At 70.5% G+C, this 112,448-nt stretch carries 109 protein-coding genes, 1 tRNA gene and 2 pseudogenes (1 of these 112 cut by a window edge); 75 read left to right on the top strand and 37 right to left on the bottom strand.

The genetic code is table 11. The features are described 5' to 3' along the window. Positions 1-642, bottom strand: the 5' end (the start) of a protein-coding gene (locus ACGF5O_RS21945) for a hypothetical protein (protein ID WP_393811527.1). Its footprint begins 774 nt before the window's first position; the window shows 642 of its 1,416 coding nt (coding positions 1-642); the start codon lies at positions 640-642; the stop codon falls past the left edge of the window. 219 nt (positions 643-861) lie between these two features. On the opposite strand from ACGF5O_RS21945, the gene ACGF5O_RS21940 reads away from it, so the two are divergent. Continuing rightward, positions 862-1,743: a helix-turn-helix domain-containing protein gene (locus ACGF5O_RS21940; protein ID WP_393811526.1), complete on the top strand. Its 882-nt coding sequence runs from the start codon at positions 862-864 to the stop codon at positions 1,741-1,743. After that, the gene (locus ACGF5O_RS21935; protein WP_393811525.1) at positions 1,740-2,000 is read left to right on the top strand and encodes a DUF397 domain-containing protein; all 261 of its coding nucleotides are present in this window, start codon (positions 1,740-1,742) and stop codon (positions 1,998-2,000) included. Before ACGF5O_RS21940 ends, ACGF5O_RS21935 begins: the two co-directional genes overlap by 4 nt. Before the next feature lie 53 nt (positions 2,001-2,053). On the opposite strand, the gene ACGF5O_RS21930 is transcribed toward ACGF5O_RS21935, so the two are convergent. Continuing rightward, entirely contained in the window at positions 2,054-2,347 is a 294-nt protein-coding gene (locus ACGF5O_RS21930) for a hypothetical protein (RefSeq protein ID WP_393811524.1), read from the bottom strand. Between the two features lie 56 nt (positions 2,348-2,403). On the opposite strand from ACGF5O_RS21930, the gene ACGF5O_RS21925 reads away from it, so the two are divergent. From ACGF5O_RS21925 to ACGF5O_RS21870, 12 genes are all read left to right on the top strand, one after another. Beyond that, the gene (locus tag ACGF5O_RS21925; RefSeq protein WP_393811523.1) at positions 2,404-2,766 is read left to right on the top strand and encodes a hypothetical protein; all 363 of its coding nucleotides are present in this window, start codon (positions 2,404-2,406) and stop codon (positions 2,764-2,766) included. Beyond that, positions 2,756-3,172 (top strand): DUF6093 family protein, encoded by a 417-nt coding sequence (locus ACGF5O_RS21920; RefSeq protein WP_393811522.1) that lies wholly within the window; start codon positions 2,756-2,758, stop codon positions 3,170-3,172. The genes ACGF5O_RS21925 and ACGF5O_RS21920 overlap by 11 nt, the downstream gene beginning before the upstream one ends. Further along, positions 3,172-3,600 carry an HK97 gp10 family phage protein gene (locus ACGF5O_RS21915; RefSeq protein WP_393811521.1) on the top strand — a complete coding sequence of 143 codons (429 nt, stop codon included), beginning with the start codon at positions 3,172-3,174 and terminating at the stop codon, positions 3,598-3,600. The genes ACGF5O_RS21920 and ACGF5O_RS21915 overlap by 1 nt, the downstream gene beginning before the upstream one ends. After that, complete coding sequence (locus ACGF5O_RS21910; protein WP_393811520.1) at positions 3,597-4,037, top strand: hypothetical protein; 441 nt, start codon at positions 3,597-3,599, stop codon at positions 4,035-4,037. The genes ACGF5O_RS21915 and ACGF5O_RS21910 overlap by 4 nt, the downstream gene beginning before the upstream one ends. Before the next feature lie 86 nt (positions 4,038-4,123). After that, positions 4,124-4,654, top strand: a complete 531-nt coding sequence (locus ACGF5O_RS21905) for a hypothetical protein (RefSeq protein ID WP_393811519.1) — start codon at positions 4,124-4,126, stop codon at positions 4,652-4,654. After that, positions 4,654-5,190, top strand: a complete 537-nt coding sequence (locus ACGF5O_RS21900; RefSeq protein WP_393811518.1) for a hypothetical protein — start codon at positions 4,654-4,656, stop codon at positions 5,188-5,190. The genes ACGF5O_RS21905 and ACGF5O_RS21900 overlap by 1 nt, the downstream gene beginning before the upstream one ends. Beyond that, complete coding sequence (locus ACGF5O_RS21895) at positions 5,124-5,585, top strand: hypothetical protein (protein ID WP_393811517.1); 462 nt, start codon at positions 5,124-5,126, stop codon at positions 5,583-5,585. The genes ACGF5O_RS21900 and ACGF5O_RS21895 overlap by 67 nt, the downstream gene beginning before the upstream one ends. Before the next feature lie 9 nt (positions 5,586-5,594). After that, a complete protein-coding gene (locus ACGF5O_RS21890; protein WP_393811516.1) occupies positions 5,595-10,640 on the top strand; it encodes a phage tail tape measure protein in 5,046 nt (1,681 codons plus the stop codon). Then, entirely contained in the window at positions 10,637-11,533 is an 897-nt protein-coding gene (locus tag ACGF5O_RS21885) for a phage distal tail protein (protein WP_393811515.1), read from the top strand. The genes ACGF5O_RS21890 and ACGF5O_RS21885 overlap by 4 nt, the downstream gene beginning before the upstream one ends. Positions 11,534-11,552: 19 nt before the next feature. Then, complete coding sequence (locus ACGF5O_RS21880; RefSeq protein ID WP_393811514.1) at positions 11,553-12,485, top strand: hypothetical protein; 933 nt, start codon at positions 11,553-11,555, stop codon at positions 12,483-12,485. Positions 12,486-12,495: 10 nt separating this feature from the next. Then, positions 12,496-13,590, top strand: a complete 1,095-nt coding sequence (locus ACGF5O_RS21875; protein ID WP_393811513.1) for a hypothetical protein — start codon at positions 12,496-12,498, stop codon at positions 13,588-13,590. Between the two features lie 9 nt (positions 13,591-13,599). Then, positions 13,600-15,192: a hypothetical protein gene (locus ACGF5O_RS21870; protein ID WP_393811512.1), complete on the top strand. Its 1,593-nt coding sequence runs from the start codon at positions 13,600-13,602 to the stop codon at positions 15,190-15,192. Positions 15,193-15,546: 354 nt separating this feature from the next. Here ACGF5O_RS21870 and ACGF5O_RS21865 read toward each other — a convergent pair whose 3' ends face one another. Next, entirely contained in the window at positions 15,547-16,077 is a 531-nt protein-coding gene (locus ACGF5O_RS21865) for a DUF6584 family protein (protein ID WP_393811511.1), read from the bottom strand. 450 nt (positions 16,078-16,527) lie between these two features. Here ACGF5O_RS21865 and ACGF5O_RS21860 point away from each other — a divergent pair, with 450 nt between their 5' ends. The 6 genes from ACGF5O_RS21860 (at position 16,528) to ACGF5O_RS21835 (ending at position 21,372) form a co-directional block, all read left to right on the top strand. Beyond that, positions 16,528-17,403, top strand: a complete 876-nt coding sequence (locus ACGF5O_RS21860) for a peptidoglycan-binding protein (protein WP_393811510.1) — start codon at positions 16,528-16,530, stop codon at positions 17,401-17,403. Between the two features lie 28 nt (positions 17,404-17,431). Next, positions 17,432-17,698, top strand: coding sequence for a hypothetical protein (locus ACGF5O_RS21855; protein ID WP_393811509.1), 267 nt, complete (start codon positions 17,432-17,434; stop codon positions 17,696-17,698). Positions 17,699-17,716: 18 nt separating this feature from the next. Next, positions 17,717-17,962, top strand: coding sequence for a hypothetical protein (locus ACGF5O_RS21850; RefSeq protein ID WP_393811508.1), 246 nt, complete (start codon positions 17,717-17,719; stop codon positions 17,960-17,962). Positions 17,963-18,161: 199 nt separating this feature from the next. Further along, positions 18,162-19,430, top strand: coding sequence for a hypothetical protein (locus ACGF5O_RS21845; RefSeq protein ID WP_393811507.1), 1,269 nt, complete (start codon positions 18,162-18,164; stop codon positions 19,428-19,430). A gap of 107 nt (positions 19,431-19,537) precedes the next feature. Then, positions 19,538-20,830, top strand: a complete 1,293-nt coding sequence (locus ACGF5O_RS21840; protein ID WP_393811506.1) for a NucA/NucB deoxyribonuclease domain-containing protein — start codon at positions 19,538-19,540, stop codon at positions 20,828-20,830. A gap of 14 nt (positions 20,831-20,844) precedes the next feature. Further along, a complete protein-coding gene (locus ACGF5O_RS21835) occupies positions 20,845-21,372 on the top strand; it encodes a hypothetical protein (RefSeq protein ID WP_393811505.1) in 528 nt (175 codons plus the stop codon). A 290-nt stretch (positions 21,373-21,662) separates the two neighbouring features. Here the strand turns inward: ACGF5O_RS21835 and ACGF5O_RS21830 are convergent, their stop codons facing one another. Then, positions 21,663-22,571 (bottom strand): TRAP transporter substrate-binding protein, encoded by a 909-nt coding sequence (locus ACGF5O_RS21830; RefSeq protein WP_393811504.1) that lies wholly within the window; start codon positions 22,569-22,571, stop codon positions 21,663-21,665. Between the two features lie 287 nt (positions 22,572-22,858). Beyond that, positions 22,859-23,284 carry a hypothetical protein gene (locus ACGF5O_RS21825; RefSeq protein ID WP_393811503.1) on the bottom strand — a complete coding sequence of 142 codons (426 nt, stop codon included), beginning with the start codon at positions 23,282-23,284 and terminating at the stop codon, positions 22,859-22,861. Positions 23,285-23,782: 498 nt separating this feature from the next. Here ACGF5O_RS21825 and ACGF5O_RS21820 point away from each other — a divergent pair, with 498 nt between their 5' ends. The 18 genes from ACGF5O_RS21820 to ACGF5O_RS21735 all read left to right on the top strand — a co-directional run bounded on the left by ACGF5O_RS21820 (position 23,783) and on the right by ACGF5O_RS21735 (position 37,132). Further along, complete coding sequence (locus ACGF5O_RS21820; protein ID WP_393811502.1) at positions 23,783-24,433, top strand: hypothetical protein; 651 nt, start codon at positions 23,783-23,785, stop codon at positions 24,431-24,433. Between the two features lie 375 nt (positions 24,434-24,808). After that, positions 24,809-25,993, top strand: coding sequence for a recombinase RecT (locus ACGF5O_RS21815; RefSeq protein WP_393811501.1), 1,185 nt, complete (start codon positions 24,809-24,811; stop codon positions 25,991-25,993). A 55-nt stretch (positions 25,994-26,048) separates the two neighbouring features. After that, positions 26,049-27,134 (top strand): PD-(D/E)XK nuclease family protein, encoded by a 1,086-nt coding sequence (locus ACGF5O_RS21810; RefSeq protein ID WP_393811500.1) that lies wholly within the window; start codon positions 26,049-26,051, stop codon positions 27,132-27,134. Positions 27,135-27,240: 106 nt separating this feature from the next. Further along, positions 27,241-28,230, top strand: coding sequence for a hypothetical protein (locus tag ACGF5O_RS21805; RefSeq protein ID WP_393811499.1), 990 nt, complete (start codon positions 27,241-27,243; stop codon positions 28,228-28,230). 7 nt (positions 28,231-28,237) lie between these two features. Continuing rightward, a complete protein-coding gene (locus ACGF5O_RS21800; RefSeq protein WP_393811498.1) occupies positions 28,238-28,567 on the top strand; it encodes a helix-turn-helix domain-containing protein in 330 nt (109 codons plus the stop codon). Beyond that, positions 28,564-29,346 (top strand): helix-turn-helix domain-containing protein, encoded by a 783-nt coding sequence (locus ACGF5O_RS21795; RefSeq protein WP_393811497.1) that lies wholly within the window; start codon positions 28,564-28,566, stop codon positions 29,344-29,346. Before ACGF5O_RS21800 ends, ACGF5O_RS21795 begins: the two co-directional genes overlap by 4 nt. An 85-nt stretch (positions 29,347-29,431) precedes the next feature. After that, positions 29,432-29,701: a hypothetical protein gene (locus tag ACGF5O_RS21790; RefSeq protein WP_393811496.1), complete on the top strand. Its 270-nt coding sequence runs from the start codon at positions 29,432-29,434 to the stop codon at positions 29,699-29,701. A 97-nt stretch (positions 29,702-29,798) separates the two neighbouring features. Then, a complete protein-coding gene (locus ACGF5O_RS21785; RefSeq protein WP_393811495.1) occupies positions 29,799-30,107 on the top strand; it encodes a hypothetical protein in 309 nt (102 codons plus the stop codon). 62 nt (positions 30,108-30,169) lie between these two features. After that, entirely contained in the window at positions 30,170-30,853 is a 684-nt protein-coding gene (locus ACGF5O_RS21780; RefSeq protein ID WP_393811494.1) for a hypothetical protein, read from the top strand. Between the two features lie 94 nt (positions 30,854-30,947). Further along, positions 30,948-31,631 carry a hypothetical protein gene (locus ACGF5O_RS21775; RefSeq protein ID WP_393811493.1) on the top strand — a complete coding sequence of 228 codons (684 nt, stop codon included), beginning with the start codon at positions 30,948-30,950 and terminating at the stop codon, positions 31,629-31,631. Positions 31,632-31,665: 34 nt separating this feature from the next. Beyond that, the gene (locus tag ACGF5O_RS21770) at positions 31,666-32,439 is read left to right on the top strand and encodes a hypothetical protein (RefSeq protein ID WP_393811492.1); all 774 of its coding nucleotides are present in this window, start codon (positions 31,666-31,668) and stop codon (positions 32,437-32,439) included. 29 nt (positions 32,440-32,468) lie between these two features. Next, positions 32,469-33,206, top strand: a complete 738-nt coding sequence (locus tag ACGF5O_RS21765) for a hypothetical protein (protein WP_393811491.1) — start codon at positions 32,469-32,471, stop codon at positions 33,204-33,206. Positions 33,207-33,218: 12 nt separating this feature from the next. Continuing rightward, on the top strand, positions 33,219-33,755 hold the full coding sequence (locus ACGF5O_RS21760) for a hypothetical protein (protein WP_393811490.1): 537 nt from the start codon (positions 33,219-33,221) through the stop codon (positions 33,753-33,755). 83 nt (positions 33,756-33,838) lie between these two features. Beyond that, positions 33,839-34,210: a hypothetical protein gene (locus tag ACGF5O_RS21755; protein WP_393811489.1), complete on the top strand. Its 372-nt coding sequence runs from the start codon at positions 33,839-33,841 to the stop codon at positions 34,208-34,210. Further along, positions 34,210-34,608 (top strand): hypothetical protein, encoded by a 399-nt coding sequence (locus ACGF5O_RS21750; RefSeq protein WP_393811488.1) that lies wholly within the window; start codon positions 34,210-34,212, stop codon positions 34,606-34,608. The genes ACGF5O_RS21755 and ACGF5O_RS21750 overlap by 1 nt, the downstream gene beginning before the upstream one ends. A 102-nt stretch (positions 34,609-34,710) precedes the next feature. Beyond that, positions 34,711-35,358, top strand: coding sequence for a hypothetical protein (locus ACGF5O_RS21745; RefSeq protein WP_393811487.1), 648 nt, complete (start codon positions 34,711-34,713; stop codon positions 35,356-35,358). Positions 35,359-35,363: 5 nt separating this feature from the next. Further along, positions 35,364-36,353, top strand: a complete 990-nt coding sequence (locus ACGF5O_RS21740) for an N-6 DNA methylase (RefSeq protein ID WP_393811486.1) — start codon at positions 35,364-35,366, stop codon at positions 36,351-36,353. Positions 36,354-36,397: 44 nt separating this feature from the next. After that, on the top strand, positions 36,398-37,132 hold the full coding sequence (locus ACGF5O_RS21735) for a hypothetical protein (RefSeq protein ID WP_393811485.1): 735 nt from the start codon (positions 36,398-36,400) through the stop codon (positions 37,130-37,132). Between the two features lie 257 nt (positions 37,133-37,389). On the opposite strand, the gene ACGF5O_RS21730 is transcribed toward ACGF5O_RS21735, so the two are convergent. Further along, on the bottom strand, positions 37,390-38,640 hold the full coding sequence (locus ACGF5O_RS21730; RefSeq protein ID WP_393811484.1) for a hypothetical protein: 1,251 nt from the start codon (positions 38,638-38,640) through the stop codon (positions 37,390-37,392). A gap of 648 nt (positions 38,641-39,288) precedes the next feature. Here ACGF5O_RS21730 and ACGF5O_RS21725 point away from each other — a divergent pair. Beyond that, positions 39,289-39,389, top strand: a tRNA-OTHER gene (locus ACGF5O_RS21725). 47 nt (positions 39,390-39,436) lie between these two features. Here the strand turns inward: ACGF5O_RS21725 and xerC are convergent. Further along, on the bottom strand, positions 39,437-40,522 hold the full coding sequence (gene xerC / locus ACGF5O_RS21720) for a tyrosine recombinase XerC (protein ID WP_393811483.1): 1,086 nt from the start codon (positions 40,520-40,522) through the stop codon (positions 39,437-39,439). 69 nt (positions 40,523-40,591) lie between these two features. Between xerC and ACGF5O_RS21715 the strand changes: the two genes are divergently transcribed. After that, positions 40,592-41,014, top strand: coding sequence for a hypothetical protein (locus ACGF5O_RS21715; protein WP_393811482.1), 423 nt, complete (start codon positions 40,592-40,594; stop codon positions 41,012-41,014). Between the two features lie 13 nt (positions 41,015-41,027). Then, positions 41,028-43,778, top strand: a complete 2,751-nt coding sequence (locus ACGF5O_RS21710; RefSeq protein ID WP_393811481.1) for a KGGVGR-motif variant AAA ATPase — start codon at positions 41,028-41,030, stop codon at positions 43,776-43,778. 370 nt (positions 43,779-44,148) lie between these two features. Here ACGF5O_RS21710 and ACGF5O_RS21705 read toward each other — a convergent pair whose 3' ends face one another. Then, positions 44,149-44,340 carry a hypothetical protein gene (locus ACGF5O_RS21705; RefSeq protein WP_393811480.1) on the bottom strand — a complete coding sequence of 64 codons (192 nt, stop codon included), beginning with the start codon at positions 44,338-44,340 and terminating at the stop codon, positions 44,149-44,151. Between the two features lie 586 nt (positions 44,341-44,926). Here ACGF5O_RS21705 and ACGF5O_RS21700 point away from each other — a divergent pair. After that, positions 44,927-45,097 (top strand): hypothetical protein, encoded by a 171-nt coding sequence (locus tag ACGF5O_RS21700; protein ID WP_393811479.1) that lies wholly within the window; start codon positions 44,927-44,929, stop codon positions 45,095-45,097. A 242-nt stretch (positions 45,098-45,339) separates the two neighbouring features. Here ACGF5O_RS21700 and ACGF5O_RS21695 read toward each other — a convergent pair whose 3' ends face one another. The 3 genes from ACGF5O_RS21695 to ACGF5O_RS21685 all read right to left on the bottom strand — a co-directional run bounded on the left by ACGF5O_RS21695 (position 45,340) and on the right by ACGF5O_RS21685 (position 46,876). Then, the gene (locus ACGF5O_RS21695; protein WP_393811478.1) at positions 45,340-45,486 is read right to left on the bottom strand and encodes an integrase; all 147 of its coding nucleotides are present in this window, start codon (positions 45,484-45,486) and stop codon (positions 45,340-45,342) included. A gap of 90 nt (positions 45,487-45,576) precedes the next feature. Further along, on the bottom strand, positions 45,577-45,912 hold the full coding sequence (locus tag ACGF5O_RS21690; protein ID WP_393811477.1) for a hypothetical protein: 336 nt from the start codon (positions 45,910-45,912) through the stop codon (positions 45,577-45,579). A gap of 463 nt (positions 45,913-46,375) precedes the next feature. Next, positions 46,376-46,876, bottom strand: a complete 501-nt coding sequence (locus ACGF5O_RS21685; RefSeq protein WP_393811476.1) for an SRPBCC family protein — start codon at positions 46,874-46,876, stop codon at positions 46,376-46,378. A gap of 140 nt (positions 46,877-47,016) precedes the next feature. On the opposite strand from ACGF5O_RS21685, the gene ACGF5O_RS21680 reads away from it, so the two are divergent. Together ACGF5O_RS21680 and ACGF5O_RS21675 are read left to right on the top strand one after the other, a co-directional pair. Further along, complete coding sequence (locus ACGF5O_RS21680; RefSeq protein ID WP_393811475.1) at positions 47,017-47,928, top strand: helix-turn-helix domain-containing protein; 912 nt, start codon at positions 47,017-47,019, stop codon at positions 47,926-47,928. Between the two features lie 203 nt (positions 47,929-48,131). Then, positions 48,132-49,097, top strand: coding sequence for a hypothetical protein (locus ACGF5O_RS21675; protein WP_393811474.1), 966 nt, complete (start codon positions 48,132-48,134; stop codon positions 49,095-49,097). Positions 49,098-49,261: 164 nt separating this feature from the next. On the opposite strand, the gene ACGF5O_RS21670 is transcribed toward ACGF5O_RS21675, so the two are convergent. The 3 genes from ACGF5O_RS21670 to ACGF5O_RS21660 all read right to left on the bottom strand — a co-directional run bounded on the left by ACGF5O_RS21670 (position 49,262) and on the right by ACGF5O_RS21660 (position 52,226). Then, the gene (locus ACGF5O_RS21670) at positions 49,262-50,038 is read right to left on the bottom strand and encodes a hypothetical protein (protein ID WP_393811473.1); all 777 of its coding nucleotides are present in this window, start codon (positions 50,036-50,038) and stop codon (positions 49,262-49,264) included. Between the two features lie 358 nt (positions 50,039-50,396). Further along, on the bottom strand, positions 50,397-50,819 hold the full coding sequence (locus ACGF5O_RS21665) for a hypothetical protein (protein WP_217555020.1): 423 nt from the start codon (positions 50,817-50,819) through the stop codon (positions 50,397-50,399). 225 nt (positions 50,820-51,044) lie between these two features. Beyond that, complete coding sequence (locus tag ACGF5O_RS21660; RefSeq protein ID WP_393811472.1) at positions 51,045-52,226, bottom strand: NAD-dependent formate dehydrogenase; 1,182 nt, start codon at positions 52,224-52,226, stop codon at positions 51,045-51,047. A gap of 126 nt (positions 52,227-52,352) precedes the next feature. Here ACGF5O_RS21660 and ACGF5O_RS21655 point away from each other — a divergent pair, with 126 nt between their 5' ends. From ACGF5O_RS21655 to ACGF5O_RS21625, 7 genes and pseudogenes are all read left to right on the top strand, one after another. Further along, positions 52,353-52,829, top strand: a complete 477-nt coding sequence (locus tag ACGF5O_RS21655) for a fluoride efflux transporter FluC (RefSeq protein WP_393811471.1) — start codon at positions 52,353-52,355, stop codon at positions 52,827-52,829. Then, positions 52,817-53,194, top strand: a complete 378-nt coding sequence (gene crcB, locus ACGF5O_RS21650) for a fluoride efflux transporter CrcB (RefSeq protein WP_393811470.1) — start codon at positions 52,817-52,819, stop codon at positions 53,192-53,194. The genes ACGF5O_RS21655 and crcB overlap by 13 nt, the downstream gene beginning before the upstream one ends. A gap of 158 nt (positions 53,195-53,352) precedes the next feature. Beyond that, positions 53,353-53,625 (top strand): FmdB family zinc ribbon protein, encoded by a 273-nt coding sequence (locus ACGF5O_RS21645; RefSeq protein ID WP_393811469.1) that lies wholly within the window; start codon positions 53,353-53,355, stop codon positions 53,623-53,625. Positions 53,626-53,814: 189 nt separating this feature from the next. Further along, positions 53,815-54,453: an AmiS/UreI family transporter gene (locus ACGF5O_RS21640; protein WP_393811468.1), complete on the top strand. Its 639-nt coding sequence runs from the start codon at positions 53,815-53,817 to the stop codon at positions 54,451-54,453. A 24-nt stretch (positions 54,454-54,477) separates the two neighbouring features. After that, positions 54,478-55,728, top strand: coding sequence for a formamidase (gene fmdA / locus ACGF5O_RS21635; protein WP_393811467.1), 1,251 nt, complete (start codon positions 54,478-54,480; stop codon positions 55,726-55,728). A 697-nt stretch (positions 55,729-56,425) separates the two neighbouring features. Continuing rightward, positions 56,426-56,524: pseudogene (locus ACGF5O_RS21630) on the top strand (GntR family transcriptional regulator); the annotation flags it as partial. Between the two features lie 76 nt (positions 56,525-56,600). Continuing rightward, positions 56,601-57,308: a hypothetical protein gene (locus ACGF5O_RS21625; protein WP_393811466.1), complete on the top strand. Its 708-nt coding sequence runs from the start codon at positions 56,601-56,603 to the stop codon at positions 57,306-57,308. 123 nt (positions 57,309-57,431) lie between these two features. Here the strand turns inward: ACGF5O_RS21625 and ACGF5O_RS21620 are convergent, their stop codons facing one another. Both ACGF5O_RS21620 and ACGF5O_RS21615 read right to left on the bottom strand, forming a co-directional pair. Further along, positions 57,432-57,962: a hypothetical protein gene (locus ACGF5O_RS21620; protein ID WP_393811465.1), complete on the bottom strand. Its 531-nt coding sequence runs from the start codon at positions 57,960-57,962 to the stop codon at positions 57,432-57,434. Positions 57,963-58,099: 137 nt separating this feature from the next. After that, positions 58,100-58,696: a hypothetical protein gene (locus ACGF5O_RS21615; protein ID WP_393811464.1), complete on the bottom strand. Its 597-nt coding sequence runs from the start codon at positions 58,694-58,696 to the stop codon at positions 58,100-58,102. A gap of 569 nt (positions 58,697-59,265) precedes the next feature. Between ACGF5O_RS21615 and ACGF5O_RS21610 the strand changes: the two genes are divergently transcribed. Beyond that, entirely contained in the window at positions 59,266-60,198 is a 933-nt protein-coding gene (locus tag ACGF5O_RS21610) for a tetratricopeptide repeat protein (RefSeq protein ID WP_393811463.1), read from the top strand. A 525-nt stretch (positions 60,199-60,723) separates the two neighbouring features. Here the strand turns inward: ACGF5O_RS21610 and ACGF5O_RS21605 are convergent. Then, a complete protein-coding gene (locus ACGF5O_RS21605; protein ID WP_393811462.1) occupies positions 60,724-60,951 on the bottom strand; it encodes a hypothetical protein in 228 nt (75 codons plus the stop codon). Between the two features lie 251 nt (positions 60,952-61,202). On the opposite strand from ACGF5O_RS21605, the gene ACGF5O_RS21600 reads away from it, so the two are divergent. Further along, on the top strand, positions 61,203-61,778 hold the full coding sequence (locus ACGF5O_RS21600; RefSeq protein WP_393811461.1) for a fasciclin domain-containing protein: 576 nt from the start codon (positions 61,203-61,205) through the stop codon (positions 61,776-61,778). A 73-nt stretch (positions 61,779-61,851) separates the two neighbouring features. Here the strand turns inward: ACGF5O_RS21600 and ACGF5O_RS21595 are convergent, their stop codons facing one another. The 5 genes from ACGF5O_RS21595 to ACGF5O_RS21575 form a co-directional block, all read right to left on the bottom strand. Beyond that, positions 61,852-62,523 (bottom strand): hypothetical protein, encoded by a 672-nt coding sequence (locus tag ACGF5O_RS21595; RefSeq protein WP_393811460.1) that lies wholly within the window; start codon positions 62,521-62,523, stop codon positions 61,852-61,854. A gap of 265 nt (positions 62,524-62,788) precedes the next feature. Next, positions 62,789-64,105 carry an NAD(P)/FAD-dependent oxidoreductase gene (locus ACGF5O_RS21590; protein ID WP_393811459.1) on the bottom strand — a complete coding sequence of 439 codons (1,317 nt, stop codon included), beginning with the start codon at positions 64,103-64,105 and terminating at the stop codon, positions 62,789-62,791. After that, positions 64,102-64,899, bottom strand: coding sequence for an amino acid ABC transporter ATP-binding protein (locus ACGF5O_RS21585; RefSeq protein WP_393811458.1), 798 nt, complete (start codon positions 64,897-64,899; stop codon positions 64,102-64,104). Before ACGF5O_RS21585 ends, ACGF5O_RS21590 begins: the two co-directional genes overlap by 4 nt. Then, on the bottom strand, positions 64,896-65,687 hold the full coding sequence (locus ACGF5O_RS21580; RefSeq protein ID WP_393811457.1) for an amino acid ABC transporter permease: 792 nt from the start codon (positions 65,685-65,687) through the stop codon (positions 64,896-64,898). The genes ACGF5O_RS21585 and ACGF5O_RS21580 overlap by 4 nt, the downstream gene beginning before the upstream one ends. Before the next feature lie 9 nt (positions 65,688-65,696). Beyond that, positions 65,697-66,638 carry a substrate-binding periplasmic protein gene (locus ACGF5O_RS21575; RefSeq protein WP_393811456.1) on the bottom strand — a complete coding sequence of 314 codons (942 nt, stop codon included), beginning with the start codon at positions 66,636-66,638 and terminating at the stop codon, positions 65,697-65,699. Between the two features lie 198 nt (positions 66,639-66,836). On the opposite strand from ACGF5O_RS21575, the gene ACGF5O_RS21570 reads away from it, so the two are divergent. Together ACGF5O_RS21570 and ACGF5O_RS21565 are read left to right on the top strand one after the other, a co-directional pair. Then, entirely contained in the window at positions 66,837-68,069 is a 1,233-nt protein-coding gene (locus tag ACGF5O_RS21570) for a CdaR family transcriptional regulator (RefSeq protein WP_393811455.1), read from the top strand. Positions 68,070-68,296: 227 nt separating this feature from the next. Then, positions 68,297-70,705 carry a DHA2 family efflux MFS transporter permease subunit gene (locus ACGF5O_RS21565; RefSeq protein ID WP_393811454.1) on the top strand — a complete coding sequence of 803 codons (2,409 nt, stop codon included), beginning with the start codon at positions 68,297-68,299 and terminating at the stop codon, positions 70,703-70,705. A 116-nt stretch (positions 70,706-70,821) separates the two neighbouring features. Here ACGF5O_RS21565 and ACGF5O_RS21560 read toward each other — a convergent pair whose 3' ends face one another. The 9 genes and pseudogenes from ACGF5O_RS21560 to ACGF5O_RS21520 all read right to left on the bottom strand — a co-directional run bounded on the left by ACGF5O_RS21560 (position 70,822) and on the right by ACGF5O_RS21520 (position 80,023). After that, positions 70,822-71,253: a hypothetical protein gene (locus ACGF5O_RS21560; protein WP_393811453.1), complete on the bottom strand. Its 432-nt coding sequence runs from the start codon at positions 71,251-71,253 to the stop codon at positions 70,822-70,824. Continuing rightward, positions 71,250-72,653, bottom strand: a complete 1,404-nt coding sequence (locus ACGF5O_RS21555) for a hypothetical protein (RefSeq protein WP_393811452.1) — start codon at positions 72,651-72,653, stop codon at positions 71,250-71,252. Before ACGF5O_RS21555 ends, ACGF5O_RS21560 begins: the two co-directional genes overlap by 4 nt. Before the next feature lie 9 nt (positions 72,654-72,662). Then, positions 72,663-73,913 carry an OmpA family protein gene (locus ACGF5O_RS21550; RefSeq protein WP_393811451.1) on the bottom strand — a complete coding sequence of 417 codons (1,251 nt, stop codon included), beginning with the start codon at positions 73,911-73,913 and terminating at the stop codon, positions 72,663-72,665. After that, a complete protein-coding gene (locus ACGF5O_RS21545) occupies positions 73,910-74,824 on the bottom strand; it encodes a hypothetical protein (protein ID WP_393811450.1) in 915 nt (304 codons plus the stop codon). The genes ACGF5O_RS21550 and ACGF5O_RS21545 overlap by 4 nt, the downstream gene beginning before the upstream one ends. Positions 74,825-74,888: 64 nt before the next feature. Further along, positions 74,889-77,216, bottom strand: a complete 2,328-nt coding sequence (locus tag ACGF5O_RS21540; protein ID WP_393811449.1) for a hypothetical protein — start codon at positions 77,214-77,216, stop codon at positions 74,889-74,891. After that, a complete protein-coding gene (locus ACGF5O_RS21535) occupies positions 77,213-77,830 on the bottom strand; it encodes a toll/interleukin-1 receptor domain-containing protein (RefSeq protein ID WP_393811448.1) in 618 nt (205 codons plus the stop codon). Before ACGF5O_RS21535 ends, ACGF5O_RS21540 begins: the two co-directional genes overlap by 4 nt. 364 nt (positions 77,831-78,194) lie before the next feature. Continuing rightward, positions 78,195-79,253 carry a DNA-binding protein gene (locus tag ACGF5O_RS21530; RefSeq protein ID WP_393811568.1) on the bottom strand — a complete coding sequence of 353 codons (1,059 nt, stop codon included), beginning with the start codon at positions 79,251-79,253 and terminating at the stop codon, positions 78,195-78,197. A gap of 78 nt (positions 79,254-79,331) precedes the next feature. Beyond that, positions 79,332-79,508: pseudogene (locus ACGF5O_RS21525) on the bottom strand (helix-turn-helix domain-containing protein); the annotation flags it as partial. A 65-nt stretch (positions 79,509-79,573) separates the two neighbouring features. Beyond that, the gene (locus tag ACGF5O_RS21520) at positions 79,574-80,023 is read right to left on the bottom strand and encodes an HIT family protein (protein ID WP_393811447.1); all 450 of its coding nucleotides are present in this window, start codon (positions 80,021-80,023) and stop codon (positions 79,574-79,576) included. Between the two features lie 610 nt (positions 80,024-80,633). Between ACGF5O_RS21520 and ACGF5O_RS21515 the strand changes: the two genes are divergently transcribed. The 3 genes from ACGF5O_RS21515 to ACGF5O_RS21505 are packed head-to-tail and all read left to right on the top strand — an operon-like array spanning position 80,634 to position 83,742. Beyond that, positions 80,634-81,356 carry a hypothetical protein gene (locus tag ACGF5O_RS21515; protein WP_393811446.1) on the top strand — a complete coding sequence of 241 codons (723 nt, stop codon included), beginning with the start codon at positions 80,634-80,636 and terminating at the stop codon, positions 81,354-81,356. A gap of 56 nt (positions 81,357-81,412) precedes the next feature. After that, positions 81,413-83,023: a hypothetical protein gene (locus ACGF5O_RS21510; RefSeq protein ID WP_393811445.1), complete on the top strand. Its 1,611-nt coding sequence runs from the start codon at positions 81,413-81,415 to the stop codon at positions 83,021-83,023. A 2-nt stretch (positions 83,024-83,025) separates the two neighbouring features. Further along, on the top strand, positions 83,026-83,742 hold the full coding sequence (locus tag ACGF5O_RS21505; protein ID WP_393811444.1) for a TIR domain-containing protein: 717 nt from the start codon (positions 83,026-83,028) through the stop codon (positions 83,740-83,742). 258 nt (positions 83,743-84,000) lie between these two features. Here the strand turns inward: ACGF5O_RS21505 and ACGF5O_RS21500 are convergent, their stop codons facing one another. Continuing rightward, the gene (locus tag ACGF5O_RS21500) at positions 84,001-84,810 is read right to left on the bottom strand and encodes a macro domain-containing protein (protein WP_393811443.1); all 810 of its coding nucleotides are present in this window, start codon (positions 84,808-84,810) and stop codon (positions 84,001-84,003) included. Between the two features lie 198 nt (positions 84,811-85,008). Here ACGF5O_RS21500 and ACGF5O_RS21495 point away from each other — a divergent pair, with 198 nt between their 5' ends. The 6 genes from ACGF5O_RS21495 (at position 85,009) to ACGF5O_RS21470 (ending at position 90,118) form a co-directional block, all read left to right on the top strand. Beyond that, positions 85,009-86,400 (top strand): macro domain-containing protein, encoded by a 1,392-nt coding sequence (locus tag ACGF5O_RS21495; RefSeq protein WP_393811442.1) that lies wholly within the window; start codon positions 85,009-85,011, stop codon positions 86,398-86,400. Between the two features lie 327 nt (positions 86,401-86,727). Continuing rightward, the gene (locus ACGF5O_RS21490) at positions 86,728-86,976 is read left to right on the top strand and encodes a hypothetical protein (protein ID WP_393811441.1); all 249 of its coding nucleotides are present in this window, start codon (positions 86,728-86,730) and stop codon (positions 86,974-86,976) included. Between the two features lie 12 nt (positions 86,977-86,988). Beyond that, positions 86,989-88,191, top strand: coding sequence for an SPFH domain-containing protein (locus ACGF5O_RS21485; protein ID WP_393811440.1), 1,203 nt, complete (start codon positions 86,989-86,991; stop codon positions 88,189-88,191). A 158-nt stretch (positions 88,192-88,349) separates the two neighbouring features. Beyond that, the gene (locus ACGF5O_RS21480) at positions 88,350-88,568 is read left to right on the top strand and encodes a hypothetical protein (protein WP_393811439.1); all 219 of its coding nucleotides are present in this window, start codon (positions 88,350-88,352) and stop codon (positions 88,566-88,568) included. A gap of 58 nt (positions 88,569-88,626) precedes the next feature. Then, positions 88,627-88,845, top strand: a complete 219-nt coding sequence (locus tag ACGF5O_RS21475) for a hypothetical protein (protein WP_351702415.1) — start codon at positions 88,627-88,629, stop codon at positions 88,843-88,845. 337 nt (positions 88,846-89,182) lie between these two features. Continuing rightward, the gene (locus ACGF5O_RS21470; RefSeq protein WP_393811438.1) at positions 89,183-90,118 is read left to right on the top strand and encodes a slipin family protein; all 936 of its coding nucleotides are present in this window, start codon (positions 89,183-89,185) and stop codon (positions 90,116-90,118) included. Here the strand turns inward: ACGF5O_RS21470 and ACGF5O_RS21465 are convergent. Next, positions 90,063-91,256 (bottom strand): MFS transporter, encoded by a 1,194-nt coding sequence (locus ACGF5O_RS21465; RefSeq protein ID WP_393811437.1) that lies wholly within the window; start codon positions 91,254-91,256, stop codon positions 90,063-90,065. The two genes, ACGF5O_RS21470 and ACGF5O_RS21465, sit on opposite strands and share 56 nt — an antisense overlap. Positions 91,257-91,360: 104 nt before the next feature. Here ACGF5O_RS21465 and ACGF5O_RS21460 point away from each other — a divergent pair, with 104 nt between their 5' ends. Further along, positions 91,361-92,344, top strand: a complete 984-nt coding sequence (locus ACGF5O_RS21460) for an ArsR/SmtB family transcription factor (RefSeq protein WP_393811436.1) — start codon at positions 91,361-91,363, stop codon at positions 92,342-92,344. A gap of 9 nt (positions 92,345-92,353) precedes the next feature. Next, on the top strand, positions 92,354-92,860 hold the full coding sequence (locus ACGF5O_RS21455) for a glutathione peroxidase (RefSeq protein WP_393811435.1): 507 nt from the start codon (positions 92,354-92,356) through the stop codon (positions 92,858-92,860). Positions 92,861-93,046: 186 nt separating this feature from the next. Here ACGF5O_RS21455 and ACGF5O_RS21450 read toward each other — a convergent pair whose 3' ends face one another. From ACGF5O_RS21450 to ACGF5O_RS21440, 3 genes are all read right to left on the bottom strand, one after another. Beyond that, positions 93,047-93,238, bottom strand: a complete 192-nt coding sequence (locus ACGF5O_RS21450) for a DUF397 domain-containing protein (RefSeq protein ID WP_393811434.1) — start codon at positions 93,236-93,238, stop codon at positions 93,047-93,049. Between the two features lie 190 nt (positions 93,239-93,428). Then, positions 93,429-94,286 (bottom strand): helix-turn-helix transcriptional regulator, encoded by an 858-nt coding sequence (locus ACGF5O_RS21445; RefSeq protein ID WP_217554965.1) that lies wholly within the window; start codon positions 94,284-94,286, stop codon positions 93,429-93,431. 319 nt (positions 94,287-94,605) lie between these two features. Beyond that, complete coding sequence (locus ACGF5O_RS21440) at positions 94,606-95,358, bottom strand: GPP34 family phosphoprotein (protein WP_362599798.1); 753 nt, start codon at positions 95,356-95,358, stop codon at positions 94,606-94,608. A gap of 144 nt (positions 95,359-95,502) precedes the next feature. On the opposite strand from ACGF5O_RS21440, the gene ACGF5O_RS21435 reads away from it, so the two are divergent. From ACGF5O_RS21435 to ACGF5O_RS21405, 7 genes are all read left to right on the top strand, one after another. After that, a complete protein-coding gene (locus ACGF5O_RS21435) occupies positions 95,503-98,163 on the top strand; it encodes a serine hydrolase (protein WP_393811433.1) in 2,661 nt (886 codons plus the stop codon). 197 nt (positions 98,164-98,360) lie between these two features. After that, positions 98,361-100,208, top strand: a complete 1,848-nt coding sequence (locus ACGF5O_RS21430) for an MFS transporter (RefSeq protein ID WP_393811432.1) — start codon at positions 98,361-98,363, stop codon at positions 100,206-100,208. Positions 100,209-100,442: 234 nt separating this feature from the next. Continuing rightward, complete coding sequence (locus ACGF5O_RS21425; RefSeq protein ID WP_393811431.1) at positions 100,443-101,777, top strand: sugar phosphate nucleotidyltransferase; 1,335 nt, start codon at positions 100,443-100,445, stop codon at positions 101,775-101,777. 108 nt (positions 101,778-101,885) lie between these two features. Beyond that, complete coding sequence (locus ACGF5O_RS21420) at positions 101,886-102,596, top strand: SDR family oxidoreductase (RefSeq protein ID WP_362599806.1); 711 nt, start codon at positions 101,886-101,888, stop codon at positions 102,594-102,596. Continuing rightward, entirely contained in the window at positions 102,593-104,806 is a 2,214-nt protein-coding gene (glgX, locus tag ACGF5O_RS21415) for a glycogen debranching protein GlgX (protein ID WP_393811430.1), read from the top strand. The genes ACGF5O_RS21420 and glgX overlap by 4 nt, the downstream gene beginning before the upstream one ends. Then, entirely contained in the window at positions 104,803-106,962 is a 2,160-nt protein-coding gene (locus ACGF5O_RS21410; protein WP_393811429.1) for an AGE family epimerase/isomerase, read from the top strand. The genes glgX and ACGF5O_RS21410 overlap by 4 nt, the downstream gene beginning before the upstream one ends. A 31-nt stretch (positions 106,963-106,993) precedes the next feature. Then, a complete protein-coding gene (locus ACGF5O_RS21405) occupies positions 106,994-108,175 on the top strand; it encodes an IS701 family transposase (protein WP_393811428.1) in 1,182 nt (393 codons plus the stop codon). Between the two features lie 364 nt (positions 108,176-108,539). Here the strand turns inward: ACGF5O_RS21405 and ACGF5O_RS21400 are convergent, their stop codons facing one another. Further along, positions 108,540-110,204 (bottom strand): ABC transporter family substrate-binding protein, encoded by a 1,665-nt coding sequence (locus ACGF5O_RS21400; protein ID WP_393811427.1) that lies wholly within the window; start codon positions 110,202-110,204, stop codon positions 108,540-108,542. 160 nt (positions 110,205-110,364) lie between these two features. Between ACGF5O_RS21400 and ACGF5O_RS21395 the strand changes: the two genes are divergently transcribed. Together ACGF5O_RS21395 and ACGF5O_RS21390 are read left to right on the top strand one after the other, a co-directional pair. Then, positions 110,365-111,348: an ABC transporter permease gene (locus ACGF5O_RS21395; protein WP_393811426.1), complete on the top strand. Its 984-nt coding sequence runs from the start codon at positions 110,365-110,367 to the stop codon at positions 111,346-111,348. Between the two features lie 47 nt (positions 111,349-111,395). Further along, positions 111,396-112,283 (top strand): ABC transporter permease, encoded by an 888-nt coding sequence (locus ACGF5O_RS21390; protein ID WP_393811425.1) that lies wholly within the window; start codon positions 111,396-111,398, stop codon positions 112,281-112,283. Positions 112,284-112,448: the final 165 nt, after the last annotated feature.

Genomic DNA, 112,448 nt, shown 5'->3' with positions numbered 1-112,448 from the left:
GAAGAGTTCCCGGCGCGCGCGTGGGGGCTGACGGCCGTCGAGGAGGGTGTGGGCGAGCTGGCGCACCTGGCGGGCCTGCGGGCGGAGGACGTACGGCCCGTCCTGTTCGTACCGGCTGGCGATGCCCTGCAGGGAGGCGTCGAGGAAGGCGAGGGTCGCGTCGTCGGCGTTGCTGGCCGTGAGCTGCCGGGTCCGGGCGACGATGTCCAGTGGGTTCTCGTCGTCCTCGCGTGGCGGAGGGGGACTCGGGGTCCGCCGGCGTGTGGGCGGCTGACGCGTGTGGGGCTGCTCGGCGCGGTCGTGCGCGAGGTCGCCGTGGTCGTGCGGTAGGTTGCCGCAATCGTTCGTGAGGTCGCTGTCGTACGCGGAGTCGTCGTCGTACGCCGTGGAGAACAGCTCGGACACGGGTCTGCCCAGCATGTGTTCCAGGACCCGGCAGGCGTCAGGGCGGGGCAGGGTCAGTAACTCCCCGCCGTACCAGCGGTCGTACTGACGTGGGGAGACCTGGAGGGACGCCAGGCGGGGGTCTCGGTCGAGCTCCGCCAGCCGGACGGCGGCGCGCTCGTACTGGGCGGCGAAGGCCTCGTGCGTCGTCAGGTGCCGTTGCTGCAGCAGCTGCCGGAACAGCGTTGTCCGTGGCATGGCCCACCCTCCCGGTGCGGCGTGCAGGACCGACGCGGAGGCACGTGCGGGTAGCAGGGCGTGGCACGTCGCCCATCGGTCGGCTGCGGCACGCACCCGTGCGAACGCGCGCCGTGACTCCTGACAGCATGCCGACGCAACCACCAACTAGGCAATATGTCTTGAGAAGTTGACCCGTATGGCTTGTAGAGGCGTCGCCGGTACGGAGAGACTTCGAGCATGGCCTTGAAGAGAAGCCTGGTCCCGCAGTCCGTGTACCGGCGACAGCTCGCGGCACGGCTGAAGGAGCTGCGCGACGCGACCGGGCTCACCCTCACCGAGGTCGCCGATCAACTGGAGGTCAACCAGGGGTCGCTGAGCCGGATCGAGAACGGCGAACGCGGTACGACACCGGTCCTCGTCCGGGCCCTACTGGACCTGTACGGCGTCGTCGACGACGACCGGCGCGCCGACGTACTCGACCTCGTACGGGCGGACAAGGAGCAGCAGAAGCCCTGGTGGCGGAAGTACTCGACGGTGCTCACCCCGACCCGCTACGACGGGTACCTGGCGCTGGAGGCCGGCGCGACGGACCTCGCCAGCTACCAGCCAATGCTCGTGCCGGGGCTGCTCCAAACCGAGGACTACGCCCGCGCGGTAATCTCCCAGATGAGGAAGGACCTGTCCCCGCCACAGGTCGAATCCCTGGTCAGGGTCCGGATGGAGCGGCAGAACAGCCGCCTGGGAGGCGAGTCCCCCGCGCGGCTCTGGGCGATCCTCGACGAAGCCGTGCTGCGCAGGACCGTCGGCTCCGCCGAGGTGATGCGCGACCAGGCGCGGAAGCTGGTGGAGGCGGGCGAGCAGCCGAACGTCACCGTGCAGCTGCTGCCGTTCTCGCTCGGCGCGCATCCCGGGCTGTACGGCCCGTTCGTCATCCTGACCTTCCCGCACCCCACGCCGGACCTGGTGTGGCTGGAGAATCCCAAGAACTCCGTGTATCTCGAGTCCCGAGAGGACGTGGAGAACTACACGGACATCTTCGACCAGTTGAGGGGCACCGCCCTCGACCCGTCGGAGACCCGCACCCGCATCGCACGAATCAGCAAGGAGCTCGAAGAGTGAGCACGCCCAGCACGGCCGCCCCGCACGACGTCACGGCAGCTCCGCACGACGTCGATCTCACGCACCTGCGGTGGCGGAAGAGCTCGTACAGCGGGGGTGCGAACGACTGCGTGGAGGTCGCCGACCTCGCCAACACGACCTATGCCGGGGTCGCGATCCGCGACAGCAAGGTCCTGCAGGGACCTGTGCTGATCGTCGCCGTGGACTCCTTCGCGGCGTTCATCCAGGGCGTCGATCACGCACCGCAGGGGGCATGACGGCGATCCGCTCGAAAGCGTTGACTCTCAGCCGGGGCGCAGGAGTTGGTGCCTCAAGCACCGTCCACGGAACTGTCGACGACCGAGAAGCCCAGTTCACGAAGCACCGAGACCGCGTGACCTTCTCCTCCGGAGAACTGGCTGGACTCCAGCGCTTCCTGCCCTGGGACGTATCCGTGAGCGACGCCCACGATCGCCTTGGAGTCGTAGATCTTGCCGTCGTGCTCCACGAGGTAGCGGCGTGCGCGTCCGAAACCGTGAGTCTCCAGAAAACCATCGCGGCCGAGTCTGTCGAATTCCTCGATTGCCTGGACGACGGCTGAAGCGGTGATGTCCGTGAGTGCCATGAGTCGAACGATAAGTCACACCAGTGACAGCGCAGCAGGGCCGTTAGGCTCCGCCGGTGACAAAGCCGAATCGTTTTCAACTCTCCTTCGATGGGCGCACGTACGCCGTCGCGGTCGACGGACACGACGTGAGCGAGCACGTGACAGCGGTTGATGTCCACGCTGTGCCGCACGACCTCCCACGCGTCGTGGTGCACTTGCGTCCGACCAGCACGTGGCCGACCACGCTGGATCTGCTCGCCCGGGTCGAGATCGGTGTTCCCCCGGATGCTGGCCCGGCAGCCGCCGCGTTCCTGGATGCGCTCGACCCGCTGGAAGTCGAACGGGCCGCGCTCGCTCGGATGGACCTGGAGAACGTGCCAGGTGGCGGCACAGCGGCGGTGCTGCGGCAATTGGTGGAATGGGCCCGTGGCGCTTGATCTGTCGGGGGTGCGCCGCGTTGTGGAACGGCTCCTCGATGACGAGCTCCGGTTGTGGCGGGACACCGACGGTGACACGGGTGACGAACTGGACGAGGAGACAGGCGAGCTGAGGCCCGCCGGCCAGGTGACCGTGCCGCTGTGGGAAGGGACTGGGGCCATCGTGCGTCCAGGGCAGCTCTCGGTCGCCCCACCACTGGACGGGGCGGTCGCGTCGCTTCCCGCCCTGACCGCGTACCAGGCGCTGCTGCCCCTCTCCGCGCCACAGGTGACGGTCGACGACGTGCTGAGCGTCTCTCGATCCGTGCGTGACGAGCAGCTGGTGGGCCACCAGTTTCGGGTTGCGGAAGTCGCTGTCGGTACCTATGCGGTGGTGCGCGTGGTGCGCCTGGAGGTGATCAGCTGATGGTGCTGAATCCCCATCCCAACGCGCATCCCGACGCGGCCGCGTTCCGGGACCCGATCGCGTTGGCTGCGGAGCTGGCGCGCATGGGGCCGGCCGTCCGGGCCCGGACGCGGGCGATCACCCGGCATCACGCCATGCTCCTGCGGGTCCGCATCCAGAAGAACGCCTCCGGGCGGCCCGGGCCGAACGTCATCACCGGCCAGTACCGGGCGTCCTGGGACGTCAGGGTGACCGTGACCGGAGGGCAGGTGAGCGCCGTGGTGTTCACGGAGTCTCCGCAGTCACATCGGCTGGAGTACGGCTTCGTCGGCGTCGACCGGCTGGGGCGCCAATACCGGCAACCGCCGTATCCGCACATCGAACCCGCCTTCCGGCAGACCGAGCCCGGCTTTCTGGAGGCGCTGCGCAGCGGAGTGCTGCCACGGTGAGCCCTCCTCGACTGCCACTCACCAGGGCGCTCATCGACGTGCTCACCACCGGGACCGGGCGGCCCTGCGGGCTCACCGTTCTGCCACGCGCGACTGACGGCGGGCCAGCGGCGTACCCGTACCTGATCCTCGACAGCCTGCCCGGCGAGTTCTCCGGCCCGTCGTTCGCTAACTGGCACGCGGACGCGAACTGGACCTACCAGGCGACCAGCGTCGGTGAGCGGGCGGACCAAGTGCAGTGGCTCGGAGACCGGGTCCGTGGCACGCTCTTCGACCGCACGTCGGGCGGCTGGCGTACGGACATCCAGGTCGCCGGGATGCGGGTCATCGACCGGGAGTTGACCTACGACGCCGATGGAGAACCGGTTGACGGTTCACAGGGCAGTATCGTTACCTACGTGCAGCGGTTCACGATCACCGTGACGCCCGCCGCCTGATCCCCTTCGATTCACGACACCTCACCGCGGAGCCACGCGGACGCCCGGCCGACCAGCCCGGCGCAGCACCCGTCCAGGAGTGCCCCGTGGCTCAGCAGCGCTTCATGCGGCGCGGCATCACCAAGATCCTGTGGTTGACGAAGGTGGCCTCCGCCGGCCTCGTCCCGACCCGTGCGGAGATCTCGGCGCCGAACGCCACCGACCTCACCGAGGCGATCAGCGACGTCGACGGCTGGTCGCTGACGAACGAGGCGATCGAGACGCCGGACATGGCGTCGACGTTCTCGTCCTCCATCCCGGGCAACGACAAAGCGGAGAACTCCTCGATCACCTTCTACGAGGACCAGCTCAGCGACACCATCGAGACGCTGCTACCCAAGGGTGCCGTCGGCTTCGTCGTCTTCCTGCGCAAGGGCGACATCCCCGGCTCGAAGTCGATGGACACCTTCCAGGTCCAGGTGGCCTCCCGCACTGCTCAGTACAACGCCGGCAACGAGGCCGCGAAGTTCCAGGCGGTCTTCTCCATCACCTCTCCGCCGGCCCTCGACGCCGCCGTCCCGGCCGCCTCCTCCACCTCTACCTCCGCCTCGTCCTCGTCGTCGTCCGGAGGCAGCTGATGGCCGCCGGAAAGCCTCAGGGCCTGGCCACCTGGGAGCAGAAGATGGAGCGGCTGCGGCGCCGCTCGCTGCCAGAGCGCGTCCTGCGGATCTGCGACAACGCAGCCTTGCGGGCGGAGTACGACGAGGCCAGACGAGCCGCCGACCGTGCGCGGGTCCTGGCCAGGAGCGACGCGGACAACGGCCTCCTCGCCGAGCGAGCCGCGGAGACAGGTCGGCGGTACGACGCCGCGGCCGAAGCTCTGCGCGCGGCCTCGATCCACCTCACCTTCCGCGCGCTGCCGCGCCCAGTCCTCGAGGAGCTCCTCCACACACACCCGCCCACCGACGAACAGGCGGCCGACGGGTCGGCGTTCAACCCCAACACCTTCCCCGCCGCGCTCATCTCGGCGTCGTCCACAGACGGCATGACCGAGGTCGAGGCCCGCGAGCTGCTGGACGTCTGGTCGGCCCCGGACGCGAACGCCCTGTGGGAGGCCGCCTGGGAGGTGCAGCAGGAGGCCCGTACCGACCGGGCCGACCTGGGAAAAGACTGAAGGCCGACCCGCAGCTGAGGGCCGAGCTGGAGCTGTGCGAGCAGTACGGCATCCCTCACTCGCGGTTCCTCGGCGGGGACGGCCGTTGGAGCGACCTGGACCGGGCCAAGGCCCTGGCCTGGCAGCAGTGGCAGCGCGCGGTGTGTCCGGACTGTCGTACGCGGCTCGACGAGTGGGACCAGGCCGTGGGCGGGCACCGGCACGCGTACGTCACGGACACCGTGCGCTGTCCTGGCTGCGAGCTGATCGCCCAGGAGCGCGACCAGGTGCCCGAGGGACGCGCCGGGTACGGCATCAAGGTCACCCTGCTGCCCCGGCACGCCTATGAGGCGCTGCAGCGCGACGCCCCGCCAGACCAGTCCGACCAGTCCGAGCTGACGACGGGCGGGCGGTGAGCGGGCCGGATGGCGACCTACAACCTCACCGTCCAGCTGACAGCTCAGGCCAACAGCCTTATCTCCGGCCTGCGTTCGGCCGCCGACGCGGCCCAGGACCTGGGCCGCCGCACCCGCGACCTCGACCGCCGTCTCGACACACTGGACGCCTCCAGCCGCCGCACCGCCCGGCAGATCAACACCCTCGGCGCCCAGGCTCGTACCGCCGCCTCCCGCCTCGGCACCCTCAGTGCACGCGGCAGCCAGACAGGTCGCGGGCTGCGCCAGGCGGGCAACGACGCCAACACGCTTGAGCGCTCTCTCCAGGGCGCCGGCCGCCAGGCCACCGCCCTCACCAGCCTCCTCGCCGGTGGCGCCCTGGTCCTCGGCACCGAACAGCTCGTCGAGGAGGGCAACCGCTACCAGCGGCAGATGAACACCTTCCAGGCGGTGACGGGGGCCACCGCCGGGCAGATGCAACGTGCGGCCTGGATGGCCAACCAGCTCGGTAACGACCTCACCCTGCCGACCACCACCGCGGCCGACGCCGCCGAGGCGATGGTGGAGCTGGCGAGGGCGGGCTTCCGCACCGACCAGGCCATCACGGCCACCCGCGCCTCGCTCGAACTCGCCTCCGCCGCCGGGGTCAACGCGGCCGACTCGGCGCGCTACCTCGGCTACATCATGGACCAGTTCGGCCTCGCCGCCGACCAGGCCGCCCGTGCCTCCGACATCCTCGCCGCTACCGCGAACAACGCCTCCGGCGGCATCATCGACATCTACTACGCGATGCGCTACGCCGGTCCGGTCGCCGCCGGCCTCGGCGTGAGCATGGAGGACGCGGCCAGCGCGATCGGCATGCTCGGCAAGGCCGGCATCCTCGGCCAGACCGCCGGTACCGCGCTGCGCGGCATGATGGCCAACCTCGCCGCGCCCACCAAGGAGATGCGCGACGGCCTGGAGGCCCTGGGCATCGAGGCCTGGGACGCGCAGGATCGGTTCAAGGGCCTGCGGTACGTCATCGAGGAGCTGAGCCGCTCCCAGCACGAGATGTCCCAGCAGGACTTCACCGCCGCGGTGAAGAAGGCGATGGGCAAGCCCGCCATGTCGGGCGCCATCGCGCTGGCCCACCAGGGCACCGAGTCCTTCGACGCACTCAGCCAGGCCGTACGGGAGAGTGGCGCTGCCGCACAGATCACCGCCGCCCGCGGACAGGGGCTCGCGGGCGCGATGACAGTGCTGCGCAAGCAGGCCCAGCAGACCGGGCTCGCGCTGTACGACGCGATGGCCCCGGGCCTGGAGTACGTCACCCGGCTCCTGACGCGCGGCATGTCCAGCGCGACCCCGTATCTCGTCGCCGCGATCGAGTACGGGCGCGACCTGGCCACCCTCTACGGCCCGGAACTCAGGGACAGCGCACGCGGCGGACTCGGCGAACTGGTCGAGGAGGCCGAGCAGCTCCTCGGCCCGCTGCAGGCCCTCGGCGAGCACGGCCTGGCCACTGGGCTGAACCTCCTCGTCAACGCGGCCCGCACCCTGGGCGAGGTCCTCGGCAACGCCGCCGAGGGCGCCGCACCGGTCGCCTCCGCGCTCGGTGTGCTCGGCGGCGAGTCCAGCGGAGCCAGCACCAGCCTCGACGTTCTCGTCACGGCCGCCGACCTCGCCATGTCCGCGGTCGCCGGGCTGTCCGCCGTGCTCGTGCCGGTGGGTGAGGTGGTCGGATCTCTGGTGCGGGCGTTCGGGTCGCTGCCCGGGCCCGTGCAGACGGCGATCGCCGCCATGTTCCTTGCCCGGCGCCTCGGGCCGGTGCTGGGCGGGCTCGCCTCGACGGTGGGCGGTCGGCTGACCGGTGCCTGGCGGGGCTTCGGCGCGCAGATGCAGGTGCAGCAGAACCTGGCCGCGCGGTCCGGGGTGTCACTGTCGAGGTACGCGGCGGCGTTCGCGGTACTGCAGACGCGGATCCCCGTGGTGGGTCAGATGGCCGCCGCCTTCCGCGGCGCACAGGGCCCGACGTCCGGTTTCGCCGGCACGCTCAGCGGCGTGGCCCGCGCGGCCGGGGCGGGGCTCCTCGGCGCCGGCCGTGGGCTCGTGGCGTTCATGGGCGGGCCGTGGGGTGCCGCCATGGTCGCCGCGACCTTCGGTCTCGGGCTCCTCGCCGACCAGCAGCGGAAGGCCGCCCAGGCGGCGGCCGAACACGAGCAACGGGTGAGCACGCTCACCGACGCGTTGCGCGAGTCCAACGGTGTCGTCGACGACAACGTGCGCCGGGCCGCCGCCCAGACCCTGCTCGACACCAAGGTCCGTGACGGCAAGGAGAAGCTCGTGGACGTCATGGAGAGTGCCGGCGTCTCCATGCGCGAGCTCACCGACGTCTACCTGGGACAGGGACAGTCGCTGGAAGACCTGCAGGCGGAGCTGGACGCGACCGCCGAGGCGAACGTCAAGTGGATCGCCACGCAGAACGGCGCCGCGAAGACGTACACCGACACCGGCCTGAAGGCCCGGACCGCCGCGGACGCGCTCGGTGAGGTCAAGGGCGAGATGGCCGAGAGCGTCAGGAACGCCAAGCGCCTCGCCGACGCCAGCAGCGACACGAAGGCCGGGACGAGCGCGTACGACCGGCTCAGGACCGCCGTGGGCGACCTCGCCGACAGGACCGCCGACGCCGACACCCGGACGCGTGCACTGAAGGACGCCCTCGACCTCCTGTCCGGCGGCAGCATCTCCCTCCAGGCCGCCGAGGCCCGCGTCAACAGCGCCGTCCTCGACGTGAACGAGGCCATGGCAGACGGCATCGACAAGGCCGACGGCTACGGCAAGGCCCTGCTGAACAACAACGGCACCCTGAACACCGCCAGCCGTAACGGCCAGCAGCTCTACCAGTCCCTCACCTCCCTGAGCGACGCCGCCGCCGACGCGTCCGTCTCCGCGTACGCCCTCGCCCAGCAGAACGGGCGGCCGCTCACCGAGTCCCTGTCGGCGGCCCGCGCGCAGATGACGAAGGCGAGGGCGGCCGCAGTCGAAGCGGCCCAGGGCTACGGGCTGACGCGCGCGCAGGCCGAGGCGGTGGCCGACAGTCTCGGCCTGCTGCCGTCGAGGGTGTCGCTCCTGCTGGAGACGGAGGGCATGGACTCCACGCTGGCCGATCTCCTCGCCGTCCAGGCCGAGTTCGACCGGTTCCCGAAGAAGACCACAATCCAGGTGGACTCCCTCAGTACGGAGGCGCAGAAGGACCTCAAGGAGCTGGGCTACAGGGTCGAGACCATCCCGGGCACCCGGCAGATCAGGATCACGGCTCCGACGAAGAGCGCCCGCGGCGCACTCCAAGCCCTCATCGACCAGCTCAGCACCACTCCCGACCGCAAGACGGTGAAGGTCAGCGCCGCGACAGCCGGCGCGCTCACCAGCCTGAAGGCCGTGGAAACCCAGCTGACCAAGACGCCGTACGCCAGGACCGTCACCATCAGCGCGCCAACAGCGGCCGCTCGCAAGGCACTTCAGGACCTCGGCTTCCAGGTGCAGGACATGCCGGACGGCCAGGCCGAGGTCACCGTCCCCGTCCAGCCGCCGCTGACCGCGCTCCACACCATCCAGGGCGCGATCAACAACATCACCGGCAACAACGTCGGCGTGGGCGTCTACCTCAAGGCCACGTCCTGGGACCGGGACGGCAACGGCATCCCCGACGCCATCCAGGCCCGCGCGGACGGCGCGGTCGTCGACTACTTCGCCAACGGTGGCGTACGGCGTGAGAACCACGTCGCGCAGATCGCCCCCGCCGGCTCCTGGCGGGTGTGGGCCGAGCCGGAGACGCAGGGTGAGGCGTACGTGCCGCTCGCCGCAAGCAAGCGCCCGCGCAGCAAGACGATCGTCGAGGAGGTCGTCCGGCGCTTCGGCGGTGACGTCACCTGGTACGCGGGCGGCGGCCTGTCTGGCTGGTCCTACAGCCCCTCCGCCGGGAGCGAGTTGATCTCGGTGACGACGATCCGGTCGGACTCCATGCGCACCGTGAAGCGGAAGGGCAAGGAGGTCGAGGTCTTCGACCTGTCGAAGTTCGAGAAGAACCTAGACAAGGCGGAGAGGAGGTCCGAGCGGTGGCGCAAGGACCTGCGAACCGTCGCCGGCCGGGCGGGCCAGGACGTGGCCGACGCGTTGGAGGCGATGGGCGAGGACGGCATCGAACTGACCCACAAGATGGCCACCGGCTCGTCGAAGTACCTCAAGGAGATGGCCTCCGACCTGGAACGGCTGGGGCTGGTCGCGAAGGCGTCCCTGGGTGACTTCACCACCCAGCTCAAGCGGGCCGTGAAGGACCAGAGCGCCTTCGAGAAGAACCTGACCACGCTCGCAGCCCTCGGCTACGGGGACCTCGCCGCGAGGCTCGCCGAACAGGGTGACGAAGCCGCGGAGGACCTGGCCGCCGAGGCAGTGAAGGACAAGAAGAAGGCGAAGAAGGCCGACGACACGGCGAAGGCGGCAGACAGGACGCTCGCAGCCGAGGACCTCACCGACCTCCTCGACATCATCGGCGCGATCAGGTCGAGCAGCACGGGCATCCACAAGGTCGCCGACACCACCGGCCTGGAGGAGGACCGCGTCATCGAGGTCGGCAACCTCGGCAGGTCACGCATCAAGGCAGCCCTCGGCTCCCGCGCATCGAGGTTCCTCGACGACCTGGCCAAGGCGACCAAGGGCCTGGCCTACGCGAACGGTGGCGTCTGGGAGCCCGGGATCTACTCCTCTCCCACCGCCCTGATCAAGTTCGCGGAGGCGAGTACGGGTGGTGAGGCGTTCATCCCACTCGCCTCCGCCAAGCGCACGGCGGCGACGGCGGTACTCGCCGACGTGGCGCAGCGCTTCGGCCTCCAACTCACCTCAGACACAGGACCAGTTGGTCCCGTGCACACGGTCGACGCCCGCCCGGCCGGATCCGTTCAGGTCGTCGTCGTACGGGAGCAGCAGCCGCTGATCGGCACCATGCCGGTCACCGTGTCCTCAACTCAGGCCAGTCCACAGCAGATCGGCGCCGAGGTCATGCGCCGCCTGCGCAACGCGCGGAGAGGTGGCCGGCTGTGACGGCGGAACTCGCCGAGTGGCAGATCGAGGTCGCCGGAGTCCTGATCGGCGCCGGAACCGACGTCCTGGTGAGCGAGGTCGAAGGTCTCGGTATCCCCGAACTTCGTACACAGGATGTGGATAACCCCGTCGGGGACGGCGCGTTCCCCGGCATCGACCTCTACAGCGTACGGACAATCCGTGTCGAGGCGGGCATCCGCACCACCGGCAATCCGGCCGCGGCCCTCGACGTGCTGGGCCGGCTCCACCGCGCCGCCGACGATCCCGCGGTACGGACGGACGCGGGTGCGCAGTCCGTGCTGCGCCTGCGCTGGCCGGGCCGTACGACGCGTCGCCTCTACGGCCGTCTGCGCCGAGTGGAGACCACGAGCACCGCGAACACGCTGCACGGCTGGATCCCCCTCGACCTGGAGTTCGCGGCACTCGACCCACGCTTCCACGCCGACGACGCCTCCGCCCTCACCCTCGCCCTGTCCGCCGACGGCCTGGGCGGCTTCCGCGCGCCGCTCGTCGCCCCGCTGACGACCGGTGTCGCGATCCCCGACGAACGGCGTGGCTGGGTACACAACGACGGCGACCTACCCGCCTGGCCGTCACTCCGCATCACCGGACCGTGCGCCAACCCGCGCATCCGCCACGTCGAATCGGGTCAGGTCATCGAGCTGTCCGTCGCCCTACGGAGCGGCGAACAGGTCGACATCGAGACGCGGCCCGGCACCCGCTGGATCCTCCGCGACGGGACCGGCAACCTCGCCCCCGCGCTCTCCCTCGCCTCCCGGCTGGACACCTTCGTCATCCCGCCGGGCACCTCGGAGATCTGGTGGACCGCCCGCGACTACACCAACGCGACCCGGCTGGCCGTGACCTGGCGCGCGGCCTACGCCGCCCTGTAGCCCACCGAGGAGTTCCCACGTGACCCTGATCAACCCACCGCTGCTCACCCACGGCGGCACGCACGCCGCCCGGGCCTTCCGCATGATGGTCCGCGATCTCGCCCGCGGCTCGCAGGGAGTGACCGAGGGCGACGACCTGAAGGTAAGGCAGCTGTCCACGCCCGGCGCCGGCGTGCGGGTGGCGGACGGCTCCGCGGTGATCCGAGGTGCAGCCTGGGGGCAGGGCTCGTACACGCAGTACAACATCGGCGACGCCACCGTGCCCATCGCGCCCACCGGGGCCACCGCCCGCTCGGACCTGGTCTGCCTGCGAGTGGAGGACCCGGAGTACGAGGGCACACTGAACCCGGAGGTCGACGAGATCGGCTACTTCCACGTGGTCAGCAACGTGTCGGCCACGGCGACGACCGTGCCCTCCGGGATGACCGCGATCCCGCTCGCCCGCATCGACATCCCCGCCAACACCACCGTGATCACGGATTCGGTGATCACCGACCTGCGACAGATCGCGAACCCACGCCGCGAGCGACGCCTGTACACCGCCTTCCCCGGCTCCCTGAGCACGCTGACGTACTCCGACAACAAGTGGCACACCTGGCCGGTGGCGGCCAAGTGGTCGGTGCCCGTGCCCTCCTGGGCGACCACGGCGAAGCTGGTCACCACGGTCGCCGGGCTGCGGCTGACCCGCGCGGACGTGTACGCGAGGATGCAGAACGTCCTGGGCGGCGCCGTCTTCGGCCAGGACACCGCCATCGACGACGACCAGGGATCCGGAACCCGCCGCAACACCGTCGTCATCGCCGACAGCATCACCGTCACGGCCACTCTGCGCGGCACCACGCAGAGCCTGTACGTGCAGACGTACATGTCGAAGAGCGAGACCGGCGACCTGTCGGTCGACGCCGCCACCTCACTGGTCGCGGACATCGAGTTCACCGAGAGCGTGCGGTGAGGCCGAGCCGATGACGACGTCCTACCGCTACCGCAGCTGGCACGCCCTGACCGGCGAACCGCTGGCCTCCGATCTTCCGCTTTCCGAGGTCGAGTTCGGCCTGTCCCTCAACGCGACCGGCGACCTCACCGGCCGCCTGGAGCCGCGCTTCGCCCACCTCCTCCCCGCCCAGCTCGATCCCGGCAACACGCTGCTCACCGTCGAGCGGGACGGCACCCTGCTGTGGGGTGGCATCGTCTGGCGTGCGGAGCCGGAGGGTGCCGCGTACCCCGTCGAGGCCGCAGGGTGGGGCAGCTACCTGCACCGTCGCCACGACGTCCACGGCAACCTGAACGGCCGAGGCCCGTACACCTACGCAGACCCCTGCCAGGTCATCCGCGACGTCTGGGCGTACGCGCAGTCCCAGCCCGACGGCGACCTCGGCGTGACCGTCGACGGCACCACCGGCAAGGCCACGGCCGGCACCCCTGCCGAGCCGTACACCACCGACTGGTGGGAGGCCCCGCTGCTCGGCGAGGTCGTCGACGACATGACGCAGGTCGACGGCGGTCCCCAGTGGACCGAGACCACCGACTGGAGGCCCACCGGCCGCCCGGGCGGCCGCATCCGTCTCGGCTGGCCCCGGCTGGGCACCCGTCGCACCGACATCGCCTTCACCTCCGGTGTCAATGTCGCCACCACCGTCCCGGTGTCCTACGACGCCGACGAGTACGCCCAGGTCGTCATCGCCCTCGGCGCCGGAGAGGGCCGCAGCCGACGCCGCGCGATCGACGCGATCCGCAACGGACGCCTCCGTCTGGAACACGTCCTCGAAGTCCCTGCCGAGAAGGCCAATGACCGGCTGGCGGCCCGTGCGCGCGCCGAACGCACCTCCCGCCAGGTCCTCGGCGAGGTAACCGAGATCCAGGTCCTCGACCACCCGGCCGCCCCGACCGGCAGCTGGCAGATCGGCGACGACGTCCGGGTGTCACTCCACGACCAGTGGTCGGACTACGACGGCTGGGGCCGCGTCACCGCCTGGACCCTCCGCCCGCCCCAGGGCAACGACCCCGAACGCGTCACCCTCACCCTCGCCCGCGCCGACCGTTTCACCTACGGGAGCTGACCGACCGCCATGGCCAACGACCTCGCCAAGCTGGCGGCCCGCATCGCCGCCCTCGAACACCGTCTCACCCAGCAGACCCGCACCTCCCGCCTCGCCTACTCCTCGCTGGAGAACGGCGCTCTGGACGTGTACGACGAGGACGGCTCGTTGCGCGCCGTCATCGGCCAGCAGCCCGACGGCACCACCAGCGTGAACGTCGTCAACGGCCCGCCGCCCTCGCAGCCCACCGCGCCGATCGTCGCATCCGTCCTCGGCGGCGTCACCGTCTCCTGGGACGGAGGCTTCACCGACGGCTCCACCGTCTCCCTGGACTGGGCCCGGCTCGAAATCCACGCCTCCACCGACGCCACCTACGACCCGAGCCCAGCCACCCTCCAGGCGACGATGGAGACCGCCCAAGGTGCGACCGTTGTCGTGCCCTGCGATACCGACGTCTACGTGCGCACGCTGGCCCGCAACACCTCCGGCGCCGCCTCCCCGCCCACGGTGGCAGTGGGACCGTACGGGCCGGCGCCCGTCATCGCCGACGACGTCCTGGACGGCATCGTCACCACGATGAAGTTGGCCGACGACGCGGTGACGGACGCCAAGGTCGCGGTCGCCGCGATCGACTCCGTCGCGCTCGCCGACAACGCGGTCACTGCCGGGAAGATCGCGGCCGGTCAGATCCTGGCCAGGCACCTGACCGTGGGCTCCGTGCAGGCCGGCGCACTGGCCGCGGCCTCCGTCTCCGCCGACAAGATCGCGGCGAACTCGGTGACGACGGGGAAGATCGCCGCGCTGGCGGTGACCGCTGACCAGCTGGCCGCGAACTCGGTGACAGCTGCCAAGATCGCGGTCGGGTCCGTCGACGCCACGCACATCAAGGCCGGAGCGATCACCACGGACAAGCTCGACGCCAACGCGATCAACGGCAAGGTGATCACCGGCGCCACCGTGCAGACGGCCACATCGGGGGCCCGTATCGTCCTGAACGCCTCCAACCTGACCGGGTACGGCACCGGTGGCAGCAAGATCGGCATCGAACCCAACGCCACGTACCCGTACATCTACTGGTCGTCGAGTGACGGCACGAACAAGGCGGTCGCCAACGTCTCGGGCGGCAGCGCCGACGCCAACCTGGGTCTCAACAGCGGGACGTTCGTCGACTCCGCCGACAGCGTCACCTACAAATGGCGCACGTGGTTCGGCAACGACTTCTGGGTCGCCGAGCGCGTCAACGCCTCTACCAGCGCGCCCAACGGCGGCCGCCTCTACCTGGGCAGGAGCACGGCACAGTTCAGCGCCGGCCCCAGCGGGACCATGACCCTGACGGCAGAGGCCGGAATCCGCGCCGCAGGGACCTTCCGCGCCGACAACATCAGTGTGGGCACGGTGTCGATCAGCCCCGTGGCGGGCACCCCCACGTCCGTCACGCTCTCTGGCGGCAGTATCAGCGGCACCAGTTTCCGTGCATTCGTCACGCCCATCACGTCTCTGCCCGGGACCCAGGTCCTCGGGGTCAGCTGCAACAACGTGAGTTCCGCCGGGATGACGATCTGGCTCACACGCACCAACACCACCACGACCGGCGTCTACTGGATGATCATCGGAGATGACTAACCCATGGCTGCCCAAGACGACGAAACCGAGCCCGAGCCGGTCACCCTCGTGGCCACATGCCGAACTTCCGGCTGCCCATCGCAGGACCAGCCATTCGTCGGCACCTACTACGCCAACGCGGAGCCGCCGCTCTATCGAGGCCTGTGCATGGGGTGCGGCCAGCCGGTCAGCGACCTGAGGCTTGTCCCGTAAAGATCTTCGAGTCAGCGGGGCCGTGATCGGCTACCGCCCGCGCTGCTCGCCTACCGGCTGAGTGCGAGGTTGTGCAGGCGGGCGATTCCACTCATCGCGTGATGGACTCCGTCGCCCCGCCGAGCCTTGGGTGGCGCCCCCACCGGCCCTTGGCGACCTGGGTCAGTCGAAGAGGGCAACGACTCCGTTTACCCAGATCGCGAGAAACGCAAGGGCCCCCACCAGGCAGCCGACGCCCGCCAGCACACCGCCGACCGTCCACGGCTTGGAGGGCGCCTCCTCGCACTTCTCCTCCAGGCCGTCCCGATAGGAGTCGGGGTCGTCCCAGTCGACGGAGTGCCCCAGCTCCTCGGCGCAGGCGGTCCGCACTGCGACGAGCTGCTTCTCCGCGAAGGAGGTGGCAGCCATCGCCTCGGGGCTGCGCCAGGCGATGGCCTTCATCCGCCATCCGGGAGACCCGTACCGCGCCTCGAAGGCGGCGGTCTCGTCGGCGTTGCGGTCCTCTTCGAGGTACATCCAGCGTCCGGCCTCGGCGGCATCGCCGTAAAGCCGGTATACCTCGGCCAGACGCCGGCGGAGTGTCAGGTCGTACGGGAAGGAGGAGACGAGACCGCGCAAACGCTGGCGCGCGACGGGAACCCGGCCGGCTGCCAGGTCTGCATCGACTCGGGCAAGGGTCTCTCTCAGGGGCATGAACAGATGATCGGGTACCGCACCGGTTCACGTCGACTTGGTTTGTTGCTCAGCACTTGCCGCTCTCGACGGCAGCGACTGAACCCCACCGAGACGGGACATCCTCAATTACCGGACAGCCCTTGATGGCGCAAACGCCCTGATCGGAGAGAAGGGCGCGGCTGGGTGAATCAGCGGTTGGGAACCGTCGAGGTGACACAGCGGACGCCCGCTCTTTGCAATGGCTGCACGAGCGCGACGGGGCGGTTCACGCTCCAACGTAGACGAGCGCGAGCCCGGGGACGGAAACGCGGGCCACTTACGTCCGCCACCGCTGAACGGCCACGTGAGTTAGGCTCCGCGCGGTGGGTGACCCTCTACCCAACATGTGCAGCCCGATCTTGAGGGACCGCCAGTTGGCCACTGGCGCGGTTCACTCATGCGGAGGCGCGGGGGAGAAAGCGTCCTGACGTGGCTCTGCCACTGTCCGCAGACCAGTTCCTCGCCGCCCTGAAGAGGTCCGGCGTCCACGTCGTCGAGCACGGCGACTGGCGTACCCACAACCGCAACCACAAGGGCGCCTGGGGCCCGGTCCACGGCGTGATGATCCACCACACCGGCCCGTACTCCACCGAGGCCGGCATGGTGGAGCTCTGCCGTACCGGCTACACCTCGCTCCCCGGGCCGCTGTGCCACGGCGTCATCGACCGCTCCGGCACCGTGCACCTCGTCGGTTACGGCCGCGCCAACCACGCCGGCTCCGGCGACGACGACGTCCTCAAGGCCGTCATCGCCGAGAGGTCGCTGCCGCCGGACGACGAGGCCAACACCGACGGCAACTCCCACTTCTACGGCTTCGAGTGCGTCAACACCGGCGGTGGACAGGCGTGGCCGCAGGCCCAACTCGACGCCATGCACAGGGTCAGCGCGGCCCTGTGCCAGGCGCATGACTGGAGTGCGCGATCGGTGATCGGCCACAAGGAGTGGCAGCCCGGCAAGCCGGACCCGGCCGGCATCTCGATGGACGACTTCCGCACCGCGGTCGCCAAGCACCTCAGCGGAAAGCCGACCAGCAGCACGCCGTCGAAGGACAACCCCGAGTACGCGCCGTTCCCCGGTGCTGGCTACTTCCGTACCGGTCGCCGCTCTGCCCTGGTCACCGCGATGGGCGAGCGGCTCGTCGCCGAGGGCTGCGGGAGGTACGCCAAGGGCCCCGGCCCCTCGTGGACCGAGGCCGACCGGCGCTCGTACGCCGCCTGGCAGCGCAAGCTCGGCTACTCCGGTGACGACGCCGACGGCATCCCCGGCCCGACCAGCTGGGCCAGGCTCCGCGTCCCCAACCCCTGACCCACGGCATCGAGAGGACAACTTCCCCGTGGCCACCTCCACCAGAACGCCCAAGCTCCTCGCGGACATTGCCGAGCGCTCCGTACTGACGTACGTCGAAGCGTTCCTCGGCCTCCTCCTCGCGTCCGAGACGACCAACCTCGTCGCCCTGTCCACACTTGAGTCGGCGGCCATCGCCGCGATTCCCGCGGGCCTCGCCGTCGCCAAGGGCGCCGTCGGCTCCCTCCTCGGTCGCGCCGGCACGGCTTCGTGGCTCCCGGCCGACAGCGACCCGGCCTCCATCACCATCAACTGATCAGGAGCAACAAGCGCCATGCCCGACGGAGAGATCGCCCTGGAGCTCGCCGAACTCCGCCGCGCCCTCGAAGTCGGGCTCGCGCGGATCGACGGCCAACTCGCGCTTTTGGTCCAGCGTTCCGACCAGACTGACAAGGCCATCGAGGAACTGGACGGCCGGGTCACCGCTCTCGAGCGCTCCCGCTGGCCACTCCCAACTATCAGTGCACTCACTGGTGTTGCCGCATTCGCTGTCGCCCTCTGGTCGGCACTCGCCCGGTGAACCCGGCGGGCCCACCGGCCACCGCAACCGCGTCAGCGCGTGACGGCAATCACGCTCTTGATCGGAGCGACACGCTCTTTATGAAGATGCTATGAGATCACGTGTTCGATAAGTTGTGCCGCGACCATCACTCTCAGTCGCAGGGGGAACAACTTTGCGTACACGCAGGAGACTTGCGGCCCTCATATCCATCGCAGGCGTGGGCATAGCCCTGCCGCTCGCAGGAGCGGCACCGGCACAGGCGGCCGCTCCGACGACCGCCTGCAACACCATGTACAGCGCCCAGATCACCTTCTGGGCCATGACCTGCAGCCGACCGGGTCAGCCCGTGATCGGCGGCTTCGCCACCTGGCGGAACGTACCGATCACCTACGACCAGGTCAGCACCACCGCGACCGTGCAGACGGCGAACTACCTGCGCGTGACGCCCAACACCGACGGCAACGAGTTCGGCCGGAACATCGAGATCGGCCTGTACGCCGAGAAGACCGGCAAGACCACGATGAAGTACGGGCCCCGCTGGACCGAACTCGGCAAAAGCGGCGGACGCACCAAGGCCATCACCGCCGGAGTGAACCCCACCAAGCAGGACAAGCGGAACCACACCTACATGGTGGTCCGCCAGGCCACCGGCAACCAGTGGGACGTCCTGTACGACTTCAACACCGTCGGTAGCACCACCGACCAGCTCAAGGTCATCGGAGGCGCCACCAACCGCGTCGACGTCGGTCTCGAGGTGACGGGCCCCCAGTACACGAACGTCCCGAGCATCGCCAACCGCATGCAGTTCATGGACGGCAACAAGTCCTGGCACCAGGTCGCCACGAAGAACGTGGCCAAGGTTCTCTCGCTGCCCGCCTGCAGCAGCACGAACAAGCCGCCGTACTGCTTCACGAGCAAGCTGACGGACACCACCACGTTCACCCAGTGGTCGGCGAGCAAGCCGCGCAAGCCGGCGCCCTCCGTCACTGTCACGCGAGCCTCGGCCGTGCCGTCCTCGTGGGCTTTGCTGCGGCAGGCCGAGGGCATACCGGCCGTCGTCAACGGCGTCGACCAGAACGCCTTGTCCTCGTGTCTGGACCGGGACCCCGACAGCTGCCTCCAGACGGTGCCCGGTCTCGCCGAGTGCGTGCGGACCGCCCACGTCTGCAACGCCGTCGCTGTGGAAGCCAAGCCGCAGGCCATGGCCGCCCGCGCCGTCGGCGACGCGCCCAGCGCGGCATCCCTGCGCGAGCGCGCCGCGCACTCCTTCGCCGTCGACCCACGGCACGTCGACCTGGCCCGGTCGTCGACCACCGGGGAGCGGTCCCTGGGCACCGGGACTGAGCCGACGTGGACCGTCAGCTCCCAGCAGATGACACCGGGACTCGAGCACGACCACCGGCGCTACCGCGGCTTCACCGCCGTGTACTCGGCCCGAACCGGCCAACTCCTCGAAGCCTGCTGGGGCGGGATGTGCCGTTCCTGACCGGACGGAACCAGCAGGACTCCACCCGCGACGGCCGCCACGAGCGATCCCGGCCGATGCCTTCCCTCATCCGAGACTTCACCGCGCTTCCCAGGGAGCAACTCCGTATGCAGCACCCCAACCACCGAATACGGCTGGTCCGCTGGGCCCGCCGAGCGGCAGCCGCCTGCGCCGTGACCCTCCTGACCACGACCGCCGCGACCGCAGCACCTACTGAGGCGCACACACCGCGACCCTCGACGACCGCAGGGTTCGTCAAAGCCTCGTCCGTTCCCAAGTCCCAGCTGAAGAAGCTGAGCCACCCGGTGCCCTTCGCCACCTACGAGCGCTCGCACGGCAAGCGGGCGCGGCTCGGGCACACAGCGAGGCGCGCACCCGCCGACGATCAGTCCGACCTGCGCCAGCAGTGCGAGCAGCATGCGGCGGCCGCGAAGACCCAGGCCGGCTGGATCAAGAGCCGCTTCGAGAGCTGTCAGAAGAGGCCGTACGACCTGATCCTGCGCGACAAGAACGGCACCGAGGCCATCGGCCGTCTCTGGTTCGACATGTGGACCCTGGGCTTCGCCTACGACGGAAGCCGCAGGGTTGACTACCTGGCCAGCGTCGAGAACATCCGCGTGCAGACCGCGGGTACCGAGGACGCCACCAAGTGGAGCGTCGGGCAGTTCTTCCGGGACGATGTCAACGCAAGCGCAAGCGACCCCAACCCGCAGATCACCGCTCCCAGCACCGTCCAGCGCGACGAACTCCTCGGCGTCTGGAACGACAAGCCCACCTGGACGCTCACGTACACCTCCCCCGACCTGGGTGCCCAGTTCGACTCCGGTAACCAGCAGAAGGTCGCGGGAACGGTCTCCATGGACCTCGGCGTCTCGTCGCCCAGTGTCTCCCCGTACAGCGAGGTCGACGCCTTCCACTCCGGCGTGCGCTTCGACTACGCCGGACCAGTGGCAGGCAAGCACCTGGGTACCGTCTTCACCGGAGCCCGCGTGGAACTCGTGATGAGCCGCAAGGACTCCGCCGTCAAGGAGAGCGCCCTGCACATCTACGACGCCCTGAAGCACCCGGAGCGCACCTTCCCGTCCTTCGCGGGCAAGACCATCCCCGGGGAGAAGGAACCCCTGCACCGGCTGATCGACAAGGACAAGCAGAAGGCGAACCGCAAGAAGTCCATCGCGGAATGTAACAAGGTGTGGGGCGACTACTCCGGGTCGGGCTTGGAGTGCGACGAGTACCCGTTCGCCAGTACGAGAGAAGGATCGACCAAGGGTGACAACCGGTACTCCGTCCGCCTGATCACGGGCACGGACAACAACGCCGGCGGCAACATGATCCTGGCGATGTACAGCGCCAACCGAGTCCTGGACGGCGACCCCTTCTACGTGAAGATCACTGACTGACAGAGAGGCACCCCATGGCACTCCTCGCCGAGTACAGCGTCACCGCAAGCCCCGACCGGCGAGTCGTCGAGGTCTACGACGCCGACGCCTACCTCGGTGACCAGGCAGCCATGGCAGCCGCGGAGGTACAGGTGGTAGCCGGCAACGGCTACCACCTGTACCTGCTCAGCCGCCAGCCCGACATCGACGTAAAGGTCACCGTCCGCATCTGGGACACACCCCCCGAGCCCCCCGCCGACGCCGAAGGCCACACCCCGGTCAGCATCGAGTCCGAGACCGGCACCCTCGTCGTCAACCAGCTGACTCTGGGCCCGGCTGGCCAGATGACCCTGCCCCGCCCGGGGGTGTACGAAGGCTACGCGTGGTGGGCCGGACGCGAGGCGGCGTCCGCCTACTACGACGAGATCCTCAAGAGCATCACCGGTGACTGGACCGGGGAGCAGATCCAGCACGCCTGGGACCAGTGCCCCGCTGACGAACGCTACGTCCTTGACCTGGCCTTCACCCGGGAGTCCGAACCGGACGACGAGGACGACGACTGACAGCTCTCGCTCGCCGTAGACCAGGAATCTTCGCGGAGAGACGCGCATGCCAGCAGGGCCCGCTGCTCCACAGCTCCCCGTTGGCGGAACCCTGCCGTCAAAACCCCGGCTTCATGTTGGTGGCAGACACTGCCCTCCCCTCGGGTCCCGTTGGTCGCCGAAGGCGATCCCGTTCGCGGCAATCGTCTCCCTGTCCGCTGGATCGTTCGGAAAGGATCAGCCGCCGGTTCAACCCCGAATCGTGCGCCCCAAGGCCGTCCGCGGGTCCCGCTCAGGACGGTCCAGGGGCATCAGCAGTGAAGGGCGGGTTCCGGCTTCGCTCCCTTCACCAGCGACTTCACCAGCGTGAACAACTTGCCGGTCTGGGGGGCGTGCTCCAGTCGGGTGTCGACCGGAGCGACGGCCACACGGTACGCCGCGAGCTGCGCCGCACTGGCTTGCCCCACGACCAGCCCTCCTCCGCAGAGTTGGGTGAGCTCATCCGCATCCTCTGCCTGCAGTTCCGACATCGTGTCTTCGAAGGCGGCGGACGCGGCCTGGATGAGCGCCTGGCGTTGTTCGGGACTCACGCGCTTCAGCGCGGTGTCACTGATGAAGGGGACGACCATGCGGGGCCACAGCACCAGATTCCCTGTGAGGTACTTCTTGGAGGAGGCGTAGCCCTCGTGGTTGAAGGAGGCGATCGAGGACTCGATGCCGTCCATGTCGCTGACCGACCCGGACAGCGGATACCAGCGGGTGCGTGCGCCCAGAGCGTGGAAGGTGTCGTCTGCCAGCTTCGACTGTGCCACGCCGACGAGCCGCCCGTGCAGACCGGTGGGGGTCGGGGCTGAGCGACCCGCGGTGAACAGGTAGCGAAACTGGCCCGGGAGCAGGCCGAGGCCAGTGACCCCCGGGACGCTCAGTGCGGTGCCCAGCCGCTTGTAGAGGGGGCTCTTGAACAGCCGTTCCTGCGCTGCGTAACTGGTGATCAGCTCTGGCGCGCTGAGCATCCGCACGGGGCCGGGGAAGGCCCGCGTGCCTGCCACCCCCAGATCCGCTTTGCCCGCCTGGACGTCCGCGATCGTGCCGTCCTCGTAGGCGAGCTGGCCCGTCCGCCACTTGAGCTTGGCGTCGATCTGCAGGGACCCCCCGGTCGCCTCTGCGACCTGTTGGATGAACCTCTCCACCGAAGACGTGGTGCCGTAGGGCACGGCCATCGTCAGATGGACCACCTTTGGGGACGCTCCCGCCGAGTCAGATGTGGACTGCTGCGCCTTCGGGGCGCCCGACGTGCAAGCAGCGAGCGCTAGCAGCAGCGCCGAGACTCCCAGGATCCTTCTCACCTTGACACCTCCTTGCGCCCTCGGGCGCTCCCTCGTTCACAGTGCGGTCACCGCGTCCGGTGCAGGCTCGCCCGTACGCGCCGTGCCGGGCACTCCGACAGTCCCTGAAGCGCCAAGTCGTGCAGCAGGAGCGCGTCGTCCACCGCCACAAGGATCGGCACTCATCGGAATTTGACGGTCCGGAGCATGCCTTCGAACCGTGTGACGGCGGCCGTAGCATCCTGGACCTGAGTGAGATCTATCGAGGTCCATGCCACCAGTGGCCTGCTGGGAGCGTCGATGACGACCACTCGAAGTTCGTAGTCGGGCTGGAGGCCGAAGCAGTCCTTGTCGGGATCCGCTTCGGCGGTCGGGCAGCCGAGCGATCCGTCCATCGGTTCATTGGTGGTGCCGGTCAGCAGTGTGGCGGCGCGACCACCGACGGTCGTGGGCTTCTCGTCCTGCCAGTTCGCGTGATATCCGGCCTGCTCATGAAGGAATGCCACGTAGCCCTTGTAGGTGGCAGGCGGCTTTTCGGGGCTACCACTGCCCCCTGGCCGGTACACGACCGCGGGCAGCAGGAACCGGACCTTGTTGCTCGACTTCACCCACGTCAGGAAGGTGCTCGTGTCCGATGCCGGCAGCGCTCCCAGTGAGGCGGGGACGGTGATCGTGAGCGGCGTCGCGAAGGACCGGCTGGTGTACGTGCGCGATACTGCTGTCGAATGTGAGGGCTTGGCGGCTCGTCCTGCGCCGCCACCGCAGGCCGCCGCAGCGAGTAGAGCGCACGCGCCCACAGTGGAAACCACCAATTGACGAGCGCGCGTACGCCTCATCCGGCCACCCCCAAGGACGTGAAGTACAACTTTGGGGTCGCTGCATCGGCCGCGGCAAGAGCGAAGACGGGTAGACCGATCGGCACGGTCGCGGTGCTTCGCGGGTGGTCACCCAAACGTCGTGTCCCAGATACGCATGGACGGTGCGTGCGCTCGTCAGCCAGGGCTTCGCCCCCTGTGACCGTTAACCGCGATCAAGCCGTCCCGCCCAGCAACTATGCTTGACACATCAAGTCAGTTTTATGTAATCGAGCGGTCCCGGAGGGCGTTGTGGCGAAGAAGCGGTTCCCCTATCTCCTGGGGCACGGCGAGATCGCGTCCCTCTACGGCGTGGAACGGCAGACCTCGCAGCTGTGGAAGACCCGCGGAGTGCTGGGCGAGCCGGACGCGGTGATCTCCGGGAACCCGTACTGGCTGCTGCCGACCGTGCTCGGTCTCGCCGAGGACGGATCACGGGAGTACCTGCCGGAGCGGCTGAAGGAGTACAAGGCCGGCATCGACGGCGGGTACGAGGTCAGCGACGCGTCGGAGCTGCCGCACATCGTCGGCCTGAAGGAGATCCCCTGGATCTTCGGCAAGAAGTACATGGACATCTACCAGTGGCGGGTCCGCAGGAGTTTCGCGCCCGAGGACGCGATGGTCTCCGGCTCACCGCTGTGGCTGCTGGAAACCGTGCTGGAGGACGCCGAGCGCCGTGGCCGGGTGACTGTCCAGGACGGCATCGACCGGATTCGGGCGGGCGAGCGCGAACAGATCAAGCCCCGAGGCCGGAAGCCCGCAGCCGAGCCGAGGCCGACTCCGCCGCCGCTGCCGGAAACCAGGACCTTCCGACCGGGTGAGCACTCGGCGGAGGAGGTCGCGGCGTTCGCGGCCGAGCTGTTGGGAGCCGGCTTCTCGCTCTCGGTACGGCCGAAGCGGTAGCGGAGTTCGCGACGCGACCGAGCACGGCCGTCAACCGAGCCCTATCCCCACCGGAGGGTGTCAATCCACGCTCGACACGCTTAGGGTGTGCGTCAACATGTGTGGAGACGGAGCATGAAGCTTCGAGGGCTGGAGGGCGCACCAGGAACAAGCCCCGTGCGACCGTGAACGCGCGCCTGCCCACCGAGCGACATTCACAGCACCGCACTCCATTTCCAGCAGCAGCGCAGCCACCGCTCCGGCGTGCGCCCGACATCTAAGCGAAACTTGACGCAAGGGATCAAGTGAAATAGATTTATATCACTCTCCAACTAGCCGTGACATGTGTTGCAACAGTTGAGAGATTCTTGAAGTTTCCGATCACCTGGAGGGAACGTGGCCGACACTCCGGTCACCTGGCTCGCGATCCGCGAGGACCAGAAGGCGTTCGAGGACCAGCAGTTACGCGCGCTCCGCGCGGCCTTCCCGGACCTGGCGGAGGCCAGTCCGGCGCAGCTGGGGATCTTCTTCCACTACTGCAAGGCGTCCGGGCTGGACCCGTTCGGCCGGCAGATCTACATGATCAAGCGCAAGTCGCGCAGCGAGATCCGCTGGACCATCCAGACCGGGATCGACGGCTACCGGCTCATCGCGCGCCGGGCCGCCGACCGGGCCGGACAGTCCATCGCCTACGAGGACTTCGTCTGGTACGACGCCGAGGGCGGCGAGCACACGGTGTGGCTGCGCGAGGAGCCCCCGGCGGCGTGCCGGCTCGTCGTCTGGCGCGGCGGCTCCCGCTTCCCCGCCGTCGCCCACTGGCGCGAGTACGCGCCGAAGGTGTGGGACTACGAGGCTCAGGAGTACAAGCTCGGCGGGCTGTGGCCGCAGATGCCCGCCAGCCAGCTGAGCAAGGTCGCAGAGGCGCTCGCCCTGCGCCGGGCCTGCCCCGCGGACCTGTCCGGCCTGCACGTCGACGAGGAGATGCACGCGGCCGACGCGGCGGAGTCCCGCGAGCGCGTCCAGGCCGCCGCCGCGCGACTGGGGAACGGCGGGAAGGCCCAGCACGCTGACGAGTTCCGGCGGGACGGGGAAGCCTCCTCGTCCGGCGACGTGGTCGAGGGGGAGGTCCTCGAAACCGGCAGCGGCAAGGAGGCACCTGGCGCCAAGTCAGCACAGGACAGCGAGAGGCCGCCGCCAGCCGATCCACGCGCCGAACTGGACCAGGCACGCGGGGAGGTCCAGCAACTGGCCAGCAGCCTGGACATGGGCTTCGACACCGTCAACGAGCGGTCCTTCGAGGACTTCGGGGTCTCTTTCCAGGACGCCAGCACCGATCAACTGCGCGCCCTCCTCAACACGCTGCGGCCGGACGGCGGCGGCGAGACCGCGTCCGACAGCCCCGCCGATCCCGACTCGACGGCCGGCACCCCACCCACGCGCAGACGCGCCTCAGCCAAGAAGGCAACGCCCCGCAAGGCCACGGCGAAGAAGACCGCCACGCGGAAGAGCACCGCGGAGAAGCCGACGGCCCGGACCCGGAAGTCCTCCCGGAGCGGGACCACCACCGACTCAGCCCAGTAGCCCCGCCTGCCCGTCAGGCGCCAGGACAGTCCAGCCAACAGAGTGCGAGATCACCATGCCCACCGACGACAGCATCGCCGGACAAGCCACCGTCCCGGTCCCAGACCTGTGGAAGGGTGCCCACCGCGACGACCGCGCCAGACCCCGCTCCCGCCAGCGCCTCCTTGGCCCCTCCTCGATCGGCCTGTGCAGACGCCGCGCCGCCTACGAAATCCACGGCACGTGGCCGACGGACCTCGCCGACAACATGCACGCCGCGATCCTCGGCACCTGGTTACACGAGGGGATCCTGCGCGTGCTGCGGGAACAGTACGGCGCCCACACCGAGCTGGAGCTCACCAACGGTGTGATCCTCGGCCACGCGGACGCCTACTGGGCTCCGAACGACCCCCGTCGGCGGACCCCAGGGGCCCAGGCCGTCGACACGGGCGTCGTGGAGGACGTGAAGACCAAAAGCACCCGTGCCCTCGACGTCGTCGTACGCCAGGGCCCCAGCCGGGCCGAGTGGTTCCAGGTCCACCTCTACGCGTACCTTCTCCGCACCGGTGGTCTCAAGGACCACCCCCACCTCCCCGCGGGTGAGCCGCTGCCGGTCGACGTCGTACGGCTGCGCTACGTCGGCCGTGAGTACGGACAGGTCGTCGTCCACCAACGCCCGTACGACGAGGACGTCACGGCGCAGGCCCTCGCATGGGCCGAGGACGTCCTGGACAGCCCCGAGCCGGAGGCCATGCCACGCGACCTCGACGGCCCGGGCCTGTCGATCATCTGCGACAACTGCCCCTTCAGAACGGCCTGTTGGAATCTCGACCAGCTCGCCGACGACCGGGCCCCGCAGACGATCCTCGTCGAGGACACGGCAGCCGTTACCGAGGCCCTGCGCGCCTACGCCGACGCCGCCGAGGTGGAGAGCGCCGCGAAGAAGCGCAAGGCCAAGGCCCGCAAGATGCTGGACGCGGCGGACGCAGGTACGTACGGCGCCTTCAAGCTGTCCTGGTCCGGCGGCCACCCACGTCCTCCCGAGCCCGACCCCGAGGCGATGATCCGCATCATCGAGGGCCTCGGCGTCGACCTTCCCATGCGGCCCGGCGGGCGGACGTCGCGCACCATCAGCGTCTCCCGAGTTCCCGAGGCCGACTGACCCGGACGTCCTGACCACGACCACAGGTCGCGGTCATCCCACCGCCGTACCGGCTGCTGGTGGCCCATCCACATCTGCTCACCGGACACACCCTGGAGGGGGAACCATGTCATCACCCACGCCCCGCGAACGGCTCGCGGGCAGCGAAGAGTCGCCCGACGCGGAGTTGCTCGGCGTCTGGGCACGCATCGAGCGGACGCTGCAGGAGATCGCGAGCTTCGAAACGAACGACGTCGACGTCATCGCTCTGCTGCTGCGCCTCACGGAGGTCCTGGAGGGGCCGGCGCCCCTCGCCGACCTGGCCGAACCGCCGTACCCGCTCACCGCCGACATCATCCGGCGGCTCCTGGCCGACGCGCTCACCGCGAGCTGGCCGCGCATGGCGCACGACGGCCACGCCGACGACGTCGCCGATTCCCTCATGAGTGTCGTCCTGCCGATCGTCTCCCTGTCGCGGGACGTGTCGTTCGGCTGGCGCGGCAAGGCTGTTCGGGCGCTCGACGAACGTGACCGGGCACGCGCGACCGCGGTCGCCCTGGAGCAGCTGGCCGCCGAAGCCGCCCGTCTCCTGCGTGTAGGGCTGCCAGGGCAGGCCCTCGCTGTCCTGGAGAGCGACGGCCTGCCTCTCGGCCCCTGTGCTGCCCCAGGGCCCGTCGACGACACAGCGCCGTCTGCCCGCCCCCTCAAAGACCCTGGGGCACACAACGGCGCCCCCCGGTACGTCGACACGCCGGGCGAGGGTGTGTGGCTCCCGGAGCGCATGTTCGTCGTGACCGCCACCCGGCGTTACTTCGACGGTGACTTCCCGGTCCTCGATCTGCATGGTGCCTATCCGCTGGTGGAGGACGCCAACGGCCGTGCCCGTGACCTCGTGCTCGAGCTGTCGCCCGCCGACCCCGCCATAACGACCAACCCCGTCGACGGCTCGGTCGCGCTCACCGTCCCGCCGAACGGCTCGTTCACCGGGCTCATCGAAGTGGTCGAGTTGAAGGTCGACCCGTACCCGTCGGAGTCGACCCGGATCGTTCAGTACAAGCCCACACGCGAGGACACGTACGCCCCGGACGGCGGCCACGGCCTCGGCGGCGAGGAATGAGGGGACCGTGCGCCCCGCCTTCACGCCCCGGCCGCGCACCGCGGCGTCCGCGTTCGTACTCAGCGGCACCGATCCCATCCGCGGGCCCAGACCCCGCGTCCACGTCAGCACCACCGCCACAGGCGTCCCCGGGGTCGACTTCCTCGCGGTCGAGCGGGTCGTCAACGGAGATCTCCCGCTGCCCGACCTCAACGAGGCCGAGCAGGAACTCGCCGCACGTCTCATGACCCGCGAGGGCCTGGGCGCGGAGGAGATCGCCGAGCGCCTCCGTGTGGAGCCCCGCACCGTCACCCGCTGGCGGGCGGCCTGGAAGAAGGAAGAAGGGGAAGGCAGTTGAGCATCGAGGCCATAGCGTGGGCCTTCCGGCAGGACATCCCGAAGCCGGGCGCGAAGCTGGTGCTGCTGGCCCTGTGCGACTTCGCCGACGAGCAGTGGTCCTGCTTCCCCGGGCAGGCCACTCTTGCGCAGAAAACGAGCCAGGGGGAGCGCACGGTCCGTCGGCACCTGGACTGGCTGGAGGCTGAGGGGTTCATCGTCTCGCACGCCCGCTTCTCGGACGGGCGACGCACCAGCAACCGCTACACGATCCACGCCCCTCGCCCGCAGGCGCCACCACTGTCGGGTTCGTCGGCGTCCGGTTCCGAGGCTCCCGCCCGGGAGGCGAGGAAGGGCGGGCAGAAGCGCGTCGGCAGACGGACAAAGCAGGCGGCCAAAACGGCCACCGGTCAGACTGGCCAGCGGCCAGGTGCGACAGAGGAACCGGCCAAACTGGCCGGGGAACCGTCAGAGAACCACCAGAGAGACCCCCTGCCCCCGGCGGATGGTGACGACCGCCGCGGGGCTGGCGGCTGTGCGGCGCATCCGGATTCCCCCGCCGCCAACTGCCGCGGCTGTGGCACGAGTCCGCGCGCCCTTCGCGACGCCGCTACGGCTCGGGAGAAGCGCGAGAAGGACGAGCGCGCCCGCAGCCGGGACCGCCGCTGGTTCCGGGAAGACCAGGCGCGGCGCGCCCGCGCCGCGGAGCTCGAAGCCCAGGGCGCCCTCGAGGGGCCTCGCCAGGCGGCGCGCGAGGCGCTCAGACGCGGTCGCCCCCGAGGTGACAGACCGACTAGATAAATGAAACTTGACGACAATTGATCAAGATTGATAAAATGTTATCAACATTATCAATCAATTTCCATGCACCCCGAAGGGCTTGATCATGTTCCGACATCTCACCCCCGACGAACAGCAGGCACTCACCGCCAGACTCGCCACTCATGGCGTCACGCCTGAGCAGTTCGAGCAGGCCAAAGAGCAGGCGCGCGTGACCGGCGAAGCCCTGGCCCGCACCTACGGCGACGCAATCGGCCGCCCGGTGACCCCCTTGCAGTTCGTCACCGACGTCCTCGGCATCGAGGGCGCCGGCCGACTCCTCGTCTGCGCCCTCCGCGAGACGACCGGCCGGCCGGACCTGTATGGCGACCTCTGAACAGGAAGGGCGGTTTCACACGCATCTGACATGTGTGGTGACAGACAACTGCCGCCAGCCGAGATCTGCAGGCCCCGACCAGAGTGCGAGGAAACCGATGAGCATCCCCCTGTCCGACATCGCCGCGATAGTGGCTGCCGCCCGCCTCCTGGGCCCGCCCACCGTCCGTGCCGACCCGGACGGCAGGCCCGTGCGCGCCCTGACGCTGCGCGGCCTACGCCCCGGCGAGCTGTACGACTTCACGCTCGACGACGGCCACCGCCGCTGGCACCTGGAGTCCGTCAGCCACGAGAGCGGCATCGACATGCACGGCCGCACGCTCGGCAAACGCCTGTCGGCTCGGCTCGACGTCCTGCACGGCACCGCGGCCGAGCACTTCGACCAGCGGCCCCCGACCCTCCCGTAACGCCCCCACCAGCCCGCGGCCCGGGAGCACCGGAGCCCGGCATCCACGAAGGAGAGAGCGAAGTGGACCAGCCCACCCGCGAGCGCTTACTGCACGCCGAAGCCGCCAGACACGGCATCGCCCCGGACGTGATCGACCGCGCGGTCGGCGTCATCGCCGCCGTCCAGCGTCGCGACCGCGCCGACTTCCGGGAGAACTTCGGCGGTGAGCTGACGCCCGACCGGTGGCTCGCCGCGCACGGGGTCTCCGGCTTCAAGGAACTGTGCGCGTACGCGGCCCGCAAGGCCGGCCTCGCCGACGACGGCGGCCTGATCATGCGCATCGTCTCCGCCGTCGCGCTGCAGCCCGAGCAGCGCGCCGACGATCGCCCCGTCCAGTTCTGGGCCCGCCCCCTCACCGACCCGGCCGAGGCGGCCTTCCCCGCGTACCGCGTCACCTACGAGGACCCGCAGGACGGCATCAGCCCTGGCTTCGACTGGTCCGGAGCCCTCCTGCGCCGCACCCTGCGCGAGGCCACCGCACGCGGCCGGGGCGCGGTGAGCCTCGAGGAGGCCACCGGGGTCGTCGCCTTCACCGAGGGCCACCTGAGCGGCGCCTACGTCGCACGCCCCGCCCCGGGCCACACCCAGCCCACCTGTACCCGCTGCGGTCAGTGGGAGAAGGAACACACGCTGCACGAACGCTTCGGCTCCTGCCCGGAGTTCATCGCTCCGGCCGTTCACCTCACTCCGGTTCCTGTGCCGTAGCGACTGCTCCGCCCGGGGCCGCGCGCCGGTGCGAGCAGCCCGGCCCCGGGCGGGCCCCTGCACTCCCCTCATACGCAAAGGAGTCAGTCCAGTCATGTCCCGAACACCCTGGCGCGTTGGCGGCGCCCAGCGGCAAGGCCGCCGCGAGGTTCAGGCGGACGCCTTCGCCGTCGCCGTCGACCAGGCCACCGGTCGTATCGCAGTCGCCGTCACCGACGGAATCGGAGACACCACGGCGGCGGCCGACGCGGCCGGTCTGGCCGCGGAGGGTGCGGTCGGCGCCGCGCTCGGCGCCACGCCCGAGACCGGCTGTATCAGCGCGCGTGACCAGCTCGCCGCCAGCGGCATCGCCGCGGACGCGTCGATCGTCACCGCGCTGTTCGATCCCGCCCACAGCCGTGTCCGGCTCACCTGGGCGGGGCTGTGCCGCGTCTACGTCCTCACCTCCGAGGGACAGCTCCAGCGCGCCACATACGACCACTCGCTCGGCGAGCGCATCCGCCGCCACACCGCTCAGCACGGCCCGTTGCCGCTCTACGACCGCAAGGTGACACGCACCGTCGCACGCCACGAGTTCGTGGCCACGTCCCTGCCCGTGCACGGCACCACCGCGGTCCTTCTGTGCACCGACGGCGTCAGCCAAGGCGTCGACGAGCGGACGATCACCGCCGCGCTCCTCCGCGACGACCCGGACGAAGCCGCCGAACTCCTCGCCGGAACGGCCGGCATCAACGGCCCGGACAACGCGACCGCCATCGTCGTGCGCCGCGCGCACTGACCATCCCAACCAACTCTCTCAGGAGCCAACACCCATGCAGGAACGGGAACTTCGCCCGACTCAGATCCCCCTGAAGGACCTCGCGAGCGCCTACCTCCAGGCCGGCGAGACCCTCTACCTCGCCATTCACGACGACATCACCGCCCGCGTACGCCTGGCCCACCCGGATGCCGAGCACCTGGAGGTCAGCGTCGATGCCGACGGCCACGTCCGCCTGCACGGCATCTGGAGTGCCCTGGGCTCCGCGATCGACAACCACCGCCTCCTCTACGACGCCCAGAACGACCCGAAGCAGAGCTGGCGCGACGGACCGCTGGACATCGACGAACTCCTCAGCGACCTCGAACGCGTTCTGAGCGGTGCCTTCCTCTACCGCTGGGGTCTCCTCGAACCGCACCCCGTCCACGAGCACCGCGACCGCCGTTGGCTCACCCTCCCGCCCGCTGACCGCGCCGCCGCCGTCGCCGCGATCGTGCGTCGCCACGTGCCCGACGCCGAATCGCTGGTCTGCCGCTTCGAGGCAGACCACCGAGGCGTCGCCGTCGGCTTCGAGCAGATCACGCTCGCGGGCGGCGAGACCGTCGACATCCCGTGCCCCCGCTGCTCGCCGGAGTCCGACGACAACCTCTGGCCGCACGACATCTCCCACGAACTGGCCCGCCTCCTCGCCCACCTCTACGCCCTGCCCCACCTGCGCAGCCGCCACCTGAGCCCGTGCATGGCCGTCGCCTCCGCGCACGAGGGACAGCTGTGGCAGCTGGTCTTCCCGTACCGCGAGCACCCCTCCGCCGTAACCGTCCACCGCTGACCTCAGCACCCCGGAAGGACACAGCCCTCATGACCGACACCACAGCGAACCGGGCCGCCACAGCCCTGCGCTACCGCAATCTCGCCATCGACGCCTTCAACGCGGCCCAGGCCCAGTACGAGGTCGCGGTCCTCGACCACGTCACCGCGCGCATCGTCGAGGCGTACCCGGAGGCGACCCACATCACCTTCGACCACTCCCCCCACGACCGGACCATCGAACTGCACGGCCTGTGGACCACGCACCGGGGCGGGACGGAGGAACTGGTCCTCGATGTCCGCAGGGACGCCGACACCACCGCCCTGGACCTGGAGGAACTCGCCGACGACCTGAGCGACGCGCTCGCCGGACTCCACTCAGCCACCTGGAGCGCCGTACGCCCGGCCCCAGGACCGGACCGACGCCGGACGCTCGACCTTCCGCCGGCCGACCGGATCACGGGGATCGCCGAGCTCACCCGCACACACCATCCCCACGCCCAGATGATCACGGTCGAGTTCACCGGTGACACGTGCCGCGTACTCGACGCCGTCTGCGCGGACATCCCCATGAGCGAGGGCGGCGCCATCCGGCTGATCCGCGCCACCGATGAGTGCCCCCTGTGGCCGGAGAGCACCGAGAGACGGATCACGGCGCTCGCCCGGCAGATCCACGCCCTTCCGCACCTGCGTGCACGACACCTGGCGCGCTTCGGCGCCCCGGACGAGCACACGGCGTTCCTCCTGCTCCCCCAGACCGGCACCAACATCAACGCCGACAGCAAGTGAGGTGACATGCACATGACTTGCGAGCGCCCGTCAGGGCCATCCGTTCCCGCCACCCACGCCCAGACCATCGCGGCGAACGTGCTGAAGACCTGGCCGACGACCATCGGCCTGACCATCGAGTACGTCGCCCACCACGACCAGGGCCCGCACGGCTCCGTCACCTTCGCCATCGTGCGCGCCAGTGAGCCCTGGCCGGGCCAGGTCCTGATCCGCTGCGACGGCTACGGCCACATCACCCGCGGCTGCGAGCACCCGCGCCCCGACGGACAGCCCTGCTGGCACCCGTCGGCCTCCCACCTCTCGCTCCGCGACCCCGGCCAGTGCCCGCAGCATCTGCCGCCCCTCGCCGAACGCGAGTGGGTCCGGCACCCCGAACAGCCCCTCTACGGCCGCGTCACCCACGTCGACCCGGACGGCACCGTGCTCATCGACTTCGCGAGCGGCGAACTCGCCCTCCACGACACGCAGGTGCCCCGCGTTCCCCGGCACATCGCCGAGGAACTCGGCCGCGGCCCGGTCAACGGCCCCCGGCGCGTGCTCGACGAGTAGCCGGCGCTCCGCCCGGTGCCGTGTGCGAGACGCCACCGAGCGGCCGACCACCCCTCAGCCACAACGGAAAGAGATCCCTGAACATGAGCAACCACGCCGTGGTCACCCTCGACTTCACCAGACCTGTACACGCGCACGAACTGCGCCCCGGCGACGTGTTCGCCTTCCCCGACGCAGCGCACACGCCCCTCACCGTCGCCAACGTCAAGAAGACCGTCGTCTCGCCCGAGCTCACCCTCCTCACTCTGGCCCTCCGCGGCCGCACCGAGCCCCTCCACCTCCCTGCCGGCACCCCCGTCCGCCCCCTGCGCATGGTCCGCAGCGTCTCCTTGCCCTGCCTGCTCTGCCGCAGGACCCAGGACGTCGAGCTCGACCTCCCGCACGACGGCGAACCCCTCTCCCTCGTCTGCGGCGACCACATCCCCGACACGGCCCAGACGACGGAGGACAGGTGATGGCCCTCCACTACCTCAGCGCCGTGCGCCTCCTACGCCGCGCCGACGAGGAAAAGGCTCGCGCTCTGTACGCCGACGTCATCGAGGCCCTCGAACAGCACTGCACGGACGTGGGCGTGGACTGGTGCGGCAACGAGCTGAACATCACCGTCCAGCTCACGACCGACGGTGAGCAGTACGTCGCCGTCACCGGCCGCGAGTCGCTCCCCTGGCACAGCGACCGAGCCGAGATCGGCGGCTGGAAGGCCGTGCACATCGACAACACCTTCGGCACGGCGAAGGTCGTCTACGACACCACGACGGCAGAGGGCGACCCGACCGGCGACATGTCCCTCGAACCCCTCGCCGAAGAGGTCGGGGCGTACGTCAACGGCTGGCGCGCCGAACACGGCGGATAACCCGCCCCACCCACACCAACCAGGGGGCCGAGCCCACGCCATCGGTCGGCCCCCTACCCCACCCATGCCTCCACCACGAGCATCACGAGAGAGAGCACTCTTGTGCTGACCTTCACTGTTGGCAGCGGCCCGGCCCTCGAAGTCGCCGAGTTCGCCGACTTCGACACCGGCCAAGCCGTGTACCGCGTCACCGGCATCGGCGCCTTCACCCTCGGCTGGGACCCCGACCACCACCCCGAAGCCGACCAAGACCCCCTGCTGGAGATCCTCCAGGTCGCCTACGGCACCGGCCCGCTCGGCTTCCGCATGGCCGAGGCCCCGGTCATCTTCGGCATCACACTCGCCGGCACCGAGCCCTTCACCCGCACCGCCCTGGACGCCAGAGCCCTACGCCTCCGCCCGTACCGCCTCATCGTCAGCGCCCCGGTACGCGTCCCGCAGGGCACAGCCCGCCGGACCTCCGAGATCGTCTCCGCCCTGGCCCGACACTGGCTCGCCCAGCCCTGGACCCCGGAGTTGCGCCGCGCCCACGAACACCACTGCGCGCCTGACTCCCTGCACCGCTACGGCGGCCTCATCGCCCAACACGAGGAACGCATGCGCCGCCTCCACGAGGACCACGGCTACTACATCCAACGCGCCGGCCGCGCCACGTCGATCCTCCAGGCTGGCCCCGTTCCGGCACCCGCCGGTGCCCCACCGCACCCGTTCGCGTCGCCGGGCGCAACGACCGATCCGGCGGGGAAGTGAGCGCCATGGTCCAGTTCGATCTGTTCGGCGAGGTGGAGCAGAAGCTCGAAGAGCGCGCCAAGCAGCGCAAGGAGGAAGCCTCCAATCCGCCGAAGCCACCCTCCGCCCTCGCGTCACGCCGTAAGCGCATCGCCTTCCCTGGCGACCCGAACCGACTCGCTAGAGAAGTCGCCGAGAACGTCATCGCAGCCTGGTTCAGCCATTACGGCGGCAACCGCATGGATGTCCCCCTCGGCACCATCGCCGCGTTGTCCTTCTTCCGGGAGCCGCTCGTCAGCGACTGGCTCCTCACCCTCGAACCGGCCCAGCTCCCGCCACTCCTGCGCGAGATCTGGGGGTCCCAGTGGATGGCCCGCCCCGACCTCATCGAGGTCGCGCGTCCCCTGCACGACTGGGTGGAGGAGGACCCCGACGAGTACCAGCTGCGTGCCGTCCAGGCCGTCATCCATACGGCGATCTACAACGGGCTGTTCGACCTCACCGCCAGCGGCGACCCCTACGAGCGGTCGGAGGCCGACGTCCTGAGCCCCCTGCTTACGGGCCTACGCCACAAGAGCGACAAGAAGTGGCGCGGCGAATACCACACACCATCCTGTGTCACCGACCTGATGGCCGAGATTCTCGTCGGCGCCGACCACGGCCCCGCCATCCGCGAACCAGCCCTCGGAAGCGGCGGCATGTTCCGCTCCGTCGCCCAGACGCTGCGCAACCGCGGCCTCAACCCACACGACTACACCTGGTTCGGCAACGACATCGACCCGCTGGCCACCGCCTGTGCCGCCGTCAACGCGATCATCTGGGACCTCGGCCCCCGGACCGTCATCTGGCGCGCTGACTCCCTCGCCACCGACGACGCCGGCCTCTCAACGGCACTGGCCGAGCGCGAGGCGGTCATCAAGCACCGCAACGCGGTCGTGGAGCAAGCCCTGTTCGAGCACAGAGCCAGCCGGATGCTCCACGCCTTCAACCAGCTCCTCGACGGAGCGGCGGCGTGAACGTCGCCCCCGCACCACACCTGCACAACCAGGAGGGATGCTTCGTGAGCCCGACCAAGCCCACCGCAACTGACGACGAGGCCACCAAGAAGCAGCGCGTCTCCCCCGCCGACTTCGACGAGTTCGTCACCACGACCGTGGCGGCCCTCGGCGACGGCTGGACCGTGAATGCCGACGACAAGCCCCACCCAGACCTGTCCGCGTACCTCATCCACCTCGACGGCCGCCGCATCGGCATCAAGCACATCTGGCGCGGCGCGGCCGTCCAGACCTGGGCGCTCGACGTCCCGCCCCGTGAGTTCGACAACGACGGGGACGCTGAGACGTACGCCGACAGCCTCAAGCACCTGACCCCGGGGGTCCGTTACAACGTCGGCGTCTGCTTCACGAACAACCCGCCCGCCGCGACCACCGCACGCAACATCCGCACCCGGCTCCTGCCAGCCTTCGACGGCGAACGCCCGCCGTTGCGGGCCTTCCCGAAGAAACGCCCGCGCCGCGCCCCTGGCACGGGGAAGCACAAGGAAGCCGCCAACACCACAACGTCCAGTGACCCCACAAGAGCGGCAGACAAGCCTGAGTCAGCAACGGCCGCCACAGCCGCAGCGAAAGCACGCCGAACGACCAAGAGGGCTCAGCCCACTGAGCAGGAAACTGGGCTGAGGAAGAAGCCCATCCCCCGGACGCGGCGCTCCGGGGGAGCGGCCGCCAAGACGACCAAGGCGAAGGACGCCCCGGAAAAGAAGCCACAGCCGCCGGAAGCCACCGCCGACGAGTAATCACGTCTTGGGTGCGGGGCGCTCCCCAACAGCACCTCGCACCCTTGACATGTCATCAGACACTAGGACTGTCATAACACAGCTGGTTGGGATCGGAAGAAGCAGGCCGCCCTGAACCGCAGGCCCGCTCGTGAGACCGAACGCCGCGCCCGAGCCCGACCATCACACCGCCGCGTCGGGTCCCGATGTCGCTGAGGGCACTCCGGTGCCCTCACCTTTGACCACGACAAGCGAAGGTGCGTTCCCGGGGCGGCGCTTCATGCCCCTGGTGATGCGTTCCGCCCTTCATGTTGCACGGGCTCCGTGGAGCTGATCGGCTCTGGCGGGATCTGGACAGACTGTCCGTTGGGCGCCGTCATGGACCGCACCAGCCCGCCCAGAATCGCTGCTCGCTGGTCATGGCTCATGTCCACGTCGGCAATAAGCCGTTCCGCCGCGAGGTAGCGGGAGAACTCCAGTGGCTGGTCGAAGTAGGCGCGCAGGTGACCGGCCGATATCTCCTGCGAGCGGACGAAGGTCCTGCTCACGTACCCGGCAAGACCAGCGGCGGTAATACCGAGCGCCCCGGACACCACGCTGGCGGCAGTGGTAGTGGCCCGGAGTGCCAGCAGACTGAACCCCACAAGCAGGAGGAAACCCACGCCCATGGCGATCTGTGCGTTGCGGAAGGACCTCTCGGCCTGTCCGAGGGCGATCTGGTGATAGTGGTCAAGCCGAGCGTGCGTCACCTTCCACAACGCGGGCAGAGCAAGACCGCGGACCTCCGGGTCAGGCCGCGGCCCGTCCCCGTTGGCGGACCCGGCAGGCGTTTGCCAAAGGTCGCCAGGCAGATCAGGCACCCGCTCTCCGTCAGGGGGAGGCCCGCCCTCTTGCGCCTGCGGCCTGGAGCCGGTTTGGGCCGGATCACGCCTCAGCGCCGCCTCCAGTCCTTCCTCAGCCGAACGGACCCGCCTGCCGCTCTCCACTCGCTCCGGCGGGATACGTCGCTCGTACCAGACCATCGCCCCGGACGCCGCGACACCCAACACAAGAGTCCCCACAGCCACGACGTTCTCGGCCGACAGCCAATCGCCGGCTTGGGAGTCATCCTGTGTCTGGATCACCCGAGCATCCCGTAACTGCACTTTGTACTGGCAGTTCCCACTGCCGGACATAGCCAGCGACAACGTCACGGAATCCGCAGATCTCGCGATGGGCACCTGAACCGAGGTGCCGTCCACCGCGCCGCGCACACGCCAACTTCGGTCCGCGTGGCCGTCCGCCACGCGGATGTCCACCGGCTTTCCGTTCGCAGGACACGCTTCGGCACTGCCCGCCACCCGGTTCAGCAAGAGCGTCACGGCAAGCGAGTTGTAGCCGGGCGGCAGCTTGAAGTCGGCGAGCGTCTCTTCCCCCGGGGCCAAGGATGGCTGCCGTATGACGCCCGCCTGTATGGCGACAGGTCCGCCGTTGTCGACTCCGACCACGATGATCGCGGCGAGAGTAACAACGGCTGCGGTGAGCAGCATGACCATGAGACGAGCCGCACGGGAGAAAAGAGGCTGCCGGGTAGGGCTTTCCACCTCGGGCCGGGGATCCGCCATGCGATCAGCATGCCGACGCCGCCTGCGACGCGTCCACACCATTGGCGACTCTAGGCAAGGTGGAAATTTCACCGAGGAGCACAGCCGATCATGGAGGCCGAGCCGGAATCGGGGAGTCTTCGGCACCTCACACCCGTGACAACCTGCAGCCAGGGCGAGGGCCGTCGGCGCCCGCGTCGCCGCTTCGGCCTAGCGGCACCGGGCGGGCAACCCACAGCTGCCCACAAAATGGCCGGATCAGCACGGTTCGCAATTCGCGCACAACGGACATGAAACCAACGCTCCCTCTGCGGCGGCCGGGAAAGTAACCCGCCCGCAAAGGCCGAGCGGTGCTCAGGGAATCGCGAGACCGGGCCCCACAAGGCCCGTTGGTCAGCCCCGGTCGGCCGAGCACATCACTCGGCCTCGACGGGGACGGGCTGGGGACAGAACGGGGACACGAGGTCCTGGTGGGGACAGTGCGGGGACGTAGTGCTTGGTACGACGGAGGACCGACAGGGACTGCCTGGGACTCACCGGGACACCATCCGTGCAGGTCAGAGGCTATTTCGAGGTCGGTGGAGACACCTCACCGCCATCGAGGCTGGTCGAGCCGCTCTCGCCCCACCGCCCCCAAACTCGATCTTGTCTTTCTCCTAAAGCGGGTGTCGCAGGTTCGAATCCTGCCGGGGGCACAGCGCGTTACCGCTCTGACCTGGGACTTCTCTCCCAGGGAGGGGTTCTATTCGGCCTCGGACTCCTGGTCCGGGGCCGTTTGCGTGAGCGGTGCGTGAGCGGACGGAGAGTTGATCTCCGAAATTTCTCCCAACGGATCAGCACCGTTCGGCACGGACTCCGGGCCGGGCTTCTCCGCGTCGCCGGGTTCGGGTGCCGCTTCGGGGGCGATGTTTTCGGAGGTGGCGGGGGCGCGCGGGACGAGCCGGGCCGCGGCCTCGGCGATCGCCAGGTCCGCTTCGGGGAGCAGGCTTGTGTACGTGTCGGCCGTGATGGTGATCGAGGAGTGGCCGAGCATCTCCTGGATGTCCTTCAGGTCGGCCCCGGCCGCGTGGGCGAGGGTCGCGGCACCGTGGCGCAGATCGTGGAGCCAGACCGGCGGGAGGCCGACCTCCTCGTACAGCTCGATGAACCGTCGCGTGACGTTGGCGGGGTGGAGCAACTCGCCGTTCTCCTTGGTGAAGACGCGTCCGGTCTCCGCCCAGGCGCTCTCCCACTTTTCGCGGTCCTTGTCCTGCTGGGCACGGTGCTGCTTGAGGGCCTGGACCCTGTCGGAGTCCAGCGCGATGGTCCGCGCGCCAGCGTCGGTCTTGGGATCGTCCTCGTACACCTCCCAGCCGTCCACGACGAGTTGCTTGGCGACGGTGATGAGACCGGCATCCAGGTTGGTGTCGGTCCACTTCCGTCCGCACGCCTCGCCCCGTCGCAGTCCGCGGAACGCGATCAGGTGGAACAGGGCGTACAGGCGGTCCTCCGCGACGTGGTCGAGGAAGAGGCCGGTGTGTTCCGGCGTCCAGACCATCACTGACGACGGCTTCTCGCCGGTGCGCTTCCAGTGGAGGATGCGCTCCTCGGTCCACACGAGAGCCTTGGGCCGCTTGCCCGCATCCGGCTCGACGTGGGCGGCCGGGCTGAAGGTGATGAGCTGCTGGGCGATCGCAGCGTTGACTGCGGCCCGCAGGGTGGAGCGGACGAACTGGCGTATGGCCGGACCCACGGTGCGGCGGTAGGGCTCCATCTCCTCGATGGGCGCCTTCATCACCTCACGGCGGGGGACATTGCCTTCGTCGATCTCGACATTGACCTCGAACATCTCCGGAACGAGAAGCTGGCCCTTCGTCGACCCAAGGGAACCTGAGCACAGTGGTGACAGGATGGCCCCATGGTGCTTCAGGTGGGGGTCAAAGCGCTCCAGAGAAGACGAGATCAACTGCGCGACTCAGCGGAGGCGGTTGACTCGAACAGCGCGCTTGGAGACGTGGCCACGGTCTGTCTCCTCCTGTTCTACGCCGCCGAGTGCGGGCTCAAGGAGCGGCTGCTCGTCCGGCAGGGGCACCGCGACTCTGCGGCTTTGGATGCCACCCACGACCTTCGCAAACTGGCCAAGGAATTGCGGCTGCCTCGGGTCATTGGTGCGCACCTCGACCGGCTTCAGAGTCGCAAGATGCACCCGCCCACGCGTGGCTCCGTCGCCCTGGCCGATCTACATCAGGCATGGCGCTATGGTGCAAAGCTTGACCCGGCGGACGAGAAGGAAGCCCAGGAAGCGCTTCGCGCTCTGATCAGCTGGTGCGAGCAGGACTAAGGGGTAGGAGTACATGGTCGTGGCCGAGCTAACTGATCTGGAAGGGCTGGCTCCCCCCGAGCATCTCTTCACTTGGGTGGACGTGGAAGAGCACCTGGCTCTCCTAGCAGTAGCGGGCCGGTGGCCGCGTTGGCTGCAAGCGGCGGATGGCTGGTGGGACGGCCTAGAGCTCGTTGTCACACCTGGTACGGACCCCGAAGAAGTGAAGCAATGGTTGGACGAAGCTTTCGGAACAGGTTCGGCCGAATGGCGCGACTCCACGCTGGTGCTGGCGCTCGACGATCCGAGGGCGACTGAGGTTGTTGGCTTGCCCATCGTGCTCAGCCCCGAACCGGAGAACCTAAACCAGCCGCGACGTGTCCCGCTGCTGCGGGAGAAGCACATCACTCCGCAGCTGGCGCACCCGCTGGAAAGGCCGGCCGACGAGTCCTTTGCTGGCGACGTACAGCTAGTGGCATTCCATTCATTCAAGGGCGGAGTCGGACGCACGGTCCACGCGGTTGCCATGGCTGACGCCGTGGCCCAGCGCGGCGGGAGCGTCCTGCTGATCGACGCCGATCTTGAGGCCCCCGGAATCACGTGGATGCACAGAGCCCAAGGGGGGCAGCTCGACTTCTGTTATGAGGACCTGCTCGCCCTGTTGCAGGGAGCCGAGGACGGCAGCTGGTCGGCGGCCGTGGACATCGCCGCCGCTTACCTGCCAAATCAGCAGGTCGGTCGGTATGCCAGTGGAGGGCGCGTGACCGTGGTCCCGACCAGCCGAAGGCCACTGCTTGGCCCACCCCGGATCGACCCAGCGGATCTGCTCACACCGGGCCGCTCCCCGTACTTCTTGACCGAAGCACTCGTGGCGCTCGCCGCCCGTGTCGGCGCAGACACCATCGTCATCGACCTGCGTGCGGGAGCAACCGAGTTGTCCGCCCCAGTTCTGCTTGACCCCCGGGTCCAGCGCGTGTTCGTCACCACCCTGAGCCACCAATCGCTCGCCGGAACCGAGAGACTGCTGCGGCAACTGGGACGCCAGGCACCGACCCTGCAGGGTATTGATCCGGCAAGCTCTGTGATCATCACGCAGTACCGGCAGGATGTGCACGAGGACCAGGCGGAACGCGCACGTAATGAACTGGGCAGCGCGCTTTTCGCGTCGCTCAGGCGGCCGGCCACCGAACCAGGCACTGAGCCCGACGACACCGGTGAAGTAGACACCGACCTCCTTTCCCAGCCACTACTCAGTCCGTTTCGAGAAGAGCTACTCGCACTCCCCTCCTCCTGGGACGCTGTGATGCGAGTGCTGGAAAGCAGCAAAGTAGCCGAGGCCCTAGAGCCGATTGTGCCCACTCTGGTCGCTCCGGCTGCCCCTGCCTCAGAGGAACTGCCGGAGGCTGTCGACCACACCACGCTGCGTAACCGACTAGCGGACACCGCTCGACGGTTCATCTATGCCGAACGAGAAGGCATGTCGTCGGCCAGTGGCTTCCTAGTTACCGATCCGCTGCGCAGGTTGCTGGGAGATCACCGTACAGAGCCGCCCGTAGCGCTCGTGGTGGGTGCCAAAGGTGCAGGCAAGACCTTCATGTACGCGAAGGCATGTGCAGCCCAGTCGTGGGACAGGTTTGCCGAGCAGTCCGGCATCGAGGGCGTTCAACTAACTGTGCCTGTGGTCCCAGTGCTTGAGTCGGACAGCCTGGAGTATGACGACGTAACAACACAGGACTTGCGTGATGCATTCGTGGCAGGACACAGCGAGGAGTCGGGCCACGGTGCTACCTCTCAGGAAATCAAGGACCGGCTGAAGACGGGCCTCACAACGCTCGATGCACAGGACGATCTTCAATGGCGGCATTTGTGGCTTGAGTGCCTGGCTATCGCGGCAGGCGTACGGCCACCTGACAGCAGCAGTGCGGAAGCCGCCCTGACCGACCTGGGCAAGCGAGCGCGGGCTGTGTTCGTCATCGACGGGCTTGAGGACCTGCTGCAGTCGCTCGACAACGAGTCCAAGCGCACGGCACTGCGCGTGTTGCTGATCGACGTTCTCGCCTGGCTGCGCTCGCTGCGGGGGCGTCCTCTTGGGCTGGTGGTTTTCGTCCGTCAGGACCTGGTGACGCGGGCTGTGCGCCAGAACAGTGGGCAGCTTTTGGCTCGGTACGAGCCGTACGCGCTGCGCTGGGACAAGGAAGAGGCATTGCGGCTCGCGTTGTGGGTAACCGCTCACGCTGGCGCGCTGCCTACACCCGTGGATGAATCCCAGATCACTGAGCTGTCGTACGACAACCTCGTTGAGACCCTCATCCCAGTGTGGGGCTGGAAGATGGGAACAGAGAAGTCCAAGGAAGCACGTTCTCACCTCTGGGTGCCCGCTGCCCTCGGAGATTTCAATGATCAGGTGCAAGCCAGGGACGTGGTCGTGTTTCTATCCGAGGCAGCTCAGTTGTCGATTCCCCAGACAGCATGGGAAGACCGTGTGCTGGTACCCGGGGCCATGCGCAAGGCGCTGCTCGCCTGCAGCACAAATAAGATCGACTCGATTCAGCAGGAGAATCAGGAAGTCGGCGAGCTGTTGAGCCGACTACAGCAGGTACGCCAGCCAGTGACGGTGCCCTTCGAATTGGATGAGGTGGAGATCTCAGTTCAGGAAGCGGATTTCCTCGTGGACTCCGGGGTCTTCGCCCGAGGCAACGATGGTCGCTACTGGGTTGCCGAGATCTACCGACACGGTCTGGGGTTCGGAAGCGAGCGCAGAGCCAAGGTGCTGTGGCGACGATGACAGCACTGAAAGTGTCCGGCCAGTCGCGAAGACGTCGCTTTACCACAAGGTCTACGACTGTAGGACACACAGGCAGGCTGGCCTGCGGAACGGATGTAGCACACATGACAATGAAAAACGCCACGAACACGTGAGAACTACGGAGTAGTGTTTCTCCAGGCCAGACGTACTAGAGCCAGCGTTTCTGCAGGTCACAGCCCTGCCCAGAGGAAACTCCTAAAGCGGGTGTCGCAGGTTCGAATCCTGCCGGGGGCACACGACCAAGGGCCAGTTCAGGGGCGTGATCCCCTCGAACTGGCCCTTTGCCGTGATCACGGCCGTGCCACACATGTGCCAGATGGCCCGCTACGAGTCCGCATCGCCCCGCTCCTTACGGATCATCGAGCCGAGCCGAGCCGAGCCGATCGGCGATCTCGCGGTCGCGGCCGTTGACCATGTGCTGATAGATCAGCGCCGCGCGGGGAGTGCGGTGCCCCATTCTGGTCATCAGCTCACGCAGGCTCGCGCCGGACGCGGCGAGCGTGTTCCCCGTGTGCCGAAGATCGTGGAAATGGGCATCCACCGTGCCCCCGGCATCCTTCCTGGCATCGGATCCAGTCGTCCCGGAAGTTGCTCCGCCGCAGCCGACCGCCCTGGGGACCGAGGAAGACGTGCCCGTCACGACCACGCCCGGCGAAGACGTCGAGACGCCGCTTCGCGTCCGGCAGGAGTTCGGTCGGGAAGGACACCGGCCGGACGCCGGCATCCGACTTCGGCGTCTTGTCGAACAGAGCTCCCGACTGCATTTCCGCCTGGGAGCGCCGGACCATGAGCGCCGCCTGGTCCGTGTCGACGTCGCGACGGCGGAGCGATGCCAGCTCGCCGAACCGCGGTCCGGTGAAGGCCGCAAGGAGGACGAGGAGGTGGTAGCGCGGGGCGATCAAGCCCCGGCTGCGCTTCCGCTCCGCCGGGCGCGCTCCTGGCTCCGCTCCGCCGCCGCTCCTGCCTTCGGCCCGCTCCGACGGGCCGCGCCAACGCGCGCCCACGACGAGAAGGCCGAGGCATGAGGGAGCTCCCACACAGACGCCGGCGGGGCTGGTCGCAGTGGGCTCTGGGCTCTACGATCACGCTCCTGATCGCTGGGGAGCGATCGAAACGAGGGGGGAATCATGGACTTCTTGATCGGCATCCTGTTGATCGTTTTCGGTGCACCGGCCGTCGGGCTCACAGGTCGGTGGATTGAAGGTGCTGGCCGGGAAAACCTCGGCAGGGCGATCTCCATAGGCGGGTACTTGGCGGTGCTCGGCATTGCGGGTTGGCTGATCGTCCGCAGTTTCTGAGCGCCACGTCCAGGTCGTTCGTGCCACACGCGTGCCAGATCGGGCGGGGACTCACGGGGAACTCCGGCGCTCCCAGGCACCCGACAGCAGAGCCGCCCAGGACAGCAAGCCCGCAGGCCAACCCAGCTCCCGACCAGCCTCGCTCCTTAAAGCGGGTGTCACAGGTTCGAATCCTGCCGGGGGCACCAGGTCAGAGACCACGGAGCGATCATGTCCGGGGCCTCGGACAGCCGCGTCGGGCATCAACGGCGCTGGGCGCTGGCGACCGGGGCCTTCTGAGCAGTCGGTCCGATGTGGTTCATGACCGCACGCCGGGTCTCCTGCCCGCCGTGCGTGTACACGTTCATGGTGGCGTTGATCCGGAAGTGACCGAAGATCTCCATCACCACGTGGGCGCGATTCCTGCCGTTGTGAGGAGGGTGTTGAGTGGCTCGGGGCACGCCCAGGACGGGCGTGCCCCTGTGTAACTGCGGTGACCGCTACCGAAGCACGATGATCACGATGCTCCCGTTGACGATTCGGTGATCGAAGCGGTTGTCGAAGCGGTTGTCGAAGCGGTTGTCGAAGCGGTTGTCGAAGCGGTTGTTGAAGCAGAACCCCGGGTGATTGAAGCAGAACCCCTGGTGGTTGAAGCGGAACCCGCCGTGGTCGGAGCAGCGCCAGTCGTTGTTGCCGAAGCACCAATTGGTGGGCGCCTGGGTGTGCACGGCAGGGGCTGCTGCGGCCGTGCCGGCTGCGCTGATCGCAGCGCCGCCGGCCATCAGAATGCCGGCAGCGAACGTCGCGCCGAGACGTCTTGCGCGTTGTGCTCGCATGATGGATACGCCCTTCCTTCCGACGTCTCGCGCGGCTCTCGGTGGCACGAGATGGATGGCTGCAGCTGCGGAGCACGTCCCGCATCCAAGATCCCGCTGTACTGGACCGGCCGATCGGGTGCGCACTCCCAGAATGCGACCTACTTCCAGTACGTCCGAAACGTTCTTTTGGATTGCCTCCAGGCGGACCGGCGGGGTAATGCCGGCGAGATCCACAGCAGTCGGCCGTCCGGACCGGTCGCCGACCGCACGCTCACCCCGTACCGGCGGCGCTTGCGACCGCCGCGATGACGGCGGCGGCTGAGGCCACGGTGATCAGGTTGGTGCGGGACTTCTTCTCAGGTGGTGCCGGACTGTACGACGGCATCGGCGGTGGGCTGGCCTCGGTCACCGTTCCCCCAGGGGCAGTTGTTCGGTACGAGGATGGGCGGCCGGAGATCCGCAGCCGGAGCGTGTGTCGTCCTCAGCGTTCTTCGGCGAGCCACTCGGCGAGGGCGACAAGGGTGCTCTCGACGCTGACCGTCATGTGACGGCGGAGCGCATCCAGGTCGGCGCGGGTGGCGCCCAGCACCGGATCGAGGCGGAGCAGTCGCCAGGACTGCTGGACGACGGTTCCGCGCCCCTGCGGGGTGAGGGTCCATTCCCAGTGCACGATGCCGTTCTCCGCGCCGCCGACGACGAAGCCGAAAGCCGTCCCGGGGTCGGCTCGCACGATCTGGGAGCGGCTGGTCCACACCTCGCCGTTCCTGCGGTTACGGCCGCTGAACCAGGCACCGCCCCAGGGGCCGGCATCCGGGTCGAAAGCGACGTCGTCGGCGTCGGGGCTCCAGCGGCTGATCGCGGACACCTCGCTGACCAGTTCGTAGACGAGGGCGGGCGCGGCGTCGACCCACGTGCGCCTGGTGAAGGCGAAGTCGGCCGCGTCCAGCCCCTCGAAGGGAGCGTTCTCGGTGGTGGTGCTCAAGGTGGCCTCCTGGGTGAGCGCGGGGTGCCGGATTCGGTGCCTCCCACTTCATCGGGGATGCGGGCGGGGAACCTGACCCGCCGTTTCCTATCCACAGCTGGGTCAGGCCGGGTGTCGTGTGGCGGCCCATACTCGGAGCCATGGACGGAAAGACGCAGCTCGGAGACTTCCTGCAGACGCGGCGCTCCCAGCTGCGCCCGGAGGACATCGGGGTGCCCACCTACGGGGAGCGCCGGCGGGTGCCGGGGCTTCGGCGCGAGGAGCTGGCGCTGCTGGCGGGGGTGAGCACCTCCTACTACACCCGGCTGGAGCAGGGACAGTCGCAAAGCGCGTCGCCCGAGGTTCTCGATGCGATCGCCGGGGCGCTGCGGCTGGACGAGTCCGAGCGGCGGTACCTGCACGACCTGGCCCGAGTGGACAGGCGGCGCACGCGGGGGCGGCGGCCGGCGCCGGAACGGGTGCCGGAGGCGCTGCGCCAGTTCCTGGAGGTACTGGGCGACGTTCCCGCCATCGTGCTCGGCCGACGCAGCGACGTGCTCGCGTGGAACCGCCTGGGCCATGCGCTGTTCGCCGGGCACCTGGACTTCGATGCCCCTGACCGGCCGGCGCAACGTCCCGACATGGCCCGGCTGGTGTTCCTCGACGGCCATGTCCGTGACCTGTACGCGGACTGGCCCAGCAAAGCGAGGGCCGTGGTCGGCAACCTGCGCCTGGTAGCGGCCCAGTGTCCGGAGGACGCGGCACTGCACGCACTCCTGGGCGAACTGTCCGCGAAAAGTGCTGAGTTCGCCTCGATGTGGGCCGACCACCGGGTCAAGGCCTGTGCCGTCGCCGAATACGAGATGCGCCATCCGCTGGTCGGGCCGCTGACCGTCATCCAGCAGACCATGAGCAGCGGGCAAGGTCCCGTCGTCGTGGTCGCCACCACAGAGGCGGGCTCGCCGTCGCGGGCCGCTCTCACCCTGCTCGCCCAGGCCACCGGCGAGTGCGCCGCCCGGGCCGGCCTGTCCTCCGACGCGGTGCAGCCACGGCCCCGCGCCGACAGGGGCTGACACCCACACCATCACCGGGCGTTGCCTCAACGAGCCGACATCCGTCCTCTGCCCGAGCCCCAACCCTGCCCCGCCTTGTCTCAAGGCTCCCTCGGGACACCACCCCGCAGGCACAACCCGCCTACCCCGGCTCATGCGTCGGCGTGTTGCCGCCGCATGCCTGAAAACAGCCCGAAGACGAGAAAGAAGACGAGAAAGAAGCCATGTTCAAGAAGCTCTCCATATCCGCCGCGGCGGTCGGCGCACTGGTCGCCGCCGCTGCGACAGTGCTCAACCCCGCTCCCGCCTCCGCCGCCTCCGCGCCGCTGAGCGATGCGCGGATCGCCGCGCACTTCGACCTGGCCCAGGGCCGGACACCGGAGAACGTCGCCCTGGCACCGGGCGGCCGCGCGTACGTCACCTTCGCCAAGGCCCGCCAGATCGCCGAGGTCTCCCCCAAGGGCACCGTCCGGATCCTGGCCACCATGCCCGAACCCGCCGACGGCGGCGTCCACACCCCCGCTCTCGGCTTCCCACTGACCGTCGGCATCACCCGAGCCCACGACGGAACCCTTTACTTCCTGTACGCCACCGGCACCGCCGACCTCACCGGCGTATGGCGGATGCGCCCCGGCGGCCGACCGGAACGGATCGCCGCGCTGCCGGCGGACGGCCTGCCCAACGGACTGGCGCTGGACGCGCGCACCCACACCCTCTACATCGCCGACTCCGTGCGCGGCACCATCTGGAAGGTGCCCACCACCGGCGGCACCGCGACCGCCTGGTCCACCGCCCCCGAACTGGCCCCCGCCGGCTTCCTCGGCGCCAACGGGCTGAAGGTCCACAACGGCGCGGTCTGGGCCACCAACCTCGACCGGGGCACCGTCCTGCGCATCCCCGTCCTGAGGGGCGGACGCGCCGGCCAGGCGCAGACTCGGGCCGACGGCATGCCCGGAATCGACGACATCGCCTTCACCGGCCGCGGCGACCAGTTCCTGGCCGCCCTGGACGGGTCGAACGAGGTCGCGCTCGTCCAGCCCGGCGGCAGCCACTCCACCGTGCTGAGCTCGGCGGACGGTCTGCAGAGCCCCACGTCCATCGCCCTGCACGGCGACACCGTCTACGTGCTGAGCGCCGCCTGGAACACCGCCGAGGATCCCAACCTGGTCCTCGCCCGCCTGGCCAGGTAGGGCAGCAGCAACAGGAGAGCCCGGGTGAACGCCGTCGGTGCTGGTACCGGCACCGACGCGGCATCGCAACGCCCAGCTGTGGGGGACAGCCCGCCGGGCGTTCAGAAGGCGACGCGGACACGTCCACCGTAAGTTCCGGGGTGCACGTCGCACGACGTGAGACGTCAGCCGTGGCGCGCACCCCGGCCCCGGTCATGGCGGGCGGGCCACAGGCGCACACGTGGCGTTCGGTGATGCCGGGGTCCAGTCGGTGCAGGCTGCCCGGACCGAACGTTGGGGTGCCGCCCTCGCCGGTTCTGCCGGTGAGCAGGTGCAGCGTCGGCCTCGCTGCGCGCCCGGTACAGGACGACGACGTGACCAGTCGCCTCCTCCAGCGGGGCCCGCACGGGCGTGATCCCCACACCCTGGCGATCAGCAGGGTGCTGGGCCGGGTCCGGTGCAGCGAGGTGAACGCCCCGTACGGTCCCTCGGCGAAGGAGCGGCTGCCGACCGGGACGTTCCACCCGGGTGCGCCAGGCGCCGAGGGCGAGGACGATCCACCCGGCGAGGATGGCGATGTTCGGCGTGGCGAAGACGCGGAAGGCGCCGTAGCCGGCGGAGACCGCTTCGGTGGCGGGCTCGACCCCCTGGGAACGCACCAGTTGGAAGGCGAGATGGTCCACCCCCGCGTGGAAGGCGCGGGCGAACAGTCCGGACATCACCAGGACCCCGCCCCACAGACCCCAGCCGGCACTCCGCGCCCCGATCCGTGCGGCCACGACCGCCACAGCGGGCCAGAGCAGCAGGTTGCCCGCGGCGAAGAGGCCGTACGCGGTGGCCCTCAGGGTGGGGTGCCGCTCGTACGCGGCGAGTTGATCGGGGAGGAAGAAATCGGGGAGGAAGAAGTGGAAGCGCGCCCGCAGCAGCGCGCCGGTCAGCATCAGGAGGGGGCCGAGCAGCATGGCGGTGCCACCCCACCCAGCGTCCGGGGAAGCCGGTGGCCTCCGACCGCTCCACAGGCAGCGCGCCACGCAGTCGGGCGCCGATCGTTGGGGCCGGGACGGCCGGGGACGTCCTCGGATTCGTCATGCTGACGACGATGCCCTCGCCGTCCCCTGCCGGGCGTCGGACCAGGAGCCGAACTGCTGGGTCAGTCCTGGGCACGACCCGGCGGGCCACCGGACAGGCACCTCCTCCCGCCCGCCGCACGAGCAGCTGATGCCTTGCCAGGAGGACATCCCGGCGGAACACATGTGGCCATGACCGTACGTGATCAGACGGTGTCCCGATCTGGCTCGGCCATGGGAGCGCCGGGGCTCGTCAGAGCTTCCCGCCGATCTCGCAGGCCCGGCACGGCGGTCGCCCGCAGGTGCACTGCATGATGGCGTCGAGGACCTGGCGGTCGTGGTAGAGGCACTCGTCCTTGCAGGTGTGGCGCGGGATGAATCCCGCCGGGATCTCGCCGGGCCACGGCTCGTGGCCGTCCCGGCAGCGGACGAACCGTTCGGGGTCGGCGGAGTGCAGCTCGTGCATGCTCGACCGTGCCTCGTCCTCCAGCTCACGCACTCGCTCCACCAGAGCCTTGAGCTCGGCAGCGATCCCGGAGTACCGGTCGGCGCCGGTCCTTACGTGCGCGGCCCGCAGTGCCATCGCTGCGTTGCCCAGAAACCTGCCGGCGTCCTGAAGGTCGGTCACGTGATGCATCTGAATGCCGGTCACGCCCCGGACCCACACTGCGTCCATGCTCACTGATCCACCTTCCCGGCGTTCGCCTGGTCTTCTTATGAGAGATTAGGCGCGGCGCCGGAATCTCCGCATAACGAAAAACTCTATATTTATGGACGCTAAGGCTTTCACCCGGACCCGTCCAGTAAATGTTGGGTGAATCGGCTCACAGCCGGGTGGTGGATCTTCTATTCAATCTGCAGCTGATTTCCTGCCCACCGGACGTCACCCCGTCCGTGTCGGTCACCCCGCCCGTGTCGGTCGTCCGGCGACCGTGTAGGAACTCGCTCCCGTCCCGGCGAGCGCACCCCCTTCGACGATCAGGTACTCCGGGCGGATGGGGCGACCGTCGAGCCAGCACTCCAGGATCTCCCGCGTACCGGCCGCGTAGCGCGCCTGCGCCGAGAGGGTCGACCCGGACACGTGCGGCGTCATCGCCTCGTGGGGCATGGTGCGCCAGGGATGGTCGGGCGGTGGCGGCTGCGGGTACCAGACGTCACCGGCGTAGCCCGCCAGTCGGCCGCTGTCGAGAGCCCGCACCACGGCGTCCCGGTCGACGATGAGCGCCCGCGCGGTGTTGACGATGTACGAGCCGCGCCTCATGGTCCCGATCAGGTCGTCGTCGAAGAGGTTCTGCGTCAGCGGATGCAGCGGGGTGTGGATCGAGAGCACATCGACCGAGGAGGCCAGCGAACGGGCGTCGGGATGCCAGGTCAGCTCCAGTTCCTCCTCGACCTCCCTGGCCAGCCGGCGCACGTCGCAGTAGTGCAGCCTGACGTCGAACGGCTTGAGGCGGCGCAGCACCGCCTGGCCGATGCGGCCGGAGCCGAGGACGCCGACGTCCATGCCTTCGAGGTCGTAGGCGCGCGAGACGCTGTCGGCGATGTTCCAGCCCGTCTTGGCGGTCACCCACTCGTGGGCCGGCAGGTAGTTGTGCACCAGGGTGAGAATCTGCATCACGGCGTGCTCGGACACGCTGATGCTGTTGCTGAACGTCACCTCGGCCACGGTCATGCCGTGGGCGATGGCGCTCGGCAGGTCGACGTGGTCCGACCCGATCCCCGCGGTGATCGCGAGTCTGAGCCGGGGGGCCGCGGCGATGCGTTCGGTGGTCAGATAGGCGGGCCAGAACGGCTGCGAGACGACCACGTCGGTGTCCGGAAGCTCGCGGTCCAGGGTGGAGTCCGCTCCTTCCTTGTCGCTCGTGACGACCAGCGTGTGACCCCGGTCCTCCAGGAACCGGCGCAGCCCCAGTTCTCCTGAGACGCAGCCGAGGAGGTGCCCCGGGGTGAAATCGACGGCCTGCGGGGTCGGCGCGGTCTGACCGCCCGGATAGCCGCTGATGGTGGGAATCTCGTCGCGGGCGTAGTCGGGGGGATAACCGCCCACGGGGTCCGGATAGAGCACCGCAAGGATTTTTGCCATGACGTCCTCCATCGGTGGAACACCGATGATCTTGAATTTTAGTCGAGTTTGCGTCACCACTGCAATGCCCTGGGATAATGGGGAGGTGTTCCGGCGGACAGGGATGCGGCTATTTCGATGGGGTCGGTGACGGAAGTTCGGGAGCCGTTCCGCGCACGTCTGCGCGGGGGCGTCCTGGCGGCGGTCGCACTGGGCGGCCTGCTGGGCGGGACGGCCCGTTACGCACTGGTGCTGGCCTTCCCCGTGCCCGGGGCGGCGTTTCCGTGGACGACGTTCGCCGTCAACGTGTCCGGGGCGTTCCTGCTGGCGCTGCTGCTCGTGTACGTGTTCGAGATCTGGCCGCCGACCCGGTACGTGCGGCCGTTCGCCGCCGTCGGCTTCCTCGGCGCCTTCACCACCTTCTCGACCTGGATGGTCGACACCGATCGGCTGCTGGGCCACGACCACTGCACGGCCGCGGCGCTGAACATCTTCGGGAGCCTCTTCGCCGGCCTGGCCGCCACCGTTCTGGGCCTGGCCGTCGGCAGGCTGACAGCGGCCCGGCGCAGTCGGCTCGACGCGCGGCGAGGGCGTGCCCGCAGGTACGGGTGGTGGGTACGGTGATCATCCTGCCGGCCGTCGGGGCGGCGGCCGCCGTCGGGGCGGTCGCGCGTTACGTACTCGACCAGTACGTGCAGTACCGCAGCCCGGGCGCGTTCCCGCGCGGCACCTGGCTGATCAACGTGACCGGCTCGTTCGTGCTGGGGCTGCTGGTGGGCCTCGGCGCACGGCACGCACTGCCGGAAGAGGTCGTGACCATCGGCGGCGTCGGTTTCTGCGGCGGCTTTACCACGTTCTCCACGTTCAGTTACGAGCTGGTCCACCTGTGCGACAAAGGGCTGGTCGGCAAATCCCTGCTGTACGCCGTTTCGAGTATTTCGGTGGGGCTTGCGGCGGCAGCGTCGGCGTTCACCATCGGGTCGCTGTGAGGCTGCCACGAGAAGGTCCATGCCCGGTCGTCCGGTACTTGACACCGGGATTTACGAGACGTCTCCTTGAAGGTAGGAAATGCGCTGTGGCGTGCGCTGGCCGGGTGCGCGAACGGGCACTCGGGTTTCCGGCGTCCACCGGCACGCGGAGGCTGCTGATGGCAACCTACGAATATCTGTGCAGCCGATGTGGGCCTTTCGACGTGAGGTTGGCGATCGGGACGGCACCCAGCACATACGGCTGTCCTGAATGTACAGGCGCTGCGAGACGTGTGTACTCCTCGCCCGGCATCACGCTGACCTCGAAAGCGGTCACCGCCCTCCATGCCCGGGAGGAGCAGGCGCGTGAGGCCCCGGCAGTGGTCTCCCAACTGCCGCCACGCAGAACGGTGCGACCGCACCCCGCGCTCTCGCGGCTGCCGCGTCCCTGAAGGTGGTGGTCGGCAAGGCAGAACGTCTCATGTGGGTTCGGCACCGGAACACGACGTCGTTCCCATAGCGGTGTGCGGATTGCGGAATCACGCAACGCGGGCCTGGAGGGGCCGTGTCCCCGGCGGCTCATCAGCGGCTCCGGCGCCACGCGATTCCACTCCCCACGCGGACTGAGGAGGTGTGTCCCCGTGGGAAACGTGGGACTGCTCTTTGTCGGTGCGGTGCTCTTCATGAACGGACTGCTGCTGCTCGGGAAGGTCGATACCCGAGCCGGCGCGGTGTTCAACCTTTTCATAGGCGCACTGCAGGTACTGACGCCGACTTACCTTATCTTCACCGCCAACGACGACCCCATGAAGATCCTGGCGGCGTCCGGCATCTACCTCTTCGGGTTCACCTACCTCTATGTAGGTGTCAGCCTGCTCGCCGATCTCGACAGCACCGGCGTCGGCTACTACTCGCTGTTTGTGGCAATTGCCGCCCTGGGATATTCGTTCGTCAATTTCCGACTCCTGAAGGATTACCCCTTCGGGGTCATCTGGCTCTACTGGGCCTACCTGTGGTTCCTGTTCTTCCTGCTGCTCGGTCTCAAGAAGGACGACCTCAAGGTCTATACCGGGTGGGTCACGGCGATCGAAGGCTGGGTCACCGGTGTGATTCCCGCCGGGCTGCTGCTTTCCGGCTACTGGAAGCACCCCACCGAGATCGCCATCGCACTGGCGGTCTTCGGCGTCGTGGTGTTCGCGGGGCTGTGGCCGCGCACCCACAGAACGCCCCGGCCGACCCCAGCGGCTCCGCGGGTCGGAGGTGCGGGCGCGCCAACGTGACCGGATCAGAATCTAGGAGTTCTCATGCCTGAAATCCTCTTCAGCGTGGACCACAGCAAGTCGATGCGTGAGCAGGCCGTGCCCGGCCACAACAGGTGGCACCCGGACATCCCCACCGTCGCCATGGTGAAGCCGGGAGCGGAGTTCCGCATGGAGTGCCGCGACTGGACCGACTGCCAGGTCGGCAACAACGACACCGCCAACGACGTACGCGACATCGACCTGACCATCCCCCACATGCTCAGCGGCCCGATAGGCGTGGAGGGCGCCGAACCCGGCGACCTGCTCGTCGTCGACATCCTCGACCTCGGCCCCGTGCCGCAGCAGACCGGGGACGCGGCGGGACAGGGCTGGGGCTACACCGGCATCTTCGCCAAGGCCAACGGCGGAGGCTTCCTGACCGACTACTTCCCGGACGCCTACAAAGCGGTATGGGACTTCCACGGACAGCAGGCCGTCTCCCGCCACCTTCCCGGGATCCGCTTCACCGGAATCACCCACCCCGGGCTGTTCGGAACCGCCCCGTCCACCGAGATGCTCGCCCGCTGGAACGCTCGCGAGCAGGCGCTGATCGACACCGACCCGAACCGGGTCCCGCCACTCGCCGTACCGCCGGACAGCACCAACGCACTCGCGGGCACGGCCACCGGAGACCTCGCCACGCGCATCGCCGCGGAAGGCGCACGCACGGTGCCGGCCCGCGAGAACGGAGGCAACCACGACATCAAGAACTTCACGCGCGGTTCGCGGGTCTTCTACCCCGTACACGTCAAGGACGCCAAGCTCTCCGGAGGCGACCTGCACTTCAGTCAGGGCGACGGAGAGATCACCTTCTGCGGCGCCATCGAGATGGGCGGATTCATCGACTTCCACGTCGACCTGATCAAGGGCGGCATGGAGACCTATGGCATTTCCACCAACCCCGTGTTCATTCCGGGCAACGTCGAGCCGAGGTACACGGAGTTCCTCACCTTCATCGGAATCTCCGTCGACCACGACACGGACACGAACTACTACCTGGACGCGACGCTGGCCTACCGCCGGGCCTGCCTCAACGCCGTCGAGTACTTCAAGAAGTTCGGCTACAGCGGAGAGCAGGCCTACCTGCTGCTCGGCTCCTCTCCCATAGAGGGACGTATCAGCGGCATCGTCGACATCCCCAACGCCTGCTGCTCGCTGTACGTGCCTACCGCTATGTTCGACTTCGAGGTCCGTCCCAGCGCCGCCGGACCGACGAAGGCCGACCGAGGCCAGTGCGCGCTGGCCACGGCCTGACCTGATCCCGGTTGCAGCCCCGCGGTCCGGGCCGCGGGGCCGCAGCCGCATCAGCGCCGTTCGCCGCGCGCTGCGGAGGATCAGTCGGGCAGCCGGTCCAGTGGCCACTCACCAAGTTTCAGGCTGTCAACGTCGTGGATCGTCTTCTCGGCAGGTTGGGACGGCACTCCGTCCAGCGATACACCCGCGTCGCACGTCGGCAGGACACGGTGCACAGCGTGCGGCGGCACGGCGTAGGCGTGGAGTGCGGTCCTGGCCGGGATCCTGGAGCGCCGCGCCAGAGGACCGCCCGGCGGCGAGCCGCTGATGGGAACGGCCGGCCGCGCGACCAAGGCCTCATCGACCTCGCCGGCCGCTGCCCCGCGCGCCGTACGGTCGTCTCCGGAACGGATTCAGCATTCCGGTTCAGGCCAGGCCGAACTTCTCGGCGTGCACCTGTCGCGCGGGGGCCCGCAGGTCTCGCAGGCCGACGAGCACGGCCCTGGCCTGTTCGGTTCCACCGGCCTCTCCCATAGGCGGCGGACGTCCCCCGCGAGCGGCCGGGCAAGACGAGCTGGGTGTGCGCGACGACGATCAGCCACGTCCAGCGGTCTGCCGCTTCCGGGGTACGGAGCTTCGGGCGGGTCCAGCCGAGCGACCACACGGTCGGCACTCTCTCGTCGTACTGCCCGAGGGTGGGTCCGCTCAGTCGCCGGGGTCGTACTGCAGCGACGACGGGCGGGCCGTGGAGACGGCGGGCATCGTGGTGCCCGCAGCTGACTGCGAGACCGTCTGTGAGGTCCCGATCAGCCGGTAGCCCTGTTGATGACGCTTCTTCGGAAATCCCCACCCACCCGTCACCGTCACGCACCCCCCTCATACGATCATGCGCGGTGCGGCACACCGCGCTCGACTGGGCGGGCAACGGTGGGGGAAACATGGGGCTCTTCGGCTCGCGAGGCCGGCGTAAGGCCATACCGGACGATCCGGCGCTCGTGGCTGCGGCTGCCGAGAATCCCGGTGGCAGCGTCGCCGAGATCGACCCGACGTATATCGACGACCCGGACGGCTACGTACCTCCTGAGGCGATCCGTGGCGCGTGGTTGGTGGACAGCAGCGGGCAACTGACAGGTGAGTACCAGGAGAATCCCCGTCACGGGGTGCCGCAGGACGACTTCGGCAAGCTCACTGGTCCCGATCACTGGCTTGGCTGGCTCGGCGACGATCCCGCGACCGCCGTCCGCAAGGGCATCGAAGAGTCCTTGCGCGCTCAGGTGGCGGACGCGGTGGTCGAGTGGGTCAAGATCCTTGAAACGCCCCGGTTCCTCACGGGTGGGCGCCGGCATTCCGAGGACGAGCAGGTCATGTTGGTCACCCGGGCGGCACTGGCCGCGCCGTTTGCGTTGTCGGTGCGCGCAACGCAGCACGGGCGTTCCATCCTCCTGGGGGTGTTCTCCTGGGCCGCGGTGAACCTCTCACGGCCCGAAGCCCGCAAAGACCGGCGCTGGTTTGACCTCGGCGCCGGGCTGGACTGGGCCGGTGAACAACTTCGCACGAGGATCTACGAGATGGACGATGCGGACGGCACCGGCGAAGGGTAGAGCGGCAATGCCGCACCGTGTGCCGCGCGGATGACATCTCAGGTCTCCCTGCCGGGGGCGCACCGGGACTCCCAGGCCGGGGAGGGGCCGGGGCCTTCTCCTTGGGGAGCGGCCCTCGATGTCTCATACGCCCTGGGCCGTGACGTCGGTGATCTCCACGGACACGTTCGTGCCCGCCGAAGCGGTGCTGATCAGGGACGGCGTGTAGTTCAGGGTCGTCCGGTCCGACAGCTCGGCGGTCTCGATGACGGGGCCCGACTCGTCGCCGTGGATCTCGTAGGTGATGTCGTAGACGGCGTCCGGGTCGATGTCCTCGCTGTCCTCCAGGTAGGTGAGGTCCGGCTCGACCGTCACATTGCAGCCGGCCGTCCCGAAACACTGCCGCTTCGTGGTTCGCAGTTCGATGGTGAAGCTGTCGGCCGTCACCTCGTCGTACGACGGCACGGGGGACGGAGTCTGCGGGGCGCCGGTCTTCGGCTTGGCGAGCACGGCCGGCTTGCTGCCATGGCCGGAGTGCACGACGGCCAGTCCGGTGCCGACGACCGCCGCGATGACGGCGGCGGCCGAAGCCGCGATGATCAGGTCGGTGCGGGACTTCTTCGCCGGTGGTGTCGGGCTGTACGACGGCATCGGCGGTGGGTCGGCGTCTGTCATGGTTCCCCCCAAGGGCAGTTGTTCGGTTCGTAGTTCGTGGTTCGTAGTTCGTAGTTCGTGGTTTGCAGTTCGTGGTTTGCAGTTGGTGGTTCGGGTTCGAGGGTGGGTGGGCGGTGGGCGGGAGTCCGCGGGCGCTCCTACCGCCAGCCGCCGGTGAAGTCGCTGGTGAGCTGGGCGTCGCAGATGTTGTAGCCGCCGGACGCGTGGCCGGACTTGGTCTGCCCGTCCACGGTCACGCTGCAGTTGATGTCCCCCGAGCCCTGCAACTGGGCGTTCAGCGTGAAGTACATGGCCCCCTTGTTCAGGGGCAGGGTCGCCTCGAACCTGCCGTTCTTGAACGCGCCCTTGCGGGTGTCGCTGTCGGAGCCGTAGTTGATGTCGAGACCGCCGAGCACTCCGGCCGGGGCGGTTCCCCAGACCTTGAAGACGACGGTCTTCGGGGCGCCGGCCTTCTTGCTGTCGGCCTTGCTGTCGTCGGCGACCGCCCCGTTGCCGGTCGTGGTGGTGGACGTGGACTTCGAGGTGCTGCCGCCGGAGTCGTTCGAGCCGCTGCCGCCGACGACCGCGCCGGCGATGCCGAGGACGACGGCCACGCCGACGAGGCCGAGACAGCCGAGACCGATGACCTTCCCCGCACCGGGTCCCTTCTTCGGCGGCTGCGGCAGGAACGGCGGCTGCCCGTACGGCTGCTGCGGGCCGGTCCATCCGGAGTTCTGCGGCTGCTGGTTGTTCATGGGTCCCCCTGAGGTGTCTGCTGCCGAAAACAAGATGTGTGACATGTGGAGATGGCGGTCGGTTGCCGCATACCTGCCGGATTCACCCCATCGTGGTAGATCCGGCAGGCGCCGAGTCGCGCCCGGTTGATGGCGGCGCCGGGCGGCAGTGGCCCGGGGGGAGGGGGAAGGGTAGGCGAGATCCGCAGACGTCCGGACGACGCCGTGTCGTACGGCGGTCCGCCGCGTCGTCGTCGGTGGCAGAGCGCCTTCGCAGCAGCGCTCGCCCCCCCTGAGGCGCGGTGGCGCGGTGGCGCCGTACGGGACGGTCGGGCCGGGTCTCCACCGCCTGTTCGTATCTGCTGGGTGCGGATCTGTGGAGGGCAACATCGACTGGCCGGTTCGGCGCCGGCGGAGGGGCGCGGAGCGACGCAGGTGTCGGGCCTTCTCCGTGTGGTGTGGGCCTGGCGGGCCGTCGGCGGGGGGTGCGTGGCAGGATCGGGGCCGACTCGGAGGGTCGGGGGGCGGACAGGGTGGGGATCTTCAAGCGACGGCGTGCGGACACGGCGGCCGTTGAGGCGGCGGCTCTCGTGCAACGCATCGAGCGGGCCGTCTCCTCGGGCGGGGCGAACGCGACCACGGAAGAGGCTCGGGCGGAGCTGCGTGAGTGCGTGGCCGAAGCCGGGAGCCGCCTCGGTGACGGGCATCGCGCGACGCAGCTGGCCCTGTACCACCTGAGCGTCGCGCTCATCCTGCACACCAGCCACGTGGCCGAGGCGGAGGCCGGATTCCGGCGGCTGCGGAGCATCCGGGGGCGGGCCGTGACCGACCGGGCCACTCCGTCCCTGCTGCGGATGCACGCCGCCGGCCTGTCCCGGCTGGGCCGCCACGAGGAGGCCGCCCGCGAGTACGAGGCCGTCGGCGACCAGCTCGGGGAACACGTCGACGAGCTCAGCTCGGCGTGGCTCATCGTGCGGGCCCTGCGCGCCCCCGAACTGTGCCACCTGCGCCGGTTCGCGGAGGCCGAGGCCGATGCCCGCGCCATCATCGAACGGAGCGTGTTCACCCGCGCGCCCACCGGCCTCTTCGTGCGGTGGATCGCGACACACGCACTGTCCTACGCCCTCACCGGCCAAGGGCGGCCGGAGGAGGCGGAGTCGGCCGCACGCCAGGCCCTGGCGGCGATGCGGGTACGCCAGGACGGCAGAGGCGACCTGGTCTTCTCACTGGAGCTGAGCCTCGCCCACGCACTCAACGCGCAAGGCCGCTACGCCGAGGCCCTCGACGGCGTGACCGGTGCCCGCCAGGCCTACAACCCCGCTACGCACTACGACGCCGCCGAGGTCCACACGGCCGGCGTCCCCACGGCCGAGGCTCTCCTCGGCCTCGGACGCCATGACGAGGCGGCCCAGGTCGCCCGCGACACCGTCACCGCTCTCACGGAGCTGTTCAGCCCCGAGCACGCATGCGTCCGCGACGCCCGAGAACTGCTGGCGCGGGCCACGAGCCCTACGGCGCCCTGAGCCGGGCCGGTCTCGGCCGGTCACCCCGGTCGGTTCGCTCACTCGGGACGATGGTGCTTGCCCTCCGGATGATGGCAGTACCACGTCTCGCACTTGGCGTGCGGCCCCGGATCGTATTCGGGGCACTCGCACTCGGTGCAGTACCGGGTGTCGGAGGGCCCGCGATGGACGCCGGGAAGTGCCGCCACGCGCTTCCGGGCCGTCTCGTACACGCCACGCAGATCGTCGACCGCTTGCCGCAGGTCCGCGGCGGTGTCCCGCCACGCGGTCCGAAGGGCGGCTCCCTGTCCCTCTGCCGACGCCATCACCGCATCCCTCCTCACGCCGAGGTGTGCCGGTTCCCATGGTCATTCGGTGGAGGCGGGGGCGCCAGTCGATCAGCCGACGGCCGGCGGCGTCGGCAAACGGAGCCGTGTCGCCGGGGATCCCGGGGTGACCGATGACGAGCTTCTCCTGGCGGTCCGCACGCGGGTGGCCGGCCGGGGGCTGCCGCAACTCCTGAGGCGGCCGGCAGGTCGGGCCGCTTCACAGAGGCGGAAGACTGCGCTTCTTCTGTCTCCGTCGCGGGTTGCGGCGGGCTTCCGCGAACAGGACGGCGGCGTTGGCGACCAGGAGCATGCCGAGCAGCAGGTGCGGCACCCAGGACCACCACGGACCGGGGTCGAGCAGGAGCGCCACGATCGCGTTGATCCCGAAGAGGAACAACGCCGCCGTGCAGGCCCACAGGCGCCACGGCGCGCGGCGATCGGACATGCTCCCCCCTCATGTTCGTCGAGACAGCGTGTCACAACCGCGTGTTCGCCGTGCCTCGGCTTCGAGATGCGGTCATCGGCCGCTGCTGGCTACGCTCGCTGAGTGGCCCGGTGACGTTGCCCCGGGGCCATGGCGCAGCAGTCGCCCCGCTCCGCCCCCGGAAACGAACCGTTCCGCAGTGCAGACCGCAGTCCAGACCTCTGCAGTGTTCACGCCTCCACGGGAGGAAGGTTGCGATGAGGTTCATCCGCATGCGCACGCGCACGGCAAACGCCGCGGCGGCGGCCCTGGTCGCCGTCCCACTGGCGCTGGCAGGTACGGCGTCGCAGAGCCACGCACAGGACGCGACACCCGGCCCGTCGGCCACGGGCACGTTCGGTCCCGGCTGCGCGGCGCTCGCCCAGAAGGTCGGCACGGCCAAGGACAAGGTCCTGGAGGCCGCGGCCGCGTATCCGCAACTGAGCCATCTGGTCTCCGCCGCGGTCAGGGCGCATCTGGACGGCGCCCTCGACGGAAGGTCCGGCATCACCGTCTTCGCCCCCGACGACCAGGCCTTCCAGGCGGTCACCGTGGCCCAGTTCGCCGCGGTCCTCGCCGATCAGGGGCAGTTGAAGAAGCTGCTGACCTACCACGTCGTGGACCGGCAGATCAGCCCGGACGAGCTCTCCCACGGCTCCTTCAAGACGGTGGAGGGCAGCAAACTGACCACGTCCGGCTCGGGCACCGACTTCAAGGTCAACGGCAAGGCGAACATCGTCTGCGGCAACATCAAGGCCGCGAACGCCACCATCTACGTCATCGACGCGGTTCTCGAACCGCCGTCCTGACGCCGTCCGCAGTGACGTGCGCGGTGCCGTCCGCAGTGACTTCCGCGGTACCGTCCGGTGCCCGCCTCCCCGGTCAGTCGATGCCGAGGCGGGTGAGGGCGGTGGTCCAGTCGGTGACGATGGCCTGCTGTGCGGCGGCGAGGGTGACCTTGCCCGCGCAGACCGCGGTGTGCAGCTTCGTCTCCACCGGGTCCTTCTTGTTGTTCACCCCGGCCCCCTTCTTGTGGCCCGGGTCGGCCGGCTCCACCCACAGGTTGCGGGGGTCGTTGGGGTCACCGCCCAGCTGAAGGCTGATCAGGTGGTCGTACTCGGCGTCCGAGAGAGAGCCGGTGAAGCCGTACGACGCGGCGTCGAGTTTCTTCTCCTTGCCCGTCACGTACGCGGAGGGGCGTACGCCGGAGGTGTAGCCGCCCTTGCGGCATATCGTCGACGCCAGGTTCGCCTGCGTCACCGCGGGCGATACCGCACCCGGGTTGCAGGTGGGGTCCTCCAGCGGTTCCCCCTGCTCGTAGCGGTAGTGGCAGCTGCCCGCGGCCGGCTGCTGCTGGACCGCGTAGTGCTGCTGCGGACCCGCGCCCACCGCGATCGTCTTCCCGGAAGCACCGGAGGTGGGCGCCGCCGACCGCGGCGCCCCCGCCGCCGGACTCCGGGTCGGGGTGGACGTCGGCGTTCCCAGCGAGGAACAGCCCGACAGCAGCAGGCAGGCGAGCAGGAAAGGCGGCACGGTACGACCGGCAGAACGCATGACGAACCCTCACAAGGCAGGCGGCGGCTGAGCAGATGCTGCCCCACGACCGCCCGGCCCTACCGCGCGGGGTCCCGCAACCGACGGCCGCGGTCCGCGCACGGATGCCGTCACGGAGCTCGCGACCGTCCGCCCGCCGTCGCCGCACTCCCCTGCCGCACCGGAGCCGCTCCCTGACGGGCCTTACGGGTCGCACGGGCCTCACGGGCCTCACGGGCCATATGCGTACGCGGACGCTGCGTACAGGCCTGCCGGGAACCGGAGTTCAGCGTCGGAGCCGGTCGAAGCGGAAGGGGTTCAGGGCCTCGGGGCGGTGGCCGGTGAGGAGGTAGCGGGTGAGGTGGTGGCCGGTGACCGGGCCCAGGGTGACGCCGAGCATGCCGTGGCCGGTGGCCGCGTAGGCGTTGGCGTGGCCCGGGACGCGGTCGATGACGGGGAGGCCGTCGGGGAGGAAGGGCCGTCCGCCGACCCAGGGGTCGCGGATGAGGCCGACCAGGTCGTCGGGGTCGTCGAACCAGCGGCCCAGGTAGTGCCGGCTGGCGAGGGCGACGGCGACGACGCGGCGCCAGTCGAGGCGGTTGTTGTTGCCGCTGAGTTCCATCGTGCCGCCGATGCGCGTGGTGGTGCCGATCGGCGAGGCGACGGCCCTGCGTTCGCCGAAGTAGAGGGTGTGCCGGGGTGCCGGGTCCAGGTCGACCGAGAAGCTGTAGCCCTTGCCCGCCTGGAGGGGCAGGGGACGGCCGAGGCGGCCGAGGAGGGCCGAGGAGCGGGTGCCGGCCGCGATGACGACGGCCGCGCAGGGGATGTCGCCCTGGGTGGTGCGCAGTGCGGTGACCTGGTCCCCCGAGGTGCGGAAACCGGTGGCCTCCGCGTTCTCGTGGAGCTTCACCCCGGACGCGGCGAGCGTCTCGGCGAGCGCGCGGGCGAACGCCTCCGGGTCGACCACGCCCTCCCCCTCGACGAGGTACGCCGCGCGCACCCCGTCCGACAGCGCCGCGTCCAGCAGCCGGGCCGCGGACCCGGTGACGACGTCGTCGGGCAGCGGGTAGCGGCCGTCGGCCATCTCCCGCTGGACGGCGAGGTGGTGGCGGGCCTCGGCCGGGGAGAGGAAGGCGTGCACCATGCCGGGGCGGGTCAGGGTGGTGTCGACCCCGGCCGCGCGCAGTCCGTCGAAGAGGTCGAAGGTGTCGCGGTTCAGCTCGGCGATCGCCGCGTAGCCGCGCTGGAAGGCGGCCGGTGTGCTGCTGCGCCAGAACCGCCACAGCCACCGGGCGAACGCCGGGTCGGGCAGCGGTCGTAGGTAGAGGGGCGAGTCCGGGCGGCCCAGTGAGCGCAGCGCGTAGCGGACGACCCCGGGGGCCGGGACGGGGGTGGAGTGGCTGAGGCAGACCCAGCCCGCGTTGCCGCGGGAGGCGCCCGAGGCCAGGCCGCGCCGTTCGACGACCTCCACGGGGACGCCGGCCGCGGCCAGGTAGTAGGCGGTGCAGAGGCCCACGACGCCGCCCCCGACCACCACCACGGGGCCGTCACCCACGAGGCCGGGAGTGCCGGGCGTGCCGGGAGTGCCGGTCACGCCGCTCATGACGCGGATCCGTACGCGGCGAGGAACTCCCGGGTGCGGGCCTCGGCGGGGTGGTCCAGGACGTCCCGCGGCGCGCCCTCCTCCACGATCCGGCCCCGGTCGACGAAGACGACGTGGTCGGACACCTCGCGGGCGAAGGGGAGTTCGTGGGTGACGAGCAGCATCGTCATGCCGTCCGCGGCCAGTTCCCGCATCACGCCGAGCACCTCCCGGGTGGCCTCCGGGTCGAGGGAGGAGGTGGGCTCGTCGAAGAGCAGTACCTCGGGCCTGAGGGCGAGCGCCCGGGCGATGGCGACGCGCTGCTGTTCGCCGCCGGAGAGCTGTTCGGGCTGGGCGAGGGCGCGGTGGGCCACGCCGACCCGGCGCAGCAGCGTGACGGCGCGTTCCAGCGCCTCCGGTTCGGGGACGCCGGCCCTGCGCTGGGCCAGTACGACGTTCTCCACGGCGGTGAGGTGCGGGAAGAGGTTGAACCGCTGGAAGACCATGCCGACAGTCCGGCGCAGCCGGGGCAGGTCCCGGCAGACCTTCCGGCCGCCCTCGTGCACGACCTCGCCGGCCACTTCGACCGTGCCCGCGTCCGGGGATTCGAGCAGGTTGACGCACCGCATCAGCGTCGTCTTCCCGCCGCCGCTCTGCCCGATGACGCTCACGATGCGGCCCCGGTCGACCTCCAGGTTGACGTCGTCGAGGACCGTACGGCCGTCGAACGCCTTGCGGAGACCGCGGATGCGTACGACAGCCTCGGCGGGGTCCCGCGGCGCGGAGGTGCGCGCGGTGGTGTCGGGCCCGGTCATACGACCGCCTCCTTCTGGTCGGGTCCCGCGCCGGGGCCGGCCGCCGGGGCGGCGGCCGGTCCGGCGGCCGGCTCGGCGGCGAGCAGGGCGCGGGCGGCCCGGATCCGCCGTCGGCGCCAGGGGGACAGGGGGACGCCGGCCCGTACCTTCCGCTCCAGCAGCAGGAGCAGTTGGGAGAGCGGGTAGCACAGGACGAAGTAGACGGCCGAGATGACCAGGTAGACCTCCAGCGCCCGGAAGGTGGCCGAGGTGATGAGGCGCCCCTCCGACATCAGCTCGGCGGCGGAGATGGTGACGAGCAGTGAGGTGGACTTCAGCAGGTCGACGAGCATGGTGTTGGTGCCGGCCAGGGCCAGCCGGACGGCCTGCGGCAGGACCACGTGGCCGAAGATGCCCGCCCGGCCCAGGCCCAGCGCCTCGCCCGCCTCCGTCTGTCCTGCGGGCACCCCGCTGATCGCGGAGCGGAAGATCTCGGAGAGGTAGGCGGCGTAGAAGACGACGAGGCTCAGGCAGCCGGCGGTGAACACGTCGAGCCTGATGCCGGCCGAGGCCAGGCCGAAGTAGGCGAGGAAGATGATGGCGAGGAGGGGGACGTTCTTGAACACCTCGGTGTAGACGGCGGCGAGCATCCGCGCGGGCCACACCCGGCTCAGCCGGAGCAGCGCCACCGCGAGGCCGAGGACGACCGCGCCGGCGAAGCTGACCGCGGTGTACGACACGGTGCGGCCGAGCGCGGCGATCAGGTCGGGGCGGTAGTCGGACCAGGGGACCTGGAAGAAGCCGGACATGTCATCCCCTCACTGGCCGGCGGAGCCGATGGCCGGCGGGGTCCAGTCCGCGGGCCGGTCCACGCCCCGGCGTGCGGCGGCCATGTCGGCCGAGGGCTTGAGGAACTGCTCCGGGTCGCCGCCGTACTTCTTGATGAGCTTGGCCAGTTCGCCGTTCCGGTACATGGCGTCGATCTGCGCGGAGATCGCCTTCTCCAGCTTCGGCTCCTGCTTGGGGAGGTAGAAGCCGGTCTGGTACGGCTGGAAGTAGGAGTAGGCGGGCTTCGCCTTGACCTGCGCGGCGGTGGGCGGGGTGAGGTACTCGGTGCTGATCTTGAGGTCGGGGCGTTCCTTCTGGGCCGCGATGATGAGCAGCGGGTCGAGAAAGCCGACGTCGACGCGGCCCGCGCCGAGGTCGTCGAAGACGCCGTTGGCGTCCGGGTAGGCGTGCAGCTTGGCGCCGGGTACGGCCTGGATCGACTTGACCCAGACGTAGCCCTCGACGGTGCCGAGGCTCAGGTGCTCCAGGTCGTCGACCGTCTTGTAGGTCTTGCCGTCGCGGACGGCCATCGCCGGGGGCGAGTAGTAGGGCGGGTCGGTGAACAGGCCCTGCTTCTGCCGGTCGGCGGACCAGGCGACCCCGCCGATGGTGATGTCCACCCGGCGGGACTGCACCCCGGCGAGCATGCCGGCGAAGTCCGTGACCTGCGGTTTGATCTCCAGGCCCAGCTTCTTGGCCGCGTAGGCGAGGATGTCGCCGTCCAGGCCGACGATCTTGCCGCCCTTGACGGTGGTGTACGGCGCGTACGGTTCGACGGCGACCTTGATGACGCCGGGGGTGAGGGTGCCCAGGGCGGCGGTCTTCGCGGAGACGTTCTTCGGGGCGTCGTCGCCGCCCGAGCCGCAGGCGGCGACGGAGGAGAGCAGGAGGAGTGTTGGCAGAGAGGCGGCGACGGAGCGCACACGGATCATCGGCACGAGCCTTCCGTTCCGGCTGAGGGAGCCCGCCGTTCACCGCGTTGAGCCCCCGGCGGGGAGGATTGGGGCCATACGCTAGGGAGCGTCCCGTCCTACGTCACCGGTCACTTCGTACACAGTTGTGGCCGGAATCGTTCCCTCCCCTGTACGGTGCGTCCAAGCCAGGCCCGCCCCGCGACGGGAGGAACGCCCGTGCTGAGCCCGTCACTCGCGCAGGAGATCGCCGGGGACACCTCCGCCGTCATCGGCTTCAACGTGCTGATCACCGATGCGGAGGGCATGGTCATCGGCAGCGGCGACAGCAGCCGCGTCGGTACCTTCCACGAGGCGTCCGTGCAGGTCATCCGCACCCAGGAGGCCGCCACGCACAACGCGTCCCAGGCCCAGCTGCTGCGCGGGGTGCGCCCCGGCATGACCCTGCCGCTGATCGCGGGCGGGCAGGCGGTGGGGACGGTCGGGATCACCGGGACGCCGACCCAGGTCCGGCGGTTCGGGCTGCTGGTGAAGCGGCAGACGGAGATCCTGCTGCGGGAGTCCGTGATGCTGCGCTCCCGGCTGCTGGCGGAGCGCGCGGGCGAGAAGCTGCTCGCCGACATCGCCGCCTACGACCCCGAGGTCGTCGAGGGCGACTTCCTCGTCTTCCGGGCCGCCGAGCTCGGCTTCGACCTGCGGCTGCGGCGGGTCGCGGTGGTGTTCGAGGTGACCGTCCCCGCCCCGGCCGCGCACGGCCAGGGCGCGCACCGCCAGGCCGCCCCCGCCCTGGCGCTGGTCCGCTCCGAGCTGCTCCGCACCGTCGGCGAGGTCTTCGCGGACCCCCAGGACATCGTCGCCGCCACGGCCCCCGGCTGGATCGGCGTCCTGCACCGGCTGCCGGCCGGCTGCTCGACGGAGTCCCTGGCCGCCGGCTGCCGCCGCGTCACCGACGTCATCGCCGCCCAGGACGGCCTGGCCGCCCGTGTGGGCATCGGCGAACCGGCCGGTTCGGTCGGCGGGCTGCACGACTCCTACCAGGACGCGTGCGAGGCGCTGCGCCTCGGCACCCGGATGGCGGACGGGACCGCCGTCCACCTCATCACCGATCTGCGGGTCCACCAGATGCTGACCGCGGTGAGCCAGTCCGCCCGCAACCGGCTGGTCGACCTCACCACCGCGGACCTGCGCACCCAGCCGGACTGGCCGGCGCTCCGCGACACGATCACCGCCTGGTGCGAGAACGGGTTCAACCTCGTCAGGGCCTCCGAGGCGCTGCACGTCCACCGCAACACCGTCGTCTACCGCATGAACAAGATCGAGCAGATCACCGGCCGGCCGCTGCGCGAACACCGGACCACCATGGCCCTCTACCTCGCCTGCCTGGCCGACCGGCTGGGCGGCGGCGCCGACGCTGCTTCTCCCGCGAGCAGCAAGGAAAGAGCAAAGCCATAGCAAAGGGGCGGCCGGGTACCGTCACCGCGCTGATCAGCCGAAAATGTGACGTCGGCCAAATGCTTTGCATTTCGCTCGTGGAATGCCTAGCCTCCAAGTGTACGAAACGGTTTCGATCAGTTACTGGGCCGTCCCGGCCACGAACACCGCCGCCCCGCACCTCCCGGACACCGTGACCCTCCCGGTGCTCGTCAGTACGTGATCCACTCGCTTCGGAGAGCCCCCACATGTCATCCACTTCAGTCGACTCCGCCGACGCGCGCGCCGGCGTCGTACCGGCCCAGTCCTCGTCAGCCCGCGGTGCCAGGCACCAGGCACCGCACCGGTGGATGGTGCTGGCCGTGATCGGCCTCGCCCAGCTGATGGTGGTGCTCGACTCGACGATCGTGAACATCGCCCTGCCGTCCGCACAGCGGGACCTGGGCTTCTCCAACGACGGCCGGCAGTGGGTCGTCACCGCCTACTCGCTGGCGTTCGGCTCACTGCTGCTGCTCGGCGGCCGGCTCGCGGACTTCTTCGGCCGCAAGACCACCCTGCTGATCGGCCTGGTCGGGTTCGCCGGCGCCTCAGCGCTGGCCGGCGTCTCGCAGAACCTGACGATGCTGATCGTCGGCCGGGCGGTCCAGGGCGTGTTCGGCGCGCTGCTCGCGCCCGCCGCGCTGTCCCTGCTGACCACGACCTTCACCGATGCCAAGGAACGCGCCAAGGCGTTCGGCGTCTACGGTGCGATCGCCGGCAGCGGCGGGGCCATCGGCCTGCTGCTGGGCGGTGTGCTGACCGAACACCTGAACTGGCGGTACACCCTCTACGTCAACCTGCCGATCGCGGTCGTCGCGGTCATCGGCACGGTGGTGTTCGTCCGCCGGCCCGCCAAGGCCCAGCGGCCCCGGCTGGACACGCTCGGTACCGTCCTCGCCGCGGGCGGCATGTTCTCGCTGGTGTACGGCTTCGCCAACGCCGAGACCCACCCGTGGGGCAACTGGATGGTCTGGGCGTTCCTGGCCGCCGGTGGCGTGCTGCTGGCCCTCTTCACGTTCTGGGAGACCCGGACCGCCCACCCGCTGCTGCCGCTGCGGGTGCTGGCCGACCGCAACCGTGCCGCCGCCTACCTCTCGGTGTTCGTCACCGGTGCGGGCATGTTCGGGATCTTCCTGTTCCTGACCTACTACCTGCAGGAGACGCTGCACTACTCGCCGGTCAAGACCGGTCTGGCCTTCCTCCCGATGATCGGCGCGCTGATGGTGTTCGCGCAGCTGGCCACCATCGTCGTGGTGCCCCGGATAGGCGCCAAGCCGATCGTCCCGGTCGGTGCGCTGCTCGCGGCGGCCGGCATGGTCTGGCTCACCCGGCTCGACCTGCACTCGGCCTACACCTCGGACGTGCTGGCACCGCTGCTGATCATGGGCGCCGGTATCGGCATGGTGATGCCGCCCGCGATGAGCCTGGCCACCCTCGGCGTCGCCCCGCAGGACCAGGGCGTCGCCTCGGCGACCACCAACACCATGCAGCAGGTCGGCGGTTCCATCGGCACCGCGCTGTTCTCCACCCTGGCGGCGACCTCGGCGAGCGACTACGTCAAGGACCACCACCCGGTGACCCCGCTGGTGAAGGCCAACGCCGCGCTGCACAGCTACGCCACCGCCTACTGGTGGGCGGCCGGCTTCTTCGTCGTGGCGGCCGTCCTCGCGGCGGTGCTCTACCGCAAGGGCAGCCCGACGGCCCAGACGCAGACCGTGGAGACCGTGGACAGCGCCCCCGCCGCCTTCGAGGAGAGCGGCACGGCCGAGACCATGCCCCTGGTCCGGCCCCGGACCGCGCCCGCCCCGGGCCGGCCGGATCCGGCCGGCCCGGTGGTGAGCGGCCGGGTACTGGCGGCCGGCGGCGGGGTGCCGGTGCCGGGTGCCGTGGTCACGCTGCTCGACCCGAAGGGCCGCCAGCTGGGGCACGCCGTCGCCGACCCCGCGGGCCGCTACGCGGTGACCGTCCCGGCGGCGGGCTCGTACGTCCTGGTCGGCTCGGCCGCCGGGCGCCAGCCGCAGGTGGCCACCCTCGCGGTGGGCGACTCCCCGGTCGAGTACAACCTGGTGCTGACCGGCACCACCGGCATGACCGGCAGCGTCCGCTCCGGCGGCCTCCCGGTGGCCGGGGCCCTGGTGGTCGCCACCGACCTGTTCGGCGAGGTGGCGGACTCGACGGTCACCGGCGCCGACGGCGGCTACCGGTTCGGCGAACTGGTAGCCGGGGAGTACGTCGTGACCGTGAGCGCCGAGGGCCACCGGCCCAGCGCCGTCGCGGTGACCGTCGGGGACGCCGGGGCCGCCCAGGACATCCTCCTCGCCCCGGCCGCCGCGGTCCGCGGCACCGTCCGCGGCGGGAACGGCTCGCCCCTGACCGACGCCCGGGTGGCCCTGCTGGACTCGGCCGGCAACGTGGTCGCCTCCCGCACCACCGGCGAGGACGGCGCGTACGCCTTCGCGGACCTGCCCGGCACCGAGTACACGGTGGTCGCCTCCGGCTACCCGCCGGTGGCCGCCCCGCTCCGGCTGAACGGCACCGGCCAGGACGGCTTCGACCTCTACCTCACCCACGAGGAGCCCGGACCCCGGGGCACCCCGCAGCCCGACCCCCAGGCCTGACCCCCGCCGGCCGGAACCTCCCCGGCAGAGCCGGGCGACACGGGTACGCCACCCGCGCCGCCCGGCTCTGCCGCGTTGCCGGGCGGTACCGGACGGGAGACGCGGGCGGTCACCGCTCAAGACGTGGTGACCAGGACAACGGCGGCTGCCGCGTCGGCCAGGGCGAACGTGCCGTAGAACAGCCTCATGGTGCGGGACAGGGCGACCAGGCGCCACGGAACGGACTGTGCGTAGCGTTCCACGTCCATGCTGAACAGGGGGACTTGGCCGGGCTCCGGCGTCAGGGAGCGGTCGTACAGGGAGCGGAACAGCCGTTCCTGTTCCAGGTAGTAGGTGTCCAGCAGCCAGCAGCCCAAGGTCGTCACCAGGGCGATCACCGCCACGGCCCATCCCGCGCCCCCCGCGGCGACGGTGACCAGACCCCCGCTGACGGCCATGGCCCAGCTCTTGACCAGGAACGAGTTCGTGCCGAAGCGGGTGATGACGGCCTGGAGCAGTTCGAGGTACTTCACCCTGACCTCGTCGGGGACCTGCGACACGGTGCTCATTCGGCTGCCTCCGTGTCGTCGGCCGGGGCGTCAGCCGTGTCGTCGGCCGGGGCGTCGGAAGGATCCTCGTCTCCCCATTGGCGGTTGAGTTTCCCGAGGGAGTCGTCCAGGCGGCAGGAGAAGTCGTCGGGACGGTGCTTCTCAAGCACCGCCCGTGCCTCGGCGAGCAGGTCCAGCCGGATCCTCGGCCCGTCCCCGGACGGCGCCGGCCCGAACACACCCCGCGGAGCGCAGCGGATCCCGGGAACCCGCTCCGGGGGCCATTCGGCCGCGCGCAGCGGGAACTCGAACGTGCCGGCCATGCCCGTGCGCGCCCGTTCCTCCACGAGGCCGGTCGCCGCGTCCTCGACGTGCCTGCGGGCGCCCAGTTCCGTCCCGTCGAGCGAGGCCTTGAGCGCGAACCAGGCCGTGACATGGCCCACCAGCGCCTCCCGTGCCTCGTCGCCCAGCTCGTCGGCGGCCTTCATGCGCTTGCGCAGCGCCTTCTCCGCGGCCCGGTCCCCCGTGCGCCTCGCCTTCTCCGCCTTCCGCGTGAGCCTGGCCTCCTCGGCGTCGGACGCGGCCTCGGGGTCGTGCGAGAGCAGCTTCGTGGCCACGGCAGCGGCGCCGAGAAGCAGCAGGAGCACCACGACGACCGGCTGGAACAGCGCCAGATAGCTGTCTTCGGACTCCTCGGTCGCGATCAGGACCCGCACCACACCGCAGACGACGATGAGTCCGAGGAGGGCCAGGGTGAGCAGCCAGGGGACCACCAGCGGACGCCACCAGTACCGTCCGCCGCGGTCGGCCCCGGCCTCCGCACGGGCCTCCCGCACCGCGGCCGTGCGCTCGGCGAGGAACGTTCCGGCGGCCAGCAGGCAGACCGCGATGGCCACGCCGGGCAGGTAGGCCAGCCAGTACTGCAGCGAGTCCGTGTCGACGTCCAGTATCTGCTGGATCACGGAGCCCATGAACGCGGCGTCGAAGACCGCCCCGGCACCGGTCACGGGCCAGACCAGCCGGCGCCACATCCCCGCGACCCTGGGCCGCCGGGCCGGCACGGTCCGCGCCGGCGCGTCCTCCGCGCCGGCGGTCTCCCCCACCACGGCAACGGGGGTCTCCCGCACGGCCGGCAGCGCTCCCCCGATGCGCCGGAACCGGTCGACCGCCGCGATGGCGCTCTCCACACGCTGCGCGGACCTGACGACGGTCGCGCAGGCCGCGCCGAGGCCGGCCCGGTCATCGGCGAGAAGGGCGTTGCCGGCGCTGAACGCCCCCATCAGTACGGCCCGTTCGCGGCTGTCCGTACGGTCGACCAGGCGGACGGGCGGCGCCTCCTCCGCACCCTGCCCGCCCGGGCAGTCCTTCGCCGCGCCCAGCACCACACCGTTGCGTGCCGCGCGGCCGTTCTCTGCGTTCATCTGTCCCCCTCACCGGACGACCACGATGTCGACCCGGCGGTCGCACTGCAGTTTCTGTTCCGTTCCGAGGTCGTCCGCCGCTCCGGGGCACCCGACGGGGACGCCCTTGCCGACGGCGGTCACCCCGCTCACCCCGAGCCGTTCGAGTTCGTTCTTCACGGCGTCCGCGCGGGCCTGCGACAGCGCTCGGTTGTTGGCCGAGCCGCCGCGCGGATCGACGTAGCCGAGGACCCGGACGCGTACCCCGTCCAGGCCCCGGACCTGGACGGCGATCCTGGCCAGCTGCGGAAGGGCGGCGGACCGCAGGACCGGGGAGTTCGGGTCGAACAGCGCCCTGGCCCCGGCCTCCTTCCAGGTGCGCTCCGGGAACTCGACGGCGGGGTCGCCGGGGCGCCGCGGGGACGTCTTCGCGCTGACCGACCGGTCCGCCGCGGCCTGGGTCACCGTGCAGTCGGCGGGCTCGCCCGGCTTGGGATGGGCGGCCGCGCAGAGCCGCTGCCAGAGTCCGTCGAGCCAGGCCGCCTGCGCGGGCGAGGCCTGGGGCTCCGCGGTCGCCGTCTCCCCCAGCCCCACGAACACGGTTTCCACGGAGGCCAGCGTCCGGGACGTCACCTCCTGGTCGGCCGAGCAGCCCTGGACGATCGCGTCGGTCTCCAGGCTCCCCTCGAAACCGGCGTCCCGCAGATCGGCACAGCCGGTCGTGGACAGACCGTCGGTGAGGACGACCAGCCTGCGTGTCCCCTTGCTGCCGGCGAGGACGGTGCCGGCCTCCCGCAGGGCCCCGAGCACATCGCTGCCGCCGCGGACGGGCACCGTGGACTGGGCCTCGGCCACCGCGCCCGAGACGCAGCCCGGTACGGACGCGGCGTGCCGCTGCCGGTTGGTGCCGTTGCCGCCGTCGGCGGGCTTCGCGGCCCAGTCCCTCGCGGTCCAGCGGACGTCGTGCGCGGTACCGCCGAACGTGGCGACGGACACCGTCCCGACCCCCTCCAGCCAGCGGGGTATCTGCCGTTCGACGGCGGTCGTCTGGTCGACTCCGCCGGACGCCGGGGTCGTACCGCGCACCGACGACGAGGCGTCGACGAGGATCACCGTGTGGCCCTGTTGCCCGGGGGACGTGCCGTCCCCGGCCTTCCTCATCCAGCCGCAGGCGGCCTCCTGCCGGCTCGTTCCCGACCCGCAGCCGGACAGCAGCCCGGCCACGATCGCCGGCAGGAGGAGTGCGGACCCGAAGGTCCTGACCGGGTGTGCTCTCCTCACGGCGTTTCCTCCGGTGGTTCCGGCCTGTCGAGGATCCAGGAGAAGGGGGTGAGTCCCATCTGCTGCGAGAAGCTGTTCAAGGCCTTGTCGTAGGCGTTGGCGAACTCGAAGAGCCCGATCTGCTCGTGGTTCTTGGTGGCCTGGTCGAGTACGTTGGCCAGGGCGAGGGCACCCGTGCGGCGCACGGTCCGCAGGGCGTCGGTCGCGGCGGCGAAGTCGCCGTCGGCGAGGGCGGCGGCGAAGGGGACCAGGAACTGGCGCTGTGCCGGGGCGAGTTCGCCCGAACTCTCCAGGGCCGCGATCACCCGCATCCACTCGTCGGTGAGTTGCCTGGCGTGTGCCGCCTTCAGCAGTCCCAGGTCCAGGGCCTCCTTCATGGCCTGGGCCTCCAGCCGGGCGGGCCGCATGCGGTCGCGCAGGGCCGGGTCGACACGGACCCGGACCGTGGGACGGCACTTGACGAGTCCCGACTCGTCCTCGTAGCACCATCCGTCGGAGAGCTCGGAGTTGATCAGCTTCTCGGCCTTGACCGGGTCGACGGGGTCGCAGGTGCGCGCCAGCGACCAGGACCTCTTGAGGAGTTCGTCGCGGGCTTCGGCCGACAGCGCGCCGGCCCGCCGGCGCAGTTGGTCGACCGGCATGTCGCGACTGTGCCAGCGGAAGTGGGGCAGCACCTGGAACTCGAAGACGTCGCCCTCGGCCGCGAGCAGCAACGGCTCGGCCGCGGGCGCCAGTTCCGCGTACGCCTCGGGCCGGACCGGCTCCACGGAGCCGAGTGCGGGCGATTCCCACTCGGCCACCTGCTCCGAGACGGCGCCGGTGGTCGTAGGCGCGTCGTGCCTGCGCCGGCGGCGGTCACCCCACCATTCCCGCCACCGGGCGAACAGCCCCTTCTTGCGTGTACTGGTCATCGACGTATCCCTTCGTTGCGGTCGGCGGTGGTTGATCGAAAGGCGACGGATCGGACGGCGGCCGTCAGAGGGCGGCCAGGACGCGTCGGAGTGTCGTGGAGTTCTTGTGGCGCGGCAGCCAGACCCGGTTCAGGTGGAACCGGGCGCGTCCCTTCAGCGGACCGGTGAAGATCCGGGGGGCGAGGGACTCGTAGAGCGTGGCGAGGTCCTCGTTGTCCGTGCGGTCCGCGTCCGGCAGCCAGCGGGCCAGCAGGTTCCAGGCCCGGGTGGAGGTCTCCCCGGTGATCAGGGCGCGGTTCAGGAGCGTGACGAGCAGCTTGGCGTGCTCGTCGTTCGCCAGCGCGAGTTCGGCGAGGGCGGGCCGGCCCGGCCGGTCCGCGCCGACCGTGTACCGGCCCAGGGCGAGCATGGTGCGGACGGCATGCCGCGGCAGGTACTCGTCCCGTGCCGTCGCCCAGCCGTCGAGCTCGGCCATCACCTCGTCCACCCGGCCGGCCAGGAACAGCCAGGCCGTGGAGAAGGCGATCGAACTGAAGCCGGCCTGTTCGGGCTTGCGGCCGAGCCTGCCCAGCTCGGCGAGGGTGGCCGGTACGTCCCGCAGGCCTATCGACGTTCCGTAGGCCTTGGCCGCGCTGTCCTGCAGGGCCATTCCGGGGCTGCGAGCCCAGTCCTGCACACGGGAGGCGACCCGGTCCGCCGCACCGCCCTCGGCCGCGGCCATCTCCAGTGCCAGGGCGGCGCACACCCGGCGCACACCGGAGTCCGACCTGGCCCACGGACCGACGCGCCGCTGGTAGACGAAGTCGAAGTCGTGCCCCATGAGGAGGCCGACCAGCTGGGCGACCCGGACCCGGACGCGTTCCCGGCCGGGGCCGCGCCCGCCGACCAGGAGATCGAGCCAGTCCAGGAGCGGTATGCGCAGCCGGCTGTAGGCGTCCCAGGTGCTCTCCAGCATGGTGTGCAGCAACTGGTCGTGCACCAGCAACGCATGCCGGAAGGTGCTCCGGGCGTCGGCCGCGGCCGCCTCGGAGACCCGCATCTCCTGAGGTACGAGCCGGTTGATGTTCTGCTCGGCCATGTCGCGGACGAGGTCCTCGTCCGCGACTCCGAAGTGGGGCAGCATGATCCGGCTGAGCAGGTCGCCCGCCTCGACGACGTCGGACAGCGGGTGTCCGTTGAAGAACGCGTAGGTGATCCGGAACGCCTGGTGATGAGGGGCCGGCATCCCGGTGTCGTCCCGCACTGCGTCCAGCCCGAGCATCTCCCTGGCGAGCAGCCGCAGCCAGTCGCGCCAGCGGCCGATGACATCCCCGAGGTCGTCGTCCGGAGCGTGGATGTTCTCCGCCAGGACCCGGGCCAGCTGGACGACTCCGGTCACCGAGCGGGCCAGCCCCACCGTGCTCTTCAGCTGTTCGTCGCCGGTCACCCGGTCGACGAACCGTGACACGCTGTCCGTGTCGCACCGCGGCCCGCCGTCCTCCTCGTCGCGTCGGCAGCGGAGCCGGTGGCGGGTGACCAGGGCCGTGAGATGTGCTTCGAGCACCCGCAGGGCGTCGGGCCCTTGGTGTTCGAAGACGCGGGCGTCACCCGTCGTGCCGGGGAAGCCGGATTGCGGGCCGGTGACGACCAGGTACGCGCCCGCCTGGACCGCCAGCTGGGCCAGGCGGTCCAGCGTCTGTTTGGTGACGGGCCGGGCACCCGCCTCCACCAGGTACCCGTGGCCCTTCTCCAGCACGTCGGCCGCCTGTTCGCAGACGCCCTGGACCACGTCGGCGTCCTCGCGGTGGAGCGTGCTGACGGCGTACCGGGGCCGGCTGCACCGGGTGAGCGCGGCCGTAGCCGTGGCCCGCCGGCCGGTGCCCTCCTCGCCGTACAGCACGATCACGTGGTGCTGTTCGAGGCTGCTCTCCAGTGCGTCCTGATCGTCGACGGGGACATGGATCGCCGTGGCGATGTCCTCGGGGAAGGGGACCGCCTGGACCTTGGTCCGGTGCGGACCGCCCTCCGCGCCGTACATGCTCTCGATGTAGACGGCGTTCCCGTTCGGGCCGAGGCTGACGGGACTGCGGTTGGACTTGATGAGGCTGTGGTGTTCCCGGACGGCGCTGGACTCCTCGAAGGAGACCGGCTGTTCGGGCACGGGTTTGCCGTCGGCCGGGGCCTGTGGGCCGTCGGCGGCGGACCGCTTTCCGCCCTGCTCGGCCTGCGGCCGTCCGGCCGCCGGATCGGCGGGCGACGAGGCGTCGCCGTCGGAGGCGCGCTCCCCGCCTCCGGACGCCCCGACCGGTCCGGCCGGTCCGGTGGCGTCCGGGGCATCCGGTACGTCCGGCGCGGGCGTGGGGGTTTCCGAGGGGCCCGGCGCCGGCTCCTCCGCCCCTGCCTGATCGTTCATGCCGGCCACCTTCCGTCACCGTCCTGGTCACGGGAGGTCGCGTTCTCGTTGTAGACCACCTTGTTCCCGACCGGGCTACGGAAGAAGTGGGCGTTGGAACCCACGCTGAAGCCGGCCTCGGCGTCGCGCCTCCGCTCCGGTTCCTTCTCCTTCTCGGGCACGTGCCGCCGGAGTTCGTCGGTGAGGATGTCCAGGTCGTGATGGGCGTATCCCTCACGCAGGTGCATGACCTGACGGTTGGCCAGCCCGACCAGGGCCGAAGGGAGTTCCTCCACCCGGGGCAGGGCCGCGTCCAGGAGCACCGGAATGACGACCTTGTTCAGCGCGAGGGCGGTCGCGATCTCGTCGTGGACGTAGTCCTTCGGCACGTCGATCCTGCGCATGCCGGTCTCCTCGTCCCGGATGTCGATCCAGCGCCGCCCGATCAGGCTGAGGAAAACGGTGCACGACTCCAGTTCCCGGCGGAGATAGTCGGGGAAATCCGTCCCCGGCCTCATTGCCCGGCGGTCCCGGAATACATTTCCCTCGCCGAAGACACCCACGAGCCGTTCGTCCACGAGTTCAGGGGCCCGCTCCCCGTCACCCGTCCTGTAGTTGATGAAAATCTTGGTCATCGGGTGACTCCTCACTGGTGGTGCGCAGAGCGCTTTCGGACCTGCCGTCGCAAGGCCGGCGACAGGCCTGTGTCTGGCGAGATTTTCAGCATGGGAAGAGTGGGTCAATGCGTTTCCCCGGCCCCATTTCCCGGGGAAACGGAACACTCATCCGGACCCGGAGACGAGGCAGGACGGCAGGCGGCAGCCCGTTTCCCGCTGTGCCGCCGACCGGGAACGGCGCGTCACCGCTCCGTTCCGTGCCGTGGTGGAGATGCGATGGAGAAGGGTGGAACCGGCCAGGGACCACGCGTCCGGGCCGGACCGGGGTTCGCGATCGGGCAGCGGCCGCGGCCGGCCGCCCGTGGTGTGCAGCGGGCGGCGGTCAGCCGCCCGTGGTGTGCAGGGCCTCGGCGATACGGCCGGCGGCGAGCCGGGCGTCGGGATCGCGCGGCCAGCGGTTGAGCCGGCGGGCCAGTCGCTGGAGATCGGCCCGGATGGTGGCCGAGTCGACCACCGACACCGAGGAGGTCACCGCCTCCACCACCGCGCAGGCGGGCTTCAGTTCTCCCGCCTCGGCGAGGGCCAGGGCGAGCCGGGCCGCGTACCGGGCCCTCGCCCGGCGAGCCCGTATCGGGACGGCGTCGAGGCTGCCCTCAAGACGGCCCACGGCCTCGGTCGTACGCCCGAGGTCGTGCAGACACCATCCGGCGACGAAGTCGGCGAGTCCGGCGAGGTGCATGCTGCCGATCACCGGCTCGGTGCCGGCGGCGGACGGGTCCGACTCGTGGTCACGGGCTGCCCGTGACATGAGTTCGGTGGCGCGGTCCAGAGCCCGGAAGCACGCGGCGTCCTCGCCCAGCAGAGCGTGCCCCTGGGCTCTGCGCTGGGCGGCGAGGCCCCGGATGCGGGTGCTGCTCGACCGTTCCTCAGCGGTGCGCGCGTACTCCACGGTGGCCCGCCCGTCCATCCGGTACAGCGCGACGTCGGCCCGCCTGACCAGGGTGTAGGCGGCGAACTCGGTGTCACCGCCCGCGTCGGCGAGCGCCACGGCGCGGTCGGTCCACCACAGTGAGGCCCGCTCGTCACCGGCCTCCTGGGTCATCCATCCGGTGTACTCGGCGTATCGGGCGGCCAGCCGCAGCGCCGCCGCCCGGTCGGCTTCGCACGGGGCGCCGCGGGCGAGGCCGCGCAGCGCGTTCATCGCGGTGACGAGGATCTGGGTGACGACCGCCGGGCCGAAGGACTGACCGAGGTTCCGGCACTCGGCGAACAGCGACGAGAAGTGCGCGAGCGCCTCCCTGCACTCGACGTCGAACGCCGAGGGCGAGGCGAGCCGCCAGGACATCACCGCGGGGGTGCTGGAAGGATCGGCGAGTGCCTTCTCGTCGTAGGCCACGAAGTCGTTCCCCCGGTCCACGGACATCCGCAGCACCCAGGGCATGGACCACTCGGTCGGCGCCTCGGACGTGGGAAGACCGGCGGTGTTCCTGGCCGGGAGCAGGGCGTTCAGCCGACCGTCCGCCCCCAGCGCCCGATCGCAGGCACGCGCGAAATCCGGACTGGGATTCTTCTGTCCACGCTCGACCTTGCTCAAATGCGCTTTCGAATAGTTGATCGCCCGAGCGAGGTTGTCGAGCGATCGACCGGACGCGACGCGGCACTTGCGTAACTCCGCGCCAAAAGAAATTGCCTGCATCATGCCCCCCTTCGGGATCGGAAGCTCTGCCCCGACTCCCGCACCCCCGCAGTAATACTCTCGTCTTATCCAATGCCTGATGGCTGAAACACATGAGGCCCGGCGGAATCATGACGCTCGGGTCCGGCCGCCCACGGCAGTGCGAGTCCGTCCTGATGGCGACGCGGAAGGAGGTGCAGATGCAGATGGAATACCGACTGGGTGGCCAGTTCTCCGCGCGACGTAATGATGTTGCACGCGCCGAATTCGGCCGCCAGTTCGGCAGCGCGGCGCATAGTGGCCGCGGACACGGCCGGATCGACTCCGACATCGGCGACATGGGTCTTGGGAATGACCAGCGTATGGCCCGCCGTCACCGCGGACAGCGGCACGATGGCCAGGGAGTCCGGCCACCGGCGGACGACCCGGGCCGGGGCACTTCCGGCCACGATGGCGCAGAACGGGCACTTCCCGGGCGAGGCCCGGCCGGTGTCCACGAGTCTCTCGCCGGGAACCTCTGTCGCGTCTGTCGTCACGTTCCGCTTCCTCGGGCTTGCACGTCATGGCGGGGCACCGGCCCGGACTCCGCGCGGCGGGCCCGTCCGGCCGGCCGACGGGGCAGCCGCACGGCGAGCGCCGTACGACCGGCCTCCGGCCGTGCCGCAAGGCATACCCCGGGCACGCACGGCCGGACACGTCCCCCGTCTACGCACCGCCGGGACCACGGCACGGGGTCTGCGACACCGGCCCGCCCGGGCGTCCGCCCGACAGGTCCAACGGCCGGGCGCCGACGATCCGTTCCCGGTACCGACGCGGGCCCTCCGCCCGGGCAGCCGCCGGCGGCGCCCGCCCGCACCGCCCCGGTCCGGTACCGCCCGAGGGGCGAACGCGCGTGAGCCGGTGGCCGGATGCCGCGCCTGCCGCGCGGCAGGCGGGGAACGGGGGCATCACCGGGACGCCGGTGGTGGCCAGAAGGGGCGGGTAGCGGGCCGGAAGCGGATCGGAAGCAGATCGGTTCTGGCCACGGAAGTGGTGCCAGTGGTCACCTCGTAGGTGTCAACCGCCTTGCCCCGTCCCGCTGTTCACCGTCCGCTCAGGACGGCCGGGGCGGGGTGCGGTGCACTGCCGTCACCGCTGGAGAACCCCATGACCGATGCAGCGCCGACGCCGCCCGCCCGGCGTCCCGACCCGCTGTCCACCCATCGCGCGCCGCCCTCCTACCAGGCACCGGGACTGATACCCCCGGGCGGACCCGCCCGCACCTGGGGGCTCGTGGTCATCGCCACGCCCCTGCTGCTCGCCCTGCTCCTGGCCCTGATCGGCGGCCTGGCCGGGGGATCGTCCGGGTCGTCGTCCGGAACGTCCGGCGCCGGGTCCGGCTCCGGCCTCTTCGGCTCGGGCACCTCCGGCTCGGACGGCGGTGGTACGGCCGCCACGGACGACCAGCCGGTCTACACCGACCCGACGACGGCGTCCGCATGGCCGTACGGCGACACCGCTTCTCCCGAGGCGACCGCGACCGACGGCTACTACGGCGACCCGACGGACACGGAGACCGCCTCCCCGAGCGCGACCGCGAGCGGCGGACCCGGCGACGTCGTCACCGCCTACTTCGCGGCGATCAGCGCCCGCGACTACCGGACCGCCTGGTCCCTCGGCGGCAAGAACCTCGACTCCAGCTACGACAGCTTCGTCTCGGGCTACGCCACCACCGAGCGGGACACCGTCACCGTCGTGTCCGTCACGGGCGACGAGGTGCAGGTGGCCCTCGACGCCCTGCAGACGGACGGCACGACGAAGTCGTTCGACGCCACCTACACCGTCCAGAACGGCGTGATCACCAGCGGCACGGCCACCCAGACCGGCTGACACCCACCGGGGCGTGCCCGAGGGGTGCGCCCGCACGAGCGGAGCGCTGAACCACCATGGCCACACAGATACTCGACCCCAGTCCTCCCGGCCCGGCACCGCAGGATCCGCCGGAGCACCGCGCGTACGCGCGCACCCGGGCCACCCGGCTGCTGTCCGCCGGCACCTACCTGCACACCGGCTACCGGCGGGCCGTCATCCGGGAACTGCTGCGCAGACGGTTCCGGGTCGTCGCGCCCTCCTACGGCTACGACGCCGTATCCGTCCTCGCCCACGCCCTCGCCGCGCGCCGGCTGCGCCGCATCCAGTGGTCGGTCGCGGCCGGCGTGGACTTCGCGGTCCTCCTGCTGCTCAGCAACGGGGTGCTCAACGGGTTCATCGGTGTCGTCCTGCTGTGCTGGGTGCCCTGGGCGGCGGCCTACCTGCGCCGGATCGCCACCCTGCACCTCCTGATGACCCGGGTGCGGGAGAGCGGCCCGGACGGCGGCTTCGACGGTGCCAGCCCGGCGCACGCCAAGCTGACCGACGCACTCGCCCGCAAGATCGACCACGAGCAGGCCGGCCGCAGCGGACTGGTCTTCTACGGCGGCTACCGGCCCTTCGTCGGCGCGGGCCTGCCGCTGCGCGACTGGTCCAACGCGCAGTTGCTGCTCGGCGCCCCGAAGACCCGGATCATGGCGCGCAAGAGCGTGGACGGCACCCCTCCCGACCTCGACACCGTCGAGCGCAGGCAGGTCGTCCCGTTCACCGTGCACGAGATCACCAGCCAGGTTGCCGCCCGGCTGGCCGCCGACCTGCGTGACGAGACCCGCCCCGAGGAGCGGATCGACGGGCTGACCGTCGAGCAGCGCCGCTACACCACCGCGATCCGCAGCAACGACCGCACCCAGGGCGCCGGCTGGTCCCAGCTGCCCGGCGTGGACGACCTGCCCGGCATCCACTGGCGGGAGGACTACGACGCGGCCCGCGAGTACCTGTGCGTGCGGGTCGGGTCGTGGAACGAGGAGCTGGTGACCTCGATCTTCGTCGGGTTCGACATCAAGGGCAACACGCTGCACACCGAGTTCTACACCTATGTGCTCGGGCCGCTCGTGGGCGACTTCCACCTGGTGGACCAGCTGCCCGCCGCCGTCGACGGGCGGCTGGCGGTGCGGGTGGCGTGGGACATGTTCACGTCCCTGGTGCGCTGGTGGGTGACGCTGTGGATGTGGCCGCTGCTGCTGGTCCCGGAGCGGTTCCTGCCGGGGTGGGCGGTCCGGTGGACCCGGCCCTGGCGGGCCAGGAGGGCCAGGCGGGCCGCGGCCGAGCTGCTGCTGTCGGACCGGGTGGAGGACACCAGCGAGTTCCGGCTGGGCCGTTACGTCAACCGCTGGGTCAACTGCGGCGCGTTCGCGAGCGTCCGGGAGCTGGCCACCAGCGAGACGTACCACCACTTCTTCCAGCAGTCCGACGCGGTGAAGTACATGCAGATCGTCCAGCGCCGGCTGCTCCAGAACATCCGCGCGTTCCTCGACGAGCACGACGTGGACCTCGTCGAGCACGACCGGGCGCAGACCAACATCCTGCTGGGCGACAACAGCCAGAACTTCTTCGGCGGCCAGCAGAGCAACTTCGGCTACAACTACACGCCGTCGAGCGGCGGTTCGTCAGACAAAGCGGGGACGTGACCATGAGCCAGGGAAACACCGGCGGCGCCAACAGCCAGAACTTCTTCGGCGGCGAGCAGCACGGCTTCGGCTACAACGTCCACAACACCCCGCAGGAGGACCGGCAGTCCGCCGAACGGGAGGCCGAACGGGAGGCCGAACGGGAGGCCGAGCGGGCTGCGCAGGCGCAGGCGGACTACGGCCGCAGGCGCAGCGTCTTCGTCGTGCACGGCCGCGACGAGAAGGTCCGCACGGCCATGTTCGGGCTGCTGCGCCGGCTCGACCTGCGCCCGCTGGAGTGGGAGCGGCTGGTGCGGAGCACCGGCGGGACCGCGCCGTTCCTCGGCGAGGTCATCGAGAAGGCGCTGTCCCAGGCGCAGGCGGCGCTCGTGCTCCTCACCCCGGACGATGTCGCCAAGCTCCACCCACACCTGCTGGGCGACAACGAGCCTCCCTACGAGACGCAGTTGACCGGTCAGCCCCGGCAGAACGTGCTGATCGAGCTCGGCATGGCGCTGATGGCCTACCCGGAGCGGACGATCATCGTGGAGGTCGGCCAGGTGCGGCCCGCCGCGGATCTCGGGGGCCGCAACGTGATCCGCTTCGACGGCTCCGAGACCGCCGTCTCGAAGATCGTCGAACGGCTCAAGGGCGCCGAGTGCGACCTCGACGACACCCGGCCGGACTGGCGTGACACCTCGCACTTCGAGAACCTGGCGGCCTATCGCCGACTGGCCTGACGGACCGTACGCGAGGGGGGCGGGGGCCACGGGCCCCCGCCCCCCTTCCGTGCGTGCCAGGGCCTGTCCGACCATTTCCGTCGTCGCCCGGAGGGCGGCCTCGCGGCGTCGGGTGCGTGCTCCCGGCGTGCCGGGCGCAGGCCCTCGTACCGGACGTACTCGGGTCTGCGCCCGGTGCGGCGAGTGGGGGTCCCCCCGGCCGAAGGCTGGGGGAGCGTGCATGGCGTCGCGAGGCGGACGGGAATCGTCGGACAGGCCCTAGCCCTGTTGGCCCGACGCCAGCGCGGCCAGGAACGCGGCCAGCTCGCGCATGTCGATGCCGTCCAGCTCCTCGGGCCGTACGACGAGGCGCAGTTCGCGGCAGATCGCGGCCTCCCGGGAGCGGGCCACGAAGGACATCAGGACCAGCCGGAGCAGGCTGTCCCGGTCGAGGTGGCCGAGGCGGGCCAGCCCGGACCCGGTCAACGGCATGGCCACCCGCTCCAGTTGGGCGTGCGCGCGCAGCGCGTCCCACAGCCCGCCCAGGCCCCGCCACAGGTCCTCCACGCCGGAGGAGGCCACGTAGTCGTTGCCGATCCGGCTGTAGGCCACGCCGAACACCAGCCGCGGCCGGGTGCCGAGGACCGCCACCGTGCCGACCGGGTAGCGGTCGAGCTTGCCGAGCGGCTTGTCCGCCCGCGCCTCCCGCGCGACGGGTTCGGCCGGGGCGAGCGCCGCGTCGAGTTCCGCGTCCAGGCGGGCGACGTCGCCGTCGTAGAGGCGGTCGAGGAGCTGGGCCTGCACGCTGTCGCCGTTGATGACCCGGCCGCCGGCCGACAGGGTGTCGAAGGTGTCGCAGAAGCCGACGACGAGGTGGGCCGGCTGGTCGAAGAGGTCGCCCGTCTCGACGACCACCGTCATGTCGGGCCGCCGGAACACCTGCCGTACCCGGACCGCAGGCCGGGCCCGCAGCAGCCCGTAGCCCAGGCAGGCCCCCACCGACAGCCCGACGACCGCGCCGGACGCGCTGTACGGCACGAACGGGCCGACGACCTGGGACACGGCGGACAGCCCGCCGAACGCCACCATCGTGTCGCGGACAAAGGCCTGCCGGGCGCGCCTTGTACCACGCCGGACGGCGCTCCGGGACCGTATCGGGTGCATCGGGTCCAGTCCGGCGGAATCACCCGAACTCATGGATTCCCCAAGGCATCATGATAATCTTTCAGTCACTATGGCTGACGCAGAGTGACGCAGAACCGCCGGGGGGCGACGCGGATGGCCGGTGTGAGAACACGTATCCGGGTGAAGGTACTGGGCCCGGTCCAGCTCGAGGTCGACGGGGTTCCGGTCCGGCTGACGCCGCTGACCGTACGGCTGCTGGTCCGCCTGGTGGCGGCCGGCGGCGAGGCGGTACCGGTACGGCAACTCCGGCGCGACGTGTGGGGACTCGCGGACGAACCGCGCCACCTGGACCAGCGCAACCGCAACGAGGTGCAGAAACGGGTCCTGGAGCTGCGGCGGGCGCTGGCCCCCGGCGCACCCGGCACCCCCGGCGAGGACAGCGTGGGCACGCAGGTCCTGCGCACCGAGCAGCAGGTCACCGTGCAGGGCCCGGAGACCGCCTACCGGCTGGTGCTGCGGCCCGAGGAACTGGACAGCGCGCGGTTCACCGCGATCGTCGGCGAGGCCCTGCTCGCGCCGCCGGCCACCGCCGCGCACCGGCTGTCCGAGGCGCTGTCCCTGGTGCGCGGCCGGCCGCTCGCCGAGGTGAACGGCGAGGGGTTCGCGGTGCCCTTCGTCCGCCGCCTGACCACCCTTCAGGACGCGGCCCGGCGCGAGCTGGTGCGTGTGCAGACCGACCTGGGGCGGCCCGAACTCGCCCTGCCGGTAGCCGAACTGATCGCCCACGAACATCCCGACGACGTCGAGGCCGCACGCGTCCTGGACGCCCTGCGCGCTGAGCTGCGTGCCCGGCACGGGGCCGAACTGCTGCGGCACCGGGTCCCGTTGGAGGGCCAGCGGGCCGATGTGGTCCTGGTGCGCGGCGACTTGTTCGAGCAGGCGGACTGCAACCTGGTGATCGGGTTCACCGACACCTTCGACACGGAGACCGCCGAGGACCTCGTGATCAGCCGGGAGAGCCTGCAGAGCCAGCTCGTCGACCGGCTGTTCGCCGGGAAGCGGCGCCTGCTGGACGACCGGCTGCGGGCGGGGCTGCGGGCGGTGAAGTCGGTGGGCACCGAGACCGTACGGACGAAACCGCTGGGCCGCCGGGTGCGCTACCCGGTGGGCACGACCGTGGTGGTACCGGTCGAGGGCCGCCGGGTGTTCGCCACCGCCTACTCGCGGCTCGGCAACGACCTGGTGGCCAGGTCCAACCACGCCGACCTGCGGCTGAGCCTGGACAGCCTGTGGGCCTCGGTGGCGGTCAACGGCCTGTTCAAGCCGGTCGCCGTCCCGCTCATCGGCTCCGGTCTCGCCCGGGTCACCGACCTGGACCGGGGCCAGCTGGCCGCCCTCATCGTGGACTCGTTCATCGAGGCCTGCCGCCGCCACCCCGCCCTGACCCCCGAACTCCGGATCGTCATCCTGCCCCAGGAGCTGGCCAGGACCGACCTGACCCCGGTGGAGCAGCGCTTCGAGGACCTGGTGCTCGGCCTGCGCGCGGCCGACTGACGACGGCGGTGAGACCGGGCGCCGGCCCGGACGTGTCCCCCGGGCCGGCAGGCTGCTCCGCATCTGTCCGTTCCCCCTTCGCGGCATCACCCGCCGTCCGCGCCGCGCGCCGTCGCGCCCGGCCTCACCTCCGTCCACGAGACCACCCCGGCCGCTTCCGCCGGCACCCTCCAACCGCTTCCGATCCGGTTCCGGGAACCGCGGACGGGCGTCGCCGCCCCGCAACCGCCGGCGGCCGGACAGGACGGGCTCTCCCGACCGTTGGGTCCCGCACCGATCGGGTCTATCGTCGGAATCATGGGGCCAGGACGAGGAGGACGGCCGGTGATGCCGCAGGACGAGGCCGTGATCGGCTGCACGGGGAAGGTGCTCATAGGCACCCGCGGTGCCACCGGGCCCGGCGAGGTCCTGGTGCGGGTCAGGGGCGGCTCGGAGACCTTCCTCGCCTGGTCGGAGGAGCCCCTGCCGGTCGGCGCGACCGTGCTCGTGATCGAATCACGGGGATGCCGGGAGGTCGGCGTCATCGAGTGGGTGGATCCATTGGACGCGCTCGGCGACAGCGCCGAGGCCGGCTGAGGAGAGACAGGCATGTTCGGATACCGCGTACCCGCTCCCGACGAGGCGATGTTGATCTCGGGGGGCAGGCGGGGACTGGGGGGCGCGCCGTTCCGAGTGGTCACGGGGCACGGCAAGTTCGTACTGCCCGTCGTCAGGAAGGTCCGTTTCCTCACCCTGTCGATGTGCGAGTCCGAGGTCACCGAGACCTGTGTGACCAGACAGGGCATCGCGCTGCACGTCCGCGCGGTCATCGCCTTCAAGGTCGGCAACGACCACGAGAGCATCATCAACGCCGGTCAGCGCTTCCTCTCCGACCAGGAGCAGATGTCGGTGCTGACCGGCCGGATCTTCGCCGGTCACCTGCGCGCCATCATCGGCTCGATGACCGTCGAGGAGATCGTCACCGAGCGGCAGAAGCTCGCCGCGGAGGTGCTGGACACCTCGAAGACGGAGATGGCGAAGATCGGCCTGATCGTCGACTCGCTGCAGATCCAGTCCATCGACGACGGCGACACCGGCTACATCGACGCGATGTCCGCGCCGCACAAGGCCGCCATCCAGCGGCAGGCGCAGATCGCCCAGGCGCAGGCCACCCAGGCCTCGGTCGAGGCGGAGCAGGTCGCGGCCCGCAACCAGGCCGAGTACGCCCGGCAGACCGCGATCGTCAAGGCCGAGTACTCGGCCGAGGTGGACCGCGCCCAGGCGCAGGCCGCGCAGGCCGGTCCGCTGGCGCAGGCGCACGCCCAGCAGGAGGTGCTCGCCGCCCAGACGGAGCTGGCCCAGCGCCAGGCCAAGCTGCGCCAGGAGCAGCTGGTGGCCGAGGTCGTCAGGCCCGCCGAGGCCGAGGCGGAGCGGGTCAGGATCCTCGCGGCCGCCGAGGCGCAGCGGATGAAGATCCAGGCGGAGGCGGCGGCCTCGTACGACCGGGTCGCGCTGGACCGGATGCTGATCGACCAGCTCCCGCAGATCGTCAAGGAGGCCGCGGGCGGCCTCGCCGGTGCCAACGTCAACGTCCTCAACGGCGCGGACGGCCTCGGCGAGATCGCGGCCGGCCTGGTCTCCCAGGGCCTGACGATCCTCGACTCGGTCCGGCAGAACCTGGGCGGCCAGGACTCCGACGGACAGCGCTCCGAAGGCGCTCGCTCCGGGGAGGACGGGGGCGGCAGCAGCCTGCTGCAGCTGCCCACCGGGAAGGGGCGGAAGTCGGACGACGGGCCGGTGGACGTCGACTAGGCGCTCCGCTGGAGGCGCCGCGGTCGCTCGTCGGTCGGGTGCGGCGCCGTCGTGGCTGGTCGCGCCCGCGCGGCGGTAGCCGCATATTGATACAGCCCGGCGCACCTTCGGGGCGCTGCCCGTGGACTCGAAAATCGAACACATGCTTGAATCTGGGCATGCGATCGTTTCCCGTGGACCTGGCCCGGGCGCAGCAGGAATGGAGCGCCACCTACCGGCAGCTCGCCGTGCGGCCCGGGCGTACCGAGTTGCGGCGGCGGCTGTACCGGCTGTCGGCGGAGGTGTTCTTCCATCCCTACTGGGGGCAGCGGCGGCCGAGTCCCGCCGCGTGGCGGGAGCTGCGGGAGCTGGGGCGGCCGGAGCGGGCAGGGAGCTGAGGGGGCTCGAATGGCGGGCTGGAGTGCGGGACCGTACGTCCCGGACGATCCTGAAGGCATGTCCGGACCGATACGGGTGATCGTGCATCCGCCGTCGCCGACGGGTGGCCGGCGGGTGCGCGTGGACGGCGAGATCCTCGGGCTGGCGCACAACGTGACCGACGTCGCCGAGTTCCTCCGCCGGGCCGGGCTGGAGATCGACCCGGCGGAGGTGGCGCAGGCGCCGTGGATCGACTGGCGGGGCGGCGGGCCGGAGTGGTGGGGGCCGGAGACATGACGGTCCCCGGCGGCCGCCTTCGCCGGGGTGTCCCGGGTGCCGGACAACGCGCGAGGCCCGTCCAGTGTCTGGACGGGCCTCGGGATGGAGCGCCGGGCAGGCCTTGCACCTGCATTTCCCCGCAGGAAGCGGGGCGTCTTTCCTTGGACCACCAACGCAGCACCGGGCGGACCGAATCGGGCCGACCAGCTCTGGATTGATCATAGCCCATCCGGGGACCCGCCTTCTTTCTTTACGTACTCCTGACGCCGGGACCCGCATCCCCGGAGGGCCCGCACGTGTCCTCTTCCTTGTCCGGATTCTTGTCCGGATCACGTCGAGAATGGAGTGTGTGCCCATGGACGGCGCCGTCGTAGGGGTCGTACTGGTGGTCGTGGCGGCCCTGCTCGTGCTGCGCAGCGGGATGCGGGTGGTCAACCAGGTCGAGCGTGGGGTCGTGTTCCGCCTGGGCAGGGCGCTGCCGGACTTCCGGCGGCCGGGGATCACCTTCCTCATCCCGTTCGTCGACCGGATGCGCAAGGTGAACGTGCAGGTGGTCACCATGCCGGTGCCCACGCAGGAGGGCATCACCAAGGACAACGTGTCGGTGAAGGTGGACGCCGTCGTCTACTTCCGGGTCACCGACCCGGTCCGCGCGGCCATCGAGGTGCAGGACTACATGTTCGCCGTGGGCCAGGTCGCCCAGTCCTCGCTCCGCTCCATCATCGGCAAGAGCGACCTGGACGACCTGCTGACCGACCGGGAGCGGCTGCACGAGGGGCTCGCCCTGATGATCGACAGCCCGGCCGCCGAGTGGGGCATCCACATCGACCGCGTCGAGATCAAGGACGTACAGCTCCCGGAGTCGCTGAAGCGGTCCATGTCCCGGCAGGCCGAGGCGGAGCGGGAGCGGCGGGCCCGGGTCATCACCGCCGACGGTGAGTTCCAGGCCGCGCAGCAGCTCGCCAACGCCTCCCGGATCATGTCGGAGACCCCGGAGGCGATGCAGCTGCGCCTCCTGCAGACGGTCGTCGAGGTCGCCGCCGAGAAGAACTCCACGCTCGTGATGCCCTTCCCGGTGGAACTGCTGCGCTACTTCGAACGGGCGACCAAGCGGCTCGACCAGGAGGTCGAGAAGAACGAGCGCGAACTGGACGGCCCGGACGGGTCGGCCGCGCTCAAGGCCGGGATCGAGCAGATCGCGGCCGTCGCCGACAAGTTCGGGCCGGCCGGAGAGCTCACGGCGCCGAGGGAGCCGGCAGCGGAGCCGTCCGCTCCCGTCGAGCGGCCGTAGCCAGCCACAGGGTCACGGCGAGCGACGCGACCGCCATGAGCGTCATCGCGACGGCGGGCGAGGTGAGTTGGGCGACCGAGCCCGCCAGCGTGGCGCTCAGGCCCTGGAGGGTCAGCATGCCGGCCGAGTGCAGGCCGAGGGCGTGGCCGCCGAGTTCGTCCGGGGTCAGCTTCATCAGCCGCTCCTGCTGGACCAGGCTCGCGCCGAAGCCGACGGAGGCGACGGCGGCGCAGCCGGCGGCGAGCGCCGGCGACGGGTGCAGGAAGAAGACCAGGTAGGGCGTGGCCAGGAGGAGCAGCAGCGGCGTGGCCGTGCGGGTGCGGACCGCCGGCGGCAGCAGCCGGCCGACGGTCACGTCCCCGGCCAGCATGCCGAGGGCCGCGCAGGCGAACAGGGTGCCGGCCGATCCCGGGGCGTACGACACGTACAGCGACTCGCAGCCGACGACCAGGCCGTTGGGCAGCCACAGCCCGAGATAGGTCAGGCGGCGCGGGCGGGACGACCACAGCAGGGCGTTGGTGCGCCAGGTCGCCGCGACGGAGGGCCGGCCGGCGGCCCGGGGCGGACGGGCGCTCAGGCCGAGGCGGAAGGCCAGGGCGGACGCCAGGTACAGGGCCGCGGCGAACAGCAGGCACAAGCGCGGGGAGACGACGGCGAGCAGGGCGCCGCCGGTGGCGAAACCGGCGACCTGCACCAGCCCGCTCGCCATGTTGAACACCGAACGCCCCGGCAGATAGCCGTCCTTGTCGAGGATCTCGTTCAGCAGCCCCCAGCGGACCCCGCCGCCGAGCGAGGCGACGAGACCCAGCAGGAGGACGACGGCCAGCAGCGCACCGGCCGGGAGGCCGGGCAGCGCCAGGCCCGCGGTGGCGACGGTGAAGGCGAGCGAGATCGCGGCGAGGGTGGTGCGCGGGGGCAGCCGGTCGGCGCCGGAGAGCAGGAAGGTCGCGCCCAGCACCTGCGCCAGCGCGGGACCGAACATGCTCAGCGCGGACAGGAGCGGTGAGCCGGTGGAGCGGTAGACGAGCGTGCCGAGCGCGAGACCGCCGACGGTACCGCCCGCGTTCTGGGCGGCGGCGCCGAGGAAGAGGGGAGTGAACTCGGGGGTGCGGAAGAGGGATCGATAGCTGACGGGCATGGTCGGGAGTCTCGGGGGAGCCGGACGCGGACGTTACTGTTTCGCACGAGCGCGAAAGGTCCCGGCGGCCCTGACAGCAGCCGCTCAGACAGCAGGGAGACCCCTTGGGCTGGTGGCAGCTCAACGCGGACACGCTCGCCCGGAGCCGCTTCGTGCTCTCCCCCTACGCCGAGACCTTCGCGAGCCTCAGGCTGCTGCACGGCGGCACCGCCGCGCACCCCGGCGAGCGGCGCTGGCTGGACGAGCAGCTGCCCGGCTACCGGGCGCGGCTCGCCGCCGACCCCGTCACCGCGCTGCTCGTCCGTGCCGGGCTCGGCCGCGAGTGGACCGCCGACTTCCTCACCCCCACGCCCCGGGACCGGGAGAGCGCCGAGGCGGCGATAGCCCGGGTACGGGCCGTCCGCCCCGACGCCGCCCGCGCCCACCTGCGGCTCTCCCTCGGCGGCCCGCTGCCCGCCGCCCTGGACGGCGACGACCTGCCCTGCCGGGCGGCCGATCTGCTGGCATACGTGTGGGAGGTGGCCGTACGGCCGTCCTGGGGCCGTCGGCGGCGGATCCTGGAGGCGGATGTGGCCGCCAGGACCGCGCAGGTCAGCCGGGGCGGCTGGGCCGAGGTGCTGGACTCGGTGCGGCCGGGGCGGACCCGCTGGCTCGGCTCCAACCGGCTCCAGGTCAACCTGCACGAGTACCCGCCCCGCGAGATCTCCGGAGCCGACCTGCTGCTCGTCCCGGTCACCCCCAAGTCCGGCTGGGTCTCGTGGGAGGAACCGGACCGGTACGCGCTGGTCTACCCCTGTGCCGGCGCGCTCTCCGACCCCTCGGAGCGGGCGGTTCCGGCCGGTCTGGAGGCCCTGCTGGGCGCCGCCCGCGCGGGGGTGCTGGTCCTGCTCGACGCGCCCATGAGCACGACCCACCTCACGGCGGTGACCGGGCAGGGCCTCGGCTCGGTCGGCCGGCATCTGCGGGTGCTGCTCGACGCGGGGCTGGTGGAGCGGCGGCGGGCCGGGCGGTCGGTGCTGTACTCGCGGACGGCGGCCGGGGACGTGGTCGTGGAGGCCGGAACCCGGACCGCCACCCGGCGGAGTTAGCATCCGCTTATGACCACTACTGAGAACAACGGATCCGTGCTCGACGTGGAGATCGGTGCGCTGCAGGGCGGCTCCGCCGCTCTGCCGGGCTACGGCGGCAAGGCCGTACTCATTGTCAACGTGGCCTCCAAGTGCGGCCTGACCCCGCAGTACAACGGCCTGGAGAAGCTCCAGGAGCGGTACGCGGCGCAGGGCTTCACCGTGCTCGGGGTGCCCTGCAACCAGTTCATGGGCCAGGAGCCCGGCAGCGCCGAGGAGATCGCCGAGTTCTGCTCGGCGACGTACGGCGTGACCTTCCCGCTGACCGAGAAGGTCGAGGTGAACGGCGAGGGCCGGCACCCGCTCTACGAGCGCCTCGTCGGGTTCGCCGACGCCGAGGGGCACACCGGGGACATCCGCTGGAACTTCGAGAAGTTCCTGATCGGCCGGGACGGGCAGATCGCCGCCCGGTTCTCGCCGCAGACCGAGCCCGAGTCGGCCGAGGTCGTGGCCGCGGTGGAGGCCGCCCTCGCCTGACCCCGGGTCGTCCCTGCCCCAGGGGCAGGGACGAGCCTCCTGGTCACCGGGCGGAACGGATCCGTCCGGTGACGGGCACAAGCCGAGCCCCCTCGGCAAGGACGGCGGGCTGGTCGAGAGGGCTCTGGGTGACGCTTGTGCAGTTGTCGTAGTCGGGAGCGTGAGCGGTGGGTCAGCGAGTGCCCCCTACGCCTTGACCGAGGTCACGAAGGCGTTCCACGCGCCGGCCGGGAACGCGAGGACCGGGCCCTCCTCGACCTTGGAGTCGCGTACGGCGAGTCCCGCGGTCGAGGGCGACTTGACCTCGACGCACGCCCCGTTCCCTGCGGAATAGGAGGACTTCGTCCACGTCTCCGTGGCGCCCTGAAGCAGTGCCATGTCCACTCCTGTTGCGAGATTGCTGTGGTGCTTGCTGTAGTGCGATTCACGCCAACCTTGCTGACCGGTTGGCGTGATCGACGCTACTAGCCAACTTCCCCGCCTGGAGTACCCGTTCACTCGACCGGGTGGCATATTCCGTTGGAGACTTCCGCTGGACCGTGGCATCGGTGTACAGTGCGCCGCTTCCTCAGCGGGCGTACTCCTTGGCCGCGTCGGCGATGAACTGCCGGGACTGCTCGACGTTCAGCGACTGGGCCCGCAGGTGCTCGTACATCACGGCGTACTTCTGCACGTCGTGGGCCTTCTCCAGGTACAGGTCGCTGGTGACGCCCTCCAGGTAGACGACGCTGGAGTCGGCCGCGTCGGCGAACTCCAGGATCGCGTACTGGCCGTTGAGACCGGGATGGGCGCCGCACTCGAAGGGCAGCACCTGGACGGTGATGTGCGGCTGCTGGGACATCTCGATCAGGTACTCCAACTGCTCGCGCATCACGAGCCTGTTGCCGACGAGCCGGCGCAGCGCGGCCTCGTCCAGCACCACCCACAGACGGAGCGGGTTGTGCTCGGCGGTGATACGTTCCTGTCGCCGCATCCGGACCTGGACGCGCTTCTCGATGTCGGCGGCGGAGGTCTCCGGCAACGCGCCCTGCACCAGGGCCTCGGCGTACGCCCGGGTCTGCAACAGCCCGGTGACCAGCTGGGGTTCGTACACGCGCAGCGACTCGGCGTCGGTCTCCAGACCGATGTAGACGCTGTACGGGATGTCCCCGAACGCGTGCCACCATCCTTGCTGCCGCGAATCCCTGGCCATCTCCATCAGGGACTCGACGACCCGCTGGTCCTCGACCTCGTACACCCCGCACAGGTCGCGGACGTCGCGCTGACTGATGCTCCGGCGCCCGTTCTCCAGCCGGCTGATCTTCGACTGGGAGACGAGCAGCCGCTCCGCCACCTCCTCCGCCGTCATGCCCTTGAGCTCGCGGAGCCTGCGCAGCTCCTGGCCCAGCCGGCGTCGCCTGACGGTGGGATTGACATTGGACGCCACGGGACGTGCACCTCCGGCTGCCTGCCTGTAACTACCACTTTGCGTATCTGCTGTTGAGCAGACTGCCACCAAGGTGGTTCCTACCGCTGGGAAACAGCGGATATGCGGCGCGTACGCGTCAGTTCGGGCACGTTCCGGATTCTCCGGGCGGCAGCGGGCGGCTCAGGGCGGCCCCGGACGCACATGCCGAGCGGGGCGGTGGAGGCGCGTACTGCGTACGCCTCCACCGCCCCGCTCGGACCAGCGGCTCCCGAACCGGGTCTCAGGGGTGCTGTGTCGCCGGCCGGGGCCGGCTCTGTTACTGCCGTGGAACTGCGGCTCAGTGCACCACGGCACGCGCCATCGCGCCCGCACCTCGGCGCGGTTGCATCGGAACACCGCGTGCGGGTTCCGGCGCGGCGGACCTGACGCCCGGTCCGGCCGGGGCCGGTGCGCGGCGTGGCTGGGCGGCCGCGCCGTTCTGCACGTCCATGACGGCGTGGGCCACGAGCCCGCCCATCGGGTCGTGCCGGATCAGGTCACGCAACCGGGAACGCGAGGAGCGGCCCTCGTTCCCCGGGTACAGGTGCTTGCCGAGACCGACCGCGTGGGCCAGGGCGGCGAGCGCCGCGGTCCGCGGGTCCGGCGGTACGCCGGTGCGGATCGCCGAATCCAGCCGGCCACGGATCTCCCGGGTGACGGCGTTGTCCGTCGCCTGGTAGCGAGTGGTCGGCAGCACCCCGCACATCTGACCCGCCACGGCGGCGACCATGCCGCACCGTTCCAGATGCGCGAGATAGACCTGGCGCAGGCCGAGTCGTGGCCCGCCGATCCAGTGAACAGCCCGTACGGGAGCGCCGCGCCTTCGCAGCAACTCCAACGCACAGTCCAAAGTCGGATCTCCAGTCGGCCGTGGCTGCACCACGGCGATACGATCCCCGTCTGGGGCTATCCGTCCGGCCAGCGCCAGCTCTACTAGCTGTGCTCCGGCCAGACCGAGGTCGAGCGACTGCGGCTGTGCAGTGGTACCCGTGGCCGGGTCCAGTGCCAGCAGCAGAAGCTCCTCCGGAATTGTTCTGCGGCTCCTGCCCATCCATGCCTCCCCGCGTGGATGAATGACAGGGTGACCCCTCTCACATTGGTCTGTCGAGGGTGCGTGACCGGTTCGTAAGGGAACCGGTAGGTATGTCGTTCTCGTCTACCGCAGGGGCTAAGCCCGCACACAGGACACTGGTACATGGTTCGGACAGCGCACGGCAACGTGCGAAGCGTGGAGGAGGCATCGGTGGCGGGCGAGTCCCCCGACAGGTCGAAGCAGCGCGAGTCGTCGGCAGAACCGACGCCGGGGAGCGCGGAATCGGTTCCCGAAGCGCGAGACCCACGACTGGCGGTGGCCGCCGGGAAGGAGACCGCCGGCGGCGTGGACACCGCCACCCGGATCTTCTCGGTACGGGACCTGAAGACGACCGACGAGACCGGCGAGACCGGCGAAGCCGGCAAGACCGACTCGAAGCTCCGTGCCGCGGTGGCGGCATGGGTGCGCACGGGCGAGCCGGCGGAGGACGACGCGACGGCCCCTGAGGCGGCCACGGAGGCCGAGGAGGGCCCTGAGGCGCCCGCGGACGCCGAGCGGGCGGAGAAGCCGCAGGAGCCCCGCAAGAACGCCGACAACACCGCTACGGCGCCCGAGGACACCCCGGCAGAGCCGGAGGACGCCACGGCCGAGCCCCAAGACGCCACCCCCCAGGACGAGTCGACCCCCACGGCCGAACCCGAGAACGCCGAACCCTCCGCGACCGCCGAGCCCCAAGACGCCGAGCCCGAGGGCGAGTCGGCAACCACCGCGGACCCCGAGGCCGCGGCACCGGAGGACGAGCCCGAGGACGCCGCCCCCCAGGACACAAAGCCCGAAGCCGAGTCGGCAACCACCGCGACCTCCGAGGACGCCGAACCGGAGGACACCAGGCCCGAGGCGGCGACCGAGCCCGAGGACGCCAAGCCCGCCGACGGGCCGGAGGCGACGGCCGAACCCGAGGACGCCGAACCCGAAGCCACCGCCGAGCCGGAGGACGCCAAGCCCGAGGCGGAGACCGAACCCGAGGACGCCAAGCCCGAGGCGGAGACCGAACCCGCGGACGCCAAGCCCGAGGCGACGGCCGAACCCGAGGACGCCAAGCCCGAGGCGGAGACCGAACCCGCGGACGCCGAACCCGAAGCCGCCGCCGAACCCGCGGACGCCGATGGCGAGGACGCGCCGCAGGGGCCACCCGCAGCCGACGACGACGGCCGCACGGGTGGTGCGGGTGGTGCGAGTGGGAAGACCGGCGGCGGCGAAGGCGAAGCCGAGTCCGCCGTCGATCAGCCCACCACGATGCTCAAGGCCCCCCGCCCCCCGCAGGTCGACCAGCCCACCACCACGCTCAAGCTCGGCGGCAGCCCGAAGCCCAAGTCCCCCGCCGCCGACGCCGAACGCACCAGCAAGTTCGTCGCCCTCAAGTCGGACATGAGGCAGGGCCCGAAGCCGGACGCCAGGCCCGAGCCCGCCTCCACCACCCGCACCACCGTGCTCCCGCAGGTCGGCCCCGAGCGCACCACCCAGCAGCCGCTTCCCCCGAAGCCCCCGCTGGACCTGCTCGCCGAGCTCACCAACACGCCCCCGCCGCCGGAGACCCCGGTCAGGACCGCGGTGCGCCGGGTCAAGATCTGGACGCCCCTGGTCATCCTCCTCGTGATCGTCTTTGCGGTCGTACAGGCTTTCCGGCCGCTCCCGCAGCCCACCCTCGACCTCACCGCGAAGGACACGTACACCTTCGACGGCGCCAAGACGGACATCCCCTGGCCGGCCGACGGCCAGGCCGCCCTCGACGTCCAGGGCATCGGCACGTTCGGCTCCTCCGGCGAGCAGAAGCCGGTGCCGATCGCGAGCGTCGCCAAGGTGATGACCGCGTACATCGTCCTGCGCGACCACCCCCTGAAGAGCGGCGCCGCAGGACCGAAGATAAAGATCGACCAGGCGGCCCAGGACCAGGCGAACGCCGGCCAGGAGTCGACCGTCGACGTGACGGCCGGTGACTCGATCACCCAGCGCGAGGCCCTGGAGTCCATCCTGATCGCCTCGGCCAACAACGTGGCCCGTCTGCTGGCCCGTTGGGACGCCGGCTCCGAGAAGGCGTTCGTGGCGAAGATGAACGCCACGGCGAAGAAGCTCGGGATGACGAACACGACGTACACCGACCCGTCGGGGCTCACGGACTCCACCGTGTCCACGGCCGTGGACCAGGTGAGGCTGGCCAAGGCCGCGATGGCGGCCGAGCCGTCGTTCCGCGAGGTCGCCGCGATGATGTCGTACGACGACTACAAGGGCGTCAACCACTCCAACTGGAACCAGCTGGTCGGTCACAACGACGTCGTCGGCATCAAGACCGGCACCACCACCTCCGCCCTCGGCAACCTGGTCTTCGCGGCGAAGAAGACGGTCGGCGGCGAGACCCGCACGGTCATCGGCGCGGTGCTGCGGCAGCCGGCCAGCGCCGCCGCGGACAACAGCATCCTCACCGCAGCCCTCAACGCCGGCGACAAGCTGATCCGGGCGGCCCAGGGCGCGCTGCAATCGGCGACGATCTACAAGAAGGGCGACGTCGTCGGGTACGTGGACGACGGGCTCGGCGGCCGTACCGCGGTCGTGGCGACGAAGGACGTCACCGCCGTCGGCTGGTCGGGGCTGAAGGTGAAGCTGTCGTTCGCCCCGGAGGAGGTGCCGCACACCGCGAAGGCCGGCACCGCGGTCGGCACCCTCACCGTGGGTGACGGCTCCGGCTCCGCCGTCCAGGTCCCGGTCGCCCTGGCGAAGGAACTGGCCGAGCCCGGGTTCACGAGCAGGCTGACCCGCCTCGGCTGACCCATAACGCACATACCGTCACCGCACCCCGCCGATGGCGGCCCACCCCAGGGCCCTGCGGCGGGGTGCGTGCTAGCGTCACGAATCGGGGCAGGTCGTCGGCCGCCGGGACACGGCCGCGAACTGGACGGAAAGCAGCCGCCAACACCGTGGAACGCGGCCGAGAACAGAAGACGGGACACGGGGAGTGCCTTCAGGTGGCCACAGCGGAGCCGACACACGCCGACGACGCCGATCCGGGCCCGGTAGCCGGCCCGCGAATAGCCATGCCGCCGGCAGCCGCGGACGCCACGGAGCGTAAGCCCGTCGACCGGCTGCTGCTGGCCGCGGAGCCGCTGCGCCGGCAGCTGCTGCGCCATCCGGTGCTGTCGGTCACCGCCCTCGCCGGCGTCCTGCACATCATCTGGTTCTTCACGTTCGCGAACAGCGGCGGGGATCTCGCGGCGCAGGACGCCTGGGCCGAGTTCGTCGGCCGGCACCCGGACTCGGCGTACAACCTCGCCTGGTACGGCGGCATGCACCCGGTGTCGTACAGCGTGGTCTCGCCGTACCTGATGTCGCTGATCGGCGTCCGTACGACGATGATGCTCGCCGGCACCGTCTCGGCCGGCCTGCTGACCCTGCTGCTCATCCGCAGCCGGGCGGTGAAGAACCCGCTGTGGGCCGCGCTCGCCGGGGTGTTCGCGCTGATCTGCAACGCGCTGTCCGGACGGGTCACCTTCGGGCTCGGCACGATGTTCGCGCTGGCCGCGGTCGGGGCGGTGTTCTGCTGGCCGTACCGCTGGCGGTACAAACGGTGGGCGAAGGCGCTCGTCGCCGCGCCGTTCGCCGCGCTCGCCACCATGTCCTCGCCCGTGGCCGGGCTCTTCGTCGGCCTGGTCGCGGTCGCGCTGTTCCTGCAGAAGCGGCGGCCGGGCGCCTGGGCGCTGGGTCTGGCGCCCGCGGCGGTGGTGGCGGTCTCCGCCTGGCTGTTCCCGTTCTCCGGCACCCAGCCGATGGGCTTCGGCTCGGTGATCATGCCGCTGACGTACGGCCTGCTCTGCCTCTTCCTGGTGCCGAAGGAGTGGAAGACGGTCCGGCTGACGGCGGCCGTGTACAGCCTCGGCGTGGTGCTGGTGTGGCTGGTCAGCTCGCAGATCGGCTCGAACATCTCGCGGCTGCCGATGCTGTTCGCGGGCGCGACGCTGATCGCGGCCCTCCCGTACACGGTCCCGCGCTCGCGCAGGTACTACACGGTCGTCCTCGCCTTCCTCGGCGTCTGCGGCTGGATCAGCTACAAGTCGGTCGACGACATCATCCACACGACGCCGACCGCGTCCTGGGCCCGCGAGCTCGCCCCGCTGGTGCACCAGCTCCAGCAGGTCGGCGCCGAGAAGGGCCGCGTCGAGGTGGTCCCGGCCCGCTCGCACCGCGAGGCCTCGGCTCTCGCGCCGTACGTGAACCTGGCCCGCGGCTGGAACCGCCAGGCCGACATGGAGCGCAACCCGCTCTTCTACGACGACAGCCTCAACTCCGCGAACTACCACGAGTGGCTCCAGCGCTGGGCGGTGCACTTCGTCGTCGTGCCGAAGGACAACCCCGACGGCGACGGCGGCGGCGACCGGGAACGCGCGCTGGTGCAGCGCGGGATGCCGTACCTGAAGCAGATCTGGGGCGACGCCAACTGGCAGCTGTTCCGGGTGACCGACCCGGTGCCGCTCGCCGAGCCCGACGCGGTGGTGGACAGCGCGGAGCAGGGCGAGCTGACCATCGAGGTCCGCAAGGCCGGGCGGATCCTGATCCGGATCCCGTACTCGCCGTGGCTGAGCATCGTCGACGCGGACGGCAAGAGCCTCAAGGCGCCCCGGGAGACCGAGGCCTCCAAGCACCGGGCCGACGGTGAGCCGAAGACGTACACCAACGTCAACGGCTGCCTGATGGAGACGCCTGAGGACGCCAAGGGGGACAAGTGGACGATGCTGCTGGCCCCGCGGGCCGGGACGTACCGGCTGGCGTCGCCGTACCAGCTGCCGCGGGGGACGCCGTGCCCCGACGAGCTGAAGTGACCGGCCACCACGCCTGACATGACACAGCAGATGACAGCCGGATGGACCAGTTTGACTGTCTGGGTCAACTCCTAGCTTTCGCATACCTTCCCAGCTCAGCACGGTGATTCAGAAGACCATCGAGCTCTCCCATCGCTCCCGTTCGCCCATTTTCTTTACTTTTTACTTGACTCTCAATGACGGGCTCAGTTGACTGAATGGCGTTGATTCGTCGGCCGAGGAGGCAGCGCAGTCATGGGGGACGAGACGTTAGGGATAATCCTGGCGGGAGGCCGGGGCGAACGCGCCAAGCCGCTCACCCTCGCCTCCGCGGACTACATCCGCAGCAAGGCGCTCATCCCGTTCGCCGGCCGGCCGGTCATCGAGTGGCTCGTCGAGAACTGCCGGGACCAGGGCATCCGCCGCTTCCACGTGGTCGCCCAGGGTGCCGAGAACCACAGCCAGATCAAGCTCGTGCTGGGCCGCGGCGAGCGGTTCGGCGTCGAGATCCACTACTCCCGGGCCCGGCTCGACCGCTACAACGTCGGCTCGGGCGCCGCCACCCTGCACAACCTCGAACGCTGGGACCTGACCGGCCGCGCCCTGGTCATGCCGGTCGACTCCGTCTTCGAGTTCTCGCTCCCCCGGCTGGCCGACGCGCACGACGCCGCCGACGCCGTCGTGACCGTCGCCTCCGTCGCCCGCACCGCCGAGGAGATCGCCGGCAAGTACGGCGTGATGCAGACGTCCGCGGACGGCACCGTCTCGGGCTTCCTGGAGAAACCCGACCTCGACCGCATCCACCGCCTCTTCCCCGAGACATCGTTGCCAGGCAACGGCTTCACCCTGCCCACCAACGCGGGCATGTACCTCGTCGACTGCGGGCGCCTGCGGCTGGCGGCCCGCACCCCCGAGATGATCCGGCTCGCCCAGCAGCGCCTCGACTGGGGCGGCGACCTGCTGCCCTGGCTGGTCCGGCGGGGCCTGCCGGTGGCGGCCGCGCGCATCGAGCGGCTCGGTGACCTGGGCAGCATCCCGGACTACCTGGCCACCCTCGGCGACGTGCTGCGCGGCCGCTACCGGTGGATGAGCCGGGCCATGGGCGCGCCGGTGAGCACCGACCCGCCGTACTGGATCCACGAGTCGAGCCTGCGCACCAAGGACAGCGTGCAGGGCACGACCCTCGCCCAGAAGATCTCCGAGGGCAGCGTGGTGCTCGGCCCCGCCGTGCGCATCGGGCGGAACGCCGAGATCGGCCCCGGTGTGAAGCTGCGGTACACGGACGTCGGCGACGACGTCGACATCGACGAAGGGGCCCGGCTCAGCCGGTCGGCGATCGGCGACGGCGCGGTCGTCGGGGCGCACGCCCGCATCACCGACTCGTACGTCGGGCCCATGGCGCAGGTGCACTCGGCCCGCGACAACCCCGTCCGGCTCGTCCACTCGGCGATCGGCGAGGCGGCCGACCTGCGGCCCGGCACCCGGCTCTCGGGGGTGAGCGTCTACCCGCGGCTGCGGGTCCCCGCCGTCACCGGACTGCCCTCCGGCACCCATCTGACCAGCTCCGACGACATCCTGCGCTGGATCTGACGCGATCCGGCCGGACCCGAACGGATCAAGCACACGCCCTGACGCATCCACCTGCTCCTTCCCGCACCCCAATCGTCCGGCTCGTCTACAGCCTGGGGAGTTTTCTCGATGGACAGCCCGATCGCAGTCATAGGAGGGACCGGCCGGGTCGGCCGGCTCGTCACCCGCCGGTTGCTGGCCCGGGGCGAGACCGTCCGGGTCATCGGCCGCAGCACCCAGCGCGCCCGGCGGCACATGCCCGCGCAGGCGCAGTACTTCACGGCCGACGTCCGCGACCCCGGCACGCTCCGCACCCCGCTGCACGGGTGCGCCGCGGTCGTCTACGCCGTGGAGCCGGGCACCGACGCCGCCGGCCCGGACAGCCCGGAGTCGACCCTGCACGGCGGTGTCCGGCACGTCCTCGACGTCCTGGGCGCGGCCCCGGCCGGCCGGCACTTCGTGCTGGTCAGCCAGCGGCACGTCACCCGCAGGGACCACCCCATGAACGCCTACGGCAGGATGCTGGACTGGCGGCTGGCCGGCGAGGACGCGGTCCGCTCCTCGGGCCTGCCCTACACGGTGATCCGGCCCGGCTGGCTGACCGACGAGCCCGGCCACGGCGTGCTCCACCTGGAGCAGGGCGACGTGGGCGACGGGTACGTGGCCCGCGAGCATGTCGCCGAGGCCTGTGTCCGGGCGATCGACTCGCCCACGGCGCACGGCGTGACGTTCGAGATGCGCAGCGAGGCGGGCCCGGCCTCCGGTCCCGTGCCCTGGGACGAGCTCTTCACCGGGCTGCGCGCCGACGCCCCGGCCGGGACCAGGGCGGTGTTCGCATGAGCGCCCCGACCGAGGCCCAGGACCAGCCGGCCGCCACCACGACGACCACGAATGCCGCGAACGAGTACATGACCCTGCCCGCCGACCAGGCTCCCGACACCCTCGACCTCGTCCAGCCGGGGGTCACCCCGGGCCACCCGCAGCCGCTGGGCAGCACCGTCGACGCCGACGGGGTCAACTTCTCGGTCTTCTCCGAGCACGCCACCCGCGTCGACCTGCTGCTGTTCGAGCACTGCGACAGCCCGCAGCCCTACCGGACGGTCCGGCTGCACCCCGAGCGGCACCGCAGCTTCCACTTCTGGCACTGCCATGTGCAGGGGCTCGGCGCCGGCCAGGTCTACGCGTACCGCATGGACGGACCGCGCGACCCGGCCGCCGGGGGCAGCCGCTTCGACCACCGCAAGGTGCTGGTCGACCCCTACGCCCGCGCCAACGTCAACAGCCGCTGGGAGCGGACCCGCGCGATCGGCCCCGGGGACAACGTCGAGCACTCCATGCGCAGCCTGGTCGTCGACCTCGACGACTACGACTGGGAGGGCGACACCCCGCTGCGCACCCCGATGGCGGACACCGTCGTCTACGAGATGCACGTCCGCGGCTTCACCGCCTCGCCGACCTCCGGCGCGGAGCACCCGGGGACCTTCTCGGCCGTCATCGACAAGATCCCGCACCTGAAGGAACTCGGCGTGACCGCGGTGGAGTTGCTGCCGGTCTTCGACTTCGACGAGACCCAGGTGCTGCGCACCGGACCGGCCGGGACGGAGCTGCGCAACTACTGGGGCTACGACCCGTACGGGTTCTTCGCCCCGCACACCGGGTACTGCTCCAGCCCCCATCTGGCCACCCACATCACCGAGTTCCGCGACATGGTGAAGGCGTTCCACAAGGCGGGCATCGAGGTCATCCTCGACGTGGTCTTCAACCACACCAGCGAGGGCAACGAGTTCGGGCCGACGATCAGTTTCCGGGGCGCCGCGAACGAGGCCTACTACCACCTGTGGCCGCAGGACCGCTCCCACTACATGGACTTCACGGGGTGCGGCAACGCGATCAACGCCAACCACCCCATCGTCACCAAGTTCATCCTGGAGTCGCTGGAGTACTGGGTCTCCGAGCACCACGTCGACGGCTTCCGCTTCGACCTGGCCTCGGAGCTGTCCCGCGGCCCGATGGGCTACGAGATGGCGGTGCCGCCCGCGCTGTGGGCGATCGAGCTGTCGCAGATCCTGGCCGAGACGAAGATCATCGCGGAGCCCTGGGACGGCGGCGGGCTCTACCAGGTGGGCCGCTTCCCCGGAAAGCGCTGGGCGCAGTGGAACGGCCCGTTCCGGGACGACGTACGGCGGTTCGTGCGCGGTGACGCGGGCATCGCCGGCGAGGTCGCCTCCCGGCTCGGCGGCTCGGCCGACCTGTTCGCGCCGCAGGAGGAACTGCCCACCAACAGCATCAACTTCGTGACCTGCCACGACGGCTTCACCCTCAACGACCTGGTCAGCTACAACACCAAGCACAACCACGCCAACGGTGAGGCGGACGCCGACGGAACCAACGAGAACTACAGCTGGAACTGCGGCTCCGAGGGCCCCGCGGACGACCCGGAGGTCGAGGGGCTGCGGGTGCGGCAGGTCAAGAACCTGCTGTCGGTCCTCATGCTCAGCCGGGGCGTGCCGATGCTGCTGGCCGGGGACGAGTTCCGCAACAGCCAGGCCGGCAACAACAACGGCTACTGCCAGGACGGGCCGCTCTCCTGGCTCGACTGGGACCAGGCCGACAAGGAGCGGGAGACCCTCGGGTTCACCCGCGACGTCATCGGGCTGCGCAAGCGCTACCGCACCTTCCGGGAGCCGCAGTTCTTCTCCGAGCGGCTCAACCCCCGTCTCCTGCCGGACATCACCTGGCACGGCACGCGACTGCACCAGCCGGGCTGGGAGAACCCCGACGCCCACGTGCTGGCGTGCACGTACGGCGGTTTCGACGGCGACCCGGACCTGCACCTGATCCTCAACATGTACCACCTGGGCCTCGAGTTCGAGCTGCCCGAGCTGCCCGGCCACCGCTGGCACCGCGTCCTGGACACGGCCCGGCCGGCCCCGTACGAGATCCTCCCGCCCGGAGCGGAGGAGCCGGTCGACGGTCCCACCTATCACGCTCAGGGCCGCAGCGTCGTGCTGCTGGCGGCCCTGCCCGACGAGAAGGGCACGCGACGATGAGCGCACTCTCCCAACGGCGTATCACCTCCGACACCCTGGCGGGCTACGTCACCCACTACAGCCCCACGAGGCGCATGTTCGGCCTGCGCAGCCCGGACGGGCGGGAGTTCACGGTCCACCTGACCCACAACGCCGTCTCCCGCATCGTCCGCAACCTCGGCGACTCCTACCACGACACCACGGCCCAGACCGTCGACATGCTGGCCGAGGGCCGGTTCCTGTTCGCGTACGGGATCCTCTACGAGTGGGAGGGCGGCGCCCGCTTCGACGCGAAGGAGATCACCTTCCCGGAGGAGAGCCGCGGCCAGTACGTCTTCGAGCACCCGAACTGGTGGGTGCAGCAGGCCGCCGCGATCGCCGACTTCTACCTGCGCGGCCAGTTCCCGGACGGGAACTACGACTGGCGCAACTTCCGCACCCACCTCACCCTCAGCGGCACCCACTTACCGGACTTCCACGGGCAGGACGTACGCCAGGAGACCGACACCATCTCCCGGCTGGTCTACGGGCTGGCCACGACCTACCTGCTGACCGGCGAGGACCGCTTCCTGGAGGCCGCCGAGTCCGGCACCGCGTACCTGCGCGAGCACATGCGGGTGGACGACCAGGCCGACGGGATCACCTACTGGTACCACGGCATCGACATCACGCCGAACGGCCACCGGCCGGTCTTCGCCTCGGAGTTCGGGGACGACTACGACGCGATCCCGATGTACGAGCAGATCTACGCGCTGGCCGGGCCCACCCAGACCTTCCGGATCACCGGCGACCCGAAGATCCTGAACGACATCGACCGGACGGTCGCCCTGTTCCAGAAGTACTTCCGGGACCCGGTCGAGGGCGGCTTCTTCTCGCACCTGGATCCGATCTCCCTCGACCCGGGCGCCGACTCGCTGGGCCGGAACAGGTCCCGCAAGAACTGGAACTCGGTCGGCGACCACGCCCCGGCCTACCTGATCAACGCCTACCTGGCGACCGGCCGTCCGGACTTCGCCGCGCTCCTGGAGGAGACCGCGGACACGATCGTCAGGCGGTTCCCGGACGAGCCCAACTCCCCGTTCGTGCAGGAACGGTTCCACGCCGACTGGAGCCCGGACCGCACCTGGGGCTGGCAGCAGGACCGCGCGGTGGTCGGCCACAACCTGAAGATCACCTGGAACCTGACCCGCATCAAGGCCCTGCACGACAAGCCCGAGTACCTCGCCACGGCGGAGCGGATCGCCGAGCTGATGCCCTCGGTCGGCAGCGACGGCCTGCGCAGCGGCTGGTACGACGTGGTGGAGCGGCAGCCCGACCCGGACAGCGGCATCCACCGCATGGTCTGGCACGACCGCAAGGCCTGGTGGCAGCAGGAGCAGGCGATCCTCGCGTACCTCATCCTGGCCGGCACCACCGACGACCCCGAGCACCTGCGGCTGGCCCGCGAGGCGGCGTCGTTCTACAACGCCTACTTCCTCGACTACGAGGACGGCGGGGTCTACTTCAACGTCCTCGCCAACGGCATCCCGTACCTGCTGGGCACCGAGCGGCTCAAGGGCAGCCACGCGATGGCGGGCTACCACGCGCTGGAGCTCTGCTACCTGTCGGCGACCTACACCGGCCTGCTGCTCGGCAACGACCCGGTGACCCTGCACTTCCGGCCGCGCCCCGACGACCTCCCGGAGCGGCTGCTGCGGGTGGCGCCCGACCTGCTGCCGGCCGGCTCGGCCGAGCTGACCCGGGTGTGGGTGGACGGGCAGCCGTACCAGAACTTCGACGCCAAGGACCTGACCGTGCGGCTGCCCGAGGGCACCGAGCCGGTGCGGGTGCGGGTGGAGCTGGAGCCCGCGCAGATGCGGCTGCGGATGCGCAGCGAGTTCGACGGCGGCACCGCGCACATCAGCTGCCGCGGTGTGATCGACGCCGCCGAGCTCGGCAAGTTCCGCCGGATCCTCGGCGAGGTCATGGCGGCCACGCCCGGGCGGGTGGAGTTCCACCTGTGCGAGACCAGCGAGATGTGCCGGTCCGCCATCAACGAGCTGCTGTTCCAGCGCACCAAGGCGGGGCTCGACGTCGACTTCGTGATCGTGGGCTGTGCCCTGCCGGAGGTCGCCGACGCGCTGCTCGCCACGGACGCCTTCCTGCTGGAGGGTGGTGACGACTGCAACCATGAGTGATCTCGCGACCCTCGCACTCCCGTTACCGTCCGTGCGTACCCCGGGTGCCCCGCCCGGTGCCCGCGACCTGCCGGCCTACTGCGGCGAGCTGTTCGGCCAGTTCACCCGGGCCGACCAGCGGCGCTGGGGGGAGGTCTACCTGCGCGGCCTGCTGGCCGTGCCCGGCCGCAAGACGCCGGCCCGGATCACCGAACAGGTGCTGGGGCGGCGGGCGGTGCAGCAGATCCAGCAGTTCGTGAACCAGAGCCCCTGGGCGTCCGCGCCGGTGCGCGGCCGGCTGGCCGGGCAGATGGTCCGGTCCTTCCGGGCCGAGGCCTGGTCGGTCGACGAGGTCGTCTTCGCCAAGAACGGCGACCGCTCGGTCGGCGTGGCCCGCCAGTACGCGACCTCCCAGGAACGCACCGTCAACTGCCAGCTGGCGCTGGCGACCTCGCTGGTGGGGCACGCCGGCGGGGTCCCGGTGAACTGGCGGCTGGTGCTGCCGACCCGCTGGGACCGCGACGAGGGGCTGCGCGGCCAGGCCCACCTGCCGGAGCACGAGCGCTGCCGTCCGCGGTGGAGCTACGTCCTGGAGGCGCTCGACGAGATGCTCGACGAGTGGTCCCTGGAGCCCCTGCCGGTGCTGGCCGACTGGCGCGGCGACGGGGACCCCGACCCCCTGCTGCGGGGTCTTGAGGCCCGCGGTCTCGGCTATGTGGTCCAGGCATCGCCGCACACCCCGGTGCTCTTGCCCCGCGGCCGGGCCGGCGGTACCGGCGGCACCCTGGCCGACCTCGCCGCGCACGCCGCCCGGCACACCGAGCGGACGTCGGTGACCTGGCACGACCCGGTGACCGAACGCATGTGGCACTCGGAGTTCCTGACCGTTCCCGTGCTGCTGCGGGCCGAGCGCTCCCCGGAGGGCGGCCCGAGTGCCGCGCCCCGGGCGCGGATGCTCATCGCGGACTGGCCCTACGGCCGGCCGCAGCCGCGGGCCTACCGGCTGACCAACCTGCCGGTCCGGCGGCTCGCGGAGATCGTGCTGCTGGCCCGGCTGCGCAGGTTCGCCGGTGAGGCGCTGGGCCGGATGCACGACGAGTTCGGCCTCGGCGACTTCGAGGGCCGCTCCTTCCGCGGCTGGCACCACCACGTGACGCTGGCCTCGGCCGCGCTCGGCTTCGACATGGTGCGCCAGCAGGCCGACGAGAGAGCCCTGAGCACACCGCATGCCTGAACAGCCCCACCGCAACAGCCACCACAGCCACGACGGCCCCGTGCGAACACATCCGCACGGGGCCGCCGTGCGCCCGCCACCACCCGACACCACCGCACATACGAACCCGCCCCCGACCGCCCCGGACACTCCACCGCGAGCCCCCGCCGATTCGGCTCCGCACGGGACCGCCGTGCGCGCGCTGCCGCCCGAGACCGCCGCACGCACGAACCCGCCGCGGACCGCCCCGGACACTCCGCCGCAGGCTGCCGCAGGTTCGGCTCCGCACGGGACCGCCGTGCGCGCGCTGCCGCCCGAGACCGCCGCACGCACGAACCCGCCCCGGGCCCCCGCAGGCGTCCTTCCGTTCCCGGGCGCCCCGTGCTCACTTCTCCCAGCCGACCTTGGCGAAGTCGATGTCGCCGAGGCCGGGGACGCCGTAGTTGGCGAGGCCTTTGCGGACGGCGAGGATCTGGGGGCGCTGGTAGAGCTCGATGTCGTGGCCGAGGCGCCAGATCTGTGTGTCCGCCTGGTTGTAGAGGCGCTGTGCGGCCCGTTCGTCGAGGGTGCCTGCGGCCCGGTCGAGGAGTTCGTCCACCTGCGCGGAGCCGACCCGGCCGTAGTTCTCGAAGACCTGCCCGCCGGCCGGGCGCCGGTAGACGGCGTAGGCGGAGCTCGGGTAGGTCAGCCCGGTGAACCGGAAGATGGCGAGGTCGAAGTTGCCCTTGTCGAGGTACTGCGGGCCGTAGGCGGTCGCGGGCACCTTCTCGATGTCGACGCGGACCCCGGCCCTGGCCAGCATCTGCTGGACCAGCTGGGCCAGGTCCTCGCCGAGCCGGTTGGTGCCCTCGCTCAGCACCAGGCGCAGGGTGAGGCTGCGGCCGTCCTTGACCCTCGGCTGCCCGGCGCCCCGGCTGTGCCAGCCCGCGCGGTCCAGGGCGCGCTCGGCGGCCTTCAGGTCGAAGCGGCCGTACGGGCCGGAGTCGTCGGCGTAGCCGGGCTGGTTGGTCATGAAGAAGTGGTTGCCGAGCAGCGGCACCTTCACCGGCAGGCCCGAGGCCGCGACCTCGGCCAGCGCCGGGCGGTCCACGGCCTGCTGGAGGGCGTTGCGCACCGCCCGGTCGGCCAGCGGCCCGCTCGCGCCGTTCAGCGTGATGTGCACCTCGTCCCAGGCCGAGCCGACCCGGATGGCGGTGTCCGGCGCCTTCGCCAGCTGGGCGTAGGCCTCGCTGGTGGCGGCGTTGACGACGTCGACCTCGCCGTTGAGGAAGGCCTGCAGCGCGGCGTCGGGGTCCAGGACGCGGAAGACGATCCGGTCGAGCCGGGGCCGGGTGCCCCACCAGCCGGAGTCCGGGACGAGGGTGAGGGTCTGTGCGGTGCGGTCGACGGAGGCGAGCCGGAAGGGGCCCGCGGTGACCGGGAGCCGCCCCTGCCAGTCGGAGTCGAAGTGCCGCGGGCTGTCGTAGGCGACGGCCGGGAAGAGCGGCGTGAAGAGCCTGCGCCAGTCGGCGTACGGCTTCTTGAAGGTGACCTCGACCTCGTGCGCGTCGGCGCCCCGGCGGACGCCGGCGATCCGGTCGTAGCCGCTCGGGTCGGCGACCAGGTACCGGTCGTCGCCGCCGCCCACCGCGTGCCACTGGGCGGCGAAGTCCCGCCAGCTCAGGGCCGTGCCGTCGGACCAGCTGGCCTTCGGGTTGAGCCGGTAGGTGACGACCTGCCGCGAGCCGGCGGTGGAGACGGTGGCGGAGGTCAGGTAGTCCGTGACGATCCGGGGGACGCCCTCCGCGTCGCGGGTGAAGAGCCGCGGCTCCGTCATCGTGTCGACGGTCCACACGTCGTCCAGGGCGCCGTCGACGTGGTTGAAGTTGAACTGCGTGATCATCTGGGTGATCGGCACGGTCAGGGTCCCGCCGGAGCGGAGGTCCCCGGACGGCAGGGCGTTGATGTCGTAGGTGCCGTAGGTCGGCAGCGCCTGGTGCCGGGAACCGTCTTGCCCGCCGGACGCGGTGCATCCGGTCGCCGTGAGGACGATGAGCGCCCAGACGGCCACCCATGCGGGCCATCCCCGTAATCGCTCCACCTGTCAGCCTCTCCGGCGTCACGGGACCGCCAACTGCCCTCAATGCCCTGGGAATTGCGGCGTCGGAGCTTAACATCACGGTGTTTCCCGCACATGAAGAGAAGGCAGACTCCCCTCCGTCAGGAGTGCCATGTTCTTCCTGGTCGCCAGGCGCCTGGCCCGCTGTGTCGTCCTGTTCCTCGTCTCCCTGGTCCTCTCCTACGCCCTCGCCTCGACCGCGCTCGACCCCCGCGCGTACTTCGAGGACCGCAGACCCCCGCCGCCGGCCCGGGTGGTCGACCGCGAGCTGTCCCGGCTCGGCATGGACGACCGCGCCCCGCTGCCGGAGCGCTTCGCGCACTGGGCGGACCGCGCCGCCCACGGCGACCTGGGCCGCACCATCGACGGCGACTCGGTGAGCGCCGAGTTCGGCCGCCGGATCGGCGTGTCGGTACGGCTGCTGCTGGTGGGCACGGTGGCCGGTACGGCCCTCGGCACGCTGGCCGGGGTGTGGGCGGCGGTCCGGCGCGGCGGGCTCGGCGACCGGGCGCTGGCCGGGTTCTCCTTCGCGGTGCTGTGCGTGCCCACCTTCGTGCTGGCGCTGCTGCTGAAGACCGGGGCGCTCGCGGTCAACCGGGCCGCGGGCGGCACCGTCGTCAAGTACACCGGGGAGCACACCCCCGGGCTGCAGGGCGACTGGACCGTCCACCTGCGGGACACCGCGGTCCACCTGGTGCTCCCTGCGCTCTGCGTGGCGCTCGCCGCGATCGCCCTGTACAGCCGCTACCAGCGGGCCGCCACCCTGGACGTGCTCGGCACGGACTACCTGCGCACCGCCCGCGCCAAGGGGCTCACCCCGGGGCGCGCGCTGCTGCGGCACGGGCTGCGGATCTCGCTGGTGCCGATGACGGTCTTCTTCTCCTTCGGCGTCCTCACCCTGGTCACCGGGGCGGTGTTCACCGAGCGGGTCTTCGGCTGGCCCGGCATGGGCAGCTGGCTGATCGACTCGGTGGAGAAGGGGGACGTGAACTCGGTCGTGGCGGTCGACGGCTTCGCCGCGGCCGTCGTGCTGCTGGCGGGGCTGGTCGCGGACGTCCTGCACGCGCTGCTCGATCCCCGGGTGCGGGAGCCGTGAGAGCGGGGCGGGGCGGGTGGGGCAGGCTCGGGCGGGGCGGGCGGGGCATGCGCGGGCGGCGCGGGCGGGCCGTGCTCGGCCGGCTGGTCCGGCACCCGGGGGCGCTGTGCGGGCTCGCGCTGCTGCTGGCCCTGGTGGGGCTCGCGGCCCTGGGGCCGTACGTGTGCCGGTGGTCCTACACGGACGTCGACTACACCGCGCTGCGGCAGCCGCCGGACGCCCGGCACTGGATGGGCACGAACCGGATCGGGCAGGACGTGTTCGCCCAGGTCGCGCACGGGCTGCGGAAGTCGCTGCTGATCGGGGCACTGGTGGCCGCGGTCGCCACCGGGCTGGCGGCGGCGGTGGGCGCCTGCGCGGGCTACTTCGGCGGCTGGACCGACCGGTTGCTGATGCTCGTGGCGGACCTGCTGCTCGTACTCCCCGGCTTCCTGGTCCTCGTGGTGCTCGCGCCGCGCCTGCGGCGGTGGGGCTGGCTCGCGCTGGCCGGGCTGCTCGCCCTGCTGGGCTGGATGGTCACCGCGCGGGCGGTGCGCGGCATGACGCGCTCGCTGAAGGAGCGGCAGTTCGTGGTGGTGGCGCGGCTGACGGGGGTCGGGCCGGTGCGGATCATCTGGCGGCACGTGCTGCCGCACCTGGCCTCCTTCCTGGTCACCGACGCGACGGTCACGGTGGCCGGGGCGGTGGTCAGCGAGGCCGGGCTGTCCTACTTCGGCTTCGGCGTCCAGCCGCCCGACGTCTCCCTGGGCACGCTGATCGCGGACGCGTCCGACGTGGCCCTGGTGTATCCGTGGATGTTCTTCTTCCCGGCGGGCCTGCTCGTCGCGTTCGTGCTCGCCGTCAGCCTCCTCGGCAACGCCCTGCGCGACGCCCTGGACCCGACGACGGTCCGGCCCGCCGGGCCGCCCCGCGGTGCCGTGTCGGGGCTGGCCTGATGGGCATGGGCGCGGGTGCGGGTGGGGGTATGGGCGCGGGTGGGGGTGGAGGCATGGACGCGGGTGCAGGTGGAGGCATGGACGCGGGTGCAGGTGGAGGCATGGACGCGGGTGCAGGTGGAGGCATGGACGCGGGTGCAGGTGGAGGCATGGACGCGGGTGCGG

The organism is Streptomyces sp. NPDC048291, from assembly GCF_043201715.1.
Taxonomy (GTDB): domain Bacteria; phylum Actinomycetota; class Actinomycetes; order Streptomycetales; family Streptomycetaceae; genus Streptomyces.
Note: the sequence above shows the minus strand (reverse complement) of the source record. Positions and strands in the feature narration are given on the sequence as shown.

What these genes read in the sequence shown, in the direction of transcription:
- ACGF5O_RS21940 (WP_393811526.1), top strand. Translation starts at nt 862, where the DNA reads ATGGCCTTGAAGAGAAGCCTGGTCCCGCAGTCCGTGTACCGGCGACAG.
- ACGF5O_RS21930 (WP_393811524.1), bottom strand. Translation starts at nt 2,347, where the DNA reads ATGGCACTCACGGACATCACCGCTTCAGCCGTCGTCCAGGCAATCGAG.
- ACGF5O_RS21915 (WP_393811521.1), top strand. Translation starts at nt 3,172, where the DNA reads ATGGTGCTGAATCCCCATCCCAACGCGCATCCCGACGCGGCCGCGTTC.
- ACGF5O_RS21900 (WP_393811518.1), top strand. Translation starts at nt 4,654, where the DNA reads ATGGCCGCCGGAAAGCCTCAGGGCCTGGCCACCTGGGAGCAGAAGATG.
- ACGF5O_RS21890 (WP_393811516.1), top strand. Translation starts at nt 5,595, where the DNA reads ATGGCGACCTACAACCTCACCGTCCAGCTGACAGCTCAGGCCAACAGC.
- ACGF5O_RS21875 (WP_393811513.1), top strand. Translation starts at nt 12,496, where the DNA reads ATGACGACGTCCTACCGCTACCGCAGCTGGCACGCCCTGACCGGCGAA.
- ACGF5O_RS21870 (WP_393811512.1), top strand. Translation starts at nt 13,600, where the DNA reads ATGGCCAACGACCTCGCCAAGCTGGCGGCCCGCATCGCCGCCCTCGAA.
- ACGF5O_RS21865 (WP_393811511.1), bottom strand. Translation starts at nt 16,077, where the DNA reads ATGCCCCTGAGAGAGACCCTTGCCCGAGTCGATGCAGACCTGGCAGCC.
- ACGF5O_RS21850 (WP_393811508.1), top strand. Translation starts at nt 17,717, where the DNA reads ATGCCCGACGGAGAGATCGCCCTGGAGCTCGCCGAACTCCGCCGCGCC.
- ACGF5O_RS21840 (WP_393811506.1), top strand. Translation starts at nt 19,538, where the DNA reads ATGCAGCACCCCAACCACCGAATACGGCTGGTCCGCTGGGCCCGCCGA.
- ACGF5O_RS21835 (WP_393811505.1), top strand. Translation starts at nt 20,845, where the DNA reads ATGGCACTCCTCGCCGAGTACAGCGTCACCGCAAGCCCCGACCGGCGA.
- ACGF5O_RS21830 (WP_393811504.1), bottom strand. Translation starts at nt 22,571, where the DNA reads ATGGCCGTGCCCTACGGCACCACGTCTTCGGTGGAGAGGTTCATCCAA.
- ACGF5O_RS21810 (WP_393811500.1), top strand. Translation starts at nt 26,049, where the DNA reads ATGCCCACCGACGACAGCATCGCCGGACAAGCCACCGTCCCGGTCCCA.
- ACGF5O_RS21805 (WP_393811499.1), top strand. Translation starts at nt 27,241, where the DNA reads ATGTCATCACCCACGCCCCGCGAACGGCTCGCGGGCAGCGAAGAGTCG.
- ACGF5O_RS21790 (WP_393811496.1), top strand. Translation starts at nt 29,432, where the DNA reads ATGTTCCGACATCTCACCCCCGACGAACAGCAGGCACTCACCGCCAGA.
- ACGF5O_RS21785 (WP_393811495.1), top strand. Translation starts at nt 29,799, where the DNA reads ATGAGCATCCCCCTGTCCGACATCGCCGCGATAGTGGCTGCCGCCCGC.
- ACGF5O_RS21775 (WP_393811493.1), top strand. Translation starts at nt 30,948, where the DNA reads ATGTCCCGAACACCCTGGCGCGTTGGCGGCGCCCAGCGGCAAGGCCGC.
- ACGF5O_RS21770 (WP_393811492.1), top strand. Translation starts at nt 31,666, where the DNA reads ATGCAGGAACGGGAACTTCGCCCGACTCAGATCCCCCTGAAGGACCTC.
- ACGF5O_RS21765 (WP_393811491.1), top strand. Translation starts at nt 32,469, where the DNA reads ATGACCGACACCACAGCGAACCGGGCCGCCACAGCCCTGCGCTACCGC.
- ACGF5O_RS21760 (WP_393811490.1), top strand. Translation starts at nt 33,219, where the DNA reads ATGACTTGCGAGCGCCCGTCAGGGCCATCCGTTCCCGCCACCCACGCC.
- ACGF5O_RS21755 (WP_393811489.1), top strand. Translation starts at nt 33,839, where the DNA reads ATGAGCAACCACGCCGTGGTCACCCTCGACTTCACCAGACCTGTACAC.
- ACGF5O_RS21750 (WP_393811488.1), top strand. Translation starts at nt 34,210, where the DNA reads ATGGCCCTCCACTACCTCAGCGCCGTGCGCCTCCTACGCCGCGCCGAC.
- ACGF5O_RS21740 (WP_393811486.1), top strand. Translation starts at nt 35,364, where the DNA reads ATGGTCCAGTTCGATCTGTTCGGCGAGGTGGAGCAGAAGCTCGAAGAG.
- ACGF5O_RS21730 (WP_393811484.1), bottom strand. Translation starts at nt 38,640, where the DNA reads ATGCTGCTCACCGCAGCCGTTGTTACTCTCGCCGCGATCATCGTGGTC.
- xerC (WP_393811483.1), bottom strand. Translation starts at nt 40,522, where the DNA reads ATGTTCGAGGTCAATGTCGAGATCGACGAAGGCAATGTCCCCCGCCGT.
- ACGF5O_RS21715 (WP_393811482.1), top strand. Translation starts at nt 40,592, where the DNA reads ATGGTGCTTCAGGTGGGGGTCAAAGCGCTCCAGAGAAGACGAGATCAA.
- ACGF5O_RS21710 (WP_393811481.1), top strand. Translation starts at nt 41,028, where the DNA reads ATGGTCGTGGCCGAGCTAACTGATCTGGAAGGGCTGGCTCCCCCCGAG.
- ACGF5O_RS21700 (WP_393811479.1), top strand. Translation starts at nt 44,927, where the DNA reads ATGGACTTCTTGATCGGCATCCTGTTGATCGTTTTCGGTGCACCGGCC.
- ACGF5O_RS21690 (WP_393811477.1), bottom strand. Translation starts at nt 45,912, where the DNA reads ATGCGAGCACAACGCGCAAGACGTCTCGGCGCGACGTTCGCTGCCGGC.
- ACGF5O_RS21680 (WP_393811475.1), top strand. Translation starts at nt 47,017, where the DNA reads ATGGACGGAAAGACGCAGCTCGGAGACTTCCTGCAGACGCGGCGCTCC.
- ACGF5O_RS21675 (WP_393811474.1), top strand. Translation starts at nt 48,132, where the DNA reads ATGTTCAAGAAGCTCTCCATATCCGCCGCGGCGGTCGGCGCACTGGTC.
- ACGF5O_RS21670 (WP_393811473.1), bottom strand. Translation starts at nt 50,038, where the DNA reads ATGCTGCTCGGCCCCCTCCTGATGCTGACCGGCGCGCTGCTGCGGGCG.
- ACGF5O_RS21665 (WP_217555020.1), bottom strand. Translation starts at nt 50,819, where the DNA reads ATGGACGCAGTGTGGGTCCGGGGCGTGACCGGCATTCAGATGCATCAC.
- ACGF5O_RS21660 (WP_393811472.1), bottom strand. Translation starts at nt 52,226, where the DNA reads ATGGCAAAAATCCTTGCGGTGCTCTATCCGGACCCCGTGGGCGGTTAT.
- ACGF5O_RS21645 (WP_393811469.1), top strand. Translation starts at nt 53,353, where the DNA reads ATGGCAACCTACGAATATCTGTGCAGCCGATGTGGGCCTTTCGACGTG.
- fmdA (WP_393811467.1), top strand. Translation starts at nt 54,478, where the DNA reads ATGCCTGAAATCCTCTTCAGCGTGGACCACAGCAAGTCGATGCGTGAG.
- ACGF5O_RS21620 (WP_393811465.1), bottom strand. Translation starts at nt 57,962, where the DNA reads ATGACAGACGCCGACCCACCGCCGATGCCGTCGTACAGCCCGACACCA.
- ACGF5O_RS21615 (WP_393811464.1), bottom strand. Translation starts at nt 58,696, where the DNA reads ATGAACAACCAGCAGCCGCAGAACTCCGGATGGACCGGCCCGCAGCAG.
- ACGF5O_RS21605 (WP_393811462.1), bottom strand. Translation starts at nt 60,951, where the DNA reads ATGTCCGATCGCCGCGCGCCGTGGCGCCTGTGGGCCTGCACGGCGGCG.
- ACGF5O_RS21600 (WP_393811461.1), top strand. Translation starts at nt 61,203, where the DNA reads ATGCGCACGCGCACGGCAAACGCCGCGGCGGCGGCCCTGGTCGCCGTC.
- ACGF5O_RS21595 (WP_393811460.1), bottom strand. Translation starts at nt 62,523, where the DNA reads ATGCGTTCTGCCGGTCGTACCGTGCCGCCTTTCCTGCTCGCCTGCCTG.
- ACGF5O_RS21590 (WP_393811459.1), bottom strand. Translation starts at nt 64,105, where the DNA reads ATGAGCGGCGTGACCGGCACTCCCGGCACGCCCGGCACTCCCGGCCTC.
- ACGF5O_RS21585 (WP_393811458.1), bottom strand. Translation starts at nt 64,899, where the DNA reads ATGACCGGGCCCGACACCACCGCGCGCACCTCCGCGCCGCGGGACCCC.
- ACGF5O_RS21580 (WP_393811457.1), bottom strand. Translation starts at nt 65,687, where the DNA reads ATGTCCGGCTTCTTCCAGGTCCCCTGGTCCGACTACCGCCCCGACCTG.
- ACGF5O_RS21575 (WP_393811456.1), bottom strand. Translation starts at nt 66,638, where the DNA reads ATGATCCGTGTGCGCTCCGTCGCCGCCTCTCTGCCAACACTCCTCCTG.
- ACGF5O_RS21565 (WP_393811454.1), top strand. Translation starts at nt 68,297, where the DNA reads ATGTCATCCACTTCAGTCGACTCCGCCGACGCGCGCGCCGGCGTCGTA.
- ACGF5O_RS21560 (WP_393811453.1), bottom strand. Translation starts at nt 71,253, where the DNA reads ATGAGCACCGTGTCGCAGGTCCCCGACGAGGTCAGGGTGAAGTACCTC.
- ACGF5O_RS21555 (WP_393811452.1), bottom strand. Translation starts at nt 72,653, where the DNA reads ATGAACGCAGAGAACGGCCGCGCGGCACGCAACGGTGTGGTGCTGGGC.
- ACGF5O_RS21545 (WP_393811450.1), bottom strand. Translation starts at nt 74,824, where the DNA reads ATGACCAGTACACGCAAGAAGGGGCTGTTCGCCCGGTGGCGGGAATGG.
- ACGF5O_RS21540 (WP_393811449.1), bottom strand. Translation starts at nt 77,216, where the DNA reads ATGAACGATCAGGCAGGGGCGGAGGAGCCGGCGCCGGGCCCCTCGGAA.
- ACGF5O_RS21535 (WP_393811448.1), bottom strand. Translation starts at nt 77,830, where the DNA reads ATGACCAAGATTTTCATCAACTACAGGACGGGTGACGGGGAGCGGGCC.
- ACGF5O_RS21530 (WP_393811568.1), bottom strand. Translation starts at nt 79,253, where the DNA reads ATGCCCTGGGTGCTGCGGATGTCCGTGGACCGGGGGAACGACTTCGTG.
- ACGF5O_RS21515 (WP_393811446.1), top strand. Translation starts at nt 80,634, where the DNA reads ATGACCGATGCAGCGCCGACGCCGCCCGCCCGGCGTCCCGACCCGCTG.
- ACGF5O_RS21510 (WP_393811445.1), top strand. Translation starts at nt 81,413, where the DNA reads ATGGCCACACAGATACTCGACCCCAGTCCTCCCGGCCCGGCACCGCAG.
- ACGF5O_RS21505 (WP_393811444.1), top strand. Translation starts at nt 83,026, where the DNA reads ATGAGCCAGGGAAACACCGGCGGCGCCAACAGCCAGAACTTCTTCGGC.
- ACGF5O_RS21500 (WP_393811443.1), bottom strand. Translation starts at nt 84,810, where the DNA reads ATGGTGGCGTTCGGCGGGCTGTCCGCCGTGTCCCAGGTCGTCGGCCCG.
- ACGF5O_RS21490 (WP_393811441.1), top strand. Translation starts at nt 86,728, where the DNA reads ATGCCGCAGGACGAGGCCGTGATCGGCTGCACGGGGAAGGTGCTCATA.
- ACGF5O_RS21485 (WP_393811440.1), top strand. Translation starts at nt 86,989, where the DNA reads ATGTTCGGATACCGCGTACCCGCTCCCGACGAGGCGATGTTGATCTCG.
- ACGF5O_RS21480 (WP_393811439.1), top strand. Translation starts at nt 88,350, where the DNA reads ATGCGATCGTTTCCCGTGGACCTGGCCCGGGCGCAGCAGGAATGGAGC.
- ACGF5O_RS21475 (WP_351702415.1), top strand. Translation starts at nt 88,627, where the DNA reads ATGTCCGGACCGATACGGGTGATCGTGCATCCGCCGTCGCCGACGGGT.
- ACGF5O_RS21470 (WP_393811438.1), top strand. Translation starts at nt 89,183, where the DNA reads ATGGACGGCGCCGTCGTAGGGGTCGTACTGGTGGTCGTGGCGGCCCTG.
- ACGF5O_RS21465 (WP_393811437.1), bottom strand. Translation starts at nt 91,256, where the DNA reads ATGCCCGTCAGCTATCGATCCCTCTTCCGCACCCCCGAGTTCACTCCC.
- ACGF5O_RS21455 (WP_393811435.1), top strand. Translation starts at nt 92,354, where the DNA reads ATGACCACTACTGAGAACAACGGATCCGTGCTCGACGTGGAGATCGGT.
- ACGF5O_RS21450 (WP_393811434.1), bottom strand. Translation starts at nt 93,238, where the DNA reads ATGGCACTGCTTCAGGGCGCCACGGAGACGTGGACGAAGTCCTCCTAT.
- ACGF5O_RS21440 (WP_362599798.1), bottom strand. Translation starts at nt 95,358, where the DNA reads ATGGGCAGGAGCCGCAGAACAATTCCGGAGGAGCTTCTGCTGCTGGCA.
- ACGF5O_RS21435 (WP_393811433.1), top strand. Translation starts at nt 95,503, where the DNA reads ATGGTTCGGACAGCGCACGGCAACGTGCGAAGCGTGGAGGAGGCATCG.
- ACGF5O_RS21425 (WP_393811431.1), top strand. Translation starts at nt 100,443, where the DNA reads ATGGGGGACGAGACGTTAGGGATAATCCTGGCGGGAGGCCGGGGCGAA.
- ACGF5O_RS21420 (WP_362599806.1), top strand. Translation starts at nt 101,886, where the DNA reads ATGGACAGCCCGATCGCAGTCATAGGAGGGACCGGCCGGGTCGGCCGG.
- glgX (WP_393811430.1), top strand. Translation starts at nt 102,593, where the DNA reads ATGAGCGCCCCGACCGAGGCCCAGGACCAGCCGGCCGCCACCACGACG.
- ACGF5O_RS21410 (WP_393811429.1), top strand. Translation starts at nt 104,803, where the DNA reads ATGAGCGCACTCTCCCAACGGCGTATCACCTCCGACACCCTGGCGGGC.
- ACGF5O_RS21395 (WP_393811426.1), top strand. Translation starts at nt 110,365, where the DNA reads ATGTTCTTCCTGGTCGCCAGGCGCCTGGCCCGCTGTGTCGTCCTGTTC.
- ACGF5O_RS21390 (WP_393811425.1), top strand. Translation starts at nt 111,396, where the DNA reads ATGCGCGGGCGGCGCGGGCGGGCCGTGCTCGGCCGGCTGGTCCGGCAC.